Source organism: Xenorhabdus aichiensis, from assembly GCF_028598775.1.
Lineage (GTDB): Bacteria > Pseudomonadota > Gammaproteobacteria > Enterobacterales > Enterobacteriaceae > Xenorhabdus > Xenorhabdus bovienii.
The window spans coordinates 1-115343 of sequence record NZ_JAQRFO010000008.1 but is presented as its reverse complement, the minus strand read 5'-3'; the positions used below and the strand labels follow the sequence as shown (position 1 = coordinate 115343).

The window sequence follows — 115343 nt, the reverse complement described above, 5'->3', positions numbered from 1 at the left end:
GGCATCGGTGCAGCCATGATAGGCTGGTTTGGTTGTGCGATGCTGTGCTACGTCACGCCAAAAGAGCACCTTGGTCTCCCCAACAAAGACGACGTAAAGCAAGGTCTGATCACGTATAAAATCTCGGCACATGCGGCAGATCTCGCCAAAGGCCATCCCGGAGCACAAATCCGCGACAACGCCATGTCAAAAGCCCGTTTTGAATTCCGCTGGGAAGATCAATTCAATCTGGCACTTGATCCTGAAACCGCCCGCGCCTATCACGATGAAACCCTGCCACAGCAATCCGGCAAAGTTGCTCACTTTTGTTCTATGTGTGGGCCAAAATTCTGCTCCATGAAAATCACGCAGGACGTGCGCGATTATGCAGCAAAACTGGAACAGGAAGCAGGCATGGAACAGATGTCAGAAGAATTCCTCGCTCATGGCAGCGAGCTGTATCACAGTGCTGAGGACATTAGCGATGAAAAATCAGCCTGAATCCTCATCAATTCCACAAACCCCTTTTGCCCCAACCGTGCACCGTTTGGGGCTTTATCCCGTCGTGGATTCCCTGACGTGGATTGAACGGCTACTGAAAACGGGCATCAGAACCCTGCAACTACGCATCAAAGATCTCCCCGAAGATCAGGTAGAAGAGGATATCCAATCCGCCATTGTATTGGGCCGCCAATACAATGCCCGCCTATTCATCAACGATTACTGGGATCTGGCCATCAAACATCACGCCTATGGTGTGCACTTGGGGCAGGAAGATCTCGATATCGCGGATCTCAATGCCATCCGGCAAGCAGGGCTGCGTCTGGGCATTTCCACCCATGACGAACATGAGCTGGCACGGGCAAAAGCCCTGAGGCCTTCCTATATCGCACTGGGTCATATTTTCCCCACCACGACGAAAGAGATGCCTTCAAAGCCGCAAGGACTTTCGGCATTGAAGCATCAAGTGGAAATAACCCCGGAATATCCCACCGTTGCCATCGGTGGGATTTCACTGGATCGCGTGCCTGATGTCGTTGCAACAGGAGTGGGTGGCGTAGCATTGGTCAGCGCCATTACTAAAGCCAAAGATTGGCGGCAGGCAACTGACAGATTACTTCATTTGATTGAAGGAAATGATCGGAGGCTCTTATGTTAAACGACCAAGAATTTATGCGGTACAGCCGTCAATTGCTGTTGGAAGATATCGGCCCTGATGGACAGGAAAAATTAAAAGCAGGAAAAGTACTGATTGTCGGATTGGGTGGATTAGGTTCACCCGCGGCACTCTATCTTGCAGCGGCAGGCGTAGGCCATCTTTATCTGGCAGATGATGATATGTTGCATGTCTCAAACCTGCAACGCCAGATCCTCTATCGCACAGCAGATATTCCCGCAGAAAAGGCGGTTTTGGCGGCGAAGCAACTGACTGCCCTGAATCCGCTGGTCAAAGTCACCGTGCTGACCGAGCGGCAAGATCGTGAATCACTGGAAAATCTCGTCCGTCAGGTCGATCTAGTACTGGATTGCTGCGATAACATGGCGACTCGTCATGCTATCAATGCCGCCTGTATTGCAGAAAATAAACCGCTGATCAGCGGTAGTGCCGTGGGTTTCAGTGGACAGCTTATCGTATTCGAACCTCCTTATTTGCACGGATGTTATGCCTGTCTCTATCCTGATCAGGAAGAGCCGCATCGCAACTGTCGTACAGCCGGTGTTTTAGGGCCGGTCGTCGGGGTGATCGGCACGTTGCAATCATTGGAGGCAATCAAAATGCTGGTGGGCCTTCCCTCCTCCCTGAGCGGAAAACTACGACTGTTTGATGGCAGACAGCAGAGTTGGAGCACGTTACAGCTAACATCATCATCGCAGTGTCCTGTGTGCGGAACCCATGCTTCAAAGCCTGATAGCGCAGAGACCGTTTCAAGGAAAACACGCTCGGGAAAAGAAATCGCATGAACATTATTGTCAATGATCAACCGATCACACTGAGTACGCCGATGACGGTGCAACAGTTACTCGAACATGTACAACGCTCCCAATCAGGCACCGCTTTGGCCATTAATCAAACCATTATTCCGCGCTCAGAGTGGAATACCCATCAGATTAATGACGGAGATAATATCCTGCTGTTTCAAGCCATTGCCGGAGGTTAATTATGTTAAAAATCGCTGATACTCTCTTTCATTCCCGCCTGTTTACGGGAACAGGCAAATTCGCCAATGCAAATTTGATGATCGAGTCGATACGTGCCTCTGGTAGCCAATTGGTCACTATGGCGATGAAGCGCATCGACCTGCATGGCAATGACGATGGCATTCTCGCCCCACTGCAACAGTTAGGCGTTAAGTTACTGCCCAATACCTCTGGGGCAAAAACAGCGGAAGAAGCGGTGTTTGCCGCTCGCCTGGCACGGGAAGCCCTGGGAACTCACTGGATCAAGTTGGAAATCCATCCCGATGTAAAATATCTTTTGCCCGACCCAATCGAAACGCTGAAAGCTGCCGGGCAGTTGGTAAAAGAAGGGTTCATTGTTCTGCCCTATTGCGGCGCTGATCCTGTCCTGTGCCGCCGTCTGGAAGAAGTCGGCTGTGCTGCCGTGATGCCATTAGGCGCTCCCATTGGCTCAAACAAGGGGCTGCTGACGCGGGATTTTCTGCAAATGATCATCGAACAGTCCAACGTGCCTGTCGTCGTAGATGCCGGAATCGGAGCGCCAAGCCATGCACTGGCCGCTATCGAAATGGGTGCTGATGCGGTACTGGTCAATACTGCCATCGCCGTTGCCCGCAATCCCATCAAAATGGCACAGGCATTCAAGACGGCGATTGAAGCCGGCGAACTTTCTCATCAGGCTGGTGTGGCAAGCCAGAAATCACATGCAGAAGCTTCCAGCCCACTGACCGATTTTCTGGGGGCGTTATGACTGATCATACATTTCGCCAGCGCTGGCAGCAGTTGGATTGGGATGACATAACACTGCGCATCAACAGTAAAACCACGCAGGATGTTGAGCGAGCATTAAACCGCGATCGTCTGGCACTGGATGATTTTATAGCCTTGCTCTCTCCCGCAGCCCTGTCTTACCTTGAGCCGCTCGCCCAACGTGCTCAACAACTCACGCGCCAACGATTCGGCAATACCGTGGGATTTTATATCCCACTCTATCTTTCCAATCTGTGCGCTAATGACTGCACCTATTGTGGTTTTTCCATGAGTAATCACATCAGACGCAAGACACTCAATGAACAGGAAATTGAAGCTGAATGCCAAGCCATCAAAAAACTGGGGTTTGAACATATCCTGTTGGTCACGGGAGAACACCAGAGCAAAGTTGGCATGGATTATTTCCGTCGCTATCTCCCCATTATCCGCAGCCAGTTCAGTTCTATCACAATGGAAGTCCAGCCATTGGCACAGGAAGAATACGCTGAACTGAAAACGCTGGGGTTGGATGGCGTGATGGTCTATCAGGAAACCTATCATGCCCCCAGTTATCAACTGCACCATCTGAAAGGAAAAAAACAGGATTTTCACTGGCGGCTGGAAACCCCGGAACGCCTGGGACGCGCAGGTATCGACAAAATCGGGCTAGGTGCATTGATCGGGCTGTCCCCTAGCTGGCGTACCGATTGTTATATAGTGGCAGAGCACCTGCTTTTCCTGCAAAAACAATTCTGGAAAAGCCGTTACTCTATTTCCTTTCCAAGATTGCGCCCCTGCGCAGGAGGCATAGAACCGGCTTCCCTGATGAGTGAAGCTGAACTGGTACAACTCATTTGTGCATTTCGCCTGTTGGCACCGGATGTGGAACTTTCCCTATCCACCCGTGAATCACCGTTCTTCCGCGATCACGTTATACCGCTGGCAATCAATCATGTCAGTGCCGGTTCCAAAACCCAGCCGGGGGGTTATGCCGACGATCATCACGAACTGGAACAATTTGCGCCTCATGATAATCGCTCAGTTGTTCAGGTTGCCGCAGCACTGGTGAAATCAGGTTTGCAGCCAGTCTGGAAAGACTGGGATAATTATCTGGGACGTTAGTTTCGTTTCTTAGAGCCCATATGATTAGGCTCTCCATTTTATATCTATATACGATGAAAACTGCCCTGTTTTTCAGTTGACAGAATCCTTGATGAAATCTGGCTTGTCACTGGTTTGAAAAGCAAGGGCAGTTTTGGGATTGCCATTTTTTCTAACTCAAATCATGCAGGTGTCTATTCAGCGATGATTTCAAACTAAAATCGGAGAACTTTACCTGCAACCCTTCTCGTTCCGGCGAACAACACATTGCTCCGACAAAAATCCGCTGACTGTCAACAGCAAAAGGCGATAACCGCAGTAACGGCCATTTCACCCCATCAGTGGAATATTGCAGTCTGATCACTCCTTCACCATAAGTCAGCCTTAACCAGAACTTATCAGGATTACCCGGAAAGACGCCCATCGCCCAGTCAGAGCAAGAATTCGTTAGCACACTGCCGATCGTCGCCTGCCCATCAGCATGCTCAACACCGGCTTTTAACCAATGTTGCTCATCCACCAGCAGCATAATGCCAGCCTGATCGTATAAATGTTCAAAACATCCTTCGATACAAAGCTGGAAGGTAAAACCCGCTTCAATATGAACATCATCAACATAGCGACCAAAAACATGGCCGCTATGACGCTGAAAGCCATACCATGTATCACGCCAAAAATCAGTTTTAGTATCCGTCGTTACATGGAGTGCATCTTCTTGATGCTTCCACGAGGCAGGCTCATTAAGCCAATGGCAGTGCTGCAAATTCATCAATAGTTAACCTGTTATTTTCTGGCGGGATGAATCAATCCATAGCCCGCTAACAATATAAGAGAAAGCAAAGCAATACAGGCAAAAGCGCCATGCAATGTGACCTGATGGGCCAAACCCCCGATAATTGCAGGCCCTAGCAGGATACCCGAATATCCCATCGTCGAGACGGCGGAAACTGCCTGAGAATCAGGCATGACTTTCTGCTGCCCTGAAGCGGTGAAAAACATCGGAGCCAGATTGGATAAACCCGCTCCTATCATCAGGAAAGAAATACCCAATACAATCATGCTGGATGCCAGATAGATCAGGACAAAACCCGAAGTAGCCAAAATTGCACTTGCCAGAAAAACCCGCCGGTATCCAAACATCGAGATAATTTTATCGCCCAAAAAGCGACCGCATGTCATGGTAATGGCGAAAAGCGTGTAACCAAACCCCGCCTGGTGGCTATCCATATTATGGACACTACTCAGCAAGATCCCGCTCCAATCCAACATGGAGCCTTCCATCAGATAAACGACAAAGCAAAGAAAACCGAGCAGGATCACAATACCACGAGGCAAGGCAAAAGATGGGGTATTACCCGTTTCTGTGTGATCCAATAATCCGTTCCATGCTGGCAGCAACAATAGAATAATGAATAATGCCACTGCGGACATGACCTGAAATGGGGATATTCCCATCAACAACAGTAAACTGACTGACCCAGCACCCGCAATTCCGCCCAGACTGAACAACGCATGAAAACCGGACATAATTGGCTGCTGCACCATTTTCTCAACATTGACTGCATGAATATTGATCACCACATCCGTCGCGCCAATCCCCACGCCGAACATAAACAGCGCACAAGCTAGTGCCCAAGGGGTTGGCAATATACTTAACCCCGGCAGCATCAAAATTGCCAGCAGGGCAAACAGGGGAAAAATTTTCCTACAACCGAAACGGCTGGCCAGCATCCCCGCCAAAGGCATCGTGATAAAGGAACCAATGCCAAATACCAGTATGAGCAACCCCATGGCACCATCATCAAGTGCAAATCTCTCCTTAACCAAAGGAATAAGAGGTGCCCAAGCTGCCATACTGAATCCGGCAATAAAAAAAGCGAGCCGTGTCGCAATGATCGGCTGCTTTATCGAAGAAACTGCATATTCCTCAGACAACTTAATTCCTCCATAACCCTGTTCTCTAGAACTATCTTTTCTAGAACCCTCTGTTCCAAAACAATGTACTCTGACGCACAATCATGCCCTCCACAGGTTTTGCTGGAGGGCATCAATATTGCTTACATTGCTATTGCACTTACATTAGCATCCCGCTGACAGCAGATTTATCCCAGAAAATTGCGGAATATCCGTCAATTCACCAATAATGCAAGTCGCCTGCCCGTACTGTTCAGCCACCGACAAATCATGAGGCCAAGCATATACCCACGGGATCCCTGCTTGTTTTGCTGCTGCGATCCCCAGATCCGTATCTTCAATCACCAAAGTCTGCTGAACATCCATCCTTTTCAGCTTTAGCATGGCAAGGTAGGGATCAGGAAAAGGTTTAGTTCTTTCAACATCATCACCGGAAATCAAGACAGGTTCATCAAACAAACCCAGTAACCCCAAATTCGCCAGACAAACGGCACGCGGTGCGGTGGAAACAAACCCAAAAGCAATGTCATTTTGCTGTAAGGCCGCTATGAGACGAGTCACCCCCGGACGTAGATAATGTGCAGATAACTTTTCCTGATAAACCGAGATAATCTTGTCGGTAATGCCTTGCTGTTCGGGTAATGGAACACCAATTTCACTCAGTGTTTCCGCCAGACTCAAACCAATCAATTGCTGTGGCTGAATATCACGCGTGTGATCAGGTGCCAGTTCACACAACACATCAAAATGCAGTTGTTCACTATCGACAATGACCCCATCGATATCAAAAATGACATTGAATTTATCCATCAGAAATATTCCATTACTTAAAGTCAGCCAAACGGATCAATATCTTGCAGTTTGGTGTATTGAGCGGTACTTGAGCTTTCGCGGCAATATCACAGCCCACGGTGAGAAAAGCCTGCTGATAATCCTCAAAATCAAAGATCTGACTAATCAGGCGTTCAGCGGGGATCACACCATCCCGGATCATGGCGTAAGCACGCTCAAAACTGTTGTTCAAGGAGTCAATCGAACCGATGACAGAAAGACTTTTGTCGGCAATTTTCAGAATATCAAGATTGGCATGTTTGTCTTTTAAAGCGACATTCAGCAACTTACCGCCTGCGGCTAAATGGTCGAAAACATATTCGGTCAGTTGTCCCGTGGTATCTACACATAAATCGATCAGGGCTGATTTATCACCGTATTCCTGCGTCAACGCTTCATCAAAATCGGTATATAACCGACATTCTGCCGGCAGGTTGTTGATAGCAAACTGCACACGACTCGGGTTTTTCTCGATCATGAATGCCTTAACACCCCGTTCATGCAACGCCCAAAGATACAGCATTCCCATAGGGCCAGCCCCGGCTACAACGGCCCGAATATTGGTATGGGTGATCCCCAGTTTATCCACTCCCGTCAGTGTGCAGCTCAAAGGTTCAGTCAACGAAGCCGCTTCCATACTAACATGATCATCAAGCTTGATCAGCGAGCTTTCTTTCGCCAAATACTGCTCGGCAAATGCCCCATCGTAAGAAACCCCCGCTTCCGTCCCTAATTTTTTCTCACAGTGATTAGGATTACCTGTCTGACACATCCTGCAATGTCCACAGGAGTAAGTCGGGTTGATAACAACACGATCGCCAATCTGAAAGCGGGTAACATGACTGCCGACTTGCGTCACCACTCCCGTGGTCTCATGCCCCAATGTGGTTCCCGGCACCGCTACAGGATAAGAACCAGTAATGATTCCTATATCTGTGCCGCAAATCCCACATACTGCAATATCGACTACCACATCATCCGATTCAATGCAGTGCAAGGGTTCAACTTGCTGAATCTGGACATTCCATACTTGGTTGAATTTCAGGGCTTTCATTATGCAACCTCTCTGTGCTTCGGTGCAGAAACCGTCAATTCAGCGAATGCCAGATCCAGTTTATGGAGAATTTCATGTAAGTGTTCCTGTGTACAAACCAAAGGAGGACGTACCTTAAGCGCCCGCCCTTTGCCATAACGGGAGCCGCGCAGGATCAATCGGTGACGGCTGGCGGTTTCAATCACCTGTGCCGCAAATTCTGGGGTTGGAGTATCAAAACCGAACATGTAGCCCATACCTCTGACTCCCGTGATTTCAGGGTATTTATGCTGTAAGGCCAACAATCCATCACGCAGGAAAGCCTCGTTCTGCTGCACATTTTCCAGAATGGAATCATCTTCAATAATATCAATGATTTCGTTAAGAGCGACTAAAGACAAGGGATTAGCACCGGAAGTACTGGAATGCTCAAATGATTCCAACACATCCAGCGAGCTGCGCATTAGCACACCACCAGTCGGAATACCAACACCCCCTGCCCCTTTCGCAAATACAATGATATCTGGCTCTAATTCCTTGGCATAACCTGTCGACGCAAAGAAAGTTCCGGTACGGCCAAACCCTGTCTGTACTTCATCCGCAATAATGATGATGCCGTGCTGGTGGCAGATTTCCCTGATTTTGCGATAGAACTCCACGGGGAAAACGGTGTTGCCGCCATTGCCCTGAATCGGTTCAATAATCAGACATGCGATATTGTCACTGGAACCCAACTGAATAAACTGTTCCAGATCGGCATATTGGCTCTCTTTCTCATTCGAGTCAGGTTCTGCCATGACACTGGCAGGTGCTGGAATTTTTATCGAACCATCAATACTGATATGGAAGTCTTTAATCCTGAACGCATTGCCGGAGATCTGCGCGGTTGCAAGAGACTGGCCGTGGTGGGCAAGAAAGAACGAGATAATGCCGGAGCGTCCTGTGGCTTTTTGGGCGATACGAATGGCACCTTCAACAGCTCCAGAACCGGAAACATCCCGCAGCCACATTCTGTCAATGCCTTTTGGTGTATGTTTCACCAATTTGGTCAAAATATACTGTGACATTTCTCGCGTATAAGCAGAACTTAAATGCGTACATCTATCAATCTGTTGCTTGAGTTTTTCCGCAACTCTGTGGTTAGTGTAACCAAGCGGCAAATTAAACGTACCTGATGCCGCATCAATATGCTTTTCGCCATCGATTTCCAAATAAGGACCGTGACCAACAAAACGGGAAAGCATATCGTCAAGATGATTTCTATTTTCCATAATTACTAACCACCATTAGTTATTTTTAACAATTACAAACGTACCAAATGTAATGGGATTAGCTTAGACCCATTCAAACGTGATATCTATCACATAAAGCCCATAAAAAAATATAAAGTTATTTTAAAAATTAATTTATATTTTAATTGCATATAACTTAGTATTAATATTTATTTATGTTATTAGCAAAATTATTACTAAACTCAAATATTCATTGATTCAACACTCAATCCCATCATTTGCATCAAATGTTGAGCCTGTTGAATAGCATCCTGCCGGTGGGTAATGCCCATTTTCTGATACAGATTACGGATATGCGTTTTGATCGTGGTCGCGGCGACCTCCAGTTCTGCGGCAATTTGATCGTTACTGTAGCCGGAATAAATCAACCCCAATACCTGCCATTCACGCTGAGTCAGCGGGCTATTGCGGATAAGTTCCGGTACATCAGGGTGTGTAAGAAGCTGCTCAACAAACGTTTCATCAAAATGGGCAAATTTATGCCGATGCTGGCGATTAATTTCCCGCAGGATACGCTGGGCACGGTGTTGCTCAAGTTCAGGCAGAATATTGAGCTGAATAAGCTGGCGCAATTGTTGAGCCATCAACTCACCTTCAAGCACAAAGTGACTAATAAATCCCGTGCGGTTAGCCAAACTCAGGGCTTCCATCAAAACAGCCTGTGCTTCAGCCTTGTACCCAAGCTGCCAGTACAACAGATTGCACAGCAACAGGTTGCGGTTCAAATCGCTTATCAGCAGCAATTCCCTTGCGTACTTATTCAGCGTCCTCAAGATGGATTCCGCTTCCTCATACTGACCAAGCAGGATCTGTGCACGGGCGATATTGCGCCATTGATTCTGATTGAAATGGTTATTGAAGCTTTCTGGCCGTTCCGCCTGTACCAACCACTGAGTCGCCGAGCCGCTATCTTCCAAATTCTGCCAGATAATGACGCGTAGCTTGTCGGTATTGGTTCGCCAGTCACGATGATAATGCCCGTTATTCAACAGATTTTCGCAGCGGGACAGGTAACGGCGGGCATTATCAATATCCCCTCGGATCAAAGAACATTTCGCCAGTTGGGTCAGGCATTGTAATTGCTGCTGAGGCTGGACGCTGGACAACACTTCCAGGCCTCGACGCGCCGCTTCTTCAGATTCGTCTATCCGCGCCCAACACCACAAAAGCTGTGAACGAATGCGTAACAGGAATTCGTGCATTGGCAACTGTTCTAAATGCTGCTCACGAATCAAATCAAAAGCGTGGTTTTGAATTTCATAGGCCGCCTGCAAATAACCCTGAGCCAATAAGATCTCACTTTGCTGCAACAACGCCCACAAAGCATAGTGATAAACATGGCAGCGTCGGGCAAGTTGCTCCGTTTGCTTCATCAATGCCAATGCATGGGACAATTCCCCTTTACAATGCAGAACTTCCCCTTTCACCGACATCGCAACAATCCGGCCATATTCATTGTCGGGCAAAAGGGCTGCCAGAGCCTTCTCAGCCAGCGTATCAGCATCGTCCGGCCGGCCATCGTTAATCGCAACTTGGGCACGCAGGGCATCAAATTCTGCCAGCAATTCCGGCTCAATAATGATTTGTTTCTGCTTCAGCGACTGTTCTGTCTGATTCAATAAAGCATTTACTTCATAATAACGATGCTGACTTTGTGCCAGCCATGCCTGTAACAGTACCAGACGCGGATTTTCCAGTAATTGCTCATATGGCAGTGCATTCATGCACTCTTCCAATAGTGACAGCTTGCTGTGGTTAAACAGATCCCAAGCATGTTGCAGCAAAATATCACGCAACAGTACGGTATCTCCGGCAGCCAGCGCATGGTGAATGGCTTCCCCCGGAAACCCCTGCATCAACCAGCCTTCTGCCGCAGCCCTGTGCAATTCTGGCAATTTCGCTGCCATTTCCCACTGGCATCGTTGGCGCAGAAATGAGGCAAACAGAGGATGAAAACAGAACCATTCGCCAGAATCATCCATACGTTGGATAAACAGCCCCTGACGTTCAATATCCTCAAGGCGTTGCTGGCCGTTATCCTCTCCCGTCAGACAAACAATCAGGCCATCATTCATCGAGCGCAGGATAGAACTGCGCAGCAGGAAATCCCGCGTAGCCTGATCCACACGATTTAAAACCTCATCCACAAGATAATCTGCGAGATGGCTGGCATTGATCCCCGAAAGGCGTTTTGCCGACATTTCCGCCGTATTGCCTGATTGACGGGCAGAAAGGGCAATAAGCTGCAAGGCTGTCGCCCAACCCGCGACGTCATTGCATAACTGTTTGCAATTATCCGCACCCAGTGGGCTGGCCAGCCTTTTATCAAAAAACTGCTGGGTTTCCTGATAATCGAAGGCCAATTGCTGGCTATCGAACTCCAATAACTGTTCACGCACACGTAGGTTAGCCACACCCAACGATGGCAAATGACGGGATAGTATTGTCAAAGTCAGATTTTCAGGCTGGTGACGGAGGAAAAAGCGCATGGCTTCATGAATGAGGTTATTCTCTATCAGGTGATAATCATCAATCACCAGAAAGATCGGCTGTTTCCATTCACTAAGTTCAATAAACAACTGCGCAAACAATGCGGGTAAATTGGCATATTGATGCTTCTGAGCCAGCACGTCACTTTTTACACAATGCCCCTGTGTTGCCTGCTGAATAGCAGCGATCAGGTAGCTGGCAAAACGTTCCGGCTGATTGTCACTGTCATCCAGAGAATACCATCCCAGATTACTCTGTCCGGCAGCCCATTGTGACATCAATGTAGTTTTACCATACCCTGCGGGGCTGGTTATCAATACCAGACGATAGTGCTGTACTTCACTGAGCAGTTCTAACAGACGCTCGCGCATGACCATATTATTAAGGCGAAGGGGGCGACTGAGTTTCGATGGGATAAGCATTGGTTTCTTCCCTTCATAAGCAATGAATAAAACTGATACCAAAACCCTGTTCAATGTTATTGATTCATTTTCACCACTAACATTCATTAATGCCCAACCAAATTGAGAGAAACGCCTATCTTTTGCAAACAGGTTGGTTGATTTCATTGTGTTAAGTTGCACCTTGTCACATTCTTTGCTTACAATTTTTCCTGTTCCCAATGAAATTGCGAAAAGCCTCGAAAAAACGGGGCAAGTGGGAAACTTTTCCTATCAAGTTGTTGGCCAATTTCTTCTGCCACCCGCCTTGCTGTTTATTTAAATACGGCCAATGACTACGCCTTTGCACTCCTCCCTGTGAATGTCCCCGTAGGATGATGTTTACCGCCTCAAGAATCTTCAGCATATCCCGCTAAATAACCTCCATATTTTCCTTATTCAGTGACAGGATGAAGACTCCATGCAACAGCCCAAATTAGATAAAGCCGTCTTTCAGGCCGCGCTTACGCGACAGTGGCAGCGCTTTGGCCTTAGTTCAGCACAGGAAATGACCCCACATCAGTGGTGGCAGGCCATCAGTGCTGCGCTATTAGAATTACTTCCCTCTTCCAGCCAAAACCATACCGATCAGTTTCATAACCCTAAGCGTCATGTGAACTATATTTCGATGGAATTTCTGATAGGCCGCCTGACAGCCAACAATTTGCTGAATCTTGGCTGGTATGACGATGTTCAGGCTTATCTGGCAGAAGATGGACTGACTTTGAGTGACTTACTGGAAGAAGAAGCGGATCCTGCATTGGGCAATGGTGGTCTGGGTCGGCTGGCAGCCTGTTTTCTTGACTCAATGGCGACGATTGATCAACCCGCAACAGGCTATGGCCTTAATTATCAGTATGGCCTGTTCCGGCAATCCTTTGATCAAGGGCTACAAATTGAGGCACCTGATGACTGGAAGCGCGGTTCCTATCCGTGGTTTCGCCATAATGCCCAATTGAAAGTTGACGTAGGTCTTGGCGGGAAAATCGTGATGACAGCCGAAGGTCATGAAACTTGGCTTCCTGCCTTTACCTTGATTGGCGAAGCTTGGGATCTGCCTGTCATTGGCTATGGTAATGGTGTCACACAGCCCCTGCGCCTGTGGCAAGCAACGCACGATAACCCTTTTGATCTGTCACTTTTCAATGACGGGCAGTTTCTGAATGCTGAACAACAGGGCATCGAAGCCACCAGCCTGACCAAAGTGCTTTACCCGAACGATAACCATCAGGCCGGAAAGCGCCTGCGCCTGATGCAGCAATATTTCCAGTGTGCCTGTGCGGTGGCAGATATTCTGCGTCATCATCAGCAGGCTGGCCGCAAGGTGGAAGAATTACCACGCTACGAAGTCATCCAGCTTAACGATACCCACCCGACTATCGCCATCCCTGAAATGATGCGTCTCCTGCTGGATGAGTACCAATTGGATTGGGAAACAGCATGGGAAATTACAGGGCAGACTTTCGCCTATACTAACCATACTTTGCTGCCAGAAGGCTTAGAACGCTGGGATGAGCATCTAGTCAGTGAACTGTTGCCACGTCATCACCGCATCATTCAGGAAATCAACCGTCGCTTCCAGAAAACCGTGGAGCAAACTTGGCCTGGCAATCAACAGGTGTGGGAAAAATTAGCCGTTATTCACGAAAATCAGGTAAGAATGGCTAACCTCTGCGTAGTCGCCTGTTTTGCTGTCAACGGTGTAGCAGCATTGCATTCATCCCTAATCGTGACGGATCTGTTTCCAGAGTATTATCACTTATGGCCGCAAAAATTCCATAACGTAACCAATGGCGTCACACCGCGTCGCTGGTTAAAACAATGCAATCCAGCACTCTCCTCATTGATTGATCAAACCTTGAACCATGAATGGGTTAATGATCTTGAGAGCCTGAAACAGCTCGAACCTTATGCCAACGATACGGCTTTCTGCGAAGCTTATCGCAGCATCAAACAGGAAAATAAAATTCGGTTGTCCAACTACGTCAATAAAGTCATGGGGCTTAAGCTCGATCCCCACGCCATTTTTGACGTACAGATAAAACGTCTGCATGAGTACAAGCGCCAACATTTGAATCTGCTGCACATCCTCTCACTGTATCGACAGATTCAGGAAAATCCATCACTGGATATTCACCCTCGCGTCTTTCTGTTTGGCGCCAAAGCCGCTCCGGGCTACTATCTGGCAAAAAATATTATCTCAGCTATTAACCATGCGGCTGAAAAAATCAATCATGATCCGATCGTCCGTGATCGTATCAAAATTGCCTTTATTCCCGATTACAACGTTTCTACCGCAGAATTGATGATCCCCGCCGCCGATGTCTCAGAACAAATTTCTACTGCGGGTAAAGAAGCCTCCGGTACAGGCAACATGAAACTGGCCTTAAACGGTGCACTGACCATCGGTACGCTGGATGGCGCCAATGTTGAAATCGCCGAACAAGTCGGCAATGACCATATTTTTATCTTCGGGAACAATGTTGAAGAAGCAAAAGCCTTACTGAAAAGTGGCTACAATCCACGGGAGATCCTCCAGCAGAATCCTCATCTACAAGGCATATTGGATGCACTTGCCAGTGGCGAATTCAGTCACGGGAACACGCAGGCATTTGATCTCATGCTGCATAGCCTGCTTGATGGTGGTGATCCTTATTTAGTGCTGGCAGATTTTGACTCCTACTGCCATGCCCATACGCAGATTGATACCTTGTACCGTAACCCTCAACACTGGACACACAGTACTATTCTCAACACTGCCCGCATGGGTAAATTCAGTTCTGACCGAGCTATTCAAGATTACCAACAGCGTATCTGGCAGGCCAAATAAGGTTCATCATGGAAAATAAACACCTCGACAATTTGGCAACAGAGGCTGGCATAGCCGCCGAATATATTAATGCCTACGGGAAACCGCAGGCTATCCCTGCCGAAATTCGGCATCGGATATTGGCAGCCATGTATACAGATCCACCGGCCAATAGGCCGGTTTCTGATTTACCTGTTTTAACCGTGCCTGTGGTTAAAGTGACGACTCAAGGTCAGGCAATCACTTTACCTTTGAACAGTACAGAAAATTATCGGTGGCAAATACAGACAGAGCAAGGAGAGACATTTCAAGGAGACTGCCAATATCAAATCACTCTGCCGACCAACCTCCCTCTGGGCTATCACACACTGACATTAATGCCAGTAAAATCAATATCAGCAAAAGAACCTGATAGCCAACACCCAGTTATGCAGATTATTGTGGCACCAGAACGTTGCTACGAGCCAGAAACACTGATAAATGGCGAAAAACTCTGGGGTGCCTGTATCCAGCTCTATACCTTGCGTTCAGAAAATAACTGGGGAATTGGCGATTTTGGCGATCTAAAATATATGCTGCAAGAACTGACGCAACGGGGTGGCGCATTTATCGGCCTGAATCCACTTCATGCCATGTATCCGGCCATGCCTGAAGACGCCAGTCCCTACAGCCCTTCTTCCCGCCACTGGCTCAATATCATTTATATTGATGTGAACCAGGTAGAAGATTTCACATGCAGTGTTGAAGCTCAAAAATGGTGGCTATTGCCGGAAACTCAACTCAAACTCCAGCATGTCCGCCAAACAGAATTAGTCGATTACACCAGCGTGATGACATTAAAAATAACAGCGCTGCGTCTGGCTTATCAACAGTTCCAAACCCGATCCGCTACAGATCCCCTGCACATTGCTTTTCGACAATTTGTTACCAAAGGTGGTAAAAGCCTTTACTCTCAAGCAGCCTATGATGCTCTGCACCATAAACTCTACGACGAAGACAGCGCTTATTGGGGCTGGCCAGTATGGCCAGAAAAATATCGTGAACCTGATAACGATACGGTGAAAGGATTCTGCCAGTCACATTGGCAGGAAGTGGAGTTTTTCCTCTGGTTACAATGGCTGGCCGATACCCAATTAGCTGGCTGCTTTACCGAAAGCCAGCACAATCATATGCCAATCGGCATTTATCGTGACTTGGCTGTTGGTGTTGCACAAGGCGGCTCAGAAACATGGTGCAACCGAACGGTGTATTGCACCAAGGCATCTATTGGCGCTCCACCGGACATACTCGGCCCACGCGGACAAAACTGGGGCTTACCTCCGATAAACCCCCATGTATTACGAGCCCAAGCCTATCAGCCTTTTATTGAATTACTGCGTAGCAATATGCGCCACTGTGGGGCATTACGTATTGATCACGTTATGTCACTACTCAGACTATGGTGGATACCGCAAGGAGAAACTGCCGATAAAGGGGTTTATGTCCATTATCCAGTTGACGATTTGCTGGCGATACTGGCGCTGGAAAGCCAACGCCATCACTGTATGGTGATTGGCGAAGATTTAGGGATAGTGCCAGAAGAAATTGTCGGGAAATTACATGACCGAGGTGTCTATTCCTATAAGGTGTTCTATTTTGAACGGGATGAGCACGGAGAATTCCGCTCACCCGATGAATACCCCACACAGGCAATGGCAACCATTACTACCCATGATTTACCTACATTACGCGGATTCTGGCAAAACAAGGATTTGATGTTGGGGGAATCAATCGGCTTATACCCAGATAACACTCTACTTGATGGGTTATATGATGAACGCAAGCATTGTAAACAGAAGTTATTGGACGGTTTGAACCATCATGGTTATCTATCTGCATCATTGAGCATGACAGACACGCCAACTCCGATGTCAGCCTCCATCAATCAAAGCATACATCGCTACATTGCCCACAGCACCAGTGCCTTATTGGGATTGCAGCCCGAAGACTGGCTAGATATGGAACTCCCCGTCAATATTCCGGGAACGTCCACAGAGTATCCCAACTGGCGGCGCAAACTAAGCATTACGCTGGAAGCTATGTTCCAAGATGAACATATCAACCAATTACTTCAAACGGTAGGAGAGTACCGAAGGTAAATTCCGTAATCACTTAAACCACCATCGATAGTTGTTCTATCGATGGTGGTGTCGCTTTTTAACTGAACATCACCCCTTCACGCTCCCTGATGTTAACCCACCGACTAACCAGCGCTGTGCAAGCAGGAACATCACTGTGATAGGGATTGCGGAAAGCACCGCTGCAGCAGCAAAATCCCCCCAAAGGGAGTTTTGTGGGTGAAGGTACTGTTGCATTCCTACCGCCAAAGTATAACTGTCTACATCCCGCAACAGCAGTGACGCCACAGGAACTTCGGTTATGACACCAATAAAAGACAGGATAAACACTACCGCCAGTATTGGCACGGAAAGCGGTAATAATATCAAACGGAAAACTTGCCACGATGTCGCCCCATCCAACATTGCGGCTTCTTCCAAAGAACTATCTAGCGTTTCGAAATAACCTTTGATCGTCCATACATGCAGTGCAATTCCTCCCATATAGGCAAAAATCACACTACCGTGAGTATTAAGCCCCATAAATGGAATATAGGCACCTAATCGATCAAAGAGCGCATATAGCGCCACCAGCGAAAGTACCGGAGGGAACATCTGGAAAATCAGCATCCCTTTTAACAAAGTGCTTTTGCCACGAAAGCGCATTCGAGCAAAGGCATAAGCACAGGTCGTTGACAAAGCCACAATCCCCGTAGCCGTAATGAATGCAATTTTTACTGAATTCCACAGCCATTGTATGACGGGGAATGGTGGGGGGGTGACACGTCCATCTGGGGATTCCACGCTATAACCAAGCGCCAGTTTCCAGTGTTCCCATGAAATTGTTTCAGGGATAAGACTACCCGTGGCAAAATTTCCAGGTCGCAAAGAAATAGCAATCACCATCAACATTGGCAATAAAATCAATGCAATAAAAGCCAGCATTAACATATGTGTTGCCCCTACCCGCCACCGTTGTGATTTCGGTTGCACCATCGCCATTACCCGTTCTCCTCAATCAAATTTAATACGAGTCGCTTTCAGATTAATGATGGCTAATGCCCCGACCAAAAGGAAAATCAACGTAGCAATAGCCGCAGCCAAACCAAAATCCTGTCCTCCGCCCCCTTCAAAAGCGATACGATAGGTATAATTCACCAAAAGATCGGTATAACCCGCAGGAGTTGTTGTACCAATGCGATCCGGCCTGCCATTGGTCAGCAACTGAACTAAAACAAAGTTATTAAAATTAAAAGCGAAACTGGCAATTATCAACGGAGTCAGCGGCTTAATCAGCAATGGAAAAGTAATTCTGGAAAAATTCTGTAATGGCCCAGCCCCATCAATAGCCGATGCCTCATAAAGATCATCAGGAATTGACTTCAGCAGCCCCATGCAAAGGATCATCATATAGGGATACCCCAGCCACGTATTCACGATAATCAACATCGTTCGCGCCAGTGTTGGGTCAGTAAACCACTCCGGTTTCAAACCAAACAGCCCGTTAAGCAACAGGTTGATTTCCCCAAAACTCTGGTTAAATAACCCCTTAAAAATCAGGATGGAAATAAACGAAGGAACAGCGTACGGCAAAATAAGCAGTACACGATAAATTGCCCGTCCTTTAAGCGCCTCCCACTGCACAATACACGCAAGGATCATACCCAGCGCCACCGTCAATATCACCGTTAGCAGGGAAAAGATCACAGTCCAGACAAAAATCGAAAGAAAGGGTTTTTGGATACCGTCATCCTGAATAACCCGCAAAAAGTTTTTCCAACCGACAGAAACCGTGAATCCCGGGCTTAATGTTCCCTCACTCCAGCCGCCCTCAGCGTTCGTGGCCTGATAGAACCCTGTATCCCTATTCGGTCGATATTGTGTCTCCGTTTGATTGTTGGTCAAGGTAATGCCATCTTCCCCAATGGAATAGAGGGGATGTATGCCGGAGAATTGACGCAGTGAACTCATACGTAACTTACTGCCATCCGGCAGAACAGTAACAAGCTGACCTAACGCCTGCCGGTACTGAGTTATGGTTCGCAATGCGGCGGCATCACTCTCAAAAACCTTTTCCTGCTTATGCAAAGGCAAAATGACTTCTTCCCCTGCAGATGTAGATAAAGAAAAAGGATCAGATACCAGTAATTGAGAGCTATCAGGAACACTCAAGGCCAGTACCCACTGTTCAGATTCAGGATAAAGTTTGAAATTAAGTGTCTGACCTGCCTGATATTGACGACTCATCAACACCGTTTGAGCCCGTTCAAAAGTCAGTTGATTTGTACTGCTATAGTTCGTGAAAGCAATGGCGACAGTACAAATAAGTGGAAACAATACAAACAGGCTCATGCCCGCAATTCCCGGATAGGTATAACGCCAAGCATAAGCCTTACGATTGGCAAAGACATAAATACCACTTCCCAGTAATACCAGTGTCAGCATGGCAAACAGGTATTCACCTTGGGCATACATCAATACAATCAAATAACCGGTAAAAAGTAGGCACAGACTGACTCCGAACCATTTTAGGACAGGATGCGACCACCATTCTGTTTTGTCCAATCTCGCTGACATCATGCACTTCCTGTTACTAAGAGCCTATCCCAATAGACACTAACGCTCCTTCTATACCGTTCATCTTTCAAATTGCCGCCAACAAATCGGCAACTTGAAATCTATTGGGTATAAAATCAGGAACCTGTTATTCGTTTATTTAGCTATTCGATTTTCTGCATCATTAAGCGCGGCATCAATAGTTTGCCGACCATTCACTGCATTAAGGACAGCACTGCGCATGGCATACCAAAAACTACTCATTTGCGAAACATTCGGCATAATTTCACCTTGCTGAGCATTTGCCATCGTGGCAGCAATACGTGGATCTTTCGCAAGGATATCCTGATAAGATTTCAGCGCCACAGCCCCCAGCGGTTTGTCCTTATCCACTGTTGCTAAGCCTTCGTTAGTCAGCAGATAGTTTTCCAGAAACTCCTTCGCCAATTCTTTATTAGGACTGGCCGCATTGATTCCGGCGGTTAAGATGCCAACAAACGGTTTAGAGGGTTTTCCTTTAAAGGTTGGCAATAGAGTAACACCATAATTGATCTTACTTTTGTCGATATTCGTCCAGGTCCACGGACCATTGATGGTCATTGCTGTTTTGCCTTTATTGAAGGCTGCTTCAGCAATGGAGTAATCGATATCGGCACTCAAATGTTTGTTTTTCACCAAATCAACCAAGAATTGCATCCCCGCTTTGGAGCCCGCATTATTCACGCCGCTATCCTTGGTGTTATAGGCACCATTCTCCACTTTGAAAGCGTAGCCCCCATCAGCAGCAATCAGTGGCCAAGTGAAATAAGGTTCCTGCAAGTTGAACATGATTGCACTTTTATTCTGCTTTTTCAGTTCATTATCCAGCGCAGGGATCTCTTCCCATGTCTTTGGCGGAGATTTCACTAAATCTTTATTGTAAATAAGAGAAAGCGCTTCAACTGCAATGGGATAACCAATCAGTTTGCCATCATAACGCACCGCATCCCAAGTAAAAGGAAATAGCTTGTCCATGAACGGTTGATCAGGTGTCACTTCGGCCAATAAACCAGATTGGGCATAACCACCAAAACGATCATGCGCCCAGAAAATGATATCTGGCCCATCACCGTTCGCGGCTATTTGAGAATATTTTTCTTCGAATTTATCGGGATGCTCAACAGCAACAGGAATACCTGTCTCTTTTGCAAATTTCTCACCAACCTGTGCCAGCCCGTTGTATCCCTTATCACCGTTGATCCAAATCACCAACTTGCCTTCTTCCAGCTTTGCAAAAGCAGGGGCAGAGAGTATCCATGTCGTTAAAACGGAAAGCATCAGAGCGCGAGCACCCACTTTCAGAGTTGTTTTTGTCATCATTCCGTCCTTTTCGTCGTTTGCAGGTTCAAGATGAATTTCTCGTTACACCGCTAGAAAATGGTTCCCAGTGTGCAATCAACGGAAGGCAAGCTCATCCTCCCCTGTTCTACGCCTCACCATAAATGAGTGTGAACTTGATTACAAAAACACTGAAAATCAGAATGTTAACCTTAAAGAGACATCAATTTTTGGGATTGAAATCACATCTTGCTCAGTGATTTTTCACGGAATCTCTCAATCACATTAATCTCATCCTCCTTATGCCTCCCCCATAAAAAATTATGGGATGGAGGATTTTTATTCCTGTTATTTTGCACACAATTTTGCCACCAGTTTTTCACTAAGTTTTTTACTACAAACATGAAACTAGGGTGACAACTCCGAGGGGAACACATGTCCAGCGTCACACTCCGCAATGTATCTAAGACTTATGGTGAAACTGTCATTTCCAAAAACTTCAACCTTGAGATTGAAGAAGGGGAATTTGTTGTTTTTGTTGGTCCATCAGGATGTGGAAAATCAACACTGTTAAGGATGATTGCAGGTCTGGAAGACATTACCTCCGGTGATTTACTGATAGCAGGGCAGCGAATGAATGATGTTCCTCCTGCCAAACGCAGTGTAGGTATGGTTTTTCAATCCTACGCGCTATACCCCCATCTGTCTGTTGCTGACAATATGTCATTCGGCATGAAACTGGCCGGGATCAAAAAAAGCGATATCCAGAAGCGAGTTCAACAAGTTGCAGAAACTCTTCAGCTCGCCCATCTGCTGGATCGTCGCCCCAAAGCACTGTCTGGAGGGCAGCGTCAGCGAGTTGCCATTGGTCGCACTCTGGTCGCTGAACCGAATATCTTTCTTCTGGATGAACCACTCTCCAATCTGGACGCTGCATTGCGTGTCCAGATGCGCATTGAGATTTCACGCCTGCACCAACGCCTGCAACGCACGATGATCTATGTTACGCATGATCAAACCGAAGCCATGACGCTGGCGGATAAAATCGTCGTTCTGGATGCGGGCAACATTGCTCAGGTCGGTAAGCCACTCGAAATTTATCACTACCCTGCCAACCGTTTTGTTGCGGGCTTCATCGGTTCCCCAAAGATGAATTTCCTACCAGTCAAAGTCTCTGCCACAGCAGTCGATCAAGTACAAATTATTTTGCCTAACGGGCAGCATGTCTGGCTACCAGTTGAAAGTAAGGATGTCACTATCGGTAGCAATGTATCTCTAGGTATCCGCCCCGAACACCTGCTGCCTAATGATGTGGCCGACGTAACGCTGGAAGGAACAGTACAAATCGTAGAGCAACTGGGGAATGAAACTCAGATTCACATCCGTATACCTGCAATTCACCAAAATTTGGTTTACCGCCAGCCTGATGTTGTTCTCGTGGAAGAAGGAGCAACCTTCACTATCGGGTTAGCTCCCCATCGCTGTCATCTATTCCGCGAAGATGGAACTGCATGTCAGCGTTTACATAAAGAGCCCGGAGTCTGAACTCGTGCCATAAAAAAATAACAGGAGAATCATTATGCGTATCTTACCTCTTTCATTGGCCATGCTGACTGGTTTGTTATCCATGCAGGCCGCTGCGGTGGAATTCCACGGTTATGCCCGTTCTGGCATTGGCTGGGCAGGTAAAGGAGGAGAACAGAAATGTGTCCAAAGCACTGGTGCACAGAGTAAGTACCGTCTGGGCAATGAGTGTGAAACCTATGCGGAACTAAAACTAGGGCAAGAGTTATGGAAAGAGGGTAACAAGCGTTTCTATTTTGATACCAATGTGGCCTATTCCGTTGCACAGAAAGATGACTGGGAATCAACCAACCCAGCTTTCCGCGAAGTCAACGTTCAGGCAAGCAACATCATTGACTGGCTGCCTGGTTCGACGCTATGGGCAGGTAAGCGTTTCTACCAGCGACACGATGTGCATATGATCGATTTTTATTACTGGGACATCTCCGGCCCTGGAGCAGGTTTGCAGGATATTGATTTGGGATTTGGTAAACTTTCCCTTGCCGTGACCCGCAATACGGAATCCGGTGGTTCGCATGGCTGGATCGCCGATAAACGCGATGAAGTTCAGACTTCCAATGATGTTTTCGACGTACGGCTGGCTAATTTACAGGTGAATGAAGGCGGCACTCTGGAGCTTGGCATCGACTATGGACGTGCCAATGCGCGCAAGGGTTACCATCTGGATCAAAAAGCATCTAAAGATGGTGTAATGCTGACAACTGAACATACTCAAAGCATGTTAGGTGGCTTTAATAAATTTGTCGTACAGTACGCCACTGATGCCATGACTTCCTACAATAGTGGCCATTCAGAAGGTGCCAGCGTAAACAATGATGGGCATATGTTACGCATCCTGAATCATGGTGCTATCAATATTACGGATAAATGGGATCTGATGTATTTAGCCATGTATCAGAATATAGATCGCGATAATCGCAACGGCAACACATGGTACACCGTTGGTGTCCGCCCAATGTACAAATGGACGCCCATCATGAGTACTTTGCTGGAAGTCGGCTATGACAATGTGAAATCTCAACGCACCAAAGACACCAACAATCAATACAAAATCACGCTGGCACAGCAATGGCAGGCAGGTGACAGTATCTGGTCACGCCCAGCAATCCGTTTGTTTGCAACTTATGCCAAATGGGATGAAAAATGGGGCTATGCAAACAAAAATGACGGTTACACGAAGGGTGTTGCCTACAGTGATTCGTCATCACACCGTTTCAGCCGTGGTAACAGTGATGAATTCACCTTTGGCGCCCAATTCGAAGCTTGGTGGTAATGGATTCAGACAAGGCTAATACAATGAAAATAAAACTGCTTTCAGTTTGTCTCAGTACTCTGCTTTGCTATGCACTTCCCGCAGCGAGCTATGCAGCACCTGATACAGCCATGCCTGACAGTTCTGACAATGTAGTTGTGCCCGATAGCAAACTGCACAATACCACAGCACCTGCGCTGACTATGTCGTCCTTACAGAAATTAAAGTGGCTGCCAGCTAATACTCATGCCACTCAGACTATTATCCTGAATAGTGCATCATCCCAGATTAATGAAGGGGATATTCAAGGAGCGGTAGCTACATTTGCATTGCCAGCCAACCAGGGTGCATTAGAGATCACTCTGAATAGCCTGATAAAGGATAAGCAGGTTTATTCGCCCAATGTGTTAGTGCTTGATGAGCAATTGCGCCCCGCAGCCTTTTACCCAAGTCATTATTTTCAATATCAACGACCGGGCATTATGTCAGTTGACAGGCTTGAAGGGACGTTAAAATTAACACCCGCATTGGGGCAACAGCAAATTTACCTGCTGGTTTATACCACCCGTGCTGATTTGCAGTCATCGACACAAATGGTCAATCCAGCTAAAGCCTATGCTCAGGGAGTAGGTAATGCCGTACCTAATATTCCTGATCCGATGGCTCACCATACGGAAACAGGAACATTAACGCTAAAAGTGAAATCAGAACGCGATGCCGGTAATGTTCTGATTGGTCAGGCCTTCTCAGCACCAGCGCCAAAACCTGTCACGGTCGGCTCCATGCAAACAGCAACGACGGCCGTTACAACACGACAACCTGTTGTGCCAGCTATTGCCCCCAAAAACAAACCAGTTCTGGGTGATACCGAAAAATATTTCAATGACGCCATTAAGAAAGCGATTAATAGTGGTGATATTGATAAAGCACTACATCTGCTGGATGAGGCTGAACGCTTGGGATCATCAACTGCAAGGGATACCTTTATCAAAATGATAAAAAATTCCAAATAAGCTCAATTTATTATTGGGGTTATGGTAAGAAATGAGATATTCATTTAACAATCTATAACCCCTTTATTAACCAGATATTCTTTTAATATCACTCCTAAGAAATAAATATCCAAAATAATAAAAAAATAAATACAAATACAAATACAAATACAAATACAAATACAAATATAAATATAAATATAAATATAAATATAAATATAAATATAAATATAAATATATTGTAATTCCAAAAGGATAACTACACATTATTCAATAATTCATATTCCACATCCGATTATTAATAAGTTATAAAAATATTTCATCCCATTAATTAGCAATCACTTTTTCCATTTTTTCAATAGAATCAGTTCGTAATATATATAAACGCTTCAATGCAAATGGATTATCTCCCAGTTTTACCTTACCCTGTGTGGTTGTGACTGCTAAATGAAATCCTGCCTTTCTGGCTGCGTCCATGGCTTGCTGGTTATATCCACCAAAGGGATAGGAGAGATAGAGAACATGGGGATTAAATTGTGACAGCGCACGACGAGAACGTTCAAAATCATACAGAATGGTGTGATATGAACGGCTGAATAATATTGGTCGTTTATTTTTCCCCAGACGATGCAAAAAATGGGTATGAGACTGAAAATCAAACACATCCTTTGTAGCATATAATGCAGAAAGACTCATAAATTGCAGGCCTTCAGAATCCCATTCCTGCGGATACCGTTTGATTCGGGATGAAATAATAAAAAGAGTCGCTTTCTGTCCATTCTTTTTCAAGATTGGATAGGCGTAACGGTAAATGGATTTCAATCCATCATCAAACGTTAGACCAATCACTTTTGCAGGTAAATTGAGAGTCCCATTCAGATAGCCTTCCAACTCATACAATGAAATCGTGGTGTAACCTGCCTGTTTCAAGTAATCCATTTGCTCGCGAAAAGCCACTAAAGAGGTCGTTGTTGAGGTATGAAGAAAACGCTTATTCTCTTTATCTTCCAAAATATGATGGTAGGTCAGCAAGGGAATGCCATGATCTAGTTCAGCATCCTGACCACTAATATACCCCAAGCGATCACCCAGATTCACTTCATACCACGTCTGGTGTGAGGGATCTTTCAGTTTGTCCAGAATCGGATAACGGAGATTAGCGCTCAGAATCGCAATCGATGAACTATTAACTTCAGGCGTGCTATAAACCCGAACATCCTTAAAAATCATTAAATTTTCGCTGACTTTTTTATCAAGAGTAGCGAGCGGAACATTGAAAGATACAGATTTTTTGACTTCTTTTAGATTTTCTTTCGCAATATAGCCTTGGCCATTACCAAAATGAAATTCGTAATGATCGTTCTCATCGCCTTTCTCCTTAGCTGCCTTGAGAAAATGACCTTTCTTTAATAATCCAACCTGAACAATATGTTCACCTACCCGAGCATATATTTCACTGTCTTTAGTCACCTCCATGTAGCGATAGTTTGATAAATCGTGGCGCTGTGCTAATACAGGATTGGAAAAGAAACTAAAAAACAGTAATAAAGCGACTTCAATAACATAGACGATTCGGCTCATTTTATTTTTCCATCCAATAAAAAATGCCCTCCACCAAGAGAGGGCATTTTATGATTAGCGATGTGTATAGAAGATGATTCTATACACCATAATACTACTCTTTATCGCTGCTGCTACCGAAACCTGCATTCAACAATTCAGCAAGGTTTGCAGTGGCTTCGTCAACGCTGACTTGTGGCGCTTCAACCACTTCGTTTGCGTGACGACGACGGATACGCTCCTGATGGTAAGCATAACCTGTACCCGCAGGGATCAGACGGCCAACAATGACGTTCTCTTTCAGGCCACGCAATTCATCACGTTTACCTGCAACAGCGGCTTCAGTCAGTACGCGCGTTGTTTCCTGGAACGACGCCGCAGAGATGAAGGATTCTGTTGCCAGTGATGCCTTAGTAATACCCAATAGGTCACGATGGAAGGTAGCCGCTAATTTGCCATCAAGCTCCAGCTTACGGTTCGCGACTTTAACACGCGCGTATTCAACCTGCTCGCCTTCGAGGAACTCAGAACTACCCGCATTTGCGATAGTCACTTTACGCAGCATCTGACGAACGATAACTTCGATGTGTTTATCGTTAATCTTAACGCCTTGCAGACGGTAAACTTCCTGTACTTCGTTGGTGATGTAACGGGCAACCGCATGAACGCCACGCAGACGCAGAATGTCATGTGGAGATTCTGGGCCATCGGAGATCACGTCACCACGTTCAGCAACTTCACCTTCGAATACGTTGAGCTGACGCCATTTAGGGATCATCTCTTCGTAAGCATCACTGCCATCCAATGGGCTGATTACCAGACGACGTTTACCTTTGGTTTCTTTACCGAAGGAAACAATACCGCTGATTTCTGCCAGAATAGCTGGCTCTTTCGGACGACGTGCTTCGAACAGATCCGCAACGCGTGGCAGACCACCGGTGATATCTTTAGTACCGCCAGATTCCTGAGGAATACGCGCCAGCGTATCACCCGCAGAAATAGACATGCCATCTTCCAGCTGAACAATCGCTTTACCCGGCAGGAAGTACTGAGCAGGCATATCAGTACCTGAGATCAGAACATCCTTACCCTGAGCGTCAACGATTTTCAGTGCCGGACGCAGGTCTTTACCGCTACCTGTACGTTCTGCACTGTCCAGAACCACCAGTGATGACAGACCGGTCAATTCGTCCGTCTGACGAGTAATGGTCTGGCCATCCACCATGTCATAGAACTGGATGATACCGGATACTTCACTCACGACTGGCATGATGTGTGGATCCCAGTTCGCAACGGTTTCGCCGCCAGTCACTATCTCGCCATCACCTTTCGACAATACCGAGCCGTAAGGGACTTTGTAGCTCTCTTTAGTACGACCGAAATCGTCAATCAGACGCAGTTCTGTATTACGAGAAGTAATAACCAGTTTGCCTGCTGAGTTAGTAACGTATTTCGCGTTGAACAGTTTCAGATGACCTTTGTTACGTACCTGAATGCTGGATTCTGCTGCCGCACGAGATGCCGCACCACCGATGTGGAACGTACGCATCGTCAACTGTGTACCTGGTTCACCGATTGACTGTGCCGCGATAACACCAACTGCTTCACCTTTGTTGATGATATGACCACGGGCAAGGTCACGGCCGTAACAGTTTGCACAGACGCCGAAGTCTGTCTCACAGCTTACTACGGAGCGTACTTTCACGCTGTCAACGGAGCTTTCTTCTAACAGATCACACCATTTTTCATTCAGCAGAGTGTTACGTGAAACCAAAATATCCGCTGTACCTGGTTTCAGGACATCTTCAGCCGTCACACGACCCAGTACACGCTCACGCAATGGCTCTTTAACATCACCACCTTCGATAACCGGAGTCATCAAGATACCGTTGTGAGTACCACAGTCATCTTCAGTCACGACCAAATCTTGGGCAACGTCAACCAGACGACGAGTCAGGTAACCGGAGTTCGCCGTTTTCAATGCGGTATCCGCCAAACCTTTACGAGCACCGTGGGTTGAGATGAAGTACTGGAGTACGTTCAGACCTTCACGGAAGTTCGCGGTGATTGGGGTTTCGATGATGGAACCATCTGGTGTTGCCATCAGGCCACGCATACCCGCCAACTGACGGATCTGAGCGGCAGAACCACGAGCACCGGAGTCAGCCATCATAAAGATGCTATTGAAAGAAACTTGCTGTTCTTCTTCGCCATCACGGTTAATAACAGCTTCAGTAGACAGGTTTTCCATCATCGCCTTGGCAACACGTTCGTTTGCCGCAGCCCAGATATCGATAACTTTGTTATAGCGTTCGCCCGCAGTTACCAGACCTGACTGGAACTGTTCCTGAATTTCGGCCACTTCCGCTTCCGCTTCTGCAATGATGCCTTCTTTCTTCTCAGGAATAACCATGTCATCAATACCTACGGATACCCCTGAACGGGCAGCGTAAGCAAAACCGGTATACATGGTCTGGTCAGCTAAGATAACGGTTGGTTTCAAGCCCAGAATGCGGTAACAGGTGTTCAGCATCTTGGAGATAGCTTTTTTGCCCAACGCCTGGTTAATCAGCGAGTAAGGCAGGCCACGCGGTACAATCATCCACAGGATGGCACGACCGACGGTGGTATCCACCAGCCCCGTATTGGTGGTGACATTGCCTTCGCCATCTCTCACTTCTTCAGTGATACGAACTTTGACACGGGCGTGCAGAGAAGCCAGACCGGCGCGATAAACGCGTTCAGCTTCTTTAGGACCGGTCAAAACCATGCCTTCGCCTTTGGCGTTAACACAGTCACGAGTCATGTAGTACAGACCCAATACAACGTCCTGAGAGGGAACGATGATTGGCTCACCGCTCGCTGGAGACAGGATGTTGTTGGTAGACATCATCAGCGCACGTGCTTCTAACTGGGCTTCCAGTGTCAGCGGTACGTGAACAGCCATCTGGTCACCATCGAAGTCGGCGTTATAGGCCGCACAGACCAATGGGTGCAACTGGATTGCCTTACCTTCGATCAGAACTGGCTCAAATGCCTGGATACCCAAACGGTGAAGGGTCGGTGCACGGTTCAGCAGAACTGGGTGCTCACGGATCACGTCATCAAGGATATCCCATACGACCGCTTCTTCACGCTCAACCATTTTCTTGGCGGCTTTGATAGTCGTCGCCAGACCACGCAGTTCCAGCTTGCCGTAGATGAATGGCTTGAACAGCTCCAATGCCATCTTCTTAGGAAGACCACACTGATGCAGACGCAGGTATGGCCCTACGGTAATTACAGAACGGCCTGAGTAGTCAACACGTTTACCCAGCAGGTTCTGACGGAAACGACCTTGTTTACCCTTGATCATGTCTGCCAAGGATTTCAGAGGACGCTTGTTAGAACCGGTGATCGCACGACCGCGACGGCCGTTATCCAGCAGCGCATCAACCGCTTCCTGCAACATACGTTTTTCGTTACGTACGATGATGTCTGGCGCAGCCAGATCCAGCAGGCGTTTCAGACGGTTGTTACGGTTAATAACGCGACGATACAGATCGTTCAAGTCTGAAGTTGCAAAACGGCCGCCATCCAGAGGAACCAATGGACGCAAATCCGGTGGCAGAACTGGCAGAACGGTCAGAACCATCCATTCTGGCTTGTTGCCAGACTGAATGAATGCTTCCAACAGTTTAATACGCTTGGTCAGCTTCTTGCGCTTAGTTTCAGAGTTAGTTTCGTTCAACTCTTCACGCAAGGTCTCACATTCGTTTTCCAGATCGAGGTTTTTCAGCAAAGCCTGGATCGCTTCTGCGCCCATTTTTGCATCAAATTCATCACCGAACTCTTCCAATGCATCCAGATACTGTTCTTCTGTCAGGATCTGCGCACGCTCAAGGCTGGTCATGCCGCCTTCAACAACCACATAGGATTCGAAGTACAGTACGCGTTCAATGTCGCGCAGTGGCATATCCAGCAGCAAACCGATGCGGGATGGCAGAGATTTCAGGAACCAGATATGAGCGGTTGGAGATGCCAGCTCGATATGACCCATACGGTCACGACGAACTTTAGTCTGGGTCACTTCGACGCCACACTTCTCACAAATCACACCACGGTGTTTCAAACGCTTGTATTTACCACACAAGCATTCGTAATCTTTTACTGGCCCGAAGATACGTGCGCAGAAAAGACCGTCACGTTCAGGCTTGAACGTACGGTAGTTAATGGTTTCCGGCTTTTTTACTTCCCCGAATGACCACGAACGGATCATATCTGGAGAGGCCAGAGCAATTTTGATTGCATCAAACTCTTCGGTCTTAGTTTGCGCTTTCAGAAACTTCAATAAGTCTTTCACGAAATGGCTCCTGTCGGAGTTAGACCTGTTAGGTGAGTGGCCCATGCCACCCCCCCCTATGACCAGTGTAACCACTGGCTGGTAAACTGCCCGGCATATTCATACCGGACAGTACCAGCGGGAAAACGATTTATTCGTCTTCCAGCTCGATGTTGATACCCAACGAACGGATCTCTTTCAGCAATACGTTGAAAGATTCCGGCATGCCTGGTTCCATCTGGTGGTTACCATCCACGATGTTTTTATACATCTTGGTACGACCATTAACATCATCGGACTTGACGGTGAGCATTTCTTGCAGGGTGTACGCAGCACCGTATGCTTCCAATGCCCACACTTCCATCTCACCGAAGCGCTGACCACCGAACTGTGCTTTACCACCCAGCGGCTGCTGAGTAACCAAGCTGTAAGAACCGGTAGAACGGGCATGCATTTTGTCATCAACCAAGTGGTTCAGTTTCAGCATGTACATGTAACCGACAGTAACCTGACGCTCGAACTGCTCACCAGTGCGGCCGTCAAACAGCGTGATCTGACCGGAAGTCGGCAGGCCACCCAGTTTCAACAGCTCTTTGATTTCAGTCTCTTTCGCACCGTCGAAGACAGGTGTTGCGATTGGCATACCTTTTTTCAGGTTTTCAGCCAGACGCAGAACTTCTTCATCAGTGAAAGTATTCAGGTCAACTGTCTGACGGGTATCGTCACCAAGATCATAGGCTTTCTGGATGAATTCACGCAGTTTGGCAACTTCCTGCTGCTGTTTCAGCATTGCATTGATCTTGTCACCAATGCCTTTAGCCGCCATACCCAAGTGAGTTTCCAGAATCTGACCGATGTTCATACGTGATGGTACACCCAGCGGGTTCAATACGATGTCTACAGGTGTTCCGTTTTCATCGTAAGGCATATCTTCGATCGGGTTGATCTTAGAGATAACACCCTTGTTACCATGGCGACCTGCCATCTTGTCACCAGGCTGGATCTGGCGTTTAACAGCCAGATACACTTTAACGATTTTCAGCACACCCGGTGCCAGATCATCGCCCTGAGTGATCTTACGGCGTTTAGCATCCAGTTTTTTCTCGAACTCAGCTTTCAGTTCGTCATACTGTTCTGCCAGCTGTTCCAACTGATTCTGTTTCTCTTCATCAGCCAGACCCAGCTCTAACCAGCGCTCGCGCGGCAGTTTGCTTAATTTTTCCGCTTCAATTCCACCGGCAACCAGTACGGAGTGAATACGGGCAAACAAACCAGCTTCGAAGATACGCAGTTCTTCTGTCAGGTCTTTCTTCGCCTGACGTAACTGCATTTCTTCGATTTCCAGCGCACGCTTGTCTTTTTCTACGCCATCACGGGTAAAGACCTGCACGTCGATAATAGTACCGGCAACACCGTTTGGCACACGCAGTGAAGAGTCTTTAACGTCAGATGCTTTCTCACCGAAGATCGCACGCAACAGTTTTTCTTCTGGTGTTAATTGGGTTTCACCTTTCGGTGTCACTTTACCAACCAGAATATCGCCACCTTTCACTTCCGCACCGATGTAAACGATGCCGGATTCGTCCAGTTTAGACAGCGCAGCTTCGCCCACGTTAGGGATGTCAGCAGTGATCTCTTCAGGCCCCAGTTTGGTGTCACGAGACACACAAGCCAGTTCCTGAATGTGAATGGTAGTGAAACGGTCTTCCTGAACAACACGCTCAGATACGAGAATGGAGTCCTCGAAGTTATAACCATTCCATGGCATGAACGCCACGCGCATGTTCTGACCCAGCGCCAGTTCACCCAGATCAGTGGATGGGCCGTCAGCCAGTACATCACCGCGTTCTACCAATTCACCCAGAGAAACACATGGCATCTGGTTGATACAGGTGTTCTGGTTGGAACGCGTGTATTTGGTCAGGTTATAGATATCGATGCCAGCTTCACCCGCGTACATTTCGTCTTCGTTAACTTTAATAACGATACGGGATGCATCCACGTACTGAATCACACCACCACGCTTGGCGACTGAAGTTACACCGGAGTCAACGGCAACTGCACGCTCCATACCTGTACCAACCAGCGGCTTGTCAGCACGCAGAGTCGGAACTGCCTGACGTTGCATGTTCGCACCCATCAATGCACGGTTGGCGTCATCGTGTTCAAGGAATGGGATCAAGGAAGCACCGACGGACACGATCTGCTGTGTCGAAACGTCCATATACTGAACCTGATCACGGTTGAACAAGCTGGATTCATCATAATGACGGCAAGTCACCAGATCTTCTACGAAGTGGCCTTCTTCATCCAGCACGGTGTTAGCCTGTGCAATGACGTAGTTACCTTCTTCGATAGCAGACAGATAATGAATTTCATCGGTTACTACGCCGTCACGTACCAAACGGTAAGGGGTTTCAAGGAAACCATACTCATTGGTACGAGCATAAACGGACAGTGAGTTAATCAGACCGATGTTTGGACCTTCAGGCGTTTCGATAGGACATACACGACCGTAGTGGGTTGGATGTACGTCACGGACTTCGAAGCCTGCACGCTCACGGGTCAGACCGCCTGGGCCCAATGCAGAGATACGACGTTTGTGAGTAATTTCGGACAGCGGGTTGTTCTGATCCATAAACTGGGACAACTGGCTGGAACCAAAGAACTCTTTCACCGCAGCAGAAATTGGTTTGGCGTTGATCATGTCCTGTGGCATCAGGGTATCCAGATCGCCCAGTGACAGACGCTCTTTCACAGCACGTTCTACACGAACTAAGCCAACGCGGAACTGGTTTTCCGCCATTTCGCCGACAGAACGGATACGACGGTTACCCAAGTGGTCGATATCGTCCACTTCACCTTTACCGTTACGAATATCGATGAGCTTCTTCATCACATCAGTGATGTCTTCTTTGCTCAGGATACCGGAACCTTCAATTTCTGTGCGATCCAGAGAACGGTTGAACTTCATACGGCCAACCGCAGACAGATCATAGCGGTCTTCAGAGAAGAACAGGTTCTCAAACAGATTTTCTGCGGCTTCACGTGTTGGTGGCTCACCCGGACGCATCATGCGGTAAATTTCAACCAGCGCGCTCAGGCGATCGTTGGTTGGGTCAACACGCAGAGTTTCGGAGATGTATGCACCGTGATCCAGATCGTTGGTAAACAGAGTCTCGATGGTTTTGTGACCAGACTGGCTCAGACGCGCCAACAGATCTAGAGAGAGTTCCATGTTAGCAGCGCAGAGGATTTCACCCGTGTTTTGATCGATGTAATCTTTTGCGACGACTTTACCCGCGATATATTCGACAGGAACCTCAATACGGTCTACCTGATCTTTTTCTAACTGGCGGATATGACGTGCGGTGATACGACGGCCTTTTTCAACATAAAGCTTGCCGTTTGCTTCAATATCAAATGAAGCCGTTTCACCACGCAGACGTTCTGGAACCAGAGTCATCTGCAATTTGTTATCGCGAATTTCGAAGATCGTTTTGTTGAAGAACAGGTTCAGAATGTCTTCAGTACTATAATTCATTGCGCGCAGAATAATCGAAGCCGGCAGTTTACGACGGCGGTCGATACGCACAAACAGGTTATCTTTAGGATCGAATTCGAAATCCAGCCATGAACCACGGTAAGGGATGATACGTGCGTTATACAGTACCTTACCGGATGAATGGGTTTTACCCTTATCACTGTCAAAGAAAACGCCTGGGCTACGATGCAACTGAGATACGATAACACGCTCAGTACCGTTGATAACGAAAGTCCCGTTATCAGTCATGAGTGGAATTTCACCCATGTAGACTTCTTGTTCTTTAATGTCTTTGACTGTGCCTTCTGGCGCTTCGCGCTCATAGATCACCAGACGCAGTTTAACGCGCAGCGGTGCGGAATAAGTCACACCACGGATCTGACACTCTTGCACATCAAAAACAGGTTCACCAAGACGGTAGCTTACATATTGCAGCTCGGAATTGCCGCTGTAACTCTGAATTGGGAACACAGAACGGAAGGCCGCTTCCAGTCCATTTTGGCCTTCAGGATCTTGCTCGATAAACTTCTGGAACGAGTCAAGTTGGATAGAAAGGAGATATGGAATATCCAAAACTTGTGGACGTTTACCAAAATCCTTACGAATACGTTTTTTCTCGGTATAGGAGTAAACCATAGGGTTCCTCAGCTCGCTGATCAGTGACCCACTCTGCCCGCCCTTTAGGACAGCACTCTGCAACACTATTTTTTCGAACAGAAAATAGAATATTTTCCGTAATACTCATTGCTATTACTCTTAAATCATTTCATTGCGCTAACTGACTACCGAGCTACCCGAGTGGATCGTAGCTGAGAACGCAGTATATTAAGTCGTCAATAGGAAAGAGTATTTTGGGTTGATTAGCAGCCAAACAGTGTGAAATGCTACTAACTCCCTACAGCGCAAAAAGGCTGGCGATTAAAAATCGCCAGCCATCAGCCTTTAAAGTCAGGCTGCGAACTTAAAACTGATCTTACTTGATCTCAACAGAAGCACCAGCTTCTTCCAGAGATTTTTTCAGAGCTTCAGCGTCGTCTTTGCTGATGCCTTCTTTCAGAGCAGCTGGTGCGCTTTCAACCAGGTCTTTAGCTTCTTTCAGACCCAGGCCAGTTGCGCCACGTACTGCTTTGATTACAGCAACTTTGTTAGCACCAATGCTAGACAGAATTACGTCGAATTCAGTTTTTTCTTCAACGGCTTCAGCAGCACCGCCAACAACAGCTACAGCTGCAGCAGCAGAAACGCCGAATTTTTCTTCCATCATAGTGATCAGTTCAACAACGTCCATTACAGACATTTCTGCAACTGCGTCCAGAATTTGTTCTTTAGTGATAGACATAACAAGTGTTCCTAAAATTCAGAAAAAGTTTATACGTTAAAAAGCAACGAAGGAAATAGGCTATTAAGCAGCTTCTTTCTGATCGCGTAGCGCAGCCAGAGTGCGAACCAGTTTGCCTGCAGAGGCTTCTTTCATGGTTGCCATCAGGCGTGCGATTGCTTCTTCGTAAGTTGGGAGTGTTGCCAGGCGATCGATATTTTCACCTGAAATAAACTCACCTTCAAAGGCTGCTGCTTTAATCTCGAATGCTGGGTTCGCTTTCGCGAATTCTTTGAACAGACGAGCAGCTGCGCCCGGATGTTCGCTAGAGAAAGCAATCAAGGTTGGACCAACAAACGCTTCTTTCAGGCACTCATAATCCGTACCTTCAACAGCACGACGCATCAGGGTGTTACGAACAACACGCATGTAAACGCCAGCTTCGCGACCTGCTTTACGCAGTTCAGTCATTTTACCTACGGTAACGCCGCGAGAATCCGCAACAACCGCAGACAGCGCGCCTTTGGCTACTTCGCTGACTTCAGCAACAATCGCTTGTTTGTCTTGAAGATTTAGTGCCATTAGCTTCTTGCTCCTGGATTAACCGGGAAAACCCGGGACTCACTTCACTCAAAGCACCAAGCGTGCCTGAGCGCTGAAACACGGTGAGCAGAATCCAGAAAATAAATTTCATTTGGCTCTGTCACCGTCTACGCAGGATATTAAGTAATCACTTACGCCTGCGGTCTTGGACGGGGCTTGGATTAGGCCAAGCTCCAACCGAAAACTGTTTTCTACCTGATATAGATTTTATATAACGACTTATATTAGTTGTTATATACAATATAAGGCAAATTTTAAGCGCCAGATTTTAGACAAATCCAACGCTAAGGTAAAGCGTTATTCACTTTCAGCTTAAATTAAGCTGTAGCGTTCAGACCAGACTGGTCGATCGCAACACCTGCACCCATGGTGGTAGACAGGCTAACTTTCTTGATGAAAATACCTTTAGCTGAAGATGGTTTTGCTTTTTTCAGCGCAACTATCAGGGCTTCCAGGTTTTCTTTCAGTTTGTCAGCGTCAAAGTCAACTTTACCGATGGTGGTGTGAATGATGCCGTTTTTGTCGTTACGGTAACGAACCTGACCTGCTTTAGCGTTCTGTACAGCTTCAGCAACGTTAGGAGTTACAGTACCCACTTTCGGGTTTGGCATCAGGCCGCGAGGACCCAGAATTTGACCCAGTTGGCCAACAACGCGCATTGCATCTGGAGATGCGATAACTACGTCGAAATTCATCTCGCCTTTCTTAATCTGATCAGCCAGATCGTCCATACCTACCAGTTCAGCGCCAGCAGCTTTAGCCGCTTCAGCGTTTGCGCCCTGAGCAAATACAGCAACACGTACTGAACGACCAGTACCGTGTGGCAGAACAGTTGCGCCACGAACGTTTTGGTCAGATTTACGAGCATCGATGCCAAGATTAACAGCTACGTCAACGCTTTCTACGAATTTGGCAGTTGCCAATTCTTTCAGCAGAGCAACAGCTTCGTTGATGTCATATTGTTTAGTTGCATCAACTTTACCACGGATAGTGCGCATGCGCTTGGTCAGTTTAGCCATTGATTAACCCTCCACTACCAGGCCCATGGAACGAGCAGTACCTTCGATTGAACGCATCATCGCGTCAACGTCAGCACCAGTCATGTCCGCAGCTTTAGTTTCCGCGATTTCGCGGATCTGTGCGCTGGTTACTTTACCAACTTTTTCTTTGTTTGGTTTACCAGAACCCGATTTAATGCCCGCTGCTTTTTTCAGCAGAACGGCAGCTGGTGGGGTTTTGGTAACGAAAGTGAAAGAACGGTCTGCGTAAACAGTAATAACAACTGGAATTGGCAGGCCTTTTTCAATGCTTTCAGTTTTCGCATTGAACGCTTTACAGAATTCCATGATGTTAACACCCTGCTGACCCAGAGCTGGACCAACTGGTGGGCTTGGGTTAGCCATACCCGCTGCAACTTGCAGCTTAACGTAGGCTTGTACTTTCTTAGCCATCTATATTTCCTCTATATGGGTATTATCGCCTCAGAAAGAGGCTCCCCTAACGATTCAGGCCCCGTCTAAAAGACCAGGCCACTTAAAAAACAATACTTAAAAATAAAAGGCGCGAAATTGTATGATAATTTCACACCCTTTGCAAGCCAGATTGCTCAATTAAGCATCAGATTAGGCTTTCTCTACCTGACTGAAATCCAACTCAACTGGCGTAGCACGGCCAAAGATAGAAACCGAAACTTTCAAGCGGCTCTTCTCGTAATCGACTTCTTCCACTACACCATTGAAATCTGCAAACGGACCATCGCTGACACGAACCATTTCGCCTGGCTCGAACAAGGTTTTTGGCCGTGGTTTATCACCAACCTGCTGAAGACGATCCATAATAGCATCGACTTCTTTGTCACTGATCGGAGCCGGACGGTCAGATGTACCACCGATAAAACCCATTACGCGCGGTACACTGCGAACCAGATGCCAAGTTGCATCGTTCATTACCATTTGTACCAAGACATAACCTGGGAAGAATTTGCGCTCGCTCTTACGGCGTTGGCCACTGCGGATCTCAACAACTTCTTCTGTCGGCACCATGACTTCGCCGAAAGAATCTTCCATACCATCTAATTTGATATGTTCACGCAGAGATTGAGCAACACGACCTTCGAACCCAGAAAATGCCTGTATGACATACCAACGCTTTTTTGGGGATTCAGACATTTTTTAAAACCTCAGGCCTGTAATAAATGAAACTAAACGCACCAGTATACCATCCAACCCCCACAAAATCAGGGACATGACAGCTGTCACCGCTGCAACAATCAATGTTGTGTGCAGAGCTTCTTGGCGAGTTGGCCAAATGACTTTACGCATTTCAACGCGGGCTTCACGGGCAAATGCTAATGTGGCTTTACCTTTTGCAGTCCAGAATGCAACTGCTCCTGCAAGGGCAACAATAGCAACGACGGCTATCGCGCGCAGAGCCAGGTTATACTCCCGGTAATAATAATTACCCACAATAGCAACTACTAGCAGCACTGCCACCAGTAACCATTTTGCTATATCAAGACCACGCCTGCTTTCTTGAGCATTGCTATTCGCACTCATAAACCAACCTGTAACTATGATGTAAATAGATAGCCAGCTTGCCTCGCAAGAGCAAAACAAATCAGACCGAACCCAAAGATAATTGTAATTGTATCTGACTTGGCACCATAATTCAGTAGGACTTTTCGTATCTGCATGATAACAAAGCCCATCCGTTGTATCAGAGCCTATCTCACCAATAATTCGCTACAACCATTGAGTAATGATCCACTCATTATCAGACAACTATTGATGAGATAGGTTCTTCTTAAGACAACGTATAAAAAGGGCATCTGTCGATGCCCTTCCAGAATGAACACATAAAAAAATTATGCAATCACTTTAGCAACAACACCAGCACCTACAGTACGGCCACCTTCACGGATGGCGAAACGCAGACCTTCGTCCATTGCGATTGGAGCAATCAGGGTAACGATCATGTTGATGTTGTCACCTGGCATTACCATCTCAACGCCTTCTGGCAGTTCGATAGTACCGGTTACGTCAGTTGTACGGAAGTAGAACTGAGGACGGTAACCTTTGAAGAATGGAGTATGACGGCCACCTTCATCTTTGCTCAGAATATAAACTTCTGATTCGAATTGAGTGTGCGGCTGGATTGAACCTGGTTTAGCCAGTACCTGACCACGTTGGATTTCGTCACGCTTAGTACCACGCAGCAGAACACCTACGTTCTCACCAGCACGGCCTTCGTCCAGCAGTTTGCGGAACATTTCAACGCCAGTACACGTTGTTTTCACCGTATCTGAGATACCAACGATTGCAACTTCGTCACCCACTTTAACGATACCACGCTCAACACGACCAGTCACTACAGTACCACGGCCAGAGATGGAGAATACGTCTTCGATTGGCAGCAGGAATGGCTTGTCAATGTCACGCTCTGGTTCTGGAATGTAGGAATCCAGTGCTTCTGCCAGTTCGATGATTTTCGCTTCCCACTCTGCTTCGCCTTCCAGCGCTTTCAGCGCAGAACCACGGATGATTGGCGTATCATCGCCTGGGAAATCGTACTGAGACAGCAGCTCACGGACTTCCATTTCAACCAGTTCCAGCAGCTCTTCATCATCAACCATGTCACATTTGTTCAGGAACACGATGATGTATGGAACGCCTACCTGACGACCCAGCAGGATGTGCTCACGAGTCTGTGGCATTGGGCCATCAGTTGCAGCAACAACCAGAACTGCGCCATCCATCTGAGCAGCACCCGTGATCATGTTTTTAACATAGTCGGCGTGGCCTGGGCAGTCAACGTGCGCATAGTGGCGAGTTGGGGTATCGTATTCTACGTGAGAAGTAGAAATGGTGATACCACGCGCTTTTTCTTCTGGTGCGTTATCGATCTGATCGAATGCACGAGCGCTACCGCCGTAAGTTTTCGCCAGAACAGTGGTGATTGCAGCAGTCAGGGTAGTTTTACCGTGGTCAACGTGACCGATAGTACCAACGTTAACGTGCGGTTTTTTACGTTCAAACTTTTCTTTAGACACGACTCTATTCCTTAATATCGCTCCCTCATCACGAAGATAAGGGAGCCAAAAGATAGTAAACCCGAAAACTTATCTAGCTTTACGAGTTTCGATAATAGCCTGAGCGACGTTGCTAGGCGCTTCGTTGTACTTCAAGAACTCCATGGAGTAAGAAGCACGACCTTGGGTCTGAGAACGCAGGTCAGTAGCATAACCAAACATTTCAGATAATGGTACTTGAGCACGAACAATTTTGCCCGTTGCTAGATCATCCATACCTTCGATCATACCACGGCGACGGTTCAAGTCACCGATGACGTCGCCCATGTAGTCTTCTGGTGTTTCCACTTCAACTTTCATGATTGGTTCCAGCAGAACTGGTTTCGCTTTCATGAAGCCTTCTTTAAATGCCATGGATGCAGCAATTTTAAAGGCGATTTCTGAGGAGTCAACGTCATGATAAGAACCATCAAACAGGGTAACTTTAACGTCAACAATTGGATAACCAGCCAGAACACCGCCTTTCAGCTGTTCACGAACGCCTTTATCTACGCCTGGAATATATTCTTTAGGAACAACACCACCGACGATTGCGTTCTCGAACACGTAACCGTCGCCACCTGGTTCCAGAGGCTCAACACGTAGCCAAACGTGACCATACTGACCACGACCACCTGACTGTTTAGCGTGTTTACCTTCCTGCTCAACGGTATTGCGAATAGTTTCACGGTAAGCAACCTGAGGTTTACCTACGTTCGCTTCAACGTTAAATTCGCGACGCATACGGTCAACCAGAACGTCGAGGTGCAATTCACCCATACCCGCGATAATAGTCTGACCAGTTTCTTCGTTACTGGATACGCGGAATGATGGGTCTTCCTGAGCCAGACGTCCTAAAGCGATACCCATTTTTTCTTGGTCAGCTTTAGTTTTTGGTTCGATGGCAACAGAGATAACTGGCTCTGGGAATTCCATACGCTCCAAAATGATTGGCAAGTTCAGATCGCAGAGAGTATCACCTGTAGTGACATCTTTCAGACCGATCGCAGCAGCGATATCGCCTGCGCGGACTTCTTTGATTTCTTCACGTTTGTTAGCGTGCATCTGAACGATACGGCCAAAACGTTCTTTCCGGTCTTTCACTGGGTTAAGTACTGTGTCACCAGAGTTAACAACACCAGAATAAACACGGAAGAAAGTCAGGTTACCCACGAATGGGTCAGTCGCGATTTTGAACGCCAGTGCCGAGAAAGGTTCGTCATCGCTGGAATGACGCTCTGCTGGGGTATCTTTACCGTCTGGCAGCATACCTTTGATAGACTCAACGTCAGTTGGCGCTGGCAAGTAATCGACAACGGCATCCAGCATCGCCTGAACACCTTTGTTCTTAAATGCAGAACCACAGGTAACCAGGATAATTTCGCTAGCCAGAACACGCTTACGCAAAGCTGTCTTGATTTCTTCTTCAGTCAGCTCTTCACCGCTCAGATATTTGTCCATCAGTTCTTCTGATGCTTCTGCAGCGGATTCGATCAAGTTCTGGTGCCATTCCTGAGCCAGCTCAACCATGTCAGCAGGGATCTCTTCGTACTCGAAAGTCACACCCTGATCTGCTTCACTCCAGTTGATCGCTTTCATTTTCAACAGGTCAACAACACCGGTGAAGGTATCTTCAGCGCCGATTGCCAGTTGAAGTGGAACAGGGTTCGCAGCCAAACGGGTTTTGATCTGTTCTACTACGCGCAGGAAGTTTGCCCCCATACGGTCCATTTTGTTAACGAACGCGATACGTGGAACATTGTATTTGTTAGCCTGACGCCATACAGTCTCAGACTGCGGCTGAACACCACCAACTGCACAGTAAACCATTACTGCGCCGTCAAGAACACGCATGGAACGTTCTACTTCGATGGTGAAGTCAACGTGGCCTGGGGTGTCGATGATGTTGACGCGGTGTGGCTCATACTGTTTAGCCATACCAGACCAGAATGCAGTTGTCGCAGCAGATGTGATTGTGATACCACGCTCCTGCTCCTGCTCCATCCAGTCCATTGTCGCTGAACCTTCGTGAGTTTCACCAATTTTATGGTTCACGCCTGTGTAAAACAGGATACGTTCAGTTGTCGTGGTTTTACCGGCGTCGATGTGAGCACTGATACCGATATTACGGTAACGTGCTATAGGTGTTTTACGAGCCATGTTTTCCTCTCTCGTGGGCGTTCAATTTTGAGAACGGGTAGCCCCGAGAAGCTACCCAGAACATAATTCACTACGAAGGAATTACCAACGGTAGTGTGCGAACGCCTTGTTAGCTTCTGCCATACGGTGAACGTCTTCACGTTTCTTAACAGCAGTGCCTTTGTTTTCAGCCGCATCAGATAATTCATTCGCCAGGCGCAGAGCCATCGACTTATCACCGCGTTTACGAGCAGCATCAACGATCCAACGCATTGCCAGAGCATTACGACGAACCGGACGAACTTCAACTGGAACCTGATAGGTAGAACCACCAACACGGCGGGACTTAACTTCGACAGTCGGGCGCACGTTATCCAGCGCCAGCTCGAATGCTTCCAGATGACCTTTACTAGAACGCTGAGCCAGGGTCTCGAGCGCACTGTATACAATTGCTTCTGCGGTAGATTTTTTACCGTCTACCATCAGGATATTCACGAATTTGGCCAGCAATTCAGATCCGAACTTTGGATCTGGCAGAATTTTACGTTGACCAATTACACGACGACGTGGCATGGAAATACTCCGTTTCGAATTTCAGGGTTGTCCAAAACTCTACGAGTTTATTTTGACATTAAAGTGAAAAATGTTTGGCCTTACTTAACGGAGAACCATTAAGCCTTTGGCTTCTTCACACCGTACTTAGAACGACCTTGTTTACGGTCTTTAACACCAGAACAGTCCAGTGCACCGCGAACAGTGTGGTAACGCACACCTGGCAAGTCTTTTACACGACCGCCACGGATCAGGATAACGGAGTGTTCCTGCAAGTTGTGGCCTTCACCACCGATGTAGGAAGAAACTTCGAAACCGTTAGTCAAACGAACACGGCATACTTTACGCAATGCTGAGTTTGGTTTTTTAGGGGTGGTAGTATATACACGAGTACATACGCCACGTTTCTGCGGGCAAGCTTCCAGAGCAGGAACGTTGCTTTTCACAACTTTCGAGCTACGAGATTTGCGAACCAGCTGGTTAATAGTTGCCATTATTAAAAAAACTCCTGGTTTTTTTGCTTCGTAAACACGGATTTTATCCTCTGTCAGCCATAATGACAAAACATGAGGACGCGGAATTTTATTGCTGACTTGACGAGGTGTCAAGAAATATACAGCTTTTCTATGCTGGTAAAATACCTGTAATGACAAGGTATTTACTGACAAAGTTCAGATAATGTCTACCAGCCAAAATTTTGCGGATGTTTCGCTGTTAAGCTAACAAAGCCTTTGTAATCTATCACCTGTACACGGTCTGAAATCTGCTCAACCAACCCCCGTGCGGCCAGATCTTCCTGCAAGGCATAAACACGGGCTCCCGTACGGATCAATTCAGCCAAATAGCGATTGTCATTGATCCCCAGCAGCACGCCATTTTGTATTAACAGAACATCATCTGCATCAGAGACAAGGCCCAGCATTGCATTGAAGTCATCATGGTAAGGTGAGCGACTCACAGTATATAACATGTTACCCCTCCGCAATAGATTAAAATTTCAACACAACATCATATTCTGATAGTACTTCACGTATTGCCGCCGCCGGGAGAAATTCCGCCTCCAGCACAAGGTCGCTTGCTGGGCTGCCTCCCCGAGCGTTCAAATCATCGAGGCAAATGTAGCATTTATCAATGTCATACAGGGGCAGTATCTTAAATGTTGAGATGTAATCACGCGCCAGAATTGTCTCTGGCTGCTGATTGGCCAACAATTGGAATACGCCATCAGAAATAAAGAATACACCGATTTGCTCAGTCAATGCCGATGTTGCAAGCAGCGCATCCAGACCTTCCCTGCCAGCAGAAGATCCGTGGGGAGCTTCAGTAAAAACGAAGGCGATTTTTTTCATCAGAACCCTCAATACCGGGTATGCTCCTAGAATTGTACCACGCGATCACACAGCATCATGGCTTCAGCCAACGAGCCCAACCCACTGAGCTCAAACCCATCCGCCAGATTCACGGCGGACAGATTGAGTTCGTTGGCCTGCTGTTCATCTGTGACACCGCGACGCAGTGCCGCTGCAACACAAATAAACAAGTTGAATTGGTGCTGGGCGGCCATTGCCTGCCACGCCCTGACCAGATCGAACTCATCACTGGCGGGAGCCACCAGCCTATTGCCATTTTGGACACCTTCGCGATAAAAAAACACGCTGTGCAGTTTATGGCCTGAAGCAACCAGCGCCTGAGCAAATTGATAGGCACTGCTGGCTTGCTGAGTGCCATAAGCTGGCCCAGTCACCAGCAGGCAATAAGACAGCGATGACATTATTTCTCCGAACTCGCGTATTCACCATTTTTAAACTGGCGAATATAAAGATATACGGTATGTTTGGAGATATTCAGACGATCAGCAACCTGATTAATCGCATCTTTAATATCAAAAATCCCTTTCTCATAGAGATTCAGGACAACCTGTCTGTTTTTCGCATTATTGGAAACATTGCGATCAGCATTCACTTCTTCGATAGTAAATTCCAGTGTCTGTGCCACAAGATCATCTACTGAAGAGGCAAAATTAACGTTTGAAGACACCTCATGCGTTTTTTCAGGAATAAAGGTTTGAATAATCTCAGAGAAAGGCACATCCAGGTTCATATTAATACACAAAAGCCCAATGACCCGACGAGAGCGATTACGAATGGCAATCGTGACGGATTTCATCAATGCACCGCTTTTTGCCCGCGTGAAATACGCTCTGGAAACACTACAGTCTTCATCTGTAATGTCGTGCAGCATCCGTAATGCCAAATCCGTAATGGGAGAACCAATTTTACGGCCGGTATGCTCACCATTAGCTATTCTGACAGCTGAACATTTAAGGTCCTCCAGTGAATGAAGAACAATTTCACAATGCCCACCAATCAGCATAGCCAAGCCATCAACAGCAGCTTCGTAAGATTTTAAAATTTCATGATCCGTTTCACTGAACGGTTGGTTTTCCAGTAAATCAATATCACTGTTATCACCGGATAATAGTGGGGTAGACATGCAATACACCATCCTTCAAGCTCAGACTTTGCCTCACCGAAAATATCAGGGCGAGATTTATTATAAAATCACATTAATGCAACTTAACAGAAAACATTTCAAATGTTCTGTGTTCTATTCAGAATAATGACGTTAAAACCACATTGAATTGCCGTCAAGCCCTTGCTACACAGACCGCAGGGTTTTATCACAGCTTTTATACTCAATATACCTGAAATATGAAAAAGTTATTTCATTTAATACCGTTAAAAAATAATAAATAGCAAAAATTATTTTTCTGTCGTCATGGTTTATTACTTACCAAGTCGAGGTAAATACCGAGATAACAAAACAGGGGCTATCTGATCAGCCCCTGCTATCACATTACGTCTAATTATTGTGGAAATTATTTTGCCTTAGCAGCTGGCTTGATATCCAGCAATTCAATATCAAAGACTAAAGTAGAATTAGCAGGAATACTAGGAAGACTTGCCTTACCATAAGCCAAATCCGGTGGAATGACCAGAGTGATTTTCCCGCCTTTTTTCACATGCTGTAAACCTTCTTTCCAGCCGGGAATAATACGATCCAAACCAATTGTCAGGGGTTCTTTGCGCTCATAGGAGCTGTCGAACACCTTGCCATCGATCAAACTTCCTTTGTAGTTTACAACCACCGTATCTTTTTCTGTTGGTGTTTTACCACTCCCTTCCTTCTCTATTTTGTAGAGAAGCCCGGTTTTAGTTTTTACAACACCCGATTCCTTGGCAAACTGCTCACTGTATTTAGCCCCTTTTTCAGCATTTTCATCAGCTTCTTTCTCTGCCTTAGCTTGTGCTGCATTTTTCACTTTAACTTCAAAAGCGCCAAGGATCTGCTGAATTTCTTGATCATTCAGTTTGCTTTTATCCTTTAATGCATCTTCAACACCAGCCAATAACTGAGATTGGTCTAACTTGATACCGAGCGATTCCTGCTCTTTTAATGAAGCGCCCATGTAGCGACCCAGAGAAGAACCCAATGCATAAGCGTTTTGCTGATTTTCTGTTTTAAACGCACTATTCAGTTTTACTTCGTTTTCTGTATTAGCAGACAATGCCTGCGGTACACTAAATGCCATTGCCAGTGACGCTGCCAATAAAGTCGTTTTTAACAATGATTTCATCCTATTCTCCAATCAGTTTTTTTGGGATTCACCGTCCGCAAAAGCTACGTGAACGAACTCACTATAACTGTCTGCGGAAACCGAACACAATACTCGTCATACATTGGCTTCAGAACCATTAAAACAAAGAGGTTTCATGGTAACCCTCTTTTATAGAATGTTTTGAGTATTATAGTGCCAACTTGATTAAAATAATCATTCCGACACGAAATTAACTAACCAAAGTAAGAGGGAAGATAGTGGAATTATCCGAATTTGAACAAAGATTTGAACAGCTAGAAACCAAACTGGCCTACCAGGAAATCACTATTGAAGAACTGAATAAAGAAGTGAGAAAACAACAGATAGAAACTGAAAAGCTCAAAGAGCAACTACAGTTAATGTCCGAACGCCTGAAAACCCACCAGTCGTCGATCATCGCACCGCTCTCAGAAGAAACACCGCCCCCTCATTACTGATACCATTCCCGCCTTTTCAGGCAGAAAAATACTTGCCAAGGAAGGCGGGAACACAAAAAAAGAGAAGCTCATCTGCGCTTCCCTTTTTTCTGCTTAACAATTAATGGCAGCCGCCGCCACAGCATGCATGCTCTTCATGATCGTGGTCGTGATCGCCACAACCACCCTGACCATGCACATGGCCGTGAGCCAATTCTTCTTCGGTCGCTTCACGGATAGCAACGATTTCAACGTTGAATTTCAGATTCTGGCCAGCCAGCATGTGGTTGCCGTCAACGACAACTTCATCACCTTCCAGAGCGGTAATTTCAACTGGCACAGGCCCCATGTCTGTATCAGCCAGGAAACGCATACCCACCTGCAATTCATCAACGCCAACAAAAACATCTTTTGGTACGCGCTGAACTAAATTTTCATCATACTGACCGTATGCATCATTAGCTTCGACGCTAACATCAAAACGTTCACCCGCCTCACGCCCTTCCACCGCTTTCTCTAAACCGCTGATCAGAGAACCACGGCCATGCAGATAGTCTAACGGTGCGCTCACCGGAGACTCATCAACCAAAACACCTTCTTCTGTTCTTACTTGATAAGCCAGGCTGACCACCAAGTCTTGTGCTACTTTCATGACATCTCCTACATACCCGAGGGGAAAAAACCCCGTGAGGGAAAATTTTTACGGCTAAAAAAATGCTGCTGATTGTAACGGAATTCTACTTCTCTGTACCTAGCGACAGCAAAATTTATCCATTATTTGTTGTTCATACATTGAATTATTGTGGTTTAAAGATACCGATAACCTGTTCCTGCTCTCTAACATGAAGCGCCACGGTTTCATCGGTTTGCCGCTGCACATGCCCACAATGGACACACTCCACGATATCGACTTTATTTTCCTGCCACATCGCCAGCGTATCCTGCGACTGACACTTGGGACAAACCGCTCCTGCAATAAAACGTTTACGACTGACTGACATGATTCACCCCATTGCTATTTATATTCGTCCCAGCCTTCCGGCTGGCGACGCTCATTAAGCATTTCCCGTTCAAACAGTTCTTCCAATTCCCTGCGAGCCTCTTTCACACGGGATATTTGCGCCACGTCACCATGTAACTGAGGCATCAGCTCACGTAACATACGCATATCCAGACGCCGGAAATGCTGCTGGGCGCGATAAGCCTGATGTGGATGCATTCCAGTCTTAATCAATGCTTTACGACCCAGTTCCAGAGCACTGGAAAACGTTTCACGGCTGAAATCTTTGACATCGTTCTGCAACAGCTCATGCGCTTCCAGACGCCCTCTCGCCCGCGCAATAATATGCAGGTGAGGAAAATGCTTCTGGCACAGATGCACTATCGCCATGGTCTCTTCCGGCTCATCACTGGCAACCACAATAGCCTTGGCTTTTGCCGCCCCGGCAGAACGCAACAGTTCCCGCTCTCTCGCATCGCCATAATACACCTTATAGCCATAACGACGCAGCGTGCTGATGGCGCTGGCATCACGTTCCAATACCGTGATACGGATTTTATTCGCCATCAGAAGGCGCCCCACCACTTGCCCAAAACGGCCGAATCCCACCAGAATCACTTGCGGCTCATTATCCTCCACAAATGGCTGTTCACTGTTTTTTTCTTCCTGGGCATTATAATGCCCAGCCAGAATACTTTGGATCAACGGCATCACCAGAGGCGTCGTCATCATCGACAATGTGACGACAACCAACAACAGTGACATTTGATTCTGATCCAGCACTCTCTGCCCCAGCGCCGTTGAGAATAAAACAAATGCAAATTCCCCGCCCTGACTCAGCACGCCGGAAAACTGCAAACACGATGATTTTTTCAGGCCAGCAAACCTGCCGATCACATACAGTATGAAAATTTTTATCAGAACCAGCCCCAAAACACTGAACAATACCCCTGACAAATGAGTCAACAGTACGCCCATGTTCAAGGACATGCCGACGGAAATAAAAAATAGCCCCAACAGCAGCCCTTTAAATGGCTCAATGGAAATTTCCAGTTCATGGCGATATTCACTGTCAGCCAGCAAAACCCCGGCAATAAAAGTCCCGAGCGCCATTGAAAAACCCAGTTCCTCCATGAAAATCGCCGCTCCCAGCACCACCAACAGCGCCGCCGCCGTGAACACCTCCCTGACACCGGATTTCACCACCAACCGGAACAGTGGGCGCAGCAGATAACGCCCTCCCAGCAACATGCCCGCAAAAGCCACAAATTTCAGCCCGACCCGATACCAGTCACTGGATGCCGTACTGCCCGCCAACAGAGGAATCAGAGCCAGAGCGGGGATCAAAGCCATATCCTGAAACAGCAGGATAGAAAAACCGAGTTGCCCGCCTTCACTGCCGGTCATTCCTTTCTCTTTCATCAACTGTAGCGCCATGGCCGTCGATGACATAGCAAGGCCAATTCCGCCGATAACAGCAGCCTGCCATGAAAAATTCGTCAGACACAGGAATAAAATCAGCACCAGCGCAGTCAATACAACCTGAGCAGTACCCGCACCAAAGATAGATCGCCTGAGCTGCCAGAGTTTTGCCGGATTCAGCTCAAGGCCAATGATGAACATCAGGAAAACAACACCCAGTTCAGAGAAATGCAGAATTTCCTCGACATCCTTGATAAACCCCAGCCCCCACGGGCCAAGTACAATCCCGGCAATCAGATAACCTAATACCGCCCCAATCTTGAATTTCTGGGCAAGGGGAACAGCCACAACAGCAGCAAACAAAAACAGTGTTCCGGCGCTTAACAGCGCTGAATTCTCCATAATTACATCCCTCCCAAAGACAAAGGCGATTTCAGCCATTCCCGATAAGCATTCGCGTGGCTGACGAGCACTTCAGGTCGTTGGCGCCTGGCCCAATAAATGATCATGGGTGATAACCAATGCATATGACACATCGATGCCGTTAATTCGAAAGGACGGAGAATTTCTTCCATCGGATAGAGGTTATATCCACCTCTCCGGTAAGCACCTTCGGGTTCTCCTGTGGTGATGACGGAGCGCCAATACTTTCCTCTCAGCGCCAGTTCTGACCCGCCGACAAAGTCACGGCTCAACACGCGATCCATCCACTCTTTCAGTAAAGCAGGGCAACTATAAGTATACAATGGATGCTGAAAAACAATGATTTGATGCTCACGCAGCAATTTCTGCTCTAAAGGCACATCAATAAAAAAATCGGGATAGCAGCCGTATAGATCGTGAAGAGTGACATGCTCCAACGCCTGCACGGGCTGTAGCAAAACATTATTAGCCACAGAGATCTGTGGTTCTGGATGGATATATAACAGCAATATTTTAGGCGGCAATAGCATCATTCCCCCCAGGACGTGTCAGGACACCTATTTTCCGCTACCATGCACGTCAAGCGCTCAAATCGAATACATACAACGTGTAATTATTAACTTAACATATTCTATAACAGACAACCTCTATGATTGTTTTCTCATCTCTGCAAATCCGTCGCGGCATTCGCGTCCTACTGGACAATGCCAGCGCAACCATCAATCCCGGCCAAAAAGTGGGATTGGTGGGTAAAAATGGCTGTGGTAAATCTACCCTGCTTTCATTACTGAAAGGTGAACTCCAGGCTGAAAATGGCTCCGTAACATTTCCCAACAACTGGGCGCTGGCGTGGGTGAATCAAGAAACGCCGGCTTTGGAAATTTCAGCACTGGAATATGTGATAGACGGTGACCGTGAATTCCGGCAACTGGAACAGAAGCTGAAAATCGCCAATGAACAGAATGACGGTCACGCCATTGCCCATCTTCACGGCCAGCTTGATACCATTCAGGCATGGACAATCCGTGCACGAGCATCCAGCCTGCTGCACGGCCTGGGGTTTTCCCAACCCCAGTTGGAACAGTCAGTCAGTTCATTTTCCGGTGGCTGGCGTATGCGGCTCAATCTGGCTCAAGCGCTGATTTGTCGTTCCGACCTGCTGCTGCTCGATGAACCGACCAACCACCTAGATTTAGACGCGGTCATCTGGCTCGAAAAGTGGCTGAAAAACTATACCGGCACCTTGATCCTGATATCTCACGATAGGGACTTTCTTGATCCGATCATTGATAAAGTCCTGCACATTGAACAGCTGATTTTGGCTGAATACACCGGCAACTACTCCTCCTTTGAGCGGCAACGCGCGGCTAAACTTGCCCAGCAACAGGCTCTGTATCAAAGCCAGCAGGAAAAAGTGACTCACCTGCAAAGCTATATTGACCGTTTTCGTGCCAAAGCCTCCAAAGCGAAGCAGGCACAAAGCCGCATTAAGATGCTGGAGCGCATGGAACTCATCGCCCCTGCTCATGTTGATAACCCATTTCGTTTCAGCTTCCGCCAGCCGGACAGCCTGCCAAGCCCGCTTTTAGTGATGGAAAAAGTCAGTGCCGGGTATGGTGAAAAAACCGTGCTGGATTCGATCAAATTAAATCTCGTACCGGGATCACGTATCGGCCTGTTGGGGCGCAACGGGGCGGGTAAATCTACATTGATCAAACTTCTGGCGGGTGGACTTGCACCACAGCGGGGCGAGATCGCCTTAGCCAAAGGCATCAAACTGGGGTATTTTGCCCAGCATCAGCTGGAATACCTGCGAGCAGATGAATCCCCGCTGCAACATTTAGTCAGAATCGCACCACAGGAAACGGAACAGCAACTCCGTGACTATCTGGGTGGCTTTGGTTTCAAAGGTGATCAAGTAACCGATCCGAGTGGGCGTTTTTCCGGTGGAGAAAAAGCCAGACTGGTATTAGCGCTGATTGTCTGGCAACGACCGAACCTTCTGCTGCTTGATGAACCAACCAACCACCTTGATCTGGATATGAGGCAGGCGCTGACTGAAGCGTTAATTGATTTCGACGGTGCACTGGTTGTGGTATCGCACGACAGACATTTATTACGCTCCACAACCGATGAACTTTATCTGGTACATGATGGCGAAGTAGAACCGTTCACCGGCGATTTGGAAGACTATCAGCAATGGCTGACTGAACAGCAACGCCAACAAACGCGTGAAAATCAGGAAAAGGAAAAAGCGGCCTCAAGTCCCGATGCTTCAATGAATGGCACTCAAAATTACAGTGCCCAGGAGCGCAAAGATCAAAAGCGACGTGAGGCCGAATTTCGCAACCAGACGCAGCCATTACGCAAGCAACTGACTGCCCTTGAAAAACAGATGGAAAAACTGGGCACAGCATTGGCCGGATGGGAAGAAAAGCTGTCAGATAACACAATCTACGAAAATGATCGCAAAACTGAATTGACCGAATGCCTGCAACAACAGACTCAAACCAAATCCAAGTTAGAAGATGCGGAAATGGAGTGGCTGGATATTCAGGAACAACTTGAACAGATGAGCGAAGCATTTAACGCGGATCAGTAAATTAATTTATTTTCTTTAACTTTTCGAAATTATTGGGCATTGATATTCAATGCCCAAATCTTGAAAAAAACCGTCCCTTGTTTACAAAATAAAAAAGTAAACACATTCAAACGAACAGCTATTTTATTGACGGTAAAAAATGATAACTCATTTATCTAGAAAGGTTATTTACATTTGAAAAACACCTGAGCGTCTAATTAGCATTTCAGACTCCTTATTGAGAATAATCTTACCACTCAACTCCCAAATATCATTTCCGTAAAAATTTCATAACAACAATTGAGAGTAAAACAATCAATAGTAAAATGATGCCTTGCTAACTGACTTACAAATTAGCAACCAATGCAGAAAAATTTTCAACATCATCAATCAGATGATCATCTATTGATTTACCCCATATTACGCCGAGTTCTATTTTTTTATCCGTTTCAACAATTTCCAGCAAATTCATATAATACTCAGGGATCGAGCTGATAATACGTTGAGGAACACACGTATACGCACTATTTTTTGTAATCATCTCCATGATGAGCATAATGTCATTAGTCTTTAATAACAAATGCTTACTGTCACCCGTATAAATAGGGAATACGTTAAGGCAATCGGTTAACTCAACAATATCTTTGTTTTCTGATGAATGAACCGGAACATTCCCATTTCCAAATCGACTTTTCTCCGCCCTAAATTTAGGTATCAGGTGGCTCCTTCTTTTAAAAAGATAGACCAGTTTTTCAGTAAAAATCTTTTTCGGCTCCAACTGAGTTATCGCAGCCAGAGGCATCACCGCGACATGTAGCATTCCCGCATTCAACAAACTGATCTGCTGCTCAACCGACAGCCCAGTCATCAGCGCCAATACGACATTTCCTTTCTTATCCGCGATCTGCTTTTCTATCTGAGAATAGTTATGGATAGGAAAACAAGATCCAACATATAAATGCCTGATAATGTCTTCCTTTGAATCAAAATGAACCCGACTTTTAAACTGCTCATAGTGAGATAAAAATTTTCGGGCATTTTCCAGCGTCTTATGCCCGAAGTCTGTCAATCTCGTTCCATTTGGCCCCCTTAGGAATAATGAAGCACCAAGAATACCTTCCAACCCGTGTATTTTCTTCGTCAAGGCAGGCTGAGAAAGATAAAGCCTCTCTGAAGCTTTATGATAATTAAGAGTCTCAGCCAAAACGATAAAAGCCTCAAGATTGCGTATATCCATGTTCTCTCGCTCAATGATTGTTTAATAACTACAAAACATTACAGATTCATGGTGATAGCATTTTAACTTAGCGTTTTGCTAAAGGTTTTATTAGGACAACTGGTCAAAATGTTAACTAATAAAATGTTAGTTAACAAGGGTACAATTAGCAAAATATTTATTAATGCAGCGTTTTAATTTACTTCACAAATAATTACAGCAGAAACTAAAAACCAAAATACACAACTGACGGTACAACACGAGGAAAACTTCAATCTATACCTGTCAATACACCATACACATAATCACATTACTGGTTATTTTATATGTCGTACAATTTGGACTATCACCAGGGAAAAATAATGAACTGAAAGTTATCAATTGATAACTTTTATCTATTGGTAACCCACATTAGGGAATACCAAGCCCATGAAAAGTAAAATATCATACTACTAAACTATTGTGTGAGTAATTTAATTAAAAGATATAAAGAAAAGCATATATACCTAGCTTACTCGTATATTAGAACAAACCATAGATAATTCACATTAAATTTATTACATTCTCTATTTTAGATCTTTAATTCCATGACTGTTTTTATATTTACTCTTGTGACGTGTTAATAAACCCCAACTTTAATTAAAAGTATCATATTAAATGCATCTATAAATGGTAAATACCATCATAAAACGAGTCAAAATAATTTCAAAAAATACAGTACCAGTGACAGTCAGTATGCGTAATGATGTTTTTATTGCATATTGCTCTTGGTAAATAGTATCTATTTTTATTTCAAGTTTTGAGGATTTTTGATATCAGAACATTCTGTATTAGTAAGTTATTTTATGGAGGGAAACATAAGTTTTGTATTTTTTAATGGCTAAGATGTTATATCAACAGGAGAAGTTGACACCTCTTTATAGAAGTGTCAAAGGGCACTATCTCACCATCATCTGTTTAACAAAAGTTATTACGTTATAATATCATTAATATTTAATCATAATCACCACAATCAGTAGCACCTGAAGGCTGCGTGCTGATTCCTCCTCTCCAAATCTTTCCGTATGTTTTCACATCTTCATTATCAACTTCGTAATCAAATTCAATATTTCCTAGAACCCCATCAGTAAATTGAGGGCAGTGCGCAAGATAATGGAAAAGAATACCAAATGTTAATGTTGCAGTATTACCACCAGGTTGGTCTGGCTCTGAAGGCATGACTTGTGTAAAAGTATGAAATACGCTTTTACAATCTGCATTGACATGTAAATTCAAATTCACTGTACTGCCAAATGGAGTCATTGTTTGAACATCATAAGGATCACTGGTTCCTTTGATCTCAACAAACAACCCAGCATTATTTTCATTATGCTTATAGTGATGTATAGACACACAGTTAACAAGCCCGCCATCCTCTATAATATTTTGGGGATCATCAGTTCCCTCACTATTATATACTGTACATAAATCATACTTCCTCTCAGTCACTGGCGGTGGTTGATTGTTTGCCCCTCCTTGATAATATACATCCAATACATCTGACATATATGATTTATTATAAGCTGCATTAATAACCCAATAAGAAAATGTCACTCTCTCTTGTATTGGAAATATATCATAAGGAATCTCTATAGAATATTTATCCAAATCATAAGTACTTTCAAGTATAAAATTTTGATTTATATACTTGTTATTAACAAAGAATAAAATAATATCACCCTTTGCTGAATCATTATAAAAAGGCACCTTCACTGAAAATTTAGGGGTAGTCGAGACTAAAGGATTACCATATTCATAATCCTTAATCATGGGTTGCCCTAATCTATCATCCAGCCCTTGATTATGCATATGAATAATATAAATTACATTCTTCGACGGAATAGAATGAGTCACCCCAAATATTCTAGAATTCACTTTAAACAGTAGTGAATAGTTTTGTTTTGGGTAAATATAAAACTCCAACCACCCCTTGTCATTTGTATTTACATAAAACCCTCTATGGGTAGAAGAAATATTCTCAACATTTATTTTTGTTTGATTATCCGCAGCATAAATATCAACTTTATCAAAACTGAGATGATCTTCCTCTAAAATGGCCACAGGAACACCAGATAATACATTACCATTATTATCTTTTAAAACTGTAATTGCTTTAGAATATGTACTTGTTGGAGAATCATCATTTCTATGAGAAAAATTCAAAAAATCATTTTTAAAATAAATAGGCAATGTCTTATCATTCAAAATTCTGGCTTTATATTGAATAGATGATTTATTAAAACCAACTGCATTGGAATCAGGTAAAATATCAAAAGTAACCAGATCACCATCTTGTATAAAACTATCAACTTGTAATACGACCTTGAATGTGCCGGGCTGCCCATTTGGTTTAGAAATATCACCAGACTTAGAAACATTATTTAGTTTTACTAATGAAATACTGGCATTAGGATTTATCTCATAATCTGCATGCAGTGTAATTGTTAAATGCAACTCTTGACCAATAATAACATCAGAACCACTCCGCGTAGACACTATGATATCGTTAGACATATTATTTCCTTATCGCTTTTATTTTAGCTAATAGTTGTAGAAAAATACCAAACAATAACCACCTCCTAAGGAGGTGGTTTAAGAATAATAATCAATTATCACCACCACCCGGACTAACAGTGCTGATTTGGGATTGCCAATCTTTACTATATGTTCTTATTCCTTCAGAATCTATATAGTATTCAAAATAGATCACTCCCGGATACCCAGTGTCAGAATAAGATGCGATATCAACAAGCATCTCATGGGGTATTGGAATAATATTTGTAGATGTATTTTCTCCGACAACAGTTTTAATCGTTACAGGCATAGATTTATTTATTATTTTACTACTTGAATTTACATACATAACAAGAAAAACCTTATCTCCAAATTTAGGTTTAGTCTCGCTATTCAAATCACTAGTACCTACTATTTTTATAAATAGATCGATTCCGCCATTATTTCTATAATCATCAATAGTGTCTAAATTAACTATATCATATTCTTGAATTATATATTCATCGTCAGAAGCATCCAATGGTGGCCTCGCAAGACTAGAATATATTACCGGTGGGTCGAGTGGACGAGAAAATTCATCTGATGGTTGATTATCTCCACCTCCAGTGTATGTTAAACCTAATATAGGAGAATACTTATTATTCCCAGATTCTGGTATTATTGTATAATATAGCTCTGATGCCTCATTTAATGGGAAACTATCAAAATAGAGCTTAAAAGTATAATCAGGTTCTGCTGCATTACTTATTTTGATAGCAGGCGAAATAAGATCATTTTTATGAGTAAAAAAGATAACCGTATTTGTATTGGAGATAGTATCGTAAGGAGGGATATTCACATAAAACATTTTAGAAGAACCATGCGCTCTTAATTCATCTCCATTAAGCCCAGAGATTACTGGAGGACTAAGAGAGTCATCCGTTGCTTCATATTTTGGATTAATAATATATACAGTAGGAGCTGGGTAATACCTCTCCGAATCTGGTAATTTACTGCCTAATTGAAAAACAACAGTAATACCTTTTATAGGATAAACACGAAAACTTAACCTACCATTAGGATCACTTGTAACATTAACAAATTTATCAACTGGCTTTATAATTTCAGGATTCTGTGCTTCATTATCAGGATCGGTAGTTATTACTATTTTTTCCTCTATATCATTTCTAATAGATGAGTAAATCTGCACAGGTGTATTTCTCATTAGCTGGCCATTATTAGTCAACACTGTGAAATAACGTATAAAATAATTCCCACCCGTTTCAGGATTATTATCACCCTCTGGAGTTTCACAGACCCATTTGTCCGTTTTTAATATAATTGATTTTGATTCAATCAAATTATCATCAAATAAATTTTCTTTATGCATATAACCCTCCAATATATAATTAAATATATTTATATTCTATTATGTAATTAATTTCATATCTAATATTAAATTCTAAAGAATTGTAACCACACAGATATATTTAATAGAGTACTTAATTATTTTAACTATAAAAATAGTTATCACACACTGATAATTTCTTAATGAAATATAAAAGATATTGATAACAATTAATTATTCATCATCCTTATCACCTGGAAGGGTTGTATCAATCATACTCTTCCAGTAATGATTATAGGTTTTCTCATTCGTCCCTTTATCAATCGTGTAATACTCAAAATAGATCCATGGCCGCTTTCCATCTGTGTAAGGGCAGTTCGGGGTGACATATTTTTATCACTGTGGTACATAAAGCAGTCCCTTGTTCATCAGGAGTATCTGATAATTTATGCCGATACGAGTGCATGAAATTTTTACTTTTTGAATTAACATAAATATTTAGATAAATATCGTTACCCACATAAGGATATTTTTTAGTTTCATCATTTGGATCATTTGTTCCAATCACCTTTAAATATAGATCGACTTTATTATTATGCGCATAATTAGCAATAGTCCCTAAATTAATATAAACATTTTCCCAGAGTAAATTCTTTTCAGAATTTTTTAGTAAAGGATCATGTTCATAATCAGCGAAGCTAGAATAAGCTATTATTTTATTATAAGTCCGTGTAACATTATCCGATGGAGTATTAGATGAACCACCGATATACTCAATCATCATCGTGCCAGAATATTTACTAACGCCAAAATCTGAAGCTATTATATAATAAAGCTCTGATCTCTCATTTTCAGAAAAAATATCATATGGAAAATTAAATATATTATTATTGGCATCTTCACTACTAATTGATTTAACAGGTAAAACTAATCCTTCAGGCTCAGGAAGCCCATTGTTATCTTTGGTAAAAAATAGAATACTATCCGTACTTGATAATTCAATATTAGTATCTATTTGCACATCAATAAGATGTTTACCCTTCCCCCCTCGTAAAATCCCACCATTAGCTTGGATTATATTTGGTGGTTCCAAAAATAATGCATCCTCATCGGGTGGTGGAGTAAGAATATATACATTATCTGCTTCATAGTAACCTTTTACACCAAAAATATTACTTAACAATCGAAGCGTTACATAATTATTAGCCATAGGATAAACACGGAAACTTACCTTTCCTTTTTTATCAGAATAAACAGTAAAAAATGCCTGAGAGTCTATAGTCGGTTTAATTACTTCTGGAGAATCATTACCATTCTGAGGATCTGTAGTCACCATGACTCTCTTAACCAGGTCATTCTGTACCATAGAATAAACTTGAATAGGCGTATTTTTCATCACTTGACCATAATGGTCAAATAATTTAGCATTATAACGAACATAATTATTACTATTATTGTCCGGTTGTTTACTCACTTTCGGCGCAACACATACTTGTTTATTTGGCTCCAATTGTATTGTATATGGCTCTATAGTTTTAGCATTATAACTAATAGTCTTTAAATTATGACCTGGCACTTGAATATCGTAAGATACATTTTTAACTCCATGTTTTATAACTTTATCATCTTCAACTGTTAAATAAATTTTTATATGAGCCGACTTATAATCTTCAGATAGATATGTAGGGGTAATAATATCTATTTTTTTTTAATCCTACTGGATTTACTATCGTTATATCAGGAAAATTGCTTAATGAAAAATCCGATAATAATGTAATATCAACATAAAATTCTTGTGAAATAGCCACATCTGCACCATCAGGTACAGACAAATGAAATTCAATTCCAGAATTAAGATTATTATTTTTACTTAAAATCATATCATCAACTCATTTATTAATCATTGAAAATAAAAACTTTTACTATTATAAAAATTAAAAAACCATATGGAATTATAAATATTTATATATAAAGATGAAGTTAATTAATAGACTAATCTATAATACATAATTCACATTAAAATCCTGCACCTTTAATTCTGGTAAATATATCGTAAAAACATTTATTAATAATTAAATTCCATCTATAAGTTAATCTAAAAAGTCATAAATAATATAATTTAAAAAACATTAAATCTTTTAATTAGTTATCATCTGAATTAAAACCAAGTGACGTTTCAATCATATTTCGCTATATCTTACTGTACTTTTTAGCACCTGACTCTTTATTAATTGTATAATACTCCAAATAAATCCATCCAGATATTCCGTTGTGATAGGAAACTATTCCGGCCAAATCTGGGTGTTTAATAGGTATTATCGTAGTACAATACGGTTGTCCCACTATATCCGCCGTTATTGATAACGTCTTCTTATAAGTCTTATGGAGTATCTTTGTTTTTGAATTAACATACACAGATAAATGCACCTCTTCACCAGCAAGTGGGTAAACAGATTTTGGCTCATCATTAAGGCTTCCAATTATTTTTACGTATATATCAAAACCATTGTTTTTTATATAGTTAGAAATATCTCCCTGATTGATATAGTCATGCTCAAAAATCTTAGCTTCATCAGCATCGTTGCTATTAAGCAGGGGATCTGTTTGATAATCAGCAAAACTTGAATAAACTACAGGTTTATTATATATACGATTAACATTATCCGACGGAAGATTACTAGAACCACCTGAATATTTTATTTTTAAGTATCTAAATATTTACTAGACCCAAAATCTGAAGCAACAATATAATAAAAATCTGTCCATTGATTCACAGGGAGAATATCATAGGGTACAGTAAAAGTATAAGTAGGATTACTCGCCTCTTGGATTGTCTGAACCGGTAAAACTAATGCATCAGGATCAAGCATTCCATTCTTACTTTTAGTAAAAAACAAAATGCTATCTGCCTCTGATATATTATCATAACTCCCAATCTGTACATTAAATGTTTTTTGGTCTTCTTTCCCCGCTAAAACACCACCATTCGCTGCAGGCACGTATGGTATCCATAAAAGAAAACGACTCTCTTCGGGTGCAGGTGTAATAATAAATACCATCTCTGTTGTATAATTATAATTCGAACCAAATATATAACTAGATAATGAAAGTGAGGCCTGTTTATTTTTCATCGGATAAACACGAAAACTTGCCACTCCTTTATCAGATGTACAAACGGTAAAAAAAGGCTGACCATTGTCTGTAATCGGTAAAATTTTATTAGGATCCTTGTTATTATCTGATGGATCAGAAGCAATCGTTACTCGTTCTAATTTATTATCTAACATGGAAGAAGAGACCTGAATTGGCATATTCTTCATAATTTTATGATTACTATCAAATACAGTAGCATAAAAACGAATGTAGTTATCATTATTATAATCAAGTGGCTGATCTACTGTAGGCGTTACACATACTTTCCTTTCTGAATCCAATTGGATTGTATATGGTAATAGCTTTTTGGCATTATAGGTAATAGTGTTTACTTTTTTACCTGATGCCTTAATGTCATAAGATACATTTTTTTCTCCCGCCGTTATTTGATCTTCTCCTAAAACAGCGCAATAAATTGTCATATAACCATGTAATCTATCAGGTGATAATACAAATGATATAGAAGTATCCAGGTGCTTTAGTCCAACTGGATTATCTGTAGTTATATTTAAATTATTTGCTAAAGGCGTTTTTGATTTTAGCTGTGACTGTCTGCTGTTCATGGCTATAACCCACAATCTCTCCCGGCAGGGACAATTGCAGGTTTTGTTTTTTCTGATGATCCAGAACAATATTGTAATTTCTCTCAACCAGATCATAACGGCTGCCCGCCAACGTGCGCATAGATGCCACATTATCCGGGGATAACTGCACACTGAGCGGGACGCCCAGTCTGTAATTTAAATTCGCTAAAAACTGGGTTTCGGTATGCCCGCTTCCCCCCTGTTTATAATCCACACCCATCGTCACCAGCGGAATGGGGGTATACGTCAGCCCCAGTTTCGCCAGACTGGGGTTTTTCTGTTTGGTATCCCGGTTGAACAGGGTCACGTTATCACCGAAATATTGTTCATAAGTCAGCTTGGCGCCCAGATTGGGATAAACCGGCAGGAAGAATTCCCCGTTAATGTCATAACCATTGGCGGGACGTTCGTAATAGTCTTTGTGATCCCGTGAGTGTTGCCAGTCACTTAAACGGTAATAGGTATTGGCAGAGAGTTTCAGGTAATCCCCCCAGATTTCCCCGCCCAATCCCAATCGTCTGTTTTTTCCGGTGAAATCATGGTCAAAGAAGGTATTCAGGCCATACATCCAGTTATTCTGAAAATAACGCCCTCCCAAACCGAAGTTCAGTGTATTCCGGCTGTCTTTATTCCGATAACCGACTTGAGAAAATAATAGCCAGTCCGCTTTATTGTCATAAAGGGGGAATAATATATCAAACGCACTGTTCTCTAGCTTTCCCTTTTTATCCAGCGCAAAATTAATTCTGGCCGTACCGAACTGAGATAACCATTTTTGCGCCTCATTGTTGACGGTACTATTTAATTTTCCCAAGGCATAAGATTTGGCTTGTTCGGCTAATTCCGAAGGAGAAGAAGACAGCACATCGGCTGCTGTCTGAATATGTTCGGCAAACATACCGATTTTATCGTTTTCTATATTATCAGCATTATTTTCCGGCTCTTTGTGCTGTAAAAATTTTTTCGGCGCGGCATGTTCAGGAGTTTGTTTCTCCGCTGCGAGTGCACTCGTAGATGTCAATAACAACAGTAAGGAAGATATAAAAGCAAAGGTTCGGACAGATTTATAACTAATATATGAGTCCATATATATGCACCCCAGAAAATATAGCATTTCGCCAGCGATTAAACATTGGATGCTTAATTGATATAACATCCTAATATTTCTTGATATTAAAATACATTAGGAAAGCTTTTATCGTTATGCCCAATGAAAAATTGTTATCAGGTGATAAAAAAAAGTAATCTTATTGTTTTAATAGCGGAAATAATGCGGGTGATACCCAATGGATTTTATATCAAGTCATCAGTACGATAATCTGCTCTCCATGAATGGCATATTCACTTTCCCATCACATACAACAGGAACAAATAATGAAAATCGATCTGAGCAATATGGTGACAGAAAGCCGTAACCCTGCCAGTACCCATATTGATGAGCTATCCACACTCGATATGCTGCGCGTTATCAATGATGAAGATAAAAAAGTGGCTCTGGCCGTTGAAAAAACGCTGCCCCAAATTACCCGGGTGGTCGATAAAGTGGCCGAGGCATTCCGTCACGGCGGACGATTGATATATAGCGGAGCCGGAACCTCCGGGCGTCTGGGCATTCTGGATGCGAGTGAGTGCCCCCCGACTTATGGTACAAAGCCGGAATGGGTTGTCGGTTTAATCGCCGGCGGGCATCAGGCAATTTTGAAGGCGGTCGAAAATGCGGAAGATAATCAGCAATCAGGCGCAGAGGATCTTAAGGGACTACACTTCAATGAAAGGGATGTGCTGGTCGGGATCGCCGCCAGTGGCCGGACGCCTTATGTGTTGGGCGCGATGGAATATGCCCGATCGGTCGGGGCAACTATAGCCTGCATCAGTTGCAATCCGGACAGCCCGATGACGCAGTTGGCTGATATCGCCATTACGCCCGTGGTGGGGCCTGAAATCGTGACGGGTTCTTCCCGCATGAAGGCAGGAACGGCTCAAAAGCTGGTGCTGAATATGATCACAACCGGAGCCATGATCCGCACGGGTAAGGTGTATGGCAATTTAATGGTGGATATAGAAGCCACCAATGCTAAATTGATCGAACGTCAGAAGAATATTGTCATGTCCGCCACTGAATGCAGCAGGGAAACGGCAGAACAGGCCCTGAGTGCCTGTGGCGGTCACTGCAAAACCGCAATCGTGATGATTTTATCGGGAACCTGTGCCGAAGACGCTAAAAGGTTACTGGCAGAACACCAAGGGTTTATCCGGCCTGCTATCTCAAAATCCTGATGATCATGGTTTCTTTGGAGGGGTCATAAATGGCTAAAATCAGTCAGGAAATGCTGGTTGAAATACTCAGGGCAATGGGTGGCGTGAATAATGTTGTGCATTGTGGCAATTGCATGACTCGCCTGCGATTAACACTGCGTGATGATTCACTGGTCGATAAAACTGCCTTAAAGAAAATTCCCGGGGTTTTAGGTGTCATTGAAAATGACGAACAGCTCCAGATTGTCCTTGGCCCCGGCAAAGCACAAACCGCCGCGGATATGATGAACGCGCTATTGAGTACTGCCGATCATTCCACCGCTGAACCTCAGCCCGCCGGTTTGAAAGAGATTGCTTCTTCCAATAAAAAGCAGCTCAAAGAAAAACAAACCCGTTCAGTTCATAAGTTTCTGGCTAAATTCACCACCATTTTTACCCCGCTGATCCCCGGTTTTATCGCCGTTGGCCTGTTATTGGGGTTCGCTACCCTGCTGGAACAGATTTTCATTCAGGGAGCCGGACATCCCAATGCCGTATTGGTGGAGATGGTCGGCTATATGAAAGTTTTCAGCAAAGGGATGTTCAGTTTCCTGAGTATTCTGATTGGTTATAATGCGCAGAAAGCCTTTGGCGGCTCCGGCGTCAATGGCGCCGTTATCGCTTCCCTGTTCGTGCTGGGTTATAACGCCAGCGCCACCAGCGGCTTCTATTCCGGTATCAGTGATTTCTTTGGCTTCGCCATTGACCCGCGCGGGAATATCATCGGCGTGCTGATTGCCTGTATTCTCGGCGCCTGGGTGGAAAAACAGATCCGCAAAATTATGCCCTCTGATCTGGATATGATCCTCACTTCCACCCTCACCCTGCTCATCATGGGTGCCGTCACGTTTATTGTCATCATGCCTGTGGGAAGCTACCTGTTTACGGCGATGTCATGGCTGTTCATGCATCTGAACGGTAATCCATTCGGTGCGGCAATTCTGGCAGGGTTATTCTTAATTGCGGTGATGTTTGGTGTACATCAGGGTTTTGTTCCCGTCTATTTTACGCTGATGGATGTGCAAAACTTTAACTCGCTGTTCCCGATTCTGGCAATGGCGGGTGCAGGGCAGGTCGGCTCTGCGCTGGCGTTATATATGAAAGCCCAAAAAGGTTCGCTGCTACGCACTCAAATCAAAGGTGCTATCATTCCGGGTTTTCTGGGGATCGGAGAACCTCTGATTTACGGTGTGACACTACCTCGCGTCAAACCCTTTATCACAGCTTGTCTCGGGGGCGCAATCGGCGGGTTTTTTATCGGTCTGGTTGCCTGGCTGGGAGTCCCTGTCGGGCTGAATTCTGTTTTCGGCCCATCGGGTCTGGTCGCCCTGCCCCTGATGACGTCCGATAGTGGCATCTTCACGGGCATGGCAGTGTATGGCGCAGGTTTAATCATTGCTTATATCAGTGGTTTTATACTGACATTTTTCTTTGGCAGTAAAAATATTGATTTAAGCTGATTCAGCCAATCCAAAGCAAAGGGACACAGACGGCAGTGAGAATACCCATGGTGATATTGAAAATAAACCAGGCATTGCGGCTTTTCAGCAGGAAGCCAATCAGTGAACCCAGAACAATCCACACTGTACCGGCGATCATGTTGGAGACCAGCATCACCACACTTATTACTACCACTGAGTGGTTATATAAGTCTCCCTGTAGGCTGTAACTGCCGACGGCGCCCAATCCCATCATCCACGCCTTAGGGTTCAGGAACTGTAATAACCAGCCTTGGTAGCCTTTGATGGGAACGGCCGCCAAATTTGCCGTTTCCAACCGTTTATAATGTGCCGTCGACGTTTTCCACGCCAGCCTTAATAAATACAGACTACCGAGCACTTTCAACACGGTGTGCATCGCCGGATACAGCAGCAGCACTGCTCCCACACCAAAGGCAGACAGCAGCAGGATTGTCTGTATGCCAAGAAGGATACCCAGCCAAAGCGGTAACGAGCGACGGAAACCAAAATTGGCACCCGATGAAGTCAACAGCATATTATTCGGGCCAGGTGTAATCGCAGAGATCAATAAGAAGGCGCTTAGTGAGAATATCAGGCTTGCGGTCATGGGGGGTTGTTCCTCTTACCCAAATTGTTAACATTTCCTTTCGACGAAAATAGCAGTATGTTATTCACTACACAAGATGACTAATCATGAAAATTAATCCCTTATGAGTGAGAATGTTTCCCCCCTGAGCGAGGCCGGTAATCCCCATTTACACACTCAGGAGCAACCACAATGATGATCCCGTGGCAACAACTGGCACCCGAAACCCTACTCGACCTGATCGAAAGTTTTGTCTTGCGGGAAGGCACCGATTACGGTGAAGATGAGAAAACGCTGGAGCAAAAAGTACAGGATGTAAAACGTCAGCTTGAACGGGGAGAAGTCCTGCTGGTTTGGTCTGAACTGCATGAGACCGTCAATATCATGCCCAAAGAGATGTTTCGCCCTTAGCGCCTTCTTCTTATCAGGCTGTTCCGTTTGCCTTATTTTGCTCTGTATTGCTGATTACGAGAAAGATAGTCCCAACTTTTATTGATAAGGAGTCTGTTCTTATGTCTGCCAAACACCCTGTCATTGCCATAACGGGTTCTAGCGGAGCCGGAACAACAACGACCAGTGTGGCGTTCCGCAAGATTTTCCAACAACTTGAAGTTACTGCCGCACTCATCGAAGGGGATAGTTTCCACCGTTACACCCGTCCTGAAATGGATGCCGAGATCCGTAAGGCGAAAGAGCAAGGCAGGCATGTCAGCTATTTTGGGCCAGAAGCCAATGATTTCAGCATGTTGGAAAAGACATTTTGTAACTATGGTGAAACAGGCACTGGCCGCTGCCGGAGATATCTCCACACCTATGATGAAGCGGTGCCTTACAATCAAGTACCGGGTACATTCACTCCGTGGGAATCACTGCCATCAAACACCGATATTCTGTTTTATGAAGGGTTGCATGGCGGCGTTGTTACTCCACAGTATAATGTCGCCAGCTATGTTGATTTGCTGATTGGTGTCGTCCCCATCGTCAACCTTGAGTGGATACAGAAACTTATCCGTGATACCAGCGAACGTGGCCATTCAAGAGAGGCGGTCATGGATTCCGTGGTGCGTTCGATGGATGATTATATCCGCTATATTACGCCACAGTTTTCCCGTACTCATATCAATTTCCAGCGCGTTCCCACAGTTGATACCTCTAACCCCTTCTCCGCCAAGGCTATTCCATCTCTGGATGAAAGTTTTATCGTGATTCGTTTCCGTGGCCTGAAACAAATTGATTTCCCTTATTTATTGTCAATGCTTCAGGGGTCATTTATTTCCAGTATAAATACCATTGTCGTTCCCGGCGGAAAAGTGGGGCTGGCCATGGAGTTAATTATGGCTCCGTGGGTTCAGCAATTACTGGAAGGCAAAAAAATTTCTTGATTTAAACGCAATTTATTTTTTAATTAAACAGGTAACAAAAAATAACGTTGCCTGTTTTACGCAAATAAGCATTTCAGTAACAATAAAAACAGATTATAAAGAGAAAATTCAGTAAGGTAAAACGCGTAAAAGCAGTACAATATTTACCAAAGTACCCGCAGCCTCTTACACGATAAAAAAGTCATTCAGCCGTTCCCGTCTTTATGTTTTTTCTCCTTTTCCCTTTGGAAATATTGGCATTACTCGATTTCCTATAAGTCGTAGAGCAATAAAGACGACGCTCCAAATAGATTTCTGTTAATCTGGCGGGCTGAAGCGATACAGGGGGAGACAGAAACGTTTTCCTGTGTTACAAACGAAGTTACAAGCGAAGTTACAAGCGAAGCTGGCAAGATATATAGGTTAAGATTAAGACACCCGTATTTTGGTATGATTATAATCTATATAAAATTCCCGCTTGTCAGTTTTTCAGCAAGTTAATATGTTAAGCTATTGACTTTATAAAGCCAGCCGGGTGAGGAAAAACTGTTCCTCACGTCATCAAGGCGGAAATAACAACAGAGGATAAAGCGAATGGTTCTCGGCAAGCCACAAACAGACCCTACTCTTGAATGGTTTTTGTCACACTGCCATATTCACAAATATCCATCCAAGAGCACGCTTATTCATCAAGGCGAGAAAGCAGAAACGCTTTACTATATTGTTAAAGGTTCAGTTGCTGTTCTAATAAAAGATGAAGAAGGCAAAGAAATGATTCTCTCTTATTTAAATCAGGGAGATTTCATTGGTGAGCTTGGATTGTTTGAAGAAGGAAAGCTGCGTACTGCATGGGTACGAGCTAAAAGTGCCTGTGAAGTCGCTGAAATTTCCTACAAGAAATTTCGCCAACTCATTCAGGTCAACCCTGATATTCTGATGCGTCTATCCTCTCAGATGGCAAAACGCTTACAAACAACTTCAGAAAAAGTCGGTAACCTAGCATTTCTGGATGTCACAGGCCGTATTGCCAAGACGTTAATGAATCTGGCCAAACAGCCTGATGCAATGACCCATCCTGATGGTATGCAAATAAAAATTACACGTCAGGAAATTGGCCAGATTGTCGGGTGTTCCCGCGAAACAGTTGGCCGCATTCTGAAGATGTTAGAAGATCAAAACCTGATCTCTGCTCATGGCAAAACCATTGTAGTATATGGAACCCGCTAGTTCCTGAAATTGCTCTTGAAACTGAGCCAGCGCAACCCTTATCCTGCACTGGCTTTTTTGTTGCTTCCTTTGTCTTATCTGTGCAATGGCAGCATCAAGCCCCGTTCCGCCGCTTTCTGTAACACTTCACTGGCCTTGCCCTGATATTCCGCTGGCGCAGACGTGATTTCCCTCACCTTATTTTTATATTTGCCATATCACAGTGAAATAATAGTCACCAAATATGAATAAAAAATCACATAAGGGCAAATAAAAAAACAGCCGGTGAGGAAAATGCGATAGTATCTGGTTAATATCTGAGAAAATTATTCAACAAATCATGTCCCTGTTCACTGAGAATGCTTTCAGGGTGAAATTGCACACCTTCCAATGGCAAAGTACGGTGACGTATTCCCATAATTTCATCTACATTACCGTTATGCTGACTCCATGCGGTCACTTCAAACGACGCTGGCAGGGTTTCAGCAGCAATCACCAGAGAATGATAACGGGTAACAGTCAGTGGACGGTTCAATCCTTTGAATACTCCTTGTTGATTATGGTGGATCAAGCTGTTTTTTCCGTGCATCACCTCGCGGGCTTTGACCACACTCGCACCAAAAGCCTGCCCAATAGCCTGATGCCCGAGGCACACACCGAGGATTGGCAACTTGCCGGCAAAATGCGAAATGGCCTCTAGTGAAATCCCTGCTTCATTTGGCGTACAAGGCCCCGGCGAAATCACTAAATGTGTGGGCGCCAACTTCTCGATATCTTCAAGCTGTAATTCATCATTACGCTTAACTAAAACATTTGTCCCTAACTCGCAAAAATATTGATATAAATTGAATGTAAAAGAATCGTAGTTATCTATTATTAATAGCATAGGAGTATATCCTACTGATTTTTATAGTTTTATATATTGCCCTACCCTAGCGGGCATTGTGCATTCTGTATTTCGATAAAATCAGGTAAAGCAGCATCAACAGCAGCGGGACGCTCATCATACCACAGACGTATTTTTAAAATAGTAGGATAGCTTACCAGCAAACAGCAGCATTCACCCATGATGAGAGCTTGACGTGAAAAGATAACGCAGGTGAAAGGGGAAGACGGCACTCAAAAAGCGAATGGCACAATACAAATACCGTCTTACTTCCTAGGTTTCAGGCAGGAAAACCCGTTTTCCTATTGAATTAAGGTGCAACTTTGGCAGAAAGGATCACAATCGGTTTCACGGGGACATTTTGATAAGGGCCAACATTTTCTGTTTTGACCTGAGACATTTTATCAACCACATCCATACCTTTTACGACTTTACCAAAGACAGCATAACCAAAATCACGCTGACCGTGGTCAAGGAAGGCGTTATCGGTGACATTAATGAAGAACTGGCTGGTGGCACTGTCTTTATCTGCGGTACGTGCCATCGCTATTGTGCCACGCAGATTACGCAAACCATTATCTGCTTCATTTTTGATTGGCGCTTTGGTCACCTTCTGCTTCATGTCTTTTGTGAAGCCACCCCCCTGAACCATAAACCCGGGAATGATGCGGTGAAAAATGGTGTTGTTATAAAACCCTTCATTGACATACTCAATGAAATTTTTTGTGGTGATTGGCGCCTTGTTACTATCCAGCGCAAGCTCTATTTCCCCTGCTGATGTTACCAGCTTCACATGAGTTTCGGCAGCCAATGCCGGAGCTGCCATCACACTGATAGCACATGCAGCCATAAGCGACACAAAAATACGTTTAAACATTAATGGTTCCTTTATTTTTGAGGTCAATTACAAAACTCATAACAACAAAACTTATTAAGTGTAATTCCCTATAGAACTAAGTTCCAAAGATTTACCTACATTTACGAGTAAGCAGCTATTTGTTGAGATGAATTCTATCTGAATGGCTATTATGGTCTCATAACCTGAATTTTGTTTATGTGGGGAATAACGTTATAAATGGCGAGAAATATAGAGTATTAAACCAAAGGGTATACAATACAGATATCGTGCAATTAGTAGTTACACCTGTCCACAAGCCGCTGCTCTAGGTATAATCAGCGCGCTGTTTTCGTGTATTCCTCAGGGAGATAACCATTTTGACCATCAAAAACTACAACTATCACATGACCCACTTTGTCACGAGTGCACCTGACATTCGCCACCTGCCTCAAGATGTGGGTATTGAGGTCGCGTTTGCCGGTCGGTCGAATGCGGGTAAATCCAGCGCCCTGAATGCACTGACTAAACAAAAGAGCCTTGCTCGCACCAGTAAGACCCCGGGGCGTACTCAGCTTATCAACCTGTTCGAAGTGGAAGAAGGTATTCGGCTGGTTGACTTACCGGGTTATGGCTACGCTGAAGTACCAGAAGAGATGAAACGCAAATGGCAGAACGCACTGGGAGAGTATCTCCAGAAACGTGAGTGTCTGCTGGGGTTGGTGGTTTTGATGGATATCCGTCATCCACTGAAAGATCTGGATATGCAGATGATCGAATGGGCAGTCGTGATGCAAGTACCCGTTATGGTTTTGCTGACGAAAGCGGATAAATTGGCATCCGGCGCCCGTAAAAGCCAATTGGCGAAAGTCCGTCAGGAGCTGGCTTCTCTGGGTGGCGAGATTCAAATTGAAAATTTCTCTGCCCTGAAAAAAATCGGCATCGATCAACTTGAGCAGAAACTTGACTACTGGTTCAACCAGCCTGCCATTGAGGTGGAGTGAGCTTCACCTATCCCCTAAAGCCGTGCATCGCGCATAAAAAAACGCCCCAGTCAAAAGAAATGACTGGGGCAGCTAATATTCAGCTAAATCCGATTACGTGAAGTAAAAGGTCTGAAAGATAGAACATCTTACCTCTGTACCCTACGCGAACAACTCTACCCTATTTTTTTCACCAGAAAAAGATTTTTTTGTAACTAATTTTCATGTGATACCGTGATTCAGCCGCAATTATTTCGCTAAATCGGGTCATTACATCATTTTTTATGTAGTTTAATTACATATTTGTGAGATCTAGATCTAATCTCAAACCTAAGCTAAATTCTTGTTACAAGCCCTTTCGCGGCATTATGAGGATAATTTCAGGCCGTTAAATAAACAGTCATTCCATCAAAATACTTCAATAAAAAATTAGCCCCATAAAATTCTGCACCATAACAAAAAAGCCACTTTTTTTGTGGCTATTTTGTTTACTTTTCAGATTTTTGACTGACCAAGTGGCTGTTTTCATCCGTTAATCAATGAGCTTGATCCCAGTTGATCCCAATTCCCACATCTACTTTTAACGGCACATCAAGCTGCATACTTTTTTCCATCAACTCACTGATTTTCTGCTCCGCTGTCGCCAGTTCTGATTCATGAACCTCAAATACCAGTTCATCGTGCACCTGCATAATCATGCGCACATTTGGCTGCTCACTGACGATCCAATTATCCACCGCGATCATTGCCAGTTTGATGATATCCGCCGCCGTTCCCTGCATTGGCGCGTTAATCGCCTCGCGTTCAGAAGCCTTGCGGCGCATGGCATTGCGTGATTTGATATCCGGCAGGTAAAGGCGACGCCCTTCCAACGTTTCAACAAAACCATGCTCAGCCGCCTGCTGGCGTGTACGTTCCATATAGGCCAGTACCCCCGGATAGCGTTCAAAATAGAGATCCATATAGCGTTGAGCCTCTCCGCGTGGAATACCTAACTGGCGGGATAGACCAAACGCACTCATGCCATAAATCAGACCAAAATTGATCGCCTTCGCACTACGGCGCTGTTCGCTGGTCACTTCTTCCAGTGGCACGCCAAAGACTTCAGCCGCCGTCGCACTGTGAATATCCTTACCCTGCGCAAAAGCCTCCAACAAGCCCTTATCCTGTGACAGATGCGCCATAATCCGCAATTCTATCTGCGAGTAGTCCGCCGCCATGATGCGATAACCTTCCGGTGCAATAAATGCCTGACGGATACGTCGCCCCTCGTCATTACGGACAGGAATGTTTTGCAGGTTAGGATCACGGGAAGAAAGGCGTCCGGTCGCTGTCACTGCCTGATGATAAGAAGTGTGAACTCGTTTGGTGAGCGGGTTAACCATCTGCGGCAGTTTGTCGGTATAAGTGGATTTCAGTTTTGCCAGACCGCGATGTTCCAGAATTACCCGCGGCAGTTCATGGTTATCTGCCAGTTCTTCCAACACTTCTTCATTGGTCGATGGTGCCCCATTTGGCGTCTTTTTCAGTACAGGCAGGTTCAGCTTTTCAAAGAGAATGACCTGTAACTGTTTTGGGGAAGCCAGATTGAACTCTTCACCCGCCAGTTCATAAGCGGCTTTTTCCAGTTCTCCCAGCCGCGCAGTGATTTCCGTTGAGTGTTCAGCCAGGGTTTGGGCATCGATCAGCACGCCAGTTCGCTCTATGCGGGAAAGCACTGGCACCAATGGCATTTCGATGTTCTGGAAGACGCTTTTCAGCGCCGGCACACTGTCTACTTGAGGATACATGGCTTGGTGCAGCCGCAAAGTCACATCCGCATCTTCAGCCGCATATTTTGCCGCTTCTTCCAGCGAGATTTGATTGAAGGTAAGCTGCTTTTTGCCCTTGCCCGCGATTTCTTCAAAAGTCGTGGTTTTATATCCCAGATGACGATCTGCCAGGCTATCCATGTCATGCCGTCCGCTTACACTGTTCAGGACATACGACTCCAGCATCGTATCAAAAACAATGCCATTCAAAGCGACGTCGTAACGTGCCAGCACCCCACGATCAAATTTCAGGTTCTGACCAATTTTAGGCAGGTTTTCATCTTCCAGCAGGGGTTTTAATGCCGCCAGAACTTCATGCAAATCCAGTTGTTCTGGTGCATCGAGGTAATCATGCCCCAACGGCAGATATGCCGCTTCAACCTCTGATTCTCCCACCGCAATAGCAAAAGACATGCCCACCAGATTGACCGTCAACGTATCAAGGCCATCTGTCTCAGTATCAAAAGAGAAGGCCGGAGCCTGTTTCAGCTTCACAATCCACTCATCAAGGGATTTTCGGTCAAGGATAGTTTGGTAATTTTCCGACGAAATATTGACAGCCGCCGGTGCGCTGCTGGTGGTGGCTGAGTCAGTCGTAGCGCCTGCCGCAGCGGACTTTTGGCTATTACCTTCCAACCAACTGCCATTCTGTACATCGCTCAACCAACGTTTGAATTCATAGCGGCTGAACAGCGCCAGCAGTTCATCGCTGTCAGGGGCTGTAACCGCAAGCTCCAGACAAGTTTTATTCAGCTCAACATCCGTTTTAATCGTTGCCAATTGATAAGAAAGGTAAGCCACCTCTTTGTGCTGCTCCATTTTCGCCCCCAGCGTTTTGGCTCCACGGAAGCTGAGTGTCACGATCTCATCAAGTCTGGCATAGATATCATCCAGACTGCCGATGCCCTGCAATAATCCCAGCGCCGTTTTTTCACCGACACCCGGTACGCCGGGAATATTATCGGAGGAGTCTCCCATCAGAGCGAGAAAATCGATGATCAACTCAGGTGGAACACCATATTTCTCCGAGACCCCTTCCGGCCCCAGAATGGTGTTAGTCATGGTGTTAATCAGCGTGATATGGGGCGTAACCAACTGAGCCATATCTTTATCGCCCGTACTGATCAGAACGGAACGCCCTTCTTTTTCCGCCTGCAAGGCCAGTGTACCAATGACGTCATCAGCTTCGACACCCGGCACAACCAGAATTGGCAGCCCCATTGCCTCGACCATTTTATGCAGTGGTTCAATCTGCCCACGTAAATCATCCGGCATCGGGGGACGATGAGATTTATATTCAGCAAATAACTCATCACGGAACGTTTTGCCCTTGGCATCAAACACGACCGCCACATGACTGGGTTTATACTGGATGATTAAGCTGCGCAGCATATTCAGGACACCATACATGGCGCCCGTTGGTTCTCCCGCACTATTCGTCAGCGGAGGAAACGCATGGTATGCACGATAAAGGTATGAAGAACCATCAACCAAAATCAGGGGATTGTCTGCTATCTGTGCCATAAAATTTTCTTCGTCGTTCTGTGGGATGATTAAAGAGTAGAATGCCATACTGTGTCGTTATAGACGAATTTTGCGATAATTTTCTCATGCTGACAGGCTTTTTCTGACAAATATTCTGATGAATGAATTGTGGATAACTTTGTGCACAAAAAATTAGCACATAAAACAGATTTATGTTTACCCCCCTAAAAAATGAGTAACAGGAGGTAAAAATCAATAGATTACGCGGAATATTAAAGAAATATTACAATGACTTAAAAATCACTGACTTGTGGATATAACCGGAGTTTATGTTATGAAAGGGGCTTTTCAGCAAGTATTGTGCCAGCTTTATCATGGCTGGCACAATACACGTATTATTTTATATTAATACTAACGTGCCTGTTTAATTACAGCCGTGGTTTCCGACTTATTTTTTTGTCACCAGATAATTCACTACATCAGAAAAGCCCTTGGCATACCCAGTCACTGTCGCCGGCTCAATACCATCATTTTTAATCTGGTACTTGCCATTCACATAAACAGCAGGAACCCCTTGCAGTTGTAGATCGCTAGCGGCCTGACGCTCTTTGGCTGCCACCGATTTCACAATAAAGCTGTTCAACGCCGCATCATACTCTTCACCTGACACACCTGCTTTGATAAAAGCATTACGGATATCGGCCTTGCTATTGATGGTTTGGGTTTTCTGGATACCCTCAAACAAAATTGGGGTGACTTTATCCTCAATTTTCATGACGATGGCAACCGCCCACGCCTCTGTCAAATCTTTCCCCAAAGGCCCGATAAAATCGACGTGGTAACGCTCATGAGTGACACCTGCTGGCAAATTCTTCTCAACGGTACTAGGAACATGGTAAATATTTTCAAACTGGTAGCAGTGGGGACAATAAAAGGAGAAAAATTCTAAAACCTGTGGCTGATTGGCCACTGGATTTTTTAATTCAACGTATTGTTTATCTTCAGAAAAACCAGAAGCACTGGCATTAAATACCATAAATACTCCCACCAGTGCTAACCAAAATGTCTTCATAATGTTCTCCAGTAAAATTAATACATCGGATTTAGCTGTAAAGGGGGTGCCTGTAACAGCCGAATTTGTTCAGAAAAAAGACTCACCTGGCCATGCCAGAAGTCGCTGTCGGCCATCCACGGAAAGGCTTTTGGAAAAGCCGGATCTTGCCAGCGACGGGCAACCCAAGCCAAATAATAGACCATTCTCATCGCGCGAAGTGGTTCTATCAGTGCCAATGTCTTTGGATCAAAATCCGTAAACTGGCTATATGACTCAAGCAGAATATCCAATTGGATCAAGCGTTCTTGCCGTGAGCCATTGAGCAGCATCCACAAATCCTGAATCGCCGGGCCATTGCGGGCATCATCAAGATCCACGAACCATGCCTCATCACGCCATAGGATATTGCCAGCATGGCAATCACCATGCAGCCGTAATATCTGCCCATCAGAATACCATGCTTCTTCCACCGTTTGATTTAACTCATCCAACGCAGCAAAGAAGGCATTTTTATGTTTAGCAGGAATTAATTTACATGCAGATAGATAGCGGTATGGCTGGTATAAATATTCATCCAAACCAATAGTTGGACGGGTAGAAAATATTTTCTGGCGACCAATTTGATGCATTTGCCCCAGCAATCGCCCAACATCTTCCAACTGATCAAAGTTATCAGATTCATACTGACGTCCACCCACACTGGGGAAAATGGCGAAGAAGAACCCACTATGATTCAGTACCGTCTGCCCGGCAAACACCAGAGGCGCCGCAACGGGCAAATCTGCCTGCTGTAATGCCAGTGCAAGATCATGCTCTTCTTGGATCTGCTGCTGGCTCCAGCGCTGCGGTCGATAAAATTTCACGACATAACGTTTACGATTTTCATCCATGAACTGATAGACGCGGTTTTCATAGCTATTCAGTTCAGTTAAGCCAGAATCAATATACAGACCCGACTGCACCAACGCATCCATGATTAAGTCCGGTGTAATATTCCGGAAGTTAAAAGCCATTTGTTCCGTCACAACCCTGCTCTCTCTTCATTAATCTTTAATAATGCCTCTGGCACGCAGCAAAGCCGTCTTAAAATCTTCTTCATTTTTAATTCCTTATAAATGGCTATACAAATTAGCAAGGATAATGACTTAGAGAAAGAGTTGGTCTGTCAATAAGCGTAAAGGTTATACTCCCTTCCATGAAAGCATTGTTACATATTGATTTACAAAGGTTATAAATCAAATAATTAAATATTTCATTGCCAAATATCAGGTGAGTTAACATGACGCATCCAAAAATGAGTGGCGCAATTCTGGCCGGAGGGCTATCTACCCGCATGGGGGGAAATGACAAAGGATTATTGCCATTCGACGGCGCACCATTATACCAACACATTGCCACAAGATTGCAGCCGCAGGTGCAAGAACTGTTGATTAACGCCAACCGTAATCAGGCGCTTTATCAGCAGAGTGGTTATCCCATCATACCGGATATCATCACCGATTTTTCTGGGCCACTGGCAGGTATGCTGGCGGTATTGAAGAAGGCCATTCATGAATGGGTGATCTTTGTCCCCTGTGATGTGCCAGATTTCCCCGATGACCTTGTGGAAAAACTGTGGCGTTATCGGCAGCATTCATGGGCAGTTTATGTCCATGATTGCCAACGTGCCCATCCCACACTGGCTTTAATGCACCGCAGCCTGATCCCCCGCCTGGAAAGCTACCTGGCACTGGGAGAGAGAAAGCTGATGTTTTTTATGCAGATGATTAAGGCAAAAGCGGTTTATTTTCCCTATCCCGACGCCTTCACCAATTTAAATACACCGGAAGAATACCAGCATTGGGAATATTTCCAGGAGTCAGCATGAACCCGACGACATTGCCGCTGCTCGGCATCACCGCCTATAGTGGAACAGGTAAAACAACACTGCTCAAGCAGATCATTCCGCTATTGCGCCAGCAGCATATCCGCGTGGGGTTGATTAAGCACACTCACCATAATATGGATGTCGATCAACCGGGCAAAGACAGTTATGAGCTGCGTAAGGCAGGGGCAGCACAAACGTTGGTCGCCAGCCAGCAGCGTTGGGCATTGATGACAGAAACACCAGACTTGCCAGAGCTGGATCTGCACTATCTCGCCAGTCGGTTCGATGCAGATTCCCTGGATCTGGTTCTGGTCGAAGGCTTCAAGGAAGAAGCCATTGCAAAAATCGCTCTCTATCGCCACGGCCTGAACATTGTCTTTGATCAGATCCTTGATCCCCATGTTATTGCCGTTGCCAGCGATACTCCGCTGGCAATCACATTTCCTCAACTTGATATCAACCAGCCACAACAGGTAACAGCGTTTATTGTGGCGTGGTTGAAGGGAAGAAACGCAGGAAAGCATAGCTAAAAGCCAATATGCTATTCCTGATAGCTTTGTAACCAAACATAAAAAGAGCAAACCATCAGAACTGACAGGTAAAGCCTATATTCAGATTATTTCGTTGGAAAATATCCCAAAAACCCTCGGGATAACGTTTGAAATCATTCTCTAACAGCTTAGGTTTTTGCCATTCAACTCGACTGAACCCTGCCTTTTGAATAGCGCGTTCATAATCCTCATGGTTCCATCGATAGAAAATAAGGAGGCTTGGTGGTGTCGTTAAAAATTCCACGTGATAATAGGCACCACCTTTGCATGGCTCTTCACTCAGGATATTGATACCATAAATATCGTAGTTACCCTGATTGAAGCGGAAAGCGGGTGAAACCGTATAAGCAACTAACTTACCTGAAAGTTTGAGATGGCTAGCGACGACCTGAAACATTTTTTCCAAATCGTCAATCGATTCAGCATAATTGAACAACCAAGCCGCAACAATGATATCAAACTTGCCAAGTGATTCCATATGGCAGACATCTTGCACATGAAATTCTATATCATCATTATGCTGTTCCGACTTTTCTCTGGCATGCTCTATCATTGCTTCAGAAATATCCACACCAACGACTTTTGACGCTCCACGTTTGCGTAACTCTCGACCGAAATAACCATATCCACAGGCCACATCCAGAACCGATTTTCCACTGACATCACCAACCATACTGAGTATGGTACGAACGTCTATTTCACGTTGAGGTGTGTCTTCTATGAATTGCTCATAACGTTCTCCAATAGCATTATAGGCTGCATGTTTTTTCGACATGATTATTACTCCCCTGATAAACGGATAATGATAATCGCTCCGATTTTCTACTGTGCAGTTGAAGGGGCTTCATATCTTTATGAATGGCATCTAATTTTACTTGATGGTGCCAATGGCAGATAAAGCTAAAAATTCAAAAAAGTGCAAATATGAGCAGCATTAGGCAACCGCATTTTCAGAAAACAGCCCACAGATTATGTTGCGGGCTGTGCATATATCAATCATGTTATAACGCTATTTCCCTTCCGGCATCAAGCCAATAAACGTTATTTTTTTCCTTGGCTCGGTCATCAACGCTTCCAATCTCTCGACACAGCGCAGGTAATGAGGCGTTTTTTTATGGGCGGCCACTGCGGCTTCATCAGCATAGGCTTCATAAACATAAAAGCGGGTCGGAATATTTTCATCCCGCAGCACATCAAAGCGTAAGTTGCCCGGCTCTTTGACCGAACCAAGGTGATTATCACGAAAAACCTCGATAAATTCGTCAATCTTGTCGGCTTTAACGTTGATTTCGACTAACGTGACTTGCATATTATTCCCCCTTAGCCTTTTCACTCAGGAACAGTTCATAAGCCTGCGCTGGCTTCTCATTGTGATGAACCACCGCCTGAACCGCTTTCAGCATGGCTACCGGCGCTTCGGACTGGAAGATATTCCGTCCCATATCAACGCCGGACGCACCCTGATCAATCGCCTGATAGCACATCTCCAACGCCTCTATCTCCGGTAATTTCTTGCCGCCTGCAATCACAATCGGCACAGGACAGCCTGCTGCGATCCGTTCAAAACCGCTATCAACATAATAGGTCTTGATAATGTTCGCCCCTATTTCAGCGGCAATACGGGTCGCCAGTGAGAAATAACGCTGGTCACGCGCCATATCCTTCCCGACGCCTGTCACGGCCATTGTCGGCATACCATAGCGCATTCCCTGATCCACCAGCTTGATGATGTTCTTGATGGATTGATGTTCATGCTCAGAACCAATATAAACTTGCGCCGCCACGGCGCACACATTCAGCCGAAGCGCATCCTCCATCGCCACAGCCACCGCTTCATTGGACAACTCAGTCAAAATCGAATTAGCGCCGGATGCACGCAGTACCACGGGTTTATTGGTTGCAGGTGGAACCTGACTGCGCAGAATACCGCGGGTACACATCAGTACATCAGTGTGCTCAAACAGCGGGGCGATATTGATATCAATACGCTCCAATCCCGTGGTCGGCCCCTGAAAATAACCGTGATCAAACGCCAGCATCACCGTTTTATTGGTCGCTGGATTAAAAATCCGCGCCAAACGCGACTGCATTCCCCAATCCAGCGCACCGCTGCCTTTCAATTCAAACAGAGTGTTCTTTTGGGGTGTATCAATACCAAAATCTTTACCGTCTTTGATGTCATCTAAATCTGCCATTTCTCTCTCCAGAAGGTGTCAGCCCATAAATTAGAAATCGTATTGGTTGATGTTTTCGCTGGTAAAAATCACACGCTCCGGCATCACAACAATGCCGTTGCCTTTCGCTTCATAGCGGTATCCCTGTACGCTGTTGGGTGAAATCTCCAGTTTGCCGATATTTGGAATATCTAACTGATCCCCTACATTCAGATCGCCTTTTTTCAGCATTTCATCGGCAACGTGAATGGCTATCTTGCCCTGCTTGACGACATCCCACAGACCGAACTGTTTGACCGTACCGCTTGCAACGTAAGGGCGCATCACATTCGGGGTACTGAACCCGACGATCGCGACATTCTGGCGTTTCAGGTTCTCCGCAGCCTGCGCCGCAGCAGGCAAAGCATTGGCATCCGGAGCGATAATCACATCCAAATCCCCCCATGCTTTTAAAATGCCTTCCGCCGTTTGCAAAGATTTGGTGGCATCGTTATAGCCAAATTGGGTGGTCACAATTTCCCAGTTGGGATGCTCCGCCGCAATCTTGGCTTTCGCTTCTTTCACCCATTGGTTTTGATCCGTCACCGTCGGGCTGGAATAAAAAAACGCCACTTTTGCTTGGTCTTTTTTCACCTGACTAGCGGCCATCTCCACCAGCATTCCGCCCAACTGTTTTGGTGTGCCTTGATCAATATAGATAGAGCGACATTCAGGTGCCGTATCTGAATCCCATGTCAATACTTTGACACCGCGTTGCATAGCGCGTTTCAAAGCCGGACACAAACCATCCGGTGATACCGCCGATACCACAATCGCGTTATAGCCTTGATTGACGAAATTATTGATAAGCTGAACCTGCCCCGCGACACTCGGTTCGGTCGGGCCATCGTAAGTGACGTCAACGCCCAGAGCCTTACCCGCCTCTACCGCACCTTGCCCGCCACTGGTGAAGAAGCCGACACCGACCAGCTTCGGAATAAACGCAATTTTCTCAGCCGCCTGTACCCAGGAGACACATAACAGACTTAATGCACTGGCCAGAACCCATTTTTTCAGTGTTGGTGCTTTCATGCTTATCTCCATCTCTTTTATCGTTCAGGGATATTTTGTGGCAAAACCGAAGCTCGCCGGCGTTGCCACCAGTCACGGATTTGATGGCGATGCAGAGAAACAGAGCGCCCGACCACCGCCGCAATCAGCAGAGCACCGGACAGCGCGCTGGATATCTGGTTCGGAATGCCCGCCATCTGCAATCCTTGCTGCAAATAGCCCACCAGCAGGACAGCCAGCGCAGTACCCACAATGGAACCAGAACCGCCATAAATATTAGCACCGCCCAGAACCACGGCAGTGATAGCAGGCATCAGGAATGAACTTCCCAAATCAGAACGGGCTGAACCGAAATAAGACACCAAAATGATCGCCGCCAGCGCTGAAGCCAGACCCGTCAAGGCATACAGCAGGCACAGAGTTCTGTTCACGGGGAGCGCCCCATAACGGGCGACGCGACTATTCTGACCAATCAGAAACACATTGCGGCCACGGTGGGTACGGTGCATGAACAGCCAGAACATCAGAACGCAAAATATGAAGATAACCAAAGGAACAGGCAGGCCGAGCAGCGTCAGATTGGCAAAATCGGTAAAGGCCGCAGGAAAGCCACCAATGCCTTCATAACCTGTCGCACCCGATAGCCCGGACAGCAATAACGCACTGCCACCAAACAGGTACATCGTTCCAAGCGTGATCACCAGTGGATTCACGCCGGTATAGAAAATCAGCGTGGCATTGATCAGGCCACACAGTACACCAACGATCAGCGTCAAAGGGATCGCAGCAATCATCGGTAACCCCGCCTGATGCATGATCCCCAAAGCAATCGCACACAGGCCGATCACCGCGCCAAAAGAGATATCAATCCCGCCACTGACGATCACCATCGTCAACGGCAGGGCAACAATGCCAATGCAGATAAAATCACTGGTACTGAACAACAACACGTTAATATCCAGCATCCGTGGGTTTGCGATGCCAAACAGCAGAATTTCCATTACCAGCAGAACAGCAAGAGCCATTTCCCAGCCATAACGTTGCAACGTATTCATCATGGCCTCTCCTGTTTCTTTGCCGGGCTTTTTATCGGCTCCAGAAAACGGGCATAACGTTGCTGACGTAAATTCTTTTCAACGGCACTGCGCAGACGTCCGTCAAAGACCAGCACAGCCAATAAAACCAGACCGGCAATAAAATCATTCCACCATGCCGGCAACCTTAGCAGCACCAATACACTGTCGATTTGAGTCAGGAAATAGGCCCCGAAAATCGCCCCAACCACGGTTCCCATTCCGCCCAGCAGACTGATGCCTCCCAATACACAAGCGGCAATCGCTTTCATTTCCAGCCCGTTGCCCGTTTGATTCGGAATAAAACCAATCTGAGCCACAAAAACAATACCTGCCAGTGCAGCCACCACGCCATTCGCAGCAAAAGCCGTGATACAGATCATATTGACAGGAACGCCAAGCTGACGAGCCCCCTGCTGGTTATCGCCAGTGGCATAGAAGCCACGGCCAAAATCGCTTTTCTTCAACAGCCACGTCATCGCCAAAACCAGCAATATCAACAACCAGCCAATCGGTGAGATACCAAATAAGTCCGGTCTGGCAAGCGCTTTCACATCAGCCGGCAAACCTTCGATCCATTTACCGCCCGTCAGCAATAGCATCAGGCCTCGATATAAGCCAAGGGTTCCCAAGGTGGCAACAATAGCCGGAATTTTCAGCCATACCACCAGCACCCCATTGACCAATCCCGCCACCATGCCGACCAGCAGCGTCATCAAACACGCTATCGGCAGCGGCAATCCGCCATTAAGCGACATGCCCAACACCACCGCACATAAGCCCGTTGTTGAACCGACTGACACATCAATATTGCGCGTGAGCATCACCAACGTTGCCCCCAGCGCCAATAACATCAAAATCTGCGCATTACCAAAGATCATGCCCATCGTCTGCACGCTGAAAGCCTGCCGATCAAGACTACCCAACAGCAGAAATAATCCCAGAATGGCGATCAATGCCGTAACTTCGCGGTTGTTCTGGATAAACTTCAACATGATGCCTCCTCACCAAAAGCAAGATGCATAATCGCATCCACACTCATACTGGCTTTATCCAGATGCCCGCAGATCTCCCCTTGATGCATCACCAGCGTTCGATCGGCCAATTGCACGATCTCATCGAGATCAGAAGAGATCAGGAGAATAGCCACCTGCTGGCTGGCGATACTGCGAATAAGCTGGTAGATATCCTTGCGTGCAGTCACATCAACACCGCGTGTCGGCTCATCAATAATCAGAACGGCAGGCTTAGCTTCCAGACATTTGGCGATCAACATCTTTTGTTGATTCCCGCCCGACAAGGTACGTACAGGCTGATTGATATGACTGAAGCGAATATTGAGCGCCCGGCGGTAACGTTCAAGCACGGCCGCATCATAGGCGGGGCGTGTCCAGAAAGTACGGCGGCTGTGCGTCAGTGCACAGACATTCCAACTGAGCGGTGCATCAAGAAATAAACCGGACGCCTGCCGATCCTCCGGCAGGTAAACCAACCCGGATCGCAATCGGGCGGCCGTATCCCGTTGATTGATCACCTGCTGCCGAAAACGGATCTCTCCCTGCACAATCGGGCGTAATCCATATAATGTTTCCGCCAGCTCCGTTCGTCCGGCGCCTACCACTCCTGCCAGGCCAACGATCTCCCCTGCATTCAGATTCAGAGAAATGTCACGAAATCCTTCGCCACACAGCGAAAAAACCTCAAGGACAGACTCCTCCCGATTGATGGCAGAAGCCCTGTCGCTACCTTCCAGCCACAGTTTCTGCGACCCGGCTAACGCGGCTGTTTTCGCCTCCGGCGTAATGGCCTGAATGATCGTTTCTGTCGAAAACGCGACAGTTGCCCCACTAAGCGCAATACCACCATCGCGCATCACACTGACATAATCAGCAATCTGACGGATTTCCGGTAATTTGTGGGAAATAAAAATGATCCCCACCTGTTGCTGCTGCAACTCACGAACCCGCTCAAATAATCGCTCCGTTTCTGCCGGCGTCAGCGAAGCTGTGGGTTCATCAAGGATCAAAATACGGGAATGATGCATCAGCCCGCGCATAATTTCCACTAACTGCTGATCCGCCACATTCAGGCTGCCAGCCGAGGCATTCAGATCCATCGAACAATTCAACTGAGTCAGTAATTGCTGCATCCGGCTTTTGCTGGCTTGATGTTTAGGCAGTCGGAATAAAATATTTTCCTGAACAGAAAGACTGGGAAATAACAAAGGTTCTTGTGGCACCAAATAGATGCCCAATTGATGCGCCTTGGCAGGTGTCAGATGACTGACAGAACGGCCATCCAGCATCAGCGTTCCCGCATCCGGCTGCTCAATACCGGCAATGATTTTCATCAGCGTAGATTTACCTGCGCCATTGCCGCCGAGCAAGGCATGAACCTGCCCCGGAGTCAGTGTGAAATCAATATGTTTCAATACCGCCAGACCGGAAAATTGCTTACTGACTCCACGAACCGCCAAAAGAGGGACACTGCCAGAATCATTTTGGGAAGGCATATTGGTGGTATTGTTCTGTGACATTACGGCACCTCATGGCGTTACAAACTTCGTTTTGCGGACACGGCAATTGAACATTTATTAATTTAAAATACTTTTGTTCACAACTCTAATTCATAATCTGAAGTTTTTGCAATATTTCTATCACATTTTGTGAAAAAGTTAGATCTCCATTAAAATATGTTCAAATTTTTGCGATCGCCCTCTAGCACATCAGAGGCTTTCATGCTTAATTCTTTGCCAGTGGATAAACAAGTTGTTATGTCGATCAAACCAACCAAGAAGCAATCAGTATCAGAGAGAAGCGTGTTATCCGAGGAACTTTCTTATTCAGATAATAACCATTCAGGTCATGGCTATTCAGGAAACAGCATGAGTGAAGAAGAACTACTGGCTCGCATAGCCTGGTTTTACTATCACGATGGTCTGACTCAAGGAGACATCGGTGAATTGCTCGGCCTCAGCCGCCTCAAAGTCTCCCGCCTGCTGGAGAAAGGACGGCAGTCTGGCGTGATCCGCGTGCAGATCAATTCACGCTATGAAGGGTGTCTGGAATTGGAAGATACACTGCAAAAACGCTTTAATCTCAAGCAGGTTCGTGTACTGCCGGCTCTTGACGGAATAAACCTCAACACCCGTCTTGGCGTCGGTACTGCCCACCTGCTGATGGCACTGATTGAGCCTAATCAGCTACTGGCTATCGGATTTGGCGAAACCCCGATGTGTACTTTACAGCACCTGAGCGGGTTTATTTCGTCCCAACAAATCCGGCTGGTGACGTTGTCTGGCGGCGTCGGCCCTTATATGACGGGGATTGGTCAGCTCGATGCAGACTGCCCTGTCAGCATCATTCCTGCACCACTGCGGGCGTCAACTCACCAAGTCGCCGCGACGTTCCGCGAAGAACGCAGTGTGCGGGATGTAATCTTGGCTGCCTGTGCCGCAGATATCGCCGTGGTAGGAATCGGAGCGATCAACCAGCGACAGCAAGCGACCATCATGCGTTCCGGCTATATCAGCGACGGAGAACAATTGATGTTTGGTCGCAAAGGAGCGATTGGGGATATCCTCGGTTATTTCTTCAATGCAGAAGGTGAATTGGTCAGCAATATCGATATCCATCAGGAACTGATCGGTATCTCCCTGCCAGAGCTGAAAACGATCCCGAATGTGATCGGGGTGGCGGGGGGTATTGAAAAAGCCGACGCCATCGTTGCCGCACTGAAAGGGGGCTATATTAGCTCACTGGTAACCGAAGAACAGACCGCAAGAGCCATGCTGACGTAATCGACTAACACTGCTTATCCATCCCCTGTGCCCTATCGAACAAAAAGATAACGACAGACGAGGATAGCATCATGAATCAACGCGCTCACGCTCACCCATCAGGGAAGTATCTGATGGCGCTTGATGCAGGAACTGGCAGTATCCGTGCAGTAATATTTGATCTCGAAGGAAATCAGGTCGCCGTTGGACAGGCTGAGTGGATCCACCAGCCTGTACCGAATGTCGTAGGTTCAATGGAATTCGACCTGAAAACCAACTGGCAACTGGCGTGTCAGTGTATCCGCCAGGCACTGAAAAAGGCGGAACTGCCTGCCAGTGCGATTCAGGGCGTTGCCGCCTGCTCAATGCGGGAAGGCATTGTTCTGTATAATCGCAGTGGCGATCCCATCTGGGCCTGTGCCAACGTCGATGCCCGCTCTGGTCATGAAGTCAGCGAGCTGAAGGAGCTTTACGACAATACCTTTGAGTATGATGTTTACCGTTACTCCGGTCAGACTCTGGCGCTGGGCGCAATGCCCCGTCTGCTGTGGCTTGCGCATCATCGCGCGGATATCTATCGGCAGGCCAGTACACTCACTATGATCAGCGACTGGCTGGCTTATATGCTCAGTGGCGAGCTGGCGGTTGATCCCTCCAACGCAGGCACAACGGGAATGCTGGATTTAGTCAGCCGCAATTGGCGCCCTAACCTGCTGGAAATGGCCGGACTGCGTTCCGATATCCTTTCCCCCGTCAAAGAAACCGGCACCCTGCTCGGTTACATCACCGGAAAAGCAGCGGCAGAATGCGGCCTGAACAGCGGCACACCCGTCATTATGGGCGGCGGCGATGTCCAACTCGGCTGTCTCGGCATTGGTGTCGTCAAACCCGCTCAGACCGCCGTACTCGGGGGCACTTTCTGGCAGCAGGTCGTCAACCTGCCAGCCCCGATCACCGATCCCAACATGAACATCCGCATCAACCCGCATGTCATTCCCGGCATGGCACAGGCGGAATCCATCAGCTTTTTCACCGGCCTGACCATGCGCTGGTTCCGCGATGCCTTCTGTGCGGAAGAAAAACTGATGGCGGAGCGGCTGGGTGTTGATGCTTACAACCTGCTGGAAGACATGGCGGCACGCGTTCCCGCCGGAGCTTATGGCATCATGCCGATTTTCTCAGACGTCATGCGCTTTAAATCGTGGTATCACGCGGCTCCTTCCTTCCTCAACCTGTCGATTGATCCGGAAAAATGCAACAAAGCGACGCTATTTAGAGCACTGGAGGAAAATGCAGCCATCGTCTCGGCCTGTAATCTTGATTTGATTGCTGATTTTTCTGGAGTGAAGCCAGACTCGCTGGTCTTTGCCGGCGGCGGTTCCAAGGGCAAACTTTGGTGCCAGATCCTCGCTGACGTGACAGGCTTGCCGGTACGAGTTCCTGTGGTTAAGGAAGCAACCGCGTTGGGCTGTGCAATTGCGGCGGGCGTGGGGGTTTCATTGTACGACTCACTGCCTGAAACCGGGGAAAAACTGGTACGCTGGGAGCGGGAATATCAGCCGGATTTGACACATTGGGAGATTTACCAAAAAGCGAAAAAAAATTGGCAAGCGGTGTACGCAGACCAACTTCATCTGGTAGATGACGGGCTGACGACATCGCTGTGGAAAGCGCCGGGGTTGTAAGTTTTACAGTAAGCCTGATCTTGGCCTTATAATTCAGCACGCTTTTCAGCACTTGAATTAGCAATCCTCATCCGCAGTTACACTCCCAGAGGAACGTATCTCTGGGCATTGTACAGGTGGGTTTCACTATAATATTCAAACATAACAGCCAAATTACCCACTTAAAGATTAAATATGACAACTTGCTCATCAATACCAAAGGCATTATTCTTTAAAAAAAACAAGTGAATAGGAGTACGCCATGTTTAACACCTTAAAATTAGCAAATTTTGGTGCTTTCAAGCAGGCTGAGTTCGAGTTTTCTTCTGGGATAAATGTTTTCATCGGTGAGAACGGCACCGGTAAAACACACTTAATGAAGATACTCTACTGTTTGCAGCAGCAAGGTCGTGATTCCGATTCATTAAAAAAGAAATTAGCTAATGTATTTCGGCCAAGTGGTGGTAATGTTTCCAGACTAGTTACTCGCAAAAAAGGTTCAACAAGTGCATCAATCAATCTTGAAGATTCGAGTGGCCAAACACTCATTCTTGAGTTTGATAATACTCGCCATAACCGCTTCATCGTTGAAGGTAAACTTGATTTACCGAATGAACCGGTTTTTATACCAGCAAAAGAAGTACTGTCATTTGCTCCAGGATTTATCTCGTTATACGACAAGTACGAACTGGCATTCGAAGAAATTTATTACGACATCATAAAACAAGCCTATTTACCCACTCGTAAGGGCATGCCGCTTAGAGACGAACAACCCCTGTTAGAATTGATCCGCAAAACAGTGGGTGGACGTGTCAGCCTCAAGGGTGAAGAATTTCAACTGACTTCAGGAAATTCCAAACTGGAAATTTCACTCGTCGCTGAAGGACACCGCAAATTAGCTTTAATTTGGCAACTCATTCACAATGGGTCATTGTTCAGTAATAACACTCTGTTTTGGGATGAACCAGAAGCCAATCTTAATCCCTCACTGATGCAAAATGTCGCTAATATATTAGTGATGTTAGCTGAGCGCGGTGTACAAGTATTTGTTGCCACTCATAACTACGCTTTTTTAAAAGAGCTGGAATTCGCTAAACATAACAGCGAGTTAATACGTTACTTTGCACTAGAAAAGACAAAACACGATGGCGTTGTAAGCCACATGTTTGAACACTACAAAGATGCCTCTCCGAATAAAATTGCAGATGAATATTTACGCTTATATGACCTTGCAATCCAGCATTCATTGGGAGATGTGCGATGACAATACAAGCGCATCCTGAATGGGTTGAAGGTGATCTTTATTTTGATTTTTCTAAAGCTCAGTCAGTAAGGAAATTAGATGCAAAAGGCCCAGATGGTCATGGCTTAAGCCATTGTCTAAAATCTGTCGATTTTGTCGTTGAATGGTCAAACCAACTGTGGCTGATAGAAATAAAAGACCCTGAACATGGAGCAATTCCCGCACATCTTAGAGTCAAAGAACAGGATAGATTTCGACGCAAGCTACAAAGCGACAAACTTATAAATGAAGAGTTATTTCCTAAGCTACGTGATAGTTTGATATATCTCAGTCTGGATCAAGGTATAGCAGAGAAGCCCATGCGATATATCACTCTTATTGGTTTATCATCATTACAGCCTGCTGAACTTGATGGATTACAAAATAAGCTGTGGCAGACTAACTGGGTAAAAGGCCCTGAAAGGGGATGGGGAAAATCTTTTGAAATACATTGTATGACTGTACAGCAGTGGAACCGGTTGTTACCTCAGTGCCCAATCACCAGAAAAAGCGAACAACCCATCTCATAATCAATAAAAGACTGAACAAACATGAAGTTTTCTGATTATCACTTTGGTGACATCAGATGCCGAGAAAATTTTACTTATTAATAATCTGTTTTCGAACCCTGTCTACTTCCAACGTAATAATATTACACTTACTATGAGAACCTACGTAATGCAATCCAGAGAAATTCAATAAATCTGGCGGCATGTTTTATATTTAGTGTGAGTGAATAGCACTTAAAAGCTCAAAATTGATCAAATTTAATTAAAAAAAACAAAAATGGCTTATATTTGGACCAATTAATCATATAAGTTCTATTTTTGAGCTTTTTTTATTATTTAAACCCACTTTTAGGCCATATATGGACTTTAATTGCATTATTTGGCTATCAGCAACGCCTTAATCGAATGCAAGTGCTTGATATTTAATCTACGAAAAATATCCTCCTGCGAGGAGCATTATCAGCACTTTTAGCGAACGTGAACCGTCTGTTTGGAAGCTCTACTTATTGAATATATAACCGTAAATTTAATAGGTTATGAGTCTGACAACTCATAACCTTAAAATAGTGAATTTCAACGATGACATAAAAAAGAAATAAAATTATCTCATCGTCACAAATTCTTCTGCTGCCGTCGGATGGATCGCCACAGTATTATCAAAATCCTTCTTCGTCGCCCCCATTTTCAGTGCAACTGCAAAGCCTTGCAGGATTTCATCCATACCAAAGCCGATACCGTGAATGCCGACAATCTTCTCATCCGCCCCCGCACAAACCAATTTCATCCGGCATGGCTGACGGTGTTGCGTCACGGCAGTATACATCGCAGTAAATGACGAAGTATAAACCTTAACCTGATCATCACCATACTGTTCCTTGGCCTGCGGTTCCGTCAAACCTACCGTACCGATTGGCGGGTGGCTGAATACCACCGTTGGCACATTGGTGTAATCCAGATGCTCTTCCGGCTTGTTATTGAACAGACGCTCCGATAGACGACGACCTGCCGCAATTGCCACCGGCGTCAATTCCACTGCACCCGTGTTATCGCCTACCGCATACACGCCTTTGATATTGGTATTCTGATATTTATCGACTGGGATATAACCTTTCTCATTCAACTCAACACCAGTGGCGGCCAGATTCAGATTATCAGTCATCGGCTCGCGACCAATCGCCCAGATCAGCGTATCAACCGTCTGCTCTCTGCCATCCTGCAATTGCAGCGTCAGGCTGCCATCAGCATGTTTAATCACGGCTTTTAATATCGCTTCCGTATGCAGTGTCGGCCCTTCATTTTTGATAACTTCCAGCAAGGTCTCGACAATCAGCGGATCGAAAGAACGCAGCGGCGCATGTTTGCGCACAAACAGATGCGTTTCACTGCCCAGCGCCTTCAAAACACCAGCAATTTCCACAGCGATGTAACCCGCACCTACCACAGCCACGCGCTTTGGCATTTCATCCAGTTCAAAGAAACCATCAGAATCAATACCATATTCCGCTCCCGGAATCGCTGGACGCACCGGACGCCCACCCGTAGCAATCAGGATATGGTCAGCGGTAATTTTTTCTCCATTGACCTCGACTGTATGCGCATCAACAAAACGGGCAAATCCCTGAATGACATCGACCTTATTATTGCCCAGTACACGCTCATAGGACTGATGAATACGATCAATGTAAGCCGTACGACTGGTAATCAATGTCTTCCAGTCAAAACGATTTACCGTGGTATCAAAACCATAATCAGGACCATATTGATGAATAGATTCCGCAATCTGGGCGGCATGCCACATCACTTTCTTTGGTACACAGCCCACATTCACACATGTTCCGCCTAGCGCTTTCGCTTCAATCAGGGCGCACTTCTGCCCATACATGGCAGCACGGTTCATGGAGGCAATACCACCACTGCCACCACCAATTGCAATATAATCGTAATGTTTACTCATCTTAGGTCACTTCCGTCTAATCAATTAACTTACAAGTACAAGCTAAAGTTCAATCTGGCGTTTATTATGACAAAAAGTTATCACCGACTCTGGATGGTTCTGGCTTTCATTGCTATAGGCCACAACTATTTGATGATAATGCAGTTTTTGACAGGTACCTATTCAGGCACCACCCATGCCACAGAGGTATGCCCTATTCCTTCAGGAACCAGTACTTGATGCAGCCAAGGCAATACCGCCTTCATCTGCTGCTCCAGCTTCCATGGCGGATTAATGACGATCATACCGGACGCCGTCATACCACGCTGATCACTATCAGGACGTACCCCAAGCTCGATCTGTAAAACCCTGCGAATGCCTGTTGCTTCCAGATCCTTGAGCATACGTTTAATTTGCTGACGCAATACAACCGGATACCACAGCGCATAAGTACCAGTCGCAAAGCGCTTATATCCTTCCAAAATACCCTTAACGACATTCTGGTAGTCGGATTTCAGTTCATAAGATGGGTCAATCAGCACAAACCCGCGGCGACTTTTGGGCGGTAGTTTTGATTTCAACTGCTGATAACCATCTTCCCGCAGAAGGCGAACACGTTCATCACGGGAAAATTCACTGCGTAACAAAGGAAAATCACTGGAATGCAATTCACTCAAGTTAAGCTCGTCATATTCCCGCAATAAATGGCGGGCAATCAGCGGGGAACCTGGGTAATAACGCAGAACACCATGCGGATTCAGCGCCTTTACCGCGCCCATATACGCCGTCAATTCCTCGGGAATATCATCACGCTGCCAGATACGGGCAATACCTTCCAGATACTCCCCTGTACGCTCGGCATGTTCCCCGCTCAACTGATAACGGCCTGCGCCTGCATGGGTATCCAAATACAGGAAAGGTTTCTCTTTTCCCTTCATTGACTCAATGATCAGGCTTTGCACAGTGTGCTTCAGCACATCCGCGTGGTTGCCGGCATGGAAACTGTGACGATAACTTAGCATTAATTTATTTCCTGTTGATTTTTAATAAGTTTTAGTTAGACATAAGGTGAATAAATCATTTTATTACCCCACGCATTACCCCACAATTCGTTGCACGAGCACTAAAACACGACGAAGCATAGTAACAAAGTAACTGCTGTCATAGCATCTTAAAAAGAGTAAATGTAGGCTAAAGGGACGTGAAGTGTGGGGAAACAGATTACCCCACGGGGCACGGCGAGATTCTACTTTGCGCAAAAATCAATCATTAAATCCTATAGGATTCGATAAAGTTAATTAACTCATTGTGTTAAATTATTTTGTTCATTTACCGCACATACCCCTATAATGACTCCAAAATAGTTTCATTACTTTATTTGTATAAAAAAATCCCCATAACAGCCTATATCTATAGTTAGATCACTTTAATTACTTACCTGAAACTATATTAAGTTTAAATTTCTTCTTGCTCATAACTATAATTTCCACATAACTACTCTATGCTTAAGGTAAGTTTTTTTGTTTTCTATCATAGTATATCTAACATAGCAATCCTTTAATTTTCAAAGTAATATGTAGATAATTTATCGCTATCATAAGTTCAGAGTATAAGGTTAAATCATGAAAGAAACCCATATAAAAAAAGTTGAATTGAAAGGAATCCACAAGCGTTACAATTTAGAAATTGATTTTAATGAATCTTTAAATATTTTGTATGGAAAAAATGGTACTGGAAAATCAACGCTCATTCATATTATAGCTAACATAGCTAACTGTGACTTTATTCGATTTGCTTTTTTAGAGTTCATTAGCATTAAAGTTATATATTCTAATGATACAAGCGTATGCCTAACTCAAACAGAAGAAAACAATGAAAAATTCGTTACCATAAAAACCGATTCAGATGCTGAATTTTCTTTTGGAAAGAGAGAAGCATCTAAAACAATAAAACAATTGGAGGGTGATAGATATAACAGAGAATATGAAACAGGCTTAAAGTATAGCAGAGAATATGACGACACAGGCCTAATAAAAGAATTATTAGAATTTGTTAAGAAAAATAATATCCGTCAGATTAAAACATCCTATTTCCCTGCATTTAGAACTATAATTGAAGCTTGGTCATCGCGACGTGAAAATCCTATAGGACTTCCTCGTGACGTAAGAAATATGTATTCTAATCGAGTAACAGATTTCTCAAGACAATTGTTTGGTCAGTTTCTTCCTAATATTAAATATCCATCACCAATTGATATTGAACATAATCTCCGAGATGAAATTAGAGATCAACAAATAAAAATAGCAAGATATGAAATTTCAGTATTTTCAGATTCATTTGTAAAAGTATTTTCGGCTCTATTGGAAGGGAAAAATATAGATGTTAATGCTGATCAATTATTAAACGAAATATCTCAACTTACAGCAGAATCATCTAGTAACAAACTGGGAGATTTAGAGGAAAACTCAAATACATACCGAGAACTTCAACAGCTAGTTAATAAAAATGCTAAGCATAGTGATTTCAAAAATTCAGCATCAGGCGCACTCGCCGTATACCGTGATGCACTAAAAGAACGACAATCTTTTCAGCAAGAATCATTTAAAGAAATTGACACATATCTTGAGGTTGTTAATTCTTTTTTAGATAAAAAAGAACTTTCATATTCTTTCGATAAAAATAAAAGAATACCTAAAGTTGGTCTAAAATTTCCCGATGGAACTTGGAGTAGTATTATGGTTATGTCATCTGGAGAAAGACAGCTACTCACTATGCTTTATGCTGTAACTAGAATGAGTGGTAATTCTTCTGTTTTAATTGACGAACCGGAGATTTCATTGCATATAGATTGGCAAGAAGAATTATTAAAAAAAATGATGGAACAACTAGAAAATAGGCAAATTATTGTATGCACACATTCTCCAGCTATAGCAGCTGGCTTTGATGACTATATGAAAGAAGTCTCTCCTGTTTTTATTGACTCTTCTAAAAATGGCTATGATTTCTCATTAAATGAAGAGGATGATTTCTAATGGTTATGATGTACGATGTTAAACAATATATAGTAAAAACTAGAATGAGTTCAAAAAAGAGAATTCTTGTAGAAGGGAAAGATGATAAAGCACATATAGAAAATCTTATTTTTGAAAAGTTTGAAGATATAAAAGTTGAAATTGACACTGCCGAAAATATAAAAGGAGAAAATAAAACTACCGCAAGTAATAATAGAGCTAAGATTGAGCATATACATAATACTTGCAAATCATCAAAGCATCATAGAAATTTACATTTTCTTTGTGACAGAGAGTATTTAAAGTTTAACATAGGAAAAGAAATAGAAGACGCAATGAATGAACATGAAAATGATGGAAATTTAAATTGGACAATAGGGCATTCTTTTGAAAATTATTTCCTTGATAAAAATATAATATTGGATGCATTTGGTTATTTATCTGGTTTGGAATTTAAACGCAGTGCAATTAATCTCTTCGAAAAAATTCTTCCATCAGCTATTAAACTTGCGACTATAATTGCTTTGTCAGCCAGAGAGATAAAAAAATCTTCTTATCCAGGAAATATTCAATGGAGTTATTTTTCTATATCTGAAAATAGCTTAAATTTTAACATTGATGAATGGAAATCCCAAAACCCCAATGAGTTATCTAAAATTTTTGTTAATTATGTGGAGAAGTTCACTCCAATTATAGAAAAAACAGAGCTATTAATATGCTCTCGTATTTGCCGAGGTCATACAGCAGTATTGATACTCCAAAGAATATTTTCTGCCTGCTTATACTCTGTAGGAAAAGATATATATGAACCTCTATCAAAAAAAAGTGCTAATGAATTCGCAAACATAAAAGAATCATCCATATCAAGTGCTCTAAGTGAAGCTTGGATAAAAACAATAAAACCAGAAAATAATAATTACCCCTTAAATCTTATTAATTCTGTAGCATAAAGTCACTAGCAATAGCACCGGAAAAAATATTTCTCCGGTGCTGACATTTCCGTATAGAATAGATAATTTCATGATAATATTAATTATCACGAAAACACTAAATAAATTTATAGCCTAATTTACTTATTATAATGCTTTATAATTTACTAAAAATTCACTTTGGTAATATATCTTTCGCATACAGATATAAATATAAAACTAATTTGTTAACAACAATAAAACATAACCATGAGAGTGGAATAATAACTACAAATCTAACTTTATCTCATGGTTTATTTTGCTAACACTAAACTATTCAGAAGAAGCTTTGCGAGCTATTCGTTCAATAAGCTGACCACGCTGATCAAAATAGCGACTAGGCCAAATTTCAGAAGGATGTATTCCGAGGTAATCCGCAATGATCCACTCTCCTTTAGGCCAAGGTCGACTGAGAGTATTTGCCAGTGTAGATGAACTGAGTCCTGCCTCGCGAGAAACAGCCGCTAAGGTTGTACCACGCTTACGTAATGCAGCAATAATATCAGCTTGATGCCAGTCATTTCTAACGTTATTCATTCCTGCTACCCCTTCCATTAATTAATCATTGATGGTGGCGATTCAGACAGGGTTATCACAACCGGGAACGATCGTCCGGCGAGGCGTAAGCCTCCCCTGCCTGAACCGCCATTGAAAGGGCGATAGCAGACACACTGGTAGAAATTTCCTACCAGTGGATCGTTCTTACAAGGGTGATAATCCTTGACCATTGGATTTTGCCAATGGCACGGCTACTTTAACGAATTGTTTTATCGGGTTCAATAAGCGAATCAGTAAAACCGCTTAACTTTTTGCGCTATATCCCATTAAACGCCTTAAGGCGCTGCTGTTGTTCCTCACTCAATGTAAATGCAAAGTCTTCATGCTCAACCTGCCATGTACCAAAACTCATCAGGAGCGCAATGGCGGGGTCAATCTTGTTCGCGGATTTCTTCTTGTTCGGCTTGATATTGGCGTTCGCGTCGGTTTCCATCACCACATTGGACATTGCCCACGCGAGCACTGGATCACCGTTGTGACGAATGACCTTACGGTTAACGAACACCTCGGCAGATTTGGCAACGGGGCTAAAGCGCATATAGGTTTGCGGGAAGGGTTCAACGTCCAGCCCTGCTCCCTGTAATTGCGTTCTTAGGTGCGTGGCGTTCCATGTATCAAAACCCACCAGCTTGATATCAAAATGCTGGCTGTCTTTGAGAATATCATCACGAATACGGTCATAATCAATGCAGTCGCCTGTTGTGGTACGTATCCAGCCCATTTGCGCCCATTGACGATACACCGCCCGATTCTTATTAGCGGGATTCTGTAACTGAGCTTCGGGCAGATAGTGGCGGGTCAGTAATAACAGCTCATTGTCCACAGGGAACGTGTAACATATACTGGTGATATCACCTGTTGACGATAAATCCAGTCCGGCGTAACACTCCAGCCCCTTAAGATCGCGCTCGTTATACTCCATTTGACAAGCTTTCCAAGCACCTTCACCCATCCACGGCGTTTCGCCCTGACACCAGATATTAAAGCGTTTGGTTAACATCTCCGTCCATTGTGAGGGAATGCCACGGGCTTTCTGTATCGTGTCATGCAAAGCGGCACTGTCTACCGAGACATTCAGATTGGGATTGGCCTTAATCCAAAGGGTTTCATTATCAATTTCGTTCTCGTCGTCCAGTTCGTAAATCAGGGCAAACAGAGATTCGTTCTGTTCCTCACCGTCCAATATCTGGCAACAATAATCATAGTGTTGTTTACAGGCTGATATCACGTTACTGCCCGCCGTGGTAATGGCAAACAGGAGTCCTTCGGGACGTGCGCCCATGCCTAATTCAAGGGCAGAATACACCGCGTTATCAGGGTGCAAATGGTACTCATCGACAATGGCAAGGCTGGGGTTTGTCCCTTCAATGGTGGCGGCTTTGGCTGCCAGTGGCTTTAACAGGCTATTGGTTTTCGGGTAGGTCACTTTATGTTGCTGGATAGATAGCCGCTTTTTGAGCGGTTTGGAAAGTAAACTCATCTGGCGGGCATCATCAAACACGATACGCGCCTGATCACGGCTCACGGCGGCGGTGTAAATATCTTGCTGTCCCTGCTCCATCACCAAGAACCAGTTAGCCAGTATGGCGGCAACGGTGGATTTCGCATTTTTGCGCGGCACCTGAATATAAGCGCTACGGTACTTTCTGCGTCCGGTCGCTTTTACCTTGAAGCCGAACAGATTGGCAAAGGCGAACTGCTGCCACGGCTCCAATACAATCGGCTTACCGCGTAAGTGGCCTTTGACGTGTGGACAAAGACAGGAAAAAGCAATAAAGCGCGCCACTATCTCGGTATCAAACGTATAACGTGGGTTATTCAGGTCGTTATAATAGCGTTTCACGGCCTGTTTCAGTCGCTTACAGGCCGAAATTTTACCGTTTTGGATATCAAAAGCGTATTGCTCCCATGCATTCATAGGCGGTCTAACTCGTCTTCTTCCTCAGTTTCTATCGGATTTTTACGCCGTGAAACCGGATCAAAACCCAGTAAGGACGACATTTTTATCATGATTTTTTCCGCATCGGCCTTGGCGCTCAGTGATGGATTGCGGCTTTCGCTGCCCTGACTGTTTACGATGCTAAAGCCCCGAATATCAAGGTCTGCCACCGCTTTTCGGTAAATGGCATAGTTGACGCAGTACAGTTCTAAGTTGTTCCAGCCGGCGGCGGTCAGATCTTCCCGTTCACCTAAGATTTTTGCCTTGGATTTCCACTGACTGGCGGCAATGTCATTAAGATACGTCGGGGGTTTGGGTGCTCTTGCCATAATTTTCTGTCTTCCTTGTGAGTTTATTTTCAAAAAAAGTGCCGGGCGTAAAAATTGGAGGAGGGGGTCGGTTCCGCTGAGAAGCGCGTTGGTCATTTTTAATACCCCCACCCACTATTTCATTTGTGATTATTCTGCGACTAACCAACCGCGACGCTTTGCCGCTTCTGTTTCCCGTTCCTGATAGATACCCTGTTTGCGCTTCGCTTTGGTGATAGGATCTGTCTGTACGGTCTTGCGGTTATGGCAGGGCTGGCATAACGATTGATGATTGGATTCAGGCCAGAACAACACATCAGCTTCACCCTGTATCGGGATAATGTGATCCACAATCGTTGCAGGGGCATAGATATCTTGCTGTAGGCAGTGGACACATAACGGGTTAGTTTTCAGGTATTGCAGCCGATAGCGTCCCCATCGGTTACTGTAACCTCGTTGGGTTCGGGTTCCCCGTTGTTTGTCCTGCTGCCGTCGGGCTTCCCGTTGGTGTTGTTCACAGCGGCCTGACTTCACACGCTCACGGCAACTCGGATAACTACAGCGCTTTAACGGTTGCCACGGCATCTAATACACTCCCACATCACGATAGACAGACCACAATGACTTGATGGTAAAATGGACTTCTTTAAGTTCTGCTTCTGTCACCATCTCCCGATTTTCATACAGCAAGCTAATATAAAGCAGACAGCCCACCTTGATAGCAGGGGTAAAAGCCAATCCGTTATCAAACCGTTTGCCGATATGTTGCTGGCAAACTTCCAGCGCGGCTTCGGCATAGCCCATTAACAAGGCATCATCAAGCGTGTCGCTTTCATCCAGCCGGCAATGCTGTTTGATTTCATTTAAAGGGATTTCCGCCATTAAAAAACACCGCCTTTACAAAGCAACTCTAAGCGGGTGTATTTCGCATCAGGGATAACCGCCACAATGTCAAAAGCAGTTCCTCTGGTGTTAGCCCCGTTATAGAGAATGATATTGGCGGTGGTCACGTCATCACGGTAACGCATCCAGATACGCACAGTGGCCTCAGAGAACACCGCACCGGATGCCAAACGCTCACGCCCGCTAATCGCCCCCACTTCCGCCCAGACGGTGGCGATATCCACCCACTTGTCAATAACCTGCCCTGACGGGGCGCGTGACTGCTCGGATTTCTGGATAGTCACCCGATGCCTCAATCTGCCTGCCCTCATTCCTTGCCCTCCGGTTGTTTCTTGATTTCTACCGTTTGCTTCCATGCCTGACTGAATTCATCGCCACCTTTACGGGAGAGAGTCCCTCACGTTCACGGGCTTACCACATACGCATTACCATTGAGTAAGCAATGACGCATCAACGTTCGTTTAAACTGAAATGGGGTCTGGCAGTCATTCGGGCACTCATTCAGCAAATAATCTACAGGGTGATTACTGAGCCACTCGCGGGATTCTTTGCCGTTCAAGGATCTTGATTGCGTTGGAGTCCACCAGACCGCCGCCCAGATATTTATCGGTGTGTACCTTATAAAATCCCGGCTCGGTGATATTGTCGGGGCGGGTGCGGATGCCTGTTTCATGGTCAACAATGAAATAACCGCGTTTGAAGTCGCCCAGACCGATCACGCCATCGGGCATAAATTCGAGATAATGGACAGGTAAGCCCAGCAGCATATCGGGATCACCCGCTTGTAAGCGTTCCCGCCAGATATAATCTCCATTGCCGTTTTTCAGTTTTTGCACTTGGGCGGCGGTATTGGAGTTCATCACCCAGACGGAGTTTTTGCGGTACTTATTCTTAAGTAGAAACTTAAGGTCAATCAGGTTATCGGCCTCAAGCGTGGTAGCTTCTAGTTTTTGCAGCGTGCCAAAATCACGCACCTTGTCGCTTTTCGTGTCGCGGGGATAAGCCAGAAAGCCTTTGGCTTTTTTGCTGCCGTCACCGCTCACCAGATCCGTTTCTTCGGTATCCACGAACGTATCGGCAATCTCTGAGGTCAGCCAGCCTAAGATATCCACATCGCTAAAATCGATGATCTCTTGCGTGGTCTTGGGGTAAGCGTAGACAGGGAACAGCTTAATGCTGACTTCTTCCATCTTCGGGGTTGCTGTCTCACCGCGTGCCTTGCCTTCTTCGCCGTGTGCTACGGCTGCCCCCCCGACCGAAACCAATTGCTTATATTCGTTACTGCGAGTGGTTTTGATAGTACAGATTTGGCGCATGACTGACTCACAGGTAAGTTGCTGCATAATCTGTTTATTCAGTTCGGGGATAACGGTATAGCCACCCTCTGAGGGAACGCCCGTAGACAAGGTGCGGGTTTCTCCGGTCAGAATATAGTGACGCAATTCGTCATTACTGAGGTTCTTGCTGGTCGGCTGGGTTTTACCTGCCTGACTGCGTTCTTCGTCAGATAACGCCTCATAACGGGTAATTTCCGCACTGAGCGCATCAGACTGATTGCGCAGCTCGTCGAACTGTTTGTTTTCATCGGCAGTCAGAGAGCGCTTTTCGTTTTCGGCTTTGGTAAGCAGCGAGCGCATTTGGTTGGTTAAATCGGTTTTTTGCTGACGTAATTCGAGTAGTTTTTTCATGGTGTTTTTCAGAATAGTTATTTTTTCAGTAAATAACTATTAACATCATGAAAATAATAAGGAAGAATTATGATTCTGTTGAGCAAGCATACAAATATAGAAATGGCGATGTAAATCGCCATTCTAATAATAAAAATCATTCTTTCACTTTTATTGTGTAGGTTTTATTAAATTTACCTACTTTTGTAAACATATTGCCATAAACACCACCAGATATTTTTATAGTTATTTCTCCAGCATGTATAGGCATTCCTTGAATTTGAATACGGCTATAGTCTTTTTCTGTTGCTGGCAGAACAGGGGTTGTATAATCGCTAGGATTCCATGTTAGACCTGAGTTTGAAGGTGTTATTTTGGCTGAAAAACCCATATCTATAACACCCGGTATGTTTATTATTTCATTATATGGAACTCCTACCTGAGCATCTTTTAAATAGTTTCCATTAGGATAAATGGAAACAGTTTGTCTTGTACAAGCAGAAACAAGTAAGATGGATATAATGAAAAAAATATTTCTCATTTTTATTTTATTGGTTTAAAAACCAACCCTCCAAATGTATGTTTTAAAAAATAATTTAAATTATTATTAGGTTTAACCCGCTCACTAATCCCTCCCCAAGTAAACATATTTAAATTAACTATTTCATTTTCACTATCTAGGTTTATTGACTTTCCTTTTGAGCTAACTTCACCTTCCCATACAATCCAATGATTTTTACCTGAAGTTTCACCAGCTGATCCGTTTAGCATTCCAACCGATATTAAACTTACAACAATATACCCTTTTCTTATATAATCGTTTAAAGTTATTATATCATTGATATTACTATGGGAAAAAATACTTATATTATCAAAAATTTTCTCATAACCTGCTTTCTCAAACCATTCGGTTAATTTCCCCCACATTGTAACTCCCGCTGTTTCAGCTTCAACTTGATTATAGCCAAAAATAGCATTTTCTGAGTCTCTTAAGCTCGCTAATGTTATCCAATCTAAACCTGAAATTGTTGGTGCTCCATTATTATAGAAAGAACCGTTAGGGTGGCGGCAACCATCACCCGGTTTAATTTCTAATCTACCTATTTTAGTCTTGCCATATTTCCATAGCTCACGGGCAGATTGCTCATAAATATCTGGCCTATCCTTCTGTAAGCAATAAAAAAATGCCGCTGGGCCACATAAACTAGCCCATCCTTGTCTTGGATAAGTTTTTTTTGCAATTCTATCCTGAATTTCCGATTCAATTTTAATTTTTTCAAATGGATCTTTTTCGTGACCAACTGGATATTCTTTTGCAATAAATACTCTTTCAGGGATAGTAATTTTTAATTCAATCGTATTATCGCCATAGCTGACGGGTTTTGTTTCAGCCGTACTTTCAAAATAGCAGGCATTTTCTCGTTTGTTATCCGAACAGGCTTTACCTGCTACAAATTCACCCAGCGTATACATTTTTTTAAAAGGGGCTTGCAATGCCTGAATAGTATTTGAACCGTGTTTACGGTAAAGCATAATTTGCATAATATAAATTACAGAAAGATCATCATCTGTTTCCTGAGTAATATGTTTTTGAGTTTCATAATTACTCTGCAATTGCGCTTTTTCAACATCCAGTAATATATGATGATTTCCTGCTGCATCCTGACGAGAAATAATTAAATCGTAAAACAATTTTTCAGCAGGTACATTCGATTTAATTTGAGTGTAAACGCTATAAGTTGGCATGGTATTAATCCCTTAAAATATGAAATTCAAGATTCTTTTTGTCATCAGTGAGATGCCATTGGGTATAACCTTGTTTATCAGTCTTGCCTTCCTTTACCTGACCATCCGGCAGGCAAACACGATACTTATGTTCGGCTAAAAGATTGCCGTTATCATCCGTAAAACGATAGCGGACGTGATGTTTAGAGGGTTTTGCGGATGTTTCTTCAACCAATGGCTGTTTAAGCAGCTTCACATTCGTGAACCCAGACAATAACGGCCTGCCTTCTTCACGCCCGGCTAATTGGGTAATGCTATAACCCGATGTGCCTGCAATAAGATGCCTGCATGAAATAGACTTATAATCAAGCTGTACTGTCTCATACGGAATCTGGTCATTACTGTTTATCGAATGGGGATAATGACAGGCAAAATCAACTATTGTTGCGCCGGTCAGCTTGATTTCATAAAAGGCTTCTAATTGCCCCATCGGGCTAGTTCGATAACTCAGAAAAACAGCCTCTAATAATTCGTTACCGTCAATTGCCATTGCTAAGAGTGGTGAAGATTTATCAATGGGTTTGGTAAAACTGACCGGATGATGGTGCGCGTTTTGATCACGGCTCACTGTATGACTGATACTCAGTACCTGTATTTCATCTTCCCGGCCTGCCTGATAGCGGTTTCCTATCGATTCAGGTGTTGAACAGCCAGCCGAAATTAATCCCTGTTTCTTGCCCTTTAACGACAAGTAGATGATGTGTGACATCTTATCTCCTGTGATCTGGTTTCCGATAAATATCGAATGAAACAGGATACAACAGGAATATTTATCTATTCCAGTCAGAGTATAAACGCAGCAATGAATTTGTGATTAATCTCTGTTTTTTAAAGTAAATCAGAAGATTACATCGTTTAAATTTCTGGCAGCACCAAATCAGGCTGATACCTTATTTGACTGTCTTCGATTTATCCGGCTTTATTTACCTGCCAAAGATACCCCCCTATAAATCTTTTTCGCCCTCTCAGTTATGCACCCTCTGCACAATCCCCTAAAAGCCTTGCTACATCTGGGTTTGTCGTAATTAATATGATATTCATTAACTGTATCCTCTATTCACCCCTTTTTTATCCTAATGAAGAGAATGTATAGTTGATGTATAGCTAAAAAATAACTATACATCTATTATTTTTTTTAAATACAGATAGATACTTAAAATGATGTATAGAATGCAGACTTAAACTCAAAAGGTTTATAGCAGGGATTTAAAGTCCCGACACTCAGGCACAGACGGCAGCCATTCTTCGGCTTCTTCCGACAACTCAACGTTATAAGAGTAGCCTTTCTTAGTTCGCACTTTCCGATACTCCTTCCGGTATTCCAACATAATCTTGGGCAGCGATTCGCCGAACTTGGTCAGTGTTAATGGGCGTTCAAAGCCGTGCGCTTCCATACAAAGAAAGATAAGCATGATACAGGTACAATCTCGGTGCGCGTGGGCTGATGTTCTTATTACCCATCTTCATCCCGGTCGTATCATCGACGGACACCAGATAACCGCAAAAACGATATAACGGATCTGAATTGCTTTTCACCGTTAATGCTTCGTTAGAATCGCGTTGCGCCTGTAGCAGCTTTTTAGCCTTGTTCTGGTCGGCAAATTCCGTTAACAAATGACGGATAATCACAGGCAGTTCCCGGCTGATTTTCTCCGGCAATTGTGGGTCTTTCTCGGATTCTTTGACCGGAATATTAAACGGGAATATCACCCTACGCCGTGCAATCCCGCCGTTACGTTCCGTAAAGCTCATCGGTTCGTTATTGGTGGCTAATACAACGGCTTTGATTACCGTAGAAAATTGCTTCTCATATTTCCCGTCAACTTCAATCAAATCACCGCCAGTAATAGCCTTAATGCCAGCGCCTTCACCGACATATTTAACTTGATCGGGTAGCGTAATCAGGCTTTTCCCGACAAACTGATAGCGGCCTCTGGCTTCATCCAATGCTCTCATATTGCCACTGGCTGTATTATGCTCTCCTGCCAATAGTGTTGCTATATAGGTAAAGATACTTTTACCGCTACCACCTTCGCCCGTCACTTCAATAAATAGCTGCCAGTCATAGCGGTTTGCCAGGATCATAAACAGGGCGGCTTTGATGCGATTCATTTTGTGTTCATTGCTTCCCGCCGCATGGGATAGCCAACGGTAAAAATCAGGAGCATGATCCGGCAAATTTTCACCGATAGCAGGCGGGGTGAATGTAATGCCGTTATGGTTCATTAGCCAATGTTCCGGCTGATGTGGGGTAAATTGTTGTGTCGATAATTCATATACACCATTACGAAATCCGATTAAATCCTGCCGCTGTTCGCCGATAACCGGCACTTGTAATTTCATGGCACAGATAGCATTGTTGATCCCGTTCGGGCTGTAAGGGGTTTCGTGCTGGTCAAAAATTGCCACCATTGTGCGGCGCAGCTCATTATCTGATACGGTCTGCCATGTCGTACCGTTAAAATGGTAAACCATATCACTTTCTGGATTGACCGCGACCTCGCCATAGCGCTCGACCACCAACGCCCCGCGCTGACTGGCTGCCATTTGTGCCAGATTGTTGTTGGCTTTTTTTGGCTTCGATTCGTGGATCACCGCTTCTGCTTCCATTAGTCTTTTCTCCCCAACCTGATATAACCCGTTATTAAATGCCTGCTTTGCTGCCTCAATGCCGTGATGCTGGCGATAATCGTCCCAATCGACTTTCAATGCCGTTGACGGTAGTGTTACCCAGCCACTAATCGCTATAGCGGCCTTCTCTGCCGCAATCTTGCCAACGTTCTTTTTCAGCCTGCCGTTTTTGTCCCGTTCGCCTTGCCCGTGCCAGTCATTATCAGCAGCAATGATGATTCTGGCGTTTGGCCACCGCTCTCTCACCAGTCCGGCTACCACCGATAAATTACTTTCATCAATGGCCGCCAGTACCACACCTTCATGTAATTGGCTGACGGTTAAGGCTGTTGCGTAACCCTCGGTAATAATGATCGTGTCAGGTATTCCGGTAATCTCTGAGACAGGAATAAAGCTGCCTTTCTTCTGAGTCCCTGAGACAAGGCGCTTTTCACCATTAGGCTTAATGGTCTGCCCGCCTGTGATCGTGCCACCCAGTGTCTGAGTCACCAGTAATAAAGAACCATCTTTTAATAACCGCTGGTTGGGGCATTGCAGCCCCTTTTTCACCAGATATTGAGATTCGCCAGTAATAGCTGTAGCGAGCATTGTTGTGATGCGTTCAGCAATAGGTTTCACTGGTCGGGGCTGCTCTTTAGCGGGCTTGGGTTCAGGTAAAGGAAGTGCCAGCACATCCGCCACGAGTTTCGCCGCTGCAAAGATTGTGATCCCTTTGGTTCGCGCCACCAAATCCAGACCATCACCGTGATTCTGCTCATCACACTGGCGACAATGCCAGTCACCGTTATTGTTATCGTCAATAAAGTGAAAGCGATCAGTACCTCCACATATCGGGCAAGCGCCGTGTTTGCCCTTTAAGGGAACATCAACGCCACAGGCGGGCAACAAGAGTTGCCAGTGAGTGACTGCGGATTGCTTCACTGCACGGATAACATCTAACGGGCGGCTGTTCTGATTATTATTTCCCTGATTCACGATTACTCGTCCTCGCCATGAACCACCGCATAAAGCGAGTAGTAAGCTTCCTGATTGATATCACAGGCCAGCGAAAGCAAATCATGTAACTCTTCTGAACAATGTTGGCTGGCCTGCTCAAGAATGACTTCGTATAAAGAAGTGCATAAACCCGCACGAAACGCGGCCTGATCTAATGAGCCGGATTGCCTATGTATCACGGAATTTAATAATTTATTCGCAAGAGGCTGCGGGGCATGTTTCAACAGAGCGCGGTGAACTTCCTGATTGATATCGCACGCCAGTGCAATCAAGTTATTTAAGTTGGTTTCGCACTCGTCGTTCGCTTTTTTGATAATGAACGTGAAGAGTGAAGTGCTCAAACCTACGCGATACAGCGCCTGCTTTAGTGAGATAGGTTTATTGCTCATGGTGTGCCTCCTGACGTGATACGAAGATCAGCGAGAACATACCAGCCAGCCGCTGAGTGCCGGATGCAATTAGGAATGTAAATTTTAGGCGAGTTTGGTTAGACTGTGTGTCAGCCATGATCGTTACCTCGATTAACGGTTTGGTTAGATGCCTCGTCAGTGTTCCACCACTACGGGGCATTGCTTTTTTATGGCGCTCATCTTTATAATGGTTCGCACCACTGTTTAATAAATTAACATAATGGTTCGAACCGATGCAAGATGAAAAAAGCAAAAAACCCTATGAACGAAATAACAGCACACGTCGAACAATTCGCTTTGAAGACGATCTGCTTGAGCAAATTGAAGAGATAGCTGATAAAGGTAATTTCAGTTCATGGGTTAAAGATGCTTGCCGCGAAAAACTCCTGACTTTAGGAATAAAGCCTAAAATCTGAACCAACCAGTAATAACTGTGATTGTTAACTAACCCTCTTAAAGAGGGTTGTTTATCAAATTGATAATTGCTTAATCTCAAAGAATCTCTATAGCTATTTACCATCACACCACCTATTCCCCAAAATCAAACTATTTTTAGAGTGAGTTTGACCGCTGCCAATCAAGGCAGTAATTTTTTCCATGGTGTTATTAGTTAGCAGGTTTACGGCTATATGGGTTATTTACATTGTCTACAGTGGGCGGATTACGTACCCAGTGCAGCAGATCACTGAGCAACCAAGCACAGGAATTGCGGCCTAGTGGCTTACGGGCAGGAAAGCGGCCTTCATTTTCCAGTTTCCATGCTGACGTTCTGGAAATAGAGGTAATGTGCTGGCGTTCCTTTTCACGTATAAGACGATCATAAGGTTCGCCATACTCAGAAAGGATTGAGCGGCGTTCTTCAGGTGTAGGAGTACTGTATTGAATGGTCATGTTACCCTCACTGTTTAATTGTTTTTGTGAGGGTATTTTACTTAAATGAAATCATTACAAAAGAAATCAACATTGTTGCGTGTCTATCACAATTATCCTGCTTATCATCAAATCAATTAAACCCTATTATTGAACTGCCTTTAATATAACCACATTCTCATAATTACCCGCCAATACATCCAGTCTCTCGCACCATTTGTTTAAAGCATCTAGCTTCTCTGGTAGGTATTGGCTCCGGTTATAAACCGCTAGCACACCACCTAAAGTATGCCCTAACAGCAATTCAACAATGTGTGGAGCGATTCCCGCATCACTTAGCATGGTTGCAAATGTACGCCTAAAGTCATGAAGAACCCATTTTTCATTATGTTTTAATCTTTCCCATACTCTGTTCCCAGTTGAACTAACAGCCGTATTTTCTTTATATTCTCCTAATAAATATTCAGAATGTTTATTTTGAAATTTTAATCTACGTATCTTCGTTACCATAGCATCGGGGATAGGCCTTACTATTTTCTCTCTCGTTTTACTGTTAATTTCAGGAACAATCCATAACCTTTGCTCCAAATCCCACTCATTCATTTTAGAACGACGAACTTCGACAGTTCTGGCACCAAACACAATTAATAAATAAAAAAGATCTGAATAATAAGGAATAAAAAAATCACTATGTACCGCTCTAACTACATCAGATAATTCTTTTTCAGTTAAAACTTTTTTTCGCTTATTTAATTTTACGCCTATATCCTGCTTCGTAATACCTTCCAAAACATGGGAAACAGCAAAACGTCTGATTCTACAAAACTTAAGAGCCTGCTGTGACATTTGCAAAAGCATTCCCGCCACACTTGGAGCTACTTTTTTTACTTGGTCAAAGCGTTTTAGCCAATAAGGTGTATCACAATCCGCAAGAGCCATATCACCAATGTAAGGAAATAAATGTTTATTAAAACGCTCTCTGTATCTACCAGCATTCACTATATGATTATCAGCATATTCCGTTAACCAATACTCAATAGCATCCTGAACTGTAACTGGCTTTAATGTTTCTTCTCTATCAAGCTTTATCATTCGTTGGGGATCTTTGCCTTCTGCTAACCATGTCCGGCATTGAGTTCGCAGCTCTCTGGCTTTCGCTAAAGACAGATCAGGGTATCGCCCAAGGGTAAGTAAATTTGCTTCCGTGCTCCTTCCACCTAGTCGATACTTATAAATCCAAGTTATAGAACCTACTTTCGTGATACGAATCATCAGCCCAGCACCATCAGATACTTTTCTCACCTTATCAGAGCGAGCACCCAGTAACGATTTGAGTTTCTTATCTGATAATCGATTTATTCCAGTAGTCATTTGGCTCTCTAACTCAAGATATTCGTTACCCCACCGATTACCCCACAGTGTGATGTAAAAGTAAGAAAACGTCAATAAACACTGGAACAATATACAGTATAAAATTTAATATAAGGAATTGATATTTAAGATAATTAAATGCAAATAAGATAACATCAGAACACCAAACTTCATTGGTGACGATAACTTAGCATTCGATTTTTAAACCCCAGTACAGAATATTGATAACTTGTCTGATGTCTTATCAAACAATTGAGGAGGCATTATAGCCCCATTCTTGCTAAAAAAGATAAAAGCCTCCATTTCCCTCCTACCAGTTGTAGCCTCAGTTGAATTTTCAGGATCAAATCAAGATCTGTGTATAAAATTTTGGATAAGCCCCTAAAATAACCCCAGGAATGATTCATGATGTCGAAAACTATGATCTTATCTGCATTGATCGTTTTCAGTATGAGTGTTGCCTATGCAAGCCAAGAGAAGACGGGATGTGAAATAAAGAAAAAAACATTGAAGAAACAACTTGAATACGCACAGGCAGATGGAGATAAACGCCTGATTGCAGGGTTGACACGCACTTTAGAAAGTATAAAGGCCACTTGTGAACTGGAAAAACGCTTAAAATATCAACAGCACAACCCAGAACCGACAAAAAACAGACTTAAAAAAGTGCAGACCAAGAAGAAATAACAGACTTGCACCAAAACACCTATCAACCAATAGCTAGGGTATGACTACAAGCTTCTTCCCCTGACTTGCTGTGCATTAGAAGGGGAGATTTTGTAATAAACTTTATCGCCCATAAATGGCTTATTTTCAATTTCCACCGAAAGGATCGAGTTATCTCTGGAAATCGCATAATAGATAAAATTATTTCCTTTTACATCATAAGGATAATTAAAATCAGGTTTAAGAAATTTCTTCTCGTAAGACTCTGCATGAGGATAATATTCATCCGAATAAATCACCTTCTGATTTTTAACAAAGATAATTTTATAAAAAAGACTGGCTTTCCCCGTAAATGCCGCACCAATAATATACTCAATATCCTCACGACCCATCCCTTTATCGATGATATACATTTTATCCCAATCAAAAGACGTGATTTTATTCATATCGATCAAACAGGTCGTATTCTTCTGACAATGTTTATCAACATAACCAATAAGACTCAACTTACTGTTATTAAAAGATAAAAATACAATGACAATTCCCAATATTAACGCAAATACGATAATAATATTCTTGTTGGCAACATGGACAAACATCATTCCCCCTTCATAATCAAATTTGATATGAGAAAACGGTTTTTGGAATTTTACCCTTGGCAATCAACTCATTACTATTAAAGCTATAACATCGGTCTTATCACTATTGCTCATGTTGTGATATTGATAAACCCAATTTGAAAGAGTCCCCCTCTGCTTTCAATCAGCAGCCTGATCTTTTGGAGTTTACAATATGCCATGAGGATATATCTTGATGTGTGGATAAGTTGCCACATCACTTACAAGCAACTGTTTTACAATTGCTATTTGATCTTTTAAGTGCAATTTACAAGATAAAAAAATTCAACCCCTCTTTGTTCTTCCTGCATTTAAAGAACACTATCATCGGTGCTCTATACAGCGAAAAAGTATACTAATTGTACTAGCAATTTCTTTTGTTACAAATAGGAAAATATGGTAAGCAAATAATAAATGAAATAAATCATCGCTAATGTGAAAGGGTGGTAGTTTAAGAGGGAGCAGAAGACTTAATTTGTTATGGAGGAAGTGCGGGATAAATAGAAAAAACGGATAAAAACACTGGCCATTTATACATGCCAGTATGGTTTTTACGTATGTTCTTATCTGAAATAATGGTTATCTTCTGACGATGAACGTTCATCTTTCATTTGTTGTTCATTGGCGGGAGAAACCCGATAAAATTTTTTCCCAGAACCGTGATATGCTCTCACCACTATCAAAAGTTTTGTATTATTTTGAGTAACAAGGTAATAATCAAAATCATCTTTTTCTTTTTCATCTGGGGAAGAAAAATAAATTATCAATCTTCTATAATCTGCAAAAAAACCAAAAGGTGGATAATATTCATCGACATAAACAATTTTATTGTTTCTAACAAAAACGAATCGATACAGTTTATCCATTGACCAATCATGATAGGGAATACCAGTAATATCATTAACCTCACGTATATCCATTTCCACATCAAATAAATACATGGTATCCCACTTAAATGGTGTGATTTTCCTCATATCAACCACACATTCCTGATTTGGATGACAATAATTATCAGCATAATCGAACAGACCATCTATGATGTTGAAATTTCTATTTTTATACACCGGAAAAACAATAATCAGGAGATAAAATAATGAATTTATGTTTTCTCATATAGTTTATAACGTTATATATGGATACTTTTATTTTTTCAAAAAAATAACATTTTCATAATTAGCATAAGATTATTATTTTTCTTTATCGCATATTGAAAAACATGTAATACTACCGATGCTTTTATTTTCAGAATAACTTCGGATTTTACCTCGATTAAAAACTTTAATTAAATTATCCATATCATGGTTTAACCTCTTATTGGCGGCTGGTTGGCGGAGAGCGGTTTTCTGGATCAGCCTATTACGGTTGAAACGGCGTATGGCACTATTGTAATAAGAGCCGAATTACCGATTTTTCTGGCCTAAAAAAATCAATAAAAATAAACCGGAATGCTGGCATGGAATTCCGGTTTATTTTACTTTTAGACTGTATTCTAAAAATGTTATTGTTGCTCTGCCCTTTCAACAAAATCATTCAGCGAGCGAGAAAATTCCCTGATACTGTCTGTTTTTAGTTTTTCTGTAGATGTACTATCACCATAGCCAGATGTATTTATATCGAAATTGAATCTTTGAAACGTGATAGAGAAAATACCGTTAATCCACCCCCTGGACTATACTCATCGCCTTCATAACGAGCGTCAAAATAATATCCCGTTTTCTTGTGAAAACCAATAAGACGATCAAAATATTGACACAGTTCAATCGCTATTGAAGAGTCATCAGAATAATAAGGCCGGTCATAAGATAAAATAAACCAGCCCGACTGTAGTTTTAATTCAGGTAAGTTCACGTGTGATAAAAACATATTATTCTTTCATTTCACTTCTTTTGAAAATATTGTACTTACTATCAGAAATTACGTTCAATTATAAGAATATGGTTTAATAAGTGTTACACTTATTATATAAATTCAGGTTGCATTTATTATGTGAATTAGCGTTTATATTTATATTTATATTTATATTTATATTTATAACAGAATAACAGAATAACAGAATAACAGAATAACAGAATAACAGAATAACAGAATAATAAAATAATAAAATTAATATTCCATACCAATTATTAGACAAGACAAATCTTAAATATTAATATCTTCGGCGTGGTTTATTATTTAATTAACCAACTGATACATATCCACAAAATAAAACAGAATGCCAATATGTTTATCTATTTTATTTTACTCTCCGTTATATTTTCAAAATATTATTAGTTCTCTGTTATTTCAAAAAATTAAATGATGGCCATCTGTCGATTGATAATAACTGGCCAGAAAACGTGGCTGTTCAGCCATACCCCACGCGGCGCATAAGCGAGCGCGATCCTCTACAGTGTCACTGACACGGCAAAAGCCAATGGGCTGATCCCCTTCGATTACATCATGGTTTGCCTTGATGAATTATGCCAGCCTATCCCGGATTTAGAGAAACGCCTACCATGGACGATGGCGGAGAGGAAGGTGTAATCCACCATACGCTCACGATTTTTTGGCAAAACTGCTGGATAGTCAGTTCGGATTTTTTCTGCTGTTCAAAAATGTCTAGCCACTCAGCTTGAGTAAACTTGGATTGGCTCATGCGGGTTACCACCATAATAAGAGCAAGTGATGCCATTGTAATGAATGAAGCAACCTTGGGTACCCGCAGCATCAAGCAACAGTACCAGGGCCAGCAAGACCAGCTTAGTGAGATTAAGCTCCGAATGCGGGAACTGATTGAGGATTATCGGGCAGGATAATAATAAAAGCCGGAAGACCCAAGGATCTTTCCGGCTTTTTTATACAACAATGATGTATTTATTATTCTAACTAGCTACTTTATATTTCTACTCTTGACAAATAATAACCAAGATGCAGTCCTTTAAAATGTTCTTTTCTAACGTAGAACCTCATTTTTAAAATAAATGAAAATATATCAAAAAACAAATCATTCGATTTTCCACAAAACTCTTTTAAGAGTAAAACTTCTTCCGGTTTGTTTTTTAATACATAATATATGTAATTCATTACAATTATTTTTGAAACAAAAACATTTACACGCTCTTGTCCAGAAGAAACACAATCCTTTATTACTTTAAAAATTTCACTCTTATTCTCAGAGTACTTCTTAATAAAAAAATCAGGATAAGTGTAATCTATATTATAATCTTCAAAAGGAAGATGATAATCTTTATCATGCGAAGTTAAAAAATTAATTGCATCACAATGGAATTTATTAATTTCTATTAATGTTTCTTCCTGCCCTTTTTTTACATATTGCTTAGCCAAATCATGTATGGAAGATAACATACTCATTACTTTCTCCCTCTTACTTACGCCCTCATTTTTACCACAGATAAAATAAAGAACATCATCCTCAACAACAAAATTTTTATCAAAGTTGTCGCCAAATCCGATCTCATAAAAGAGATAGTTAATAAAATCGCTTTTATACTGGTCTAAATTATTCCCCGCATCTATTCTACCAATGTTTTTTAGTTGATGAACAAAATAACTTATAAAAATATTTTTACCCTGATAATAATCATTATTATTTATCGAAAAAATATTTGGTAATACGCGAAGAAAATTATTGAAAGGATCATACGGTTTATAACAATGAAGATCACATGGTATTTTTTTTTCGTTTAAACATTCATACCATCTATGAAGACTAAACTCAGAATCATTTACTATCTTCAGTGAAATAATTTCATTAAATTCGTCATCACATCGCTCAAATAACACTATGTCATTATCTATCGGATTAGCTCTTTTATTGAATAGTCTTTTCAATTTATATATATAGAGATCATTTAGATTCATTTTTATTAATCCAGTTTATGAGAACATTTTTTGGGTTTACCCCATTTCCCTTTAACTTTTTGTTCACTTCTAGCTTTTATAATTTCATTATTGAATGCAGAATCAGGATTTTTAATCAAATTGTAACCAATGCCTCTGGCACCAGCTTCATTTGTATTTTTAGATAATACCCCATCCTTATAACCAGCTTCTCCGACGAAAAACCCCTCTAAATCTTTAGCATTTTGTAATATATCCATTCCTTTCGGTGTAATGGTATAAACAACTCTAAAGACTTCATCATTAGGATTCCAATTAGCTCCAGGTAAGTTAACCCAACGAGCTACACTTCCTCTTATATGAGGTACAATTTTCCCTCCCGCTGCCTTGACTGCCTCGACTTCACCTTCTCCCATATACTTAACTATCTCATGAGCCTGTGCATTCGTTTTTCCTTTGGCTTTAGCCAAACCTAGCGGGTCAATCCAAGACGTCGGGTTGGACACATAGGCATAGGGATTCTCACCCCCAGCTAGCCCAATTGGGTCGGGCGTCAGATACTGCCCCGCGACCGCCGAATAATACCGGAACCGATTGTAGACCAGCCCGCTTTCTTCATCCAGCCACTGGCCGGCGAATTTCAGCCCCGGATCAAACTGCGCGTTTTCACCCAGTGCCTTCAGGCACAAGCCATATAAAGAATGGGCAGGCTGACGCCAGACCCGATGCCCTTTGGGGTCAAATAACGCCAGCGGTTCGCCTGTCGGCGCACACACGGCATACTGGGTCTGAAGTTCACCCGCCCGCAAATCACTGCGGTTCTCCGGGTAACGGCCAAGGACTAAACTGCTCTTAAAAGAACAAAGCCGGCAGATCACGGGGATCTTTCCGGCTCTATTTATTTATTAATTAGATCTTATATTATTTATAGAGAATAATTAAAAAGTTTCTTCTTCTAATTCATCCGTTCCCATTTTCATAAATAAAACTTCTAATGCTTCCCATGGGAAAGGATGTTCATAAACTACTATGCTTATTTTTAAACATTTACTACCCAGTTCTTTCACATCCCATAAAAACCAAGTTCTGTTCTCTGGCTCTAACCAATATAGCCAATCATTAAGAGTCCAGTCATCAGAATCATCGGAGTCAGAAAAAGAACTCACAAATTCTTTCGGTAAAATAGAACTCCATTTATCAATACTAGGCCAAGTTGAAAAACTATTTTCATGAATCAATAGTAATATTTCTTTTACTTTATCTAAAATATCACTTGCACTACTTTCGTTACAATTAGCAATATAATCAACGATAAATCCCTCATCCTTTTTAATCACAGAAAAGGACGATAATACCCTATTTTTTTCATCCTCTAATTTCATTTTCATTATTTCTGACATTGTCATAATATTTTCCCCGAACCTGGTATAATATTACCATTTAATAACTCATTAATATGGTCTGTTCTTAATCCATATTGATTTGGCGCTTTTTTAACATCAACCTTAAGAGGCAGCCTTTTATTTGCCTTACTTTTACCTACATCTCTTTCTCTAATGGCTGTTTCTTTTAGTTTATCTAGAAACGATTGTTTAACCTCGAAGGTGTTAATTACTTTATCTCCTCCTTCAGCCCCACGGAAAGTCATCGCTCTACTTTCTTCTCCAAAATTCAAAAATAACATTCTCTCTGTATCAGGAATAGAGACATTTCCCTTCTCATCAATAAAAATTCTCTTACTATTTGCATGGTCTGTTTCGACTCGAAAAACAGAAACCGTATCGCCACATTTACCGCTATTTAATCCCAGCGGATCGATCCATCCCGTGGGATTTGATACATAAGCGTATGGATTCACTCCCCCCATCAATCCAATAGGATCAGGCGTCAGATAACAACTGGCCACCGCC

At 44.2% G+C, this 115343-nt stretch carries 105 protein-coding genes and 4 pseudogenes (1 of these 109 running past the window's edge); 32 read left to right on the top strand and 77 right to left on the bottom strand.

All coding sequences use genetic code 11. The features are described 5' to 3' along the window. The 6 genes in view from thiC to thiH are tightly spaced (at most 2 nt apart) and all read left to right on the top strand, a layout consistent with a single transcriptional unit that may run on beyond the window. Positions 1 to 480 carry the 3' portion of a phosphomethylpyrimidine synthase ThiC gene (gene thiC, locus PSI22_RS05935; RefSeq protein ID WP_273578960.1) on the top strand. Its footprint begins 1494 nt before the window's first position, so 480 of the gene's 1974 nt are visible here — the last part of the coding sequence; its start codon lies off the left edge, out of view; it ends in the stop codon at positions 478 to 480. Then, complete coding sequence (thiE, locus tag PSI22_RS05930; protein ID WP_273578959.1) at positions 464 to 1138, top strand: thiamine phosphate synthase; 675 nt, start codon at positions 464 to 466, stop codon at positions 1136 to 1138. Before thiC ends, thiE begins: the two co-directional genes overlap by 17 nt. Continuing rightward, positions 1132 to 1941, top strand: coding sequence for a HesA/MoeB/ThiF family protein (locus tag PSI22_RS05925; protein ID WP_273578958.1), 810 nt, complete (start codon positions 1132 to 1134; stop codon positions 1939 to 1941). Before thiE ends, PSI22_RS05925 begins: the two co-directional genes overlap by 7 nt. Continuing rightward, positions 1938 to 2138, top strand: a complete 201-nt coding sequence (gene thiS, locus PSI22_RS05920) for a sulfur carrier protein ThiS (RefSeq protein WP_273578957.1) — start codon at positions 1938 to 1940, stop codon at positions 2136 to 2138. The genes PSI22_RS05925 and thiS overlap by 4 nt, the downstream gene beginning before the upstream one ends. A 2-nt stretch (positions 2139 to 2140) precedes the next feature. Next, complete coding sequence (locus PSI22_RS05915; RefSeq protein ID WP_046335723.1) at positions 2141 to 2908, top strand: thiazole synthase; 768 nt, start codon at positions 2141 to 2143, stop codon at positions 2906 to 2908. Continuing rightward, positions 2905 to 4029: a 2-iminoacetate synthase ThiH gene (thiH, locus tag PSI22_RS05910; protein WP_273578956.1), complete on the top strand. Its 1125-nt coding sequence runs from the start codon at positions 2905 to 2907 to the stop codon at positions 4027 to 4029. Before PSI22_RS05915 ends, thiH begins: the two co-directional genes overlap by 4 nt. 151 nt (positions 4030 to 4180) lie before the next feature. Here thiH and PSI22_RS05905 read toward each other — a convergent pair whose 3' ends face one another. From PSI22_RS05905 to malT, 6 genes are all read right to left on the bottom strand, one after another. Continuing rightward, positions 4181 to 4777: a DUF1349 domain-containing protein gene (locus PSI22_RS05905; RefSeq protein WP_273578955.1), complete on the bottom strand. Its 597-nt coding sequence runs from the start codon at positions 4775 to 4777 to the stop codon at positions 4181 to 4183. Positions 4778 to 4791: 14 nt separating this feature from the next. Beyond that, positions 4792 to 5949 carry an MFS transporter gene (locus PSI22_RS05900; protein WP_442316495.1) on the bottom strand — a complete coding sequence of 386 codons (1158 nt, stop codon included), beginning with the start codon at positions 5947 to 5949 and terminating at the stop codon, positions 4792 to 4794. A 138-nt stretch (positions 5950 to 6087) separates the two neighbouring features. Further along, positions 6088 to 6732, bottom strand: coding sequence for an HAD family hydrolase (locus PSI22_RS05895; RefSeq protein ID WP_273578953.1), 645 nt, complete (start codon positions 6730 to 6732; stop codon positions 6088 to 6090). A gap of 13 nt (positions 6733 to 6745) precedes the next feature. Next, positions 6746 to 7807, bottom strand: a complete 1062-nt coding sequence (locus PSI22_RS05890) for a zinc-dependent alcohol dehydrogenase (RefSeq protein WP_273578952.1) — start codon at positions 7805 to 7807, stop codon at positions 6746 to 6748. Beyond that, positions 7807 to 9057 (bottom strand): class-III pyridoxal-phosphate-dependent aminotransferase, encoded by a 1251-nt coding sequence (locus tag PSI22_RS05885; RefSeq protein WP_273578951.1) that lies wholly within the window; start codon positions 9055 to 9057, stop codon positions 7807 to 7809. The genes PSI22_RS05890 and PSI22_RS05885 overlap by 1 nt, the downstream gene beginning before the upstream one ends. 203 nt (positions 9058 to 9260) lie before the next feature. Then, positions 9261 to 11990 carry an HTH-type transcriptional regulator MalT gene (malT, locus tag PSI22_RS05880; RefSeq protein ID WP_273578965.1) on the bottom strand — a complete coding sequence of 910 codons (2730 nt, stop codon included), beginning with the start codon at positions 11988 to 11990 and terminating at the stop codon, positions 9261 to 9263. Between the two features lie 439 nt (positions 11991 to 12429). On the opposite strand from malT, the gene malP reads away from it, so the two are divergent. Next, entirely contained in the window at positions 12430 to 14838 is a 2409-nt protein-coding gene (malP, locus tag PSI22_RS05875) for a maltodextrin phosphorylase (protein WP_273578950.1), read from the top strand. An 8-nt stretch (positions 14839 to 14846) separates the two neighbouring features. Next, a complete protein-coding gene (gene malQ, locus PSI22_RS05870) occupies positions 14847 to 16955 on the top strand; it encodes a 4-alpha-glucanotransferase (RefSeq protein WP_273578949.1) in 2109 nt (702 codons plus the stop codon). 69 nt (positions 16956 to 17024) lie between these two features. On the opposite strand, the gene malG is transcribed toward malQ, so the two are convergent. The 3 genes from malG to malE form a co-directional block, all read right to left on the bottom strand. Next, entirely contained in the window at positions 17025 to 17915 is an 891-nt protein-coding gene (gene malG / locus PSI22_RS05865; protein WP_038185383.1) for a maltose ABC transporter permease MalG, read from the bottom strand. Between the two features lie 12 nt (positions 17916 to 17927). Beyond that, positions 17928 to 19490, bottom strand: a complete 1563-nt coding sequence (gene malF, locus PSI22_RS05860) for a maltose ABC transporter permease MalF (RefSeq protein WP_273578948.1) — start codon at positions 19488 to 19490, stop codon at positions 17928 to 17930. A 135-nt stretch (positions 19491 to 19625) separates the two neighbouring features. Next, on the bottom strand, positions 19626 to 20825 hold the full coding sequence (malE, locus tag PSI22_RS05855; RefSeq protein ID WP_273578947.1) for a maltose/maltodextrin ABC transporter substrate-binding protein MalE: 1200 nt from the start codon (positions 20823 to 20825) through the stop codon (positions 19626 to 19628). 396 nt (positions 20826 to 21221) lie between these two features. Between malE and malK the strand changes: the two genes are divergently transcribed. Genes malK through malM form a run of 3 tightly spaced genes read left to right on the top strand, consistent with a single transcriptional unit; the run spans position 21222 to position 24635 of the window. After that, positions 21222 to 22331 (top strand): maltose/maltodextrin ABC transporter ATP-binding protein MalK, encoded by a 1110-nt coding sequence (gene malK, locus PSI22_RS05850; protein ID WP_273578946.1) that lies wholly within the window; start codon positions 21222 to 21224, stop codon positions 22329 to 22331. Between the two features lie 34 nt (positions 22332 to 22365). After that, positions 22366 to 23643: a maltoporin gene (locus PSI22_RS05845; protein WP_273578945.1), complete on the top strand. Its 1278-nt coding sequence runs from the start codon at positions 22366 to 22368 to the stop codon at positions 23641 to 23643. Between the two features lie 23 nt (positions 23644 to 23666). After that, positions 23667 to 24635 carry a maltose operon protein MalM gene (gene malM / locus PSI22_RS05840; RefSeq protein ID WP_273578944.1) on the top strand — a complete coding sequence of 323 codons (969 nt, stop codon included), beginning with the start codon at positions 23667 to 23669 and terminating at the stop codon, positions 24633 to 24635. 306 nt (positions 24636 to 24941) lie between these two features. Here the strand turns inward: malM and PSI22_RS05835 are convergent, their stop codons facing one another. From PSI22_RS05835 to fkpA, 18 genes are all read right to left on the bottom strand, one after another. Beyond that, entirely contained in the window at positions 24942 to 26195 is a 1254-nt protein-coding gene (locus tag PSI22_RS05835; RefSeq protein WP_306310516.1) for a polysaccharide deacetylase family protein, read from the bottom strand. Positions 26196 to 26289: 94 nt separating this feature from the next. Next, positions 26290 to 30516, bottom strand: a complete 4227-nt coding sequence (gene rpoC / locus PSI22_RS05830) for a DNA-directed RNA polymerase subunit beta' (RefSeq protein ID WP_273578943.1) — start codon at positions 30514 to 30516, stop codon at positions 26290 to 26292. 130 nt (positions 30517 to 30646) lie between these two features. Further along, positions 30647 to 34675, bottom strand: coding sequence for a DNA-directed RNA polymerase subunit beta (gene rpoB / locus PSI22_RS05825; protein WP_273578942.1), 4029 nt, complete (start codon positions 34673 to 34675; stop codon positions 30647 to 30649). Positions 34676 to 35012: 337 nt separating this feature from the next. Beyond that, a complete protein-coding gene (gene rplL / locus PSI22_RS05820) occupies positions 35013 to 35378 on the bottom strand; it encodes a 50S ribosomal protein L7/L12 (protein ID WP_012990336.1) in 366 nt (121 codons plus the stop codon). Positions 35379 to 35441: 63 nt separating this feature from the next. Beyond that, positions 35442 to 35939: a 50S ribosomal protein L10 gene (gene rplJ, locus PSI22_RS05815; RefSeq protein WP_012990337.1), complete on the bottom strand. Its 498-nt coding sequence runs from the start codon at positions 35937 to 35939 to the stop codon at positions 35442 to 35444. A gap of 338 nt (positions 35940 to 36277) precedes the next feature. Beyond that, entirely contained in the window at positions 36278 to 36979 is a 702-nt protein-coding gene (gene rplA, locus PSI22_RS05810) for a 50S ribosomal protein L1 (RefSeq protein WP_273578941.1), read from the bottom strand. Positions 36980 to 36982: 3 nt separating this feature from the next. Further along, positions 36983 to 37411: a 50S ribosomal protein L11 gene (gene rplK, locus PSI22_RS05805; protein WP_038260747.1), complete on the bottom strand. Its 429-nt coding sequence runs from the start codon at positions 37409 to 37411 to the stop codon at positions 36983 to 36985. A 171-nt stretch (positions 37412 to 37582) separates the two neighbouring features. Further along, positions 37583 to 38128, bottom strand: coding sequence for a transcription termination/antitermination protein NusG (gene nusG / locus PSI22_RS05800; RefSeq protein ID WP_012990339.1), 546 nt, complete (start codon positions 38126 to 38128; stop codon positions 37583 to 37585). 3 nt (positions 38129 to 38131) lie between these two features. Continuing rightward, entirely contained in the window at positions 38132 to 38515 is a 384-nt protein-coding gene (secE, locus tag PSI22_RS05795; protein WP_012990340.1) for a preprotein translocase subunit SecE, read from the bottom strand. Between the two features lie 308 nt (positions 38516 to 38823). Beyond that, entirely contained in the window at positions 38824 to 40008 is a 1185-nt protein-coding gene (gene tuf / locus PSI22_RS05790; protein WP_069317694.1) for an elongation factor Tu, read from the bottom strand. A 69-nt stretch (positions 40009 to 40077) separates the two neighbouring features. After that, complete coding sequence (gene fusA, locus PSI22_RS05785) at positions 40078 to 42186, bottom strand: elongation factor G (RefSeq protein ID WP_273578940.1); 2109 nt, start codon at positions 42184 to 42186, stop codon at positions 40078 to 40080. An 81-nt stretch (positions 42187 to 42267) separates the two neighbouring features. Next, the gene (gene rpsG / locus PSI22_RS05780; RefSeq protein ID WP_012990344.1) at positions 42268 to 42738 is read right to left on the bottom strand and encodes a 30S ribosomal protein S7; all 471 of its coding nucleotides are present in this window, start codon (positions 42736 to 42738) and stop codon (positions 42268 to 42270) included. Positions 42739 to 42836: 98 nt separating this feature from the next. Beyond that, the gene (gene rpsL / locus PSI22_RS05775; RefSeq protein ID WP_004246896.1) at positions 42837 to 43211 is read right to left on the bottom strand and encodes a 30S ribosomal protein S12; all 375 of its coding nucleotides are present in this window, start codon (positions 43209 to 43211) and stop codon (positions 42837 to 42839) included. Between the two features lie 188 nt (positions 43212 to 43399). Beyond that, positions 43400 to 43687, bottom strand: a complete 288-nt coding sequence (gene tusB, locus PSI22_RS05770; protein WP_273578939.1) for a sulfurtransferase complex subunit TusB — start codon at positions 43685 to 43687, stop codon at positions 43400 to 43402. A 19-nt stretch (positions 43688 to 43706) separates the two neighbouring features. Continuing rightward, entirely contained in the window at positions 43707 to 44066 is a 360-nt protein-coding gene (gene tusC, locus PSI22_RS05765; RefSeq protein WP_038204473.1) for a sulfurtransferase complex subunit TusC, read from the bottom strand. Positions 44067 to 44092: 26 nt separating this feature from the next. Next, on the bottom strand, positions 44093 to 44488 hold the full coding sequence (gene tusD / locus PSI22_RS05760; RefSeq protein ID WP_273578938.1) for a sulfurtransferase complex subunit TusD: 396 nt from the start codon (positions 44486 to 44488) through the stop codon (positions 44093 to 44095). Next, a complete protein-coding gene (locus tag PSI22_RS05755) occupies positions 44488 to 45210 on the bottom strand; it encodes a helix-turn-helix transcriptional regulator (protein WP_038189403.1) in 723 nt (240 codons plus the stop codon). Before PSI22_RS05755 ends, tusD begins: the two co-directional genes overlap by 1 nt. A gap of 385 nt (positions 45211 to 45595) precedes the next feature. Then, positions 45596 to 46354 carry an FKBP-type peptidyl-prolyl cis-trans isomerase gene (gene fkpA / locus PSI22_RS05750; RefSeq protein WP_051863057.1) on the bottom strand — a complete coding sequence of 253 codons (759 nt, stop codon included), beginning with the start codon at positions 46352 to 46354 and terminating at the stop codon, positions 45596 to 45598. A 239-nt stretch (positions 46355 to 46593) separates the two neighbouring features. Between fkpA and PSI22_RS05745 the strand changes: the two genes are divergently transcribed. Then, positions 46594 to 46812 carry a SlyX family protein gene (locus PSI22_RS05745; RefSeq protein WP_273578937.1) on the top strand — a complete coding sequence of 73 codons (219 nt, stop codon included), beginning with the start codon at positions 46594 to 46596 and terminating at the stop codon, positions 46810 to 46812. 100 nt (positions 46813 to 46912) lie between these two features. Here the strand turns inward: PSI22_RS05745 and slyD are convergent, their stop codons facing one another. From slyD to kefG, 4 genes are all read right to left on the bottom strand, one after another. Then, positions 46913 to 47443 carry a peptidylprolyl isomerase gene (slyD, locus tag PSI22_RS05740; protein ID WP_038223929.1) on the bottom strand — a complete coding sequence of 177 codons (531 nt, stop codon included), beginning with the start codon at positions 47441 to 47443 and terminating at the stop codon, positions 46913 to 46915. A gap of 145 nt (positions 47444 to 47588) precedes the next feature. Beyond that, positions 47589 to 47792: a YheV family putative zinc ribbon protein gene (locus PSI22_RS05735; protein ID WP_273578936.1), complete on the bottom strand. Its 204-nt coding sequence runs from the start codon at positions 47790 to 47792 to the stop codon at positions 47589 to 47591. Positions 47793 to 47806: 14 nt separating this feature from the next. Beyond that, the gene (gene kefB / locus PSI22_RS05730) at positions 47807 to 49615 is read right to left on the bottom strand and encodes a glutathione-regulated potassium-efflux system protein KefB (protein ID WP_273578935.1); all 1809 of its coding nucleotides are present in this window, start codon (positions 49613 to 49615) and stop codon (positions 47807 to 47809) included. Between the two features lie 2 nt (positions 49616 to 49617). Continuing rightward, positions 49618 to 50166 (bottom strand): glutathione-regulated potassium-efflux system ancillary protein KefG, encoded by a 549-nt coding sequence (gene kefG / locus PSI22_RS05725; RefSeq protein ID WP_273578934.1) that lies wholly within the window; start codon positions 50164 to 50166, stop codon positions 49618 to 49620. A gap of 119 nt (positions 50167 to 50285) precedes the next feature. On the opposite strand from kefG, the gene PSI22_RS05720 reads away from it, so the two are divergent. Next, positions 50286 to 52238, top strand: a complete 1953-nt coding sequence (locus tag PSI22_RS05720) for an ABC transporter ATP-binding protein (protein WP_273578933.1) — start codon at positions 50286 to 50288, stop codon at positions 52236 to 52238. A gap of 325 nt (positions 52239 to 52563) precedes the next feature. Here PSI22_RS05720 and PSI22_RS05715 read toward each other — a convergent pair whose 3' ends face one another. The 7 genes from PSI22_RS05715 to PSI22_RS05685 form a co-directional block, all read right to left on the bottom strand. Next, on the bottom strand, positions 52564 to 53454 hold the full coding sequence (locus PSI22_RS05715) for a LysR family transcriptional regulator (protein ID WP_273578932.1): 891 nt from the start codon (positions 53452 to 53454) through the stop codon (positions 52564 to 52566). Between the two features lie 972 nt (positions 53455 to 54426). Further along, a complete protein-coding gene (locus PSI22_RS05710; RefSeq protein ID WP_273578931.1) occupies positions 54427 to 55986 on the bottom strand; it encodes a hypothetical protein in 1560 nt (519 codons plus the stop codon). A gap of 91 nt (positions 55987 to 56077) precedes the next feature. Continuing rightward, on the bottom strand, positions 56078 to 57355 hold the full coding sequence (locus tag PSI22_RS05705) for a hypothetical protein (RefSeq protein WP_273578930.1): 1278 nt from the start codon (positions 57353 to 57355) through the stop codon (positions 56078 to 56080). A gap of 292 nt (positions 57356 to 57647) precedes the next feature. Beyond that, complete coding sequence (locus PSI22_RS05700; RefSeq protein ID WP_273578929.1) at positions 57648 to 58889, bottom strand: hypothetical protein; 1242 nt, start codon at positions 58887 to 58889, stop codon at positions 57648 to 57650. 94 nt (positions 58890 to 58983) lie between these two features. After that, the gene (locus PSI22_RS05695; protein ID WP_273578928.1) at positions 58984 to 59193 is read right to left on the bottom strand and encodes a hypothetical protein; all 210 of its coding nucleotides are present in this window, start codon (positions 59191 to 59193) and stop codon (positions 58984 to 58986) included. Between the two features lie 822 nt (positions 59194 to 60015). Next, positions 60016 to 61029: a carbon-nitrogen hydrolase family protein gene (locus tag PSI22_RS05690; RefSeq protein ID WP_273578927.1), complete on the bottom strand. Its 1014-nt coding sequence runs from the start codon at positions 61027 to 61029 to the stop codon at positions 60016 to 60018. Further along, complete coding sequence (locus PSI22_RS05685) at positions 60980 to 62137, bottom strand: inverse autotransporter beta domain-containing protein (protein WP_273578926.1); 1158 nt, start codon at positions 62135 to 62137, stop codon at positions 60980 to 60982. The genes PSI22_RS05690 and PSI22_RS05685 overlap by 50 nt, the downstream gene beginning before the upstream one ends. A 287-nt stretch (positions 62138 to 62424) precedes the next feature. Here PSI22_RS05685 and murQ point away from each other — a divergent pair, with 287 nt between their 5' ends. Continuing rightward, entirely contained in the window at positions 62425 to 63327 is a 903-nt protein-coding gene (gene murQ, locus PSI22_RS05680; RefSeq protein ID WP_273578925.1) for an N-acetylmuramic acid 6-phosphate etherase, read from the top strand. Positions 63328 to 63356: 29 nt separating this feature from the next. Beyond that, positions 63357 to 64805 carry a PTS N-acetylmuramic acid transporter subunit IIBC gene (gene murP / locus PSI22_RS05675; RefSeq protein WP_273578924.1) on the top strand — a complete coding sequence of 483 codons (1449 nt, stop codon included), beginning with the start codon at positions 63357 to 63359 and terminating at the stop codon, positions 64803 to 64805. A gap of 1 nt (position 64806) precedes the next feature. Here murP and PSI22_RS05670 read toward each other — a convergent pair whose 3' ends face one another. Then, positions 64807 to 65412 carry a LysE family translocator gene (locus PSI22_RS05670; RefSeq protein WP_273578923.1) on the bottom strand — a complete coding sequence of 202 codons (606 nt, stop codon included), beginning with the start codon at positions 65410 to 65412 and terminating at the stop codon, positions 64807 to 64809. Positions 65413 to 65583: 171 nt separating this feature from the next. Here PSI22_RS05670 and PSI22_RS05665 point away from each other — a divergent pair, with 171 nt between their 5' ends. The 3 genes from PSI22_RS05665 to crp all read left to right on the top strand — a co-directional run bounded on the left by PSI22_RS05665 (position 65584) and on the right by crp (position 67979). Continuing rightward, positions 65584 to 65802, top strand: a complete 219-nt coding sequence (locus PSI22_RS05665) for a YheU family protein (RefSeq protein WP_012990364.1) — start codon at positions 65584 to 65586, stop codon at positions 65800 to 65802. 101 nt (positions 65803 to 65903) lie between these two features. Continuing rightward, positions 65904 to 66773 carry a phosphoribulokinase gene (locus PSI22_RS05660; protein ID WP_038195554.1) on the top strand — a complete coding sequence of 290 codons (870 nt, stop codon included), beginning with the start codon at positions 65904 to 65906 and terminating at the stop codon, positions 66771 to 66773. Positions 66774 to 67346: 573 nt separating this feature from the next. Then, positions 67347 to 67979, top strand: a complete 633-nt coding sequence (crp, locus tag PSI22_RS05655; protein WP_038195556.1) for a cAMP-activated global transcriptional regulator CRP — start codon at positions 67347 to 67349, stop codon at positions 67977 to 67979. 289 nt (positions 67980 to 68268) lie between these two features. On the opposite strand, the gene PSI22_RS05650 is transcribed toward crp, so the two are convergent. Together PSI22_RS05650 and ppiA are read right to left on the bottom strand one after the other, a co-directional pair. Next, positions 68269 to 68844 (bottom strand): aminodeoxychorismate synthase component II, encoded by a 576-nt coding sequence (locus PSI22_RS05650; protein WP_038189351.1) that lies wholly within the window; start codon positions 68842 to 68844, stop codon positions 68269 to 68271. Positions 68845 to 69154: 310 nt separating this feature from the next. Next, a complete protein-coding gene (gene ppiA, locus PSI22_RS05645; protein ID WP_038189348.1) occupies positions 69155 to 69721 on the bottom strand; it encodes a peptidylprolyl isomerase A in 567 nt (188 codons plus the stop codon). 338 nt (positions 69722 to 70059) lie between these two features. Between ppiA and yihA the strand changes: the two genes are divergently transcribed. After that, positions 70060 to 70683, top strand: coding sequence for a ribosome biogenesis GTP-binding protein YihA/YsxC (yihA, locus tag PSI22_RS05640; RefSeq protein ID WP_038189345.1), 624 nt, complete (start codon positions 70060 to 70062; stop codon positions 70681 to 70683). A gap of 79 nt (positions 70684 to 70762) precedes the next feature. On the opposite strand, the gene spfP is transcribed toward yihA, so the two are convergent. The 4 genes from spfP to PSI22_RS05625 form a co-directional block, all read right to left on the bottom strand. After that, positions 70763 to 70810 (bottom strand): small protein SpfP, encoded by a 48-nt coding sequence (spfP, locus tag PSI22_RS21625; RefSeq protein WP_438361642.1) that lies wholly within the window; start codon positions 70808 to 70810, stop codon positions 70763 to 70765. A gap of 388 nt (positions 70811 to 71198) precedes the next feature. After that, the gene (gene polA, locus PSI22_RS05635; protein WP_273578922.1) at positions 71199 to 73997 is read right to left on the bottom strand and encodes a DNA polymerase I; all 2799 of its coding nucleotides are present in this window, start codon (positions 73995 to 73997) and stop codon (positions 71199 to 71201) included. A gap of 409 nt (positions 73998 to 74406) precedes the next feature. Further along, complete coding sequence (gene dsbA / locus PSI22_RS05630) at positions 74407 to 75030, bottom strand: thiol:disulfide interchange protein DsbA (protein ID WP_273578921.1); 624 nt, start codon at positions 75028 to 75030, stop codon at positions 74407 to 74409. 17 nt (positions 75031 to 75047) lie between these two features. Beyond that, positions 75048 to 76025 carry a serine/threonine protein kinase gene (locus tag PSI22_RS05625; protein ID WP_273578963.1) on the bottom strand — a complete coding sequence of 326 codons (978 nt, stop codon included), beginning with the start codon at positions 76023 to 76025 and terminating at the stop codon, positions 75048 to 75050. Positions 76026 to 76291: 266 nt separating this feature from the next. Here PSI22_RS05625 and mobA point away from each other — a divergent pair, with 266 nt between their 5' ends. Continuing rightward, positions 76292 to 76879, top strand: coding sequence for a molybdenum cofactor guanylyltransferase MobA (gene mobA, locus PSI22_RS05620; protein ID WP_273578920.1), 588 nt, complete (start codon positions 76292 to 76294; stop codon positions 76877 to 76879). Beyond that, complete coding sequence (gene mobB / locus PSI22_RS05615) at positions 76876 to 77409, top strand: molybdopterin-guanine dinucleotide biosynthesis protein MobB (RefSeq protein ID WP_273578919.1); 534 nt, start codon at positions 76876 to 76878, stop codon at positions 77407 to 77409. Before mobA ends, mobB begins: the two co-directional genes overlap by 4 nt. 55 nt (positions 77410 to 77464) lie before the next feature. Here the strand turns inward: mobB and PSI22_RS05610 are convergent, their stop codons facing one another. The 7 genes from PSI22_RS05610 to lsrA all read right to left on the bottom strand — a co-directional run bounded on the left by PSI22_RS05610 (position 77465) and on the right by lsrA (position 84263). Beyond that, positions 77465 to 78205: a class I SAM-dependent DNA methyltransferase gene (locus PSI22_RS05610; protein WP_273578918.1), complete on the bottom strand. Its 741-nt coding sequence runs from the start codon at positions 78203 to 78205 to the stop codon at positions 77465 to 77467. A gap of 234 nt (positions 78206 to 78439) precedes the next feature. After that, a complete protein-coding gene (gene lsrG, locus PSI22_RS05605) occupies positions 78440 to 78739 on the bottom strand; it encodes a (4S)-4-hydroxy-5-phosphonooxypentane-2,3-dione isomerase (RefSeq protein ID WP_273578917.1) in 300 nt (99 codons plus the stop codon). A 1-nt stretch (position 78740) separates the two neighbouring features. Then, positions 78741 to 79625, bottom strand: coding sequence for a 3-hydroxy-5-phosphonooxypentane-2,4-dione thiolase (lsrF, locus tag PSI22_RS05600; RefSeq protein ID WP_038189325.1), 885 nt, complete (start codon positions 79623 to 79625; stop codon positions 78741 to 78743). Between the two features lie 30 nt (positions 79626 to 79655). After that, on the bottom strand, positions 79656 to 80675 hold the full coding sequence (lsrB, locus tag PSI22_RS05595; RefSeq protein ID WP_273578916.1) for an autoinducer 2 ABC transporter substrate-binding protein LsrB: 1020 nt from the start codon (positions 80673 to 80675) through the stop codon (positions 79656 to 79658). Between the two features lie 17 nt (positions 80676 to 80692). After that, positions 80693 to 81709, bottom strand: coding sequence for an autoinducer 2 ABC transporter permease LsrD (gene lsrD / locus PSI22_RS05590; protein WP_273578962.1), 1017 nt, complete (start codon positions 81707 to 81709; stop codon positions 80693 to 80695). Next, a complete protein-coding gene (gene lsrC, locus PSI22_RS05585; RefSeq protein ID WP_273578915.1) occupies positions 81709 to 82722 on the bottom strand; it encodes an autoinducer 2 ABC transporter permease LsrC in 1014 nt (337 codons plus the stop codon). The genes lsrD and lsrC overlap by 1 nt, the downstream gene beginning before the upstream one ends. Beyond that, entirely contained in the window at positions 82716 to 84263 is a 1548-nt protein-coding gene (gene lsrA / locus PSI22_RS05580; RefSeq protein ID WP_273578914.1) for an autoinducer 2 ABC transporter ATP-binding protein LsrA, read from the bottom strand. The genes lsrC and lsrA overlap by 7 nt, the downstream gene beginning before the upstream one ends. A gap of 237 nt (positions 84264 to 84500) precedes the next feature. Between lsrA and lsrR the strand changes: the two genes are divergently transcribed. The 4 genes from lsrR to PSI22_RS05560 all read left to right on the top strand — a co-directional run bounded on the left by lsrR (position 84501) and on the right by PSI22_RS05560 (position 88981). After that, positions 84501 to 85526: a transcriptional regulator LsrR gene (gene lsrR, locus PSI22_RS05575; RefSeq protein WP_273578961.1), complete on the top strand. Its 1026-nt coding sequence runs from the start codon at positions 84501 to 84503 to the stop codon at positions 85524 to 85526. 71 nt (positions 85527 to 85597) lie between these two features. Continuing rightward, positions 85598 to 87190 carry an autoinducer-2 kinase gene (gene lsrK / locus PSI22_RS05570; protein WP_273578913.1) on the top strand — a complete coding sequence of 531 codons (1593 nt, stop codon included), beginning with the start codon at positions 85598 to 85600 and terminating at the stop codon, positions 87188 to 87190. A 241-nt stretch (positions 87191 to 87431) separates the two neighbouring features. Then, positions 87432 to 88433, top strand: coding sequence for an AAA family ATPase (locus PSI22_RS05565; protein ID WP_273578912.1), 1002 nt, complete (start codon positions 87432 to 87434; stop codon positions 88431 to 88433). Then, on the top strand, positions 88430 to 88981 hold the full coding sequence (locus PSI22_RS05560; RefSeq protein WP_273578911.1) for a hypothetical protein: 552 nt from the start codon (positions 88430 to 88432) through the stop codon (positions 88979 to 88981). Before PSI22_RS05565 ends, PSI22_RS05560 begins: the two co-directional genes overlap by 4 nt. Before the next feature lie 580 nt (positions 88982 to 89561). Here PSI22_RS05560 and gorA read toward each other — a convergent pair. After that, positions 89562 to 90914 carry a glutathione-disulfide reductase gene (gene gorA / locus PSI22_RS05555; RefSeq protein ID WP_273578910.1) on the bottom strand — a complete coding sequence of 451 codons (1353 nt, stop codon included), beginning with the start codon at positions 90912 to 90914 and terminating at the stop codon, positions 89562 to 89564. Between the two features lie 158 nt (positions 90915 to 91072). Further along, on the bottom strand, positions 91073 to 91915 hold the full coding sequence (locus PSI22_RS05550) for a 23S rRNA (adenine(2030)-N(6))-methyltransferase RlmJ (protein ID WP_273578909.1): 843 nt from the start codon (positions 91913 to 91915) through the stop codon (positions 91073 to 91075). A 600-nt stretch (positions 91916 to 92515) separates the two neighbouring features. On the opposite strand from PSI22_RS05550, the gene PSI22_RS05545 reads away from it, so the two are divergent. Together PSI22_RS05545 and PSI22_RS05540 are read left to right on the top strand one after the other, a co-directional pair. Next, complete coding sequence (locus tag PSI22_RS05545) at positions 92516 to 93925, top strand: AAA family ATPase (RefSeq protein ID WP_273578908.1); 1410 nt, start codon at positions 92516 to 92518, stop codon at positions 93923 to 93925. Next, positions 93925 to 94854 (top strand): hypothetical protein, encoded by a 930-nt coding sequence (locus PSI22_RS05540; RefSeq protein ID WP_273578907.1) that lies wholly within the window; start codon positions 93925 to 93927, stop codon positions 94852 to 94854. Before PSI22_RS05545 ends, PSI22_RS05540 begins: the two co-directional genes overlap by 1 nt. A 291-nt stretch (positions 94855 to 95145) precedes the next feature. Here PSI22_RS05540 and PSI22_RS05535 read toward each other — a convergent pair whose 3' ends face one another. From PSI22_RS05535 to PSI22_RS05470, 14 genes and pseudogenes are all read right to left on the bottom strand, one after another. Further along, positions 95146 to 95409 carry a helix-turn-helix domain-containing protein gene (locus PSI22_RS05535; RefSeq protein WP_273578906.1) on the bottom strand — a complete coding sequence of 88 codons (264 nt, stop codon included), beginning with the start codon at positions 95407 to 95409 and terminating at the stop codon, positions 95146 to 95148. A 277-nt stretch (positions 95410 to 95686) separates the two neighbouring features. Continuing rightward, positions 95687 to 97348 carry a terminase large subunit gene (locus PSI22_RS05530; RefSeq protein ID WP_273578905.1) on the bottom strand — a complete coding sequence of 554 codons (1662 nt, stop codon included), beginning with the start codon at positions 97346 to 97348 and terminating at the stop codon, positions 95687 to 95689. Beyond that, positions 97345 to 97698, bottom strand: a complete 354-nt coding sequence (locus PSI22_RS05525) for a phage terminase small subunit P27 family (protein WP_273578904.1) — start codon at positions 97696 to 97698, stop codon at positions 97345 to 97347. Before PSI22_RS05525 ends, PSI22_RS05530 begins: the two co-directional genes overlap by 4 nt. A 129-nt stretch (positions 97699 to 97827) precedes the next feature. Next, the gene (locus tag PSI22_RS05520; protein WP_273578903.1) at positions 97828 to 98262 is read right to left on the bottom strand and encodes an HNH endonuclease; all 435 of its coding nucleotides are present in this window, start codon (positions 98260 to 98262) and stop codon (positions 97828 to 97830) included. Next, entirely contained in the window at positions 98263 to 98559 is a 297-nt protein-coding gene (locus PSI22_RS05515) for a head-tail connector protein (RefSeq protein ID WP_273578902.1), read from the bottom strand. Further along, positions 98559 to 98891 carry a phage head closure protein gene (locus tag PSI22_RS05510; protein ID WP_273578901.1) on the bottom strand — a complete coding sequence of 111 codons (333 nt, stop codon included), beginning with the start codon at positions 98889 to 98891 and terminating at the stop codon, positions 98559 to 98561. Before PSI22_RS05510 ends, PSI22_RS05515 begins: the two co-directional genes overlap by 1 nt. A gap of 101 nt (positions 98892 to 98992) precedes the next feature. Continuing rightward, positions 98993 to 99136: pseudogene (locus PSI22_RS05505) on the bottom strand (phage portal protein); the annotation flags it as partial. Continuing rightward, a complete protein-coding gene (locus tag PSI22_RS05500) occupies positions 99105 to 100268 on the bottom strand; it encodes a phage major capsid protein (RefSeq protein ID WP_273578900.1) in 1164 nt (387 codons plus the stop codon). The pseudogene PSI22_RS05505 and the gene PSI22_RS05500, both read right to left, overlap by 32 nt. A gap of 136 nt (positions 100269 to 100404) precedes the next feature. Next, entirely contained in the window at positions 100405 to 100788 is a 384-nt protein-coding gene (locus tag PSI22_RS05495; RefSeq protein WP_051862875.1) for a hypothetical protein, read from the bottom strand. 2 nt (positions 100789 to 100790) lie between these two features. Next, positions 100791 to 101993 (bottom strand): hypothetical protein, encoded by a 1203-nt coding sequence (locus PSI22_RS05490; protein ID WP_273578899.1) that lies wholly within the window; start codon positions 101991 to 101993, stop codon positions 100791 to 100793. Between the two features lie 289 nt (positions 101994 to 102282). After that, positions 102283 to 102741: pseudogene (locus PSI22_RS05485) on the bottom strand (Hcp family type VI secretion system effector); the annotation flags it as partial. A gap of 484 nt (positions 102742 to 103225) precedes the next feature. Beyond that, a pseudogene (locus PSI22_RS05480) lies at positions 103226 to 105593 on the bottom strand (primase-like DNA-binding domain-containing protein). 47 nt (positions 105594 to 105640) lie between these two features. Continuing rightward, entirely contained in the window at positions 105641 to 106048 is a 408-nt protein-coding gene (locus PSI22_RS05475) for a hypothetical protein (protein ID WP_273578898.1), read from the bottom strand. Next, on the bottom strand, positions 106038 to 106166 hold the full coding sequence (locus PSI22_RS05470) for a hypothetical protein (protein WP_273555751.1): 129 nt from the start codon (positions 106164 to 106166) through the stop codon (positions 106038 to 106040). The genes PSI22_RS05475 and PSI22_RS05470 overlap by 11 nt, the downstream gene beginning before the upstream one ends. Positions 106167 to 106302: 136 nt before the next feature. Here PSI22_RS05470 and PSI22_RS05465 point away from each other — a divergent pair, with 136 nt between their 5' ends. Then, on the top strand, positions 106303 to 106485 hold the full coding sequence (locus tag PSI22_RS05465; protein ID WP_038189287.1) for a YlcI/YnfO family protein: 183 nt from the start codon (positions 106303 to 106305) through the stop codon (positions 106483 to 106485). Positions 106486 to 106675: 190 nt separating this feature from the next. On the opposite strand, the gene PSI22_RS05460 is transcribed toward PSI22_RS05465, so the two are convergent. Together PSI22_RS05460 and PSI22_RS05455 are read right to left on the bottom strand one after the other, a co-directional pair. Next, positions 106676 to 106960, bottom strand: coding sequence for a helix-turn-helix transcriptional regulator (locus tag PSI22_RS05460; protein ID WP_273555753.1), 285 nt, complete (start codon positions 106958 to 106960; stop codon positions 106676 to 106678). Positions 106961 to 107086: 126 nt separating this feature from the next. Beyond that, entirely contained in the window at positions 107087 to 108310 is a 1224-nt protein-coding gene (locus PSI22_RS05455) for a tyrosine-type recombinase/integrase (protein WP_273578897.1), read from the bottom strand. Between the two features lie 405 nt (positions 108311 to 108715). On the opposite strand from PSI22_RS05455, the gene PSI22_RS05450 reads away from it, so the two are divergent. Continuing rightward, a complete protein-coding gene (locus PSI22_RS05450) occupies positions 108716 to 108997 on the top strand; it encodes a DUF1090 family protein (RefSeq protein ID WP_273578896.1) in 282 nt (93 codons plus the stop codon). 44 nt (positions 108998 to 109041) lie between these two features. On the opposite strand, the gene PSI22_RS05445 is transcribed toward PSI22_RS05450, so the two are convergent. Beyond that, on the bottom strand, positions 109042 to 109575 hold the full coding sequence (locus tag PSI22_RS05445) for a hypothetical protein (RefSeq protein ID WP_273578895.1): 534 nt from the start codon (positions 109573 to 109575) through the stop codon (positions 109042 to 109044). Positions 109576 to 110156: 581 nt separating this feature from the next. Then, on the bottom strand, positions 110157 to 110567 hold the full coding sequence (locus PSI22_RS05440) for a hypothetical protein (RefSeq protein ID WP_273578894.1): 411 nt from the start codon (positions 110565 to 110567) through the stop codon (positions 110157 to 110159). Positions 110568 to 110906: 339 nt separating this feature from the next. Between PSI22_RS05440 and PSI22_RS21455 the strand changes: the two genes are divergently transcribed. Continuing rightward, complete coding sequence (locus PSI22_RS21455; RefSeq protein WP_370689004.1) at positions 110907 to 111014, top strand: SymE family type I addiction module toxin; 108 nt, start codon at positions 110907 to 110909, stop codon at positions 111012 to 111014. Between the two features lie 870 nt (positions 111015 to 111884). Beyond that, a pseudogene (locus PSI22_RS05435) lies at positions 111885 to 112116 on the top strand (IS66 family transposase); the annotation flags it as partial. Here the strand turns inward: PSI22_RS05435 and PSI22_RS05430 are convergent. Next, positions 112061 to 112228 (bottom strand): hypothetical protein, encoded by a 168-nt coding sequence (locus tag PSI22_RS05430; RefSeq protein WP_273578966.1) that lies wholly within the window; start codon positions 112226 to 112228, stop codon positions 112061 to 112063. The pseudogene PSI22_RS05435 and the gene PSI22_RS05430 overlap by 56 nt on opposite strands. Here PSI22_RS05430 and PSI22_RS05425 point away from each other — a divergent pair. Continuing rightward, entirely contained in the window at positions 112227 to 112388 is a 162-nt protein-coding gene (locus PSI22_RS05425; RefSeq protein WP_273578893.1) for a hypothetical protein, read from the top strand. The genes PSI22_RS05430 and PSI22_RS05425 overlap by 2 nt on opposite strands. A 79-nt stretch (positions 112389 to 112467) precedes the next feature. Here the strand turns inward: PSI22_RS05425 and PSI22_RS05420 are convergent, their stop codons facing one another. The 4 genes from PSI22_RS05420 to PSI22_RS05405 all read right to left on the bottom strand — a co-directional run. Beyond that, entirely contained in the window at positions 112468 to 113454 is a 987-nt protein-coding gene (locus tag PSI22_RS05420; RefSeq protein ID WP_273578892.1) for a hypothetical protein, read from the bottom strand. Between the two features lie 5 nt (positions 113455 to 113459). After that, the gene (locus PSI22_RS05415; protein ID WP_273578891.1) at positions 113460 to 114311 is read right to left on the bottom strand and encodes an RHS repeat domain-containing protein; all 852 of its coding nucleotides are present in this window, start codon (positions 114309 to 114311) and stop codon (positions 113460 to 113462) included. 60 nt (positions 114312 to 114371) lie between these two features. Then, the gene (locus PSI22_RS05410; RefSeq protein ID WP_038196228.1) at positions 114372 to 114839 is read right to left on the bottom strand and encodes a hypothetical protein; all 468 of its coding nucleotides are present in this window, start codon (positions 114837 to 114839) and stop codon (positions 114372 to 114374) included. Beyond that, the coding region (locus PSI22_RS05405) for an RHS repeat-associated core domain-containing protein (RefSeq protein WP_306310514.1) at positions 114836 to 115343 on the bottom strand (508 nt) is incomplete at its 5' end. The genes PSI22_RS05410 and PSI22_RS05405, both read right to left, overlap by 4 nt.

Excerpts from the sequence above, each read along its gene's own strand:
- crp (WP_038195556.1), top strand. The coding sequence starts at position 67,347 with ATGGTTCTCGGCAAGCCACAAACAGACCCTACTCTTGAATGGTTTTTG.
- kefB (WP_273578935.1), bottom strand. The coding sequence starts at position 49,615 with ATGGAGAATTCAGCGCTGTTAAGCGCCGGAACACTGTTTTTGTTTGCT.
- PSI22_RS05460 (WP_273555753.1), bottom strand. The coding sequence starts at position 106,960 with ATGACCATTCAATACAGTACTCCTACACCTGAAGAACGCCGCTCAATC.
- secE (WP_012990340.1), bottom strand. The coding sequence starts at position 38,515 with ATGAGTGCGAATAGCAATGCTCAAGAAAGCAGGCGTGGTCTTGATATA.
- PSI22_RS05835 (WP_306310516.1), bottom strand. The coding sequence starts at position 26,195 with ATGAGCCGAATCGTCTATGTTATTGAAGTCGCTTTATTACTGTTTTTT.
- PSI22_RS05455 (WP_273578897.1), bottom strand. The coding sequence starts at position 108,310 with ATGACTACTGGAATAAATCGATTATCAGATAAGAAACTCAAATCGTTA.
- PSI22_RS05545 (WP_273578908.1), top strand. The coding sequence starts at position 92,516 with ATGAAAGAAACCCATATAAAAAAAGTTGAATTGAAAGGAATCCACAAG.
- rplA (WP_273578941.1), bottom strand. The coding sequence starts at position 36,979 with ATGGCTAAACTGACCAAGCGCATGCGCACTATCCGTGGTAAAGTTGAT.
- malT (WP_273578965.1), bottom strand. The coding sequence starts at position 11,990 with ATGCTTATCCCATCGAAACTCAGTCGCCCCCTTCGCCTTAATAATATG.
- malF (WP_273578948.1), bottom strand. The coding sequence starts at position 19,490 with ATGTCAGCGAGATTGGACAAAACAGAATGGTGGTCGCATCCTGTCCTA.
- PSI22_RS05845 (WP_273578945.1), top strand. The coding sequence starts at position 22,366 with ATGCGTATCTTACCTCTTTCATTGGCCATGCTGACTGGTTTGTTATCC.
- PSI22_RS05420 (WP_273578892.1), bottom strand. The coding sequence starts at position 113,454 with ATGAATCTAAATGATCTCTATATATATAAATTGAAAAGACTATTCAAT.
- PSI22_RS05895 (WP_273578953.1), bottom strand. The coding sequence starts at position 6,732 with ATGGATAAATTCAATGTCATTTTTGATATCGATGGGGTCATTGTCGAT.
- PSI22_RS05465 (WP_038189287.1), top strand. The coding sequence starts at position 106,303 with ATGCAAGATGAAAAAAGCAAAAAACCCTATGAACGAAATAACAGCACA.
- PSI22_RS05425 (WP_273578893.1), top strand. The coding sequence starts at position 112,227 with ATGCGGGTTACCACCATAATAAGAGCAAGTGATGCCATTGTAATGAAT.
- mobB (WP_273578919.1), top strand. The coding sequence starts at position 76,876 with ATGAACCCGACGACATTGCCGCTGCTCGGCATCACCGCCTATAGTGGA.
- fusA (WP_273578940.1), bottom strand. The coding sequence starts at position 42,186 with ATGGCTCGTAAAACACCTATAGCACGTTACCGTAATATCGGTATCAGT.
- PSI22_RS05500 (WP_273578900.1), bottom strand. The coding sequence starts at position 100,268 with ATGAAAAAACTACTCGAATTACGTCAGCAAAAAACCGATTTAACCAAC.
- rplK (WP_038260747.1), bottom strand. The coding sequence starts at position 37,411 with ATGGCTAAGAAAGTACAAGCCTACGTTAAGCTGCAAGTTGCAGCGGGT.
- fkpA (WP_051863057.1), bottom strand. The coding sequence starts at position 46,354 with ATGAAATCATTGTTAAAAACGACTTTATTGGCAGCGTCACTGGCAATG.
- malQ (WP_273578949.1), top strand. The coding sequence starts at position 14,847 with ATGGAAAATAAACACCTCGACAATTTGGCAACAGAGGCTGGCATAGCC.
- PSI22_RS05665 (WP_012990364.1), top strand. The coding sequence starts at position 65,584 with ATGATGATCCCGTGGCAACAACTGGCACCCGAAACCCTACTCGACCTG.
- PSI22_RS05660 (WP_038195554.1), top strand. The coding sequence starts at position 65,904 with ATGTCTGCCAAACACCCTGTCATTGCCATAACGGGTTCTAGCGGAGCC.
- PSI22_RS05650 (WP_038189351.1), bottom strand. The coding sequence starts at position 68,844 with ATGCTATTAATAATAGATAACTACGATTCTTTTACATTCAATTTATAT.
- PSI22_RS05905 (WP_273578955.1), bottom strand. The coding sequence starts at position 4,777 with ATGAATTTGCAGCACTGCCATTGGCTTAATGAGCCTGCCTCGTGGAAG.
- malP (WP_273578950.1), top strand. The coding sequence starts at position 12,430 with ATGCAACAGCCCAAATTAGATAAAGCCGTCTTTCAGGCCGCGCTTACG.
- PSI22_RS05520 (WP_273578903.1), bottom strand. The coding sequence starts at position 98,262 with ATGCCGTGGCAACCGTTAAAGCGCTGTAGTTATCCGAGTTGCCGTGAG.
- PSI22_RS05685 (WP_273578926.1), bottom strand. The coding sequence starts at position 62,137 with ATGGACTCATATATTAGTTATAAATCTGTCCGAACCTTTGCTTTTATA.
- malG (WP_038185383.1), bottom strand. The coding sequence starts at position 17,915 with ATGGCGATGGTGCAACCGAAATCACAACGGTGGCGGGTAGGGGCAACA.
- PSI22_RS05430 (WP_273578966.1), bottom strand. The coding sequence starts at position 112,228 with ATGAGCCAATCCAAGTTTACTCAAGCTGAGTGGCTAGACATTTTTGAA.
- malE (WP_273578947.1), bottom strand. The coding sequence starts at position 20,825 with ATGACAAAAACAACTCTGAAAGTGGGTGCTCGCGCTCTGATGCTTTCC.
- murP (WP_273578924.1), top strand. The coding sequence starts at position 63,357 with ATGGCTAAAATCAGTCAGGAAATGCTGGTTGAAATACTCAGGGCAATG.
- PSI22_RS05410 (WP_038196228.1), bottom strand. The coding sequence starts at position 114,839 with ATGACAATGTCAGAAATAATGAAAATGAAATTAGAGGATGAAAAAAAT.
- PSI22_RS05710 (WP_273578931.1), bottom strand. The coding sequence starts at position 55,986 with ATGTCTAACGATATCATAGTGTCTACGCGGAGTGGTTCTGATGTTATT.
- thiS (WP_273578957.1), top strand. The coding sequence starts at position 1,938 with ATGAACATTATTGTCAATGATCAACCGATCACACTGAGTACGCCGATG.
- tusD (WP_273578938.1), bottom strand. The coding sequence starts at position 44,488 with ATGTCATCGCTGTCTTATTGCCTGCTGGTGACTGGGCCAGCTTATGGC.
- polA (WP_273578922.1), bottom strand. The coding sequence starts at position 73,997 with ATGGCACAGATAGCAGACAATCCCCTGATTTTGGTTGATGGTTCTTCA.
- PSI22_RS05475 (WP_273578898.1), bottom strand. The coding sequence starts at position 106,048 with ATGAGCAATAAACCTATCTCACTAAAGCAGGCGCTGTATCGCGTAGGT.
- lsrD (WP_273578962.1), bottom strand. The coding sequence starts at position 81,709 with ATGAATACGTTGCAACGTTATGGCTGGGAAATGGCTCTTGCTGTTCTG.
- PSI22_RS05560 (WP_273578911.1), top strand. The coding sequence starts at position 88,430 with ATGACAATACAAGCGCATCCTGAATGGGTTGAAGGTGATCTTTATTTT.
- tusC (WP_038204473.1), bottom strand. The coding sequence starts at position 44,066 with ATGAAAAAAATCGCCTTCGTTTTTACTGAAGCTCCCCACGGATCTTCT.
- PSI22_RS05625 (WP_273578963.1), bottom strand. The coding sequence starts at position 76,025 with ATGGCTTTTAACTTCCGGAATATTACACCGGACTTAATCATGGATGCG.
- PSI22_RS05535 (WP_273578906.1), bottom strand. The coding sequence starts at position 95,409 with ATGAATAACGTTAGAAATGACTGGCATCAAGCTGATATTATTGCTGCA.
- PSI22_RS05715 (WP_273578932.1), bottom strand. The coding sequence starts at position 53,454 with ATGGATATACGCAATCTTGAGGCTTTTATCGTTTTGGCTGAGACTCTT.
- PSI22_RS05530 (WP_273578905.1), bottom strand. The coding sequence starts at position 97,348 with ATGAATGCATGGGAGCAATACGCTTTTGATATCCAAAACGGTAAAATT.
- lsrB (WP_273578916.1), bottom strand. The coding sequence starts at position 80,675 with ATGAAAGCACCAACACTGAAAAAATGGGTTCTGGCCAGTGCATTAAGT.
- ppiA (WP_038189348.1), bottom strand. The coding sequence starts at position 69,721 with ATGTTTAAACGTATTTTTGTGTCGCTTATGGCTGCATGTGCTATCAGT.
- murQ (WP_273578925.1), top strand. The coding sequence starts at position 62,425 with ATGAAAATCGATCTGAGCAATATGGTGACAGAAAGCCGTAACCCTGCC.
- thiH (WP_273578956.1), top strand. The coding sequence starts at position 2,905 with ATGACTGATCATACATTTCGCCAGCGCTGGCAGCAGTTGGATTGGGAT.
- PSI22_RS05565 (WP_273578912.1), top strand. The coding sequence starts at position 87,432 with ATGTTTAACACCTTAAAATTAGCAAATTTTGGTGCTTTCAAGCAGGCT.
- PSI22_RS05490 (WP_273578899.1), bottom strand. The coding sequence starts at position 101,993 with ATGCCAACTTATAGCGTTTACACTCAAATTAAATCGAATGTACCTGCT.
- PSI22_RS05450 (WP_273578896.1), top strand. The coding sequence starts at position 108,716 with ATGATGTCGAAAACTATGATCTTATCTGCATTGATCGTTTTCAGTATG.
- malM (WP_273578944.1), top strand. The coding sequence starts at position 23,667 with ATGAAAATAAAACTGCTTTCAGTTTGTCTCAGTACTCTGCTTTGCTAT.
- PSI22_RS05610 (WP_273578918.1), bottom strand. The coding sequence starts at position 78,205 with ATGTCGAAAAAACATGCAGCCTATAATGCTATTGGAGAACGTTATGAG.
- PSI22_RS05550 (WP_273578909.1), bottom strand. The coding sequence starts at position 91,915 with ATGCTAAGTTATCGTCACAGTTTCCATGCCGGCAACCACGCGGATGTG.
- PSI22_RS05510 (WP_273578901.1), bottom strand. The coding sequence starts at position 98,891 with ATGAGGGCAGGCAGATTGAGGCATCGGGTGACTATCCAGAAATCCGAG.
- mobA (WP_273578920.1), top strand. The coding sequence starts at position 76,292 with ATGACGCATCCAAAAATGAGTGGCGCAATTCTGGCCGGAGGGCTATCT.
- PSI22_RS05525 (WP_273578904.1), bottom strand. The coding sequence starts at position 97,698 with ATGGCAAGAGCACCCAAACCCCCGACGTATCTTAATGACATTGCCGCC.
- PSI22_RS05890 (WP_273578952.1), bottom strand. The coding sequence starts at position 7,807 with ATGAAAGCCCTGAAATTCAACCAAGTATGGAATGTCCAGATTCAGCAA.
- tusB (WP_273578939.1), bottom strand. The coding sequence starts at position 43,687 with ATGTTATATACTGTGAGTCGCTCACCTTACCATGATGACTTCAATGCA.
- lsrG (WP_273578917.1), bottom strand. The coding sequence starts at position 78,739 with ATGCAAGTCACGTTAGTCGAAATCAACGTTAAAGCCGACAAGATTGAC.
- lsrA (WP_273578914.1), bottom strand. The coding sequence starts at position 84,263 with ATGTCACAGAACAATACCACCAATATGCCTTCCCAAAATGATTCTGGC.
- lsrK (WP_273578913.1), top strand. The coding sequence starts at position 85,598 with ATGAATCAACGCGCTCACGCTCACCCATCAGGGAAGTATCTGATGGCG.
- lsrF (WP_038189325.1), bottom strand. The coding sequence starts at position 79,625 with ATGGCAGATTTAGATGACATCAAAGACGGTAAAGATTTTGGTATTGAT.
- PSI22_RS05885 (WP_273578951.1), bottom strand. The coding sequence starts at position 9,057 with ATGGAAAATAGAAATCATCTTGACGATATGCTTTCCCGTTTTGTTGGT.
- rplL (WP_012990336.1), bottom strand. The coding sequence starts at position 35,378 with ATGTCTATCACTAAAGAACAAATTCTGGACGCAGTTGCAGAAATGTCT.
- rpsL (WP_004246896.1), bottom strand. The coding sequence starts at position 43,211 with ATGGCAACTATTAACCAGCTGGTTCGCAAATCTCGTAGCTCGAAAGTT.
- rplJ (WP_012990337.1), bottom strand. The coding sequence starts at position 35,939 with ATGGCACTAAATCTTCAAGACAAACAAGCGATTGTTGCTGAAGTCAGC.
- PSI22_RS05540 (WP_273578907.1), top strand. The coding sequence starts at position 93,925 with ATGGTTATGATGTACGATGTTAAACAATATATAGTAAAAACTAGAATG.
- PSI22_RS05515 (WP_273578902.1), bottom strand. The coding sequence starts at position 98,559 with ATGGCGGAAATCCCTTTAAATGAAATCAAACAGCATTGCCGGCTGGAT.
- rpsG (WP_012990344.1), bottom strand. The coding sequence starts at position 42,738 with ATGCCACGTCGTCGTGTAATTGGTCAACGTAAAATTCTGCCAGATCCA.
- PSI22_RS05915 (WP_046335723.1), top strand. The coding sequence starts at position 2,141 with ATGTTAAAAATCGCTGATACTCTCTTTCATTCCCGCCTGTTTACGGGA.
- PSI22_RS05440 (WP_273578894.1), bottom strand. The coding sequence starts at position 110,567 with ATGAGGAAAATCACACCATTTAAGTGGGATACCATGTATTTATTTGAT.
- PSI22_RS05755 (WP_038189403.1), bottom strand. The coding sequence starts at position 45,210 with ATGTCTACCCCACTATTATCCGGTGATAACAGTGATATTGATTTACTG.
- PSI22_RS05735 (WP_273578936.1), bottom strand. The coding sequence starts at position 47,792 with ATGTCAGTCAGTCGTAAACGTTTTATTGCAGGAGCGGTTTGTCCCAAG.
- PSI22_RS05470 (WP_273555751.1), bottom strand. The coding sequence starts at position 106,166 with ATGGCTGACACACAGTCTAACCAAACTCGCCTAAAATTTACATTCCTA.
- PSI22_RS05720 (WP_273578933.1), top strand. The coding sequence starts at position 50,286 with ATGATTGTTTTCTCATCTCTGCAAATCCGTCGCGGCATTCGCGTCCTA.
- kefG (WP_273578934.1), bottom strand. The coding sequence starts at position 50,166 with ATGCTATTGCCGCCTAAAATATTGCTGTTATATATCCATCCAGAACCA.
- malK (WP_273578946.1), top strand. The coding sequence starts at position 21,222 with ATGTCCAGCGTCACACTCCGCAATGTATCTAAGACTTATGGTGAAACT.
- nusG (WP_012990339.1), bottom strand. The coding sequence starts at position 38,128 with ATGTCTGAATCCCCAAAAAAGCGTTGGTATGTCATACAGGCATTTTCT.
- PSI22_RS05495 (WP_051862875.1), bottom strand. The coding sequence starts at position 100,788 with ATGAGAAATATTTTTTTCATTATATCCATCTTACTTGTTTCTGCTTGT.
- PSI22_RS05690 (WP_273578927.1), bottom strand. The coding sequence starts at position 61,029 with ATGAACAGCAGACAGTCACAGCTAAAATCAAAAACGCCTTTAGCAAAT.
- PSI22_RS05925 (WP_273578958.1), top strand. The coding sequence starts at position 1,132 with ATGTTAAACGACCAAGAATTTATGCGGTACAGCCGTCAATTGCTGTTG.
- dsbA (WP_273578921.1), bottom strand. The coding sequence starts at position 75,030 with ATGAAGACATTTTGGTTAGCACTGGTGGGAGTATTTATGGTATTTAAT.
- PSI22_RS05695 (WP_273578928.1), bottom strand. The coding sequence starts at position 59,193 with ATGATTTTAAGTAAAAATAATAATCTTAATTCTGGAATTGAATTTCAT.
- slyD (WP_038223929.1), bottom strand. The coding sequence starts at position 47,443 with ATGAAAGTAGCACAAGACTTGGTGGTCAGCCTGGCTTATCAAGTAAGA.
- gorA (WP_273578910.1), bottom strand. The coding sequence starts at position 90,914 with ATGAGTAAACATTACGATTATATTGCAATTGGTGGTGGCAGTGGTGGT.
- rpoB (WP_273578942.1), bottom strand. The coding sequence starts at position 34,675 with ATGGTTTACTCCTATACCGAGAAAAAACGTATTCGTAAGGATTTTGGT.
- lsrC (WP_273578915.1), bottom strand. The coding sequence starts at position 82,722 with ATGTTGAAGTTTATCCAGAACAACCGCGAAGTTACGGCATTGATCGCC.
- lsrR (WP_273578961.1), top strand. The coding sequence starts at position 84,501 with ATGTCGATCAAACCAACCAAGAAGCAATCAGTATCAGAGAGAAGCGTG.
- PSI22_RS05705 (WP_273578930.1), bottom strand. The coding sequence starts at position 57,355 with ATGCATAAAGAAAATTTATTTGATGATAATTTGATTGAATCAAAATCA.
- PSI22_RS05445 (WP_273578895.1), bottom strand. The coding sequence starts at position 109,575 with ATGTTTGTCCATGTTGCCAACAAGAATATTATTATCGTATTTGCGTTA.
- thiE (WP_273578959.1), top strand. The coding sequence starts at position 464 with ATGAAAAATCAGCCTGAATCCTCATCAATTCCACAAACCCCTTTTGCC.
- PSI22_RS05670 (WP_273578923.1), bottom strand. The coding sequence starts at position 65,412 with ATGACCGCAAGCCTGATATTCTCACTAAGCGCCTTCTTATTGATCTCT.